The organism is Serratia sp. D1N4, assembly GCF_054552755.1.
The window spans coordinates 1,957,258-2,072,600 of the sequence record NZ_CM137274.1 but is presented as its reverse complement, the minus strand read 5'-3'; the positions used below and the strand labels follow the sequence as shown (position 1 = coordinate 2,072,600).

Below are 115,343 nucleotides of genomic sequence, written 5' to 3'. Positions count from 1 at the left end.
GCGGTACGCCTGCTGCGTAATGGCGAGGCAGATATCGCGCTGTGCGGCGGTGCCGAAGCCGCCATTGATACCGTCAGCCTGGGGGGTTTTGCCGCCGCGCGCGCCATGTCAACGGCGCCAGCAGAAGAGGCAACTCAGGCTTCTCGGCCATTCGACAGTGCCCGCAATGGTTTCGTGATGGGTGAAGGTGCCGGGATGCTGGTGATCGAAACGCTAGAACATGCTCTGGCGCGCGGAGCCAAACCACTGGCTGAAATTGTTGGCTATGGCACCAGTGCGGATGCCTATCACATGACCTCCGGTGCCGAAGATGGCGACGGAGCCTATCGGGCAATGAAGATCGCCTTGAAGCAGGCAAATGTCACACCGGGGCAGGTACAGCATCTGAATGCCCATGCCACATCGACGCCGGTTGGCGATCTGGGTGAAATCAACGCCATTAAGCATCTGTTTGGCACTGATGGCGGTATTGCGATCGCCTCCACCAAATCGGCAACTGGCCATTTGCTGGGAGCGGCCGGTGGTTTGGAAACCATCTTTACCGCTTTGGCGCTGCGCGATCAAATCGCTCCAGCGACGTTGAATCTGGATAACCCAGATCCTGCCGCTGCTGGCCTGCATTTGGTTGCTAACCGGGCAGAACCGATGACGATGACCTATGCGTTGTCTAACGGCTTTGGCTTTGGCGGGGTAAATGCGAGTATTTTGCTGAAACGCTGGCAGGAATAATTTTATACCAGAAACGAAAACCTCCGCCTTGGCGGAGGTTGTTCCTTCTTCACAACAGGGAGCCGCTTAAGCGGTCACAGCCCTGTCCTCCATGGCTTGTCGCCACCCTCCCAGCCAGTTAGCCCGTGCATCTAAAGATTGGTAAGGGCAAAGTTCTCTTGAACGCCCCGCAATACCTGCTTGATAACCACGTGATTGAGCCCGCTCCAGACGATCTCGTTTCTGTCTCTTCATGCCTCGTTTCCCTCATCGTTGTCTGGTGGAAAGAAAACAATGGCCACTTTTTGCGCAGCCACTATTAAGGAATAGCTGCAAATGGCGGGAAGATCAATGTGCCAATTTCACACCAATGTCATATTTGTGAGCTACGCACGGAGAATTCGCTAAGTGGCTGATAAGCCGAGACTGAGAGTAACTACATGAAAAACAATAAAAAATCCCGGCAAAGCGTTTTCATACACCTTGCCGGGATGGGTTTAGACGATTTTAGTAAAAATTATAATTAAAGGCGTGCGGCCTGAGCCGCGATAACCTGCGCTTCCTGCGACCATCCCTGTGCCAAGGTGCGGATCAGCGCGTCATAGCCATCTTCCCCTTGCTTCAACTCCAGGCTGAATGGCCGTTTAATCAGCTGACCTTGATGATTCAGCACCCACTCACCACGAATGATCGCTTTGCCATCATAGCGGCCATGGAAGCCGCTCACCGTCACGTTAAGCACATCCTGATCGCTGCTCATCGGCTGAGATGACACCACCCACCCTGGCAGAGCACCGCTGAGATTAGTCACCAGAGTCTGCTGCAATTGCTGATCCAACGGGCTGGCCCACAGGTTATTTTGCGCGATCACATATTGCACGTCGTTGGTTTGATAGACCACACCGCTCTGTGCCAGAAAATCCGCCACGTTGACATGCTCCAACCAAAGTTGGCGTGATGCCGGAGCGTCGCTCACCTGAGTTGGCTCCCCCAAGGCTGGCAACTGGTAATAGGTTTTGCTTGGCGTGCTGCTACAGGCGCTGAGCAACAGCGCCAGAGCTACCGGAATCCATTTCATCATTTTTTGGCCTTCTTCGGCTGAGGATCGTCACTACCCGCGGCTTCAAACACCAGGGCGTTGCTCTTTTCATTCAGGGTACGCAGCACCGGCTGCAGCTCACGCAGCACCTGATCGAGACGTTGCATATCACCTACCATCTTGTTGTAGGCTGGTGAACCAGGCTGAACCCCTTTCATGCTGCGATTAAGTTCTTGCAGCGTTTTCTGCATATCCGCAGGCAGCGCCTTCATCTCTTTGCTTGAGATGATGTCGTTCAGCGACTGCATGGTTTTTTGCGTTTCCTGCATAGTTTTCTGGCTTTCGGTCAGCGTTTTGGTCGCCTCATTGATCATCGGATTCAATGGCATCGCATTGATCTTATCCAGCGTCTGCATCAGTTTCTGCTGGATCTGCGCCAGACCTGCGCTGGTAGTTGGCAACAACGGATAACCGAACATCTCACGCGGGCCTTTCCACGGTTTTTCCTGCGGATAGAAGTCCAGATCGATATACAGCGCACCGGTCAACAGGTTGGCAGACTTCAGGGCGGCACGCATGCCGCGGCCTTCCGCATCCTTCAGATGCTGCTGGAAGTTGAAGCCCTTGCCCAACTGCTGCTGGAAACGATCGGGCTCAATACGGATCAGCACCGGAATACGGTAATCGGAATCCAGACGTTGTTCCATGCCATCCTTATAGAATGGTACCTGTGCCACTGTGCCTAGGCGGATCCCCCGGAACTCCACCGGCGCCCCGGCTTGCAGGCCACGTATCGAGTCAGAGAAGAACATCAGGTAATCAGTATGTTCGGTATACAGAGAATCCTGGATATTACGTTCGTTATCAAACAGCTGGAATTCCGATTTCTCTTTGACCGACTCTCCACGTTCCCAACCTTCCGGCACGTCAAAGCTGACGCCCCCGCTGAACAGCGTCGTCAGCGAGCCCATCTCCACGCGCATGCCTTGCGCAGACATGTCGAACGCCACACCGCTGTCTTTCCAGAAACGTACGTTACTGGTAACCAGTTGATCATAAGGTGCCGAAATAAAGAGCTGATAACGCATCACGCGTTCTTTGGCATCAAAATAGCTGGTTTCTACCGAACCGACGCGGTAACCACGGAACAACACCGGATCGCCAGCATTCAACTGACCGGATTTTTCACTGTCCAACAGCACGCGCAGCCCTTTGGCATCGGGTGGTGCCAGCGGAGGAGCGTCCAGCAGTTGGAAATCGTCTTTGCCTTCTTTGCCTTTATTGCCGGGTTGCAACTCGATATAAGCACCGGACAGCAAGGTGCCCAAACCCGAGATCCCTTCACGGCCAATCTGCGGCTTCACTACCCAAAAGGCTGAGTCTTCACGTAACAGCGCTTCCATGCCGGAATTCAGGCGCGCCTGCACCAGCACTTTGCTCAGATCTTCACTCAGCGTCACGCTTTCCACTACGCCCACATCGACGCTGCGGCTCTTGATCTTGGTTTTACCCGCTTCAAGCCCTTCGGCGCTGGTGGTCGTCAACATCACCTCAGGCCCCTGGTGGCTGAAGTGGTAAAACAGGATCCATGCGCCGATCAACGCGGTGACGATGGGAATGATCCACACCGGTGACCAACGTTTGATCTTTTCAACGTCCGCGACGCTATGATTACTTTCCGTCACCTTGCGGCTCCTTTTTTATTGTTTCATTTACGCGATCCCAAGTCAGACGGGGATCAAACGCCATGGCAGCAAACATAGTGAGGATAACCACCCCGGCGAACAGTAGCGCACCCGTGGCAGGATAAATACTCATCAATTGTCCCATACGTACCAACGCCGATAATACGGCGATCACAAACACGTCAATCATTGACCAACGGCCAACAAACTCCACAATTTCATAAATAAGATGCATGCGCTCACTGTCGGCCCGGTCTTTACCTTTGCCATTGGCGTCCAGGCATAGCCAGCCGATCGCCAACATTTTGAGTGAAGGCACCATGACGCTGGCGATAAAAATCACCATGGCCACCGGGTAGGAACCCTCTCCCCACAGCAGGATCACGCCGGCCATTACGGTTGAGGGCATCTTGTTGCCTAACGCCTCGGTGATCATAATCGGCATCGCCATTGAGGGGATATACAGCATGATCGACGTCACCAGCAGCGACATCGTCCACTGCAAGCTGTGGCGGCGGCGCGCATACCCGGTAGTATGGCAACGCGGGCAGCGGGCCTGCTCGGCAGGCAGGATCGCGGTACAGCACTGGCAGGATCGCAATCCTTGCCGCAAACCGGTACGGCCAACCTGCGCCGGGTGTTCAAGCCGCGGAGCCGGTTCGATATCCTGCCACAGCCAGCGGCGATCCACACACTGGAATGCGCGCACCTGCAACAGGCAGAACAGGCAGTAAGGGATAAAACTGGTGCCAATGCCAATATCGCCATAGGCCATCAGTTTGACAAAGCTGACCAGCACACCGGCGAGAAAGATCTCCACCATGCACCAGGTTTTGAACTGGAATAGCATCTTGGCCATCCAGACTTTCAGCCCTTGCGGGATACGTGCTCTGGCACACAGCAGAATAATCGCCAGCATGCAAAACGCCGGGATAAACTGAACCAGCACCATAAACAGCGTGGCCATGCTGGCGTAATCCTCTGCCACCATCACCTGCGGGATCTGGATCAGTTTGATTTCGTTGGCAATACCGGCGACCCGCATATTGACAAACGGGAATAGGTTGGCGAGCACCAGCATGATCAATGCGCTGATGGCATAGCCAATAGGTTGTTTACGCGGCTCAGCCCAGCGGGAACTAAGCGTGGTTTTACAACGGGGGCAAACCGCCTTGGAGCCGAATGCCAGCGGTGGTAATTCCACCAGCATGTCGCATTGTGGGCACAGCATCAGGTTACCCTGCTGCCGTTCTCCCTTGGCCGCATGGGTATGCTGCTTATTATCTTCGTGGGAACACACCATATTCATCCTTAACAACGTCGTTCACCGGAACTGCAATGCTGGTGCGCAGCAGCGTGCGGGTCAGCATTTATACCCATCGTCTTTCAAGATGCAGGAGCCTTGGCTGTCTGCATCTTGAAATCCATTGGGTAAACCGATCAGCCGTTCTTCATCGCCTCCAGCTCTTCCCAACGGGCAAAAGCCTCTTCGAGCGCCTGTTCAGCCGAGGCGAGTTCGATCAGCACCTGCTGCGTTTCACTGTGTGGACGGGAGAAAAATCCGCCATCACTGACCTGCGCCTGCAACGCTTCAATATCCGCTTCCAGCTGTTCGAGGCGCTGCGGCAACTGTTCCAGTTCGCGCATCAGGTTATAACTCAGCTTGGTACTCTGTTTCTTAGGCTGTTCGACCTTTTTTTCCGCAACGGGTTTGGCCTGAGGAGCAGCTACCTGACGGATAGGCTTCGCCGTAGCCCGCTGGTGGTGAGCATCGTAATAGCCACCGACATAGGTGTCGATCACGCCGTTGCCTTCAAAAATCCAGCATTCGGTCACCGAGTTATCCACGAACTGACGATCGTGGCTCACCAGCAGCACTGTGCCCTGATAGCTGTCGATCATCTCTTCCAGCAATTCCAGCGTTTCTACGTCCAGATCGTTAGTGGGTTCATCGAGGATCAGTAAATTGCTTGGCTTGAGGAACAGCTTGGCTAGCAACAGGCGGTTACGCTCGCCACCGGACAACGCTTTCACCGGCGTCATTGCGCGCTTCGGATGGAACAGGAAGTCTTGCAGATAGCCCAATACATGGCGTGAACGGCCATTGACCATCACTTCCTGCTTGCCTTCTGCCAGGTTGTCCATCACCGTGCGTTCTGGATCCAGCTCGGCACGGTGCTGGTCAAAGTAAGCCACTTCCAGCTTGGTGCCGCAGTGTACGCGGCCGCTGTCGGCTTTCAGTTGACCGAGCATCAATTTCAGTAGCGTGGTTTTACCACAACCATTCGCGCCCACCAAGGCAATCTTATCGCCGCGCTGAACCTGAGCGCTGAAGTTGCGCACCAGCACTTTGTCGCCAATCTGATAATTGACGTCTTCCATTTCAAACACAATCTTGCCGGAGCGCACAGACTCTTCGACCTGCATCTTGGCGGTGCCCATCACTTCGCGCCGTTGCGAACGTTCATTACGCAGCGCTTTCAGCGCACGCACACGGCCTTCGTTACGGGTACGGCGTGCCTTGATGCCCTGACGGATCCACACCTCTTCTTGCGCCAGCTTGCGGTCAAATTCAGCGTTTTGCAGTTCTTCCACCCGCAGCGCTTCTTCTTTGCTTTCCAGATACAGATCATAATTACCCGGCCAGGACACCAGCTTGCCACGATCGAGATCGACAATGCGCGTTGCCATATTGCGGATAAATGAACGGTCGTGCGAAATGAACACGATGCTGCCCTGGAACTCTTTCAAGAAGCCTTCCAGCCAGTCGATAGTGGTGATATCAAGGTGGTTGGTCGGTTCATCGAGCAACAGCACGCGCGGTGAACTGACCAACGCACGGCCAAGCGCAGCTTTACGTAGCCAGCCGCCGGAAAGCGAAGACAGTTCGGCATCGCCATTGAGGCCAAGCTGCAACAGCACTTCACTGATGCGGCTGTCGAGCTGCCACAGGCCCTGGTGATCGAGGATCTCCATAATCTGCGCCATGCGCGACAGATTTTTTTCGCTGGGATCCAATTCCACCAGATGCGAAATCGCATGGTAAGCCTTCAAGTGTTCTGCCTGTTCGGCCACCCCTTCGGCGACAAAATCAAACACCGTACCGCCAATGTTGCGTGGAGGATCCTGCTGCAACCGCGCCACAATCAAATCTTGCTCGTAGATAATCCGGCCATCATCCAACGGGATCTCTTTGCCGAGGATCTTCAACAGCGTAGATTTACCCGCGCCGTTGCGCCCAACCAGACACACGCGTTCGTTGTCTTCAATATGAATTTCGGTGTTGTCTAACAAAGGTGCGTCACTGAAAGACAGCCAGGCACCGGACATGCTGATTAACGACATAGTAATTATTTTCCTTCGCCAGCGTGGGTGACCAGCCAGCAGTTGTGAATCTGACGGTTACGGGCAAAATCCTGTGACAACGTCTGGGCGGTAATTTCTTTCGCTTCCAGACCTAACGCGTTCAGGCCAGCCATATCCATCTGGAAACCGCGTTTGTTGTTGGAGAACATAATGGTCCCGTTACGGCGCAGTAACCGTTTCAAATCTTTCATCAGGTCAAGGTGATCGCGCTGTACATCAAAGGTATTCTCCATCCGTTTGGAGTTGGAGAAGGTTGGCGGATCGATAAAGATCACATCGAACTGTTCGTCGGCAGATGTGCTGGTATTGCGCAGCCACGACAGGCAATCTGCCTGGATCAAGCGGTGCTGCTTACCGGTCAGGCCGTTAACCCGCAGGTTTTTCTCTGCCCATTCCAGATAAGTACGCGACATATCCACCGTGGTAGTGCTGCGTGCACCGCCGAGCCCGGCATGTACGCTGGCGGTGCCGGTATAGGCGAACAGGTTAAGGAAGTCTTTACCCTTGCTCATTTCACCCAGCATCCGGCGCGCAATGCGGTGGTCAAGGAACAGGCCGGTGTCCAGATAATCCGTCAGGTTGACCCACAGCTTGGCGTTAAACTCTTCCACCAGCAAAAACTCGCCCTTTTGCGCCAGCTTTTCATACTGGTTCTTGCCTTTCTGCCGCTCGCGGGTTTTCAGCACTAACTGATTAGAAGGCAGATCCAACACCGACAAGGTCGCGTTAATCACGTCAAACAGACGCTGACGTGCTTTCTGCGCATCAATGGTTTTTGGCGGCGCATACTCCTGCACCACCACTTTGCTGCCGTAGCGATCCACCGCCACGTTGTATTCCGGCAAATCGGCATCATACAGGCGATAGCATTCGATCCCCTGCTGCTTCGCCCATTTTTCCAGTTTCTTCAGGTTTTTACGCAGGCGGTTAGCGAAATCTTCCGCCACCTGCACACCAGCAGAACCCAGTGGGTTTTCCGCCAACTGATAGTTTTTCTGCACGCAGTCCAGCGGGCCGTTTTTCGCCTTGAACTGGCGCTCGGCGCGCAGTTGCAGGCAGCTCAACAGTTCTGGTGAAGCACTGAACAGCGAAAGCTGCCAGCCACCAAACGCGCTCTTCATGATGCGGCCCAGCATATTATGCAAGGCGATCAGCGCCGGTTCGCTCTCAAGACGTTCGCCGTAAGGTGGGTTGCTGACCACGGTTCCCGCCGGGCCTTCCGGCAATGGATTGGTCAGTTTGCTGACGTCATTGACGTTAAAGGTGATCAATTCGGCCACTCCGGCACGGCGGGCGTTGCCGCGCGCCATCTCGATCACCCGGCGATCGATATCTGAACCAAAGAAGCGGGAGGTTGTTTCCTGCAAACCACGGCGCGCACGCACCTGTGCTTCGGTGATCACTTCGCGCCACAGATCGGCATTATGGCCATTCCAGGCGGTAAATCCCCAATGCTGGCGATGCAGGCCGGGCGCGCGATCGGAAGCGATCATCGCCGCTTCAATCAACAACGTGCCGGACCCACACATCGGATCGAGCAGCGGCGTGCCCAACTGCCAGCCGGAGCGCTGAACGATAGCGGCTGCCAGGCTTTCCTTCAGCGGTGCCTGACCGGTGAGATCGCGGTAGCCACGCTGATGCAGGCCTTCGCCGCTCAGATCGAGCGCCACGTAGGCCATATCACGCTGCAAGAACACGTTGACGCGGATATCCGGCTGCTGTTTAGCCACGGTTGGCCGCTGCTCAATCTTGCGGGTAAAGCTGTCGACAATCGCATCCTTAACCTTCAGCGCGCCATATTGGCTGTTACGGATCTCTTCGTTGACGCCGCTGAAGTGAACGGCAAAGGTTTTATCCACGCCGAAGATGCTCGGCCAGTCAATCGCCTGAACGCCAAGGTACAGGTCCAGATCGCTGTGCACGCGGAATTCATTCAGCGGCAACAGAATGCGCGAAGCCAGGCGGCTCCACAGCAGGCTTTGGTACAGCAGACGATCGTCACCCTGAAAATGTACCCCACCCTGTACCACTTTACAGGCGTGGGCGCCAAGCGCTTCCAGTTCGCTTTTTAACAGTTCTTCCAGTCCACGCGCCGTGCTGGCAAACAGAGAGTTCATATCGTGCTTATCACCAAAAAGAAAATTGTTGCGCATTATAGCTAATCCAGGCCGCTTGTCATAAAGTTGCTCCCTTCTATTTAATCATCGTATGGAGGCAGCGGTGATCACGCTTTCCCGACTTTACGTTCATCCGGTCAAATCACTGCGCGGTTTACAACTTTCTCACGCCCAAGCAGCAAGCCACGGGCTGGCTTTTGATCGTAGCTTTATGATCACCGAACCCGATGGCACCTTTATTACCGCTCGCCAATATCCGCAGATGGTGCTGTTTACCCCAGCGTTGCTGCCAGATGGCCTGTACCTGACCGCCCCGGATGGCGAAAGTGCTACGATCCGCTTCCCTGATTTTGCCGCAGAAGAGCACCCAACCGAAGTGTGGGGCAACCATTTCACCGCGCTGATTGCGCCACAGGCCATCAACAGCTGGCTGAGCGGTTATTTTCAGCGTGACGTACAGCTACGCTGGGTTGGGTCACAATTAACCCGCAGAGTGAAAAAGCACCCGGAAATTCCGTTATCGTTCGCCGACGGTTACCCCTATTTGCTGATCAACGAAGCCTCATTCCAGGATCTGCAACAACGTTGCCCCGGCAGCATCAAGCTGGAACAGTTTCGCCCGAACCTGGTGGTTACCGGAGCCAGCGCCTGGGCCGAAGATGGTTGGCAAGTTATTCGCGTCGGCGAGGTGATGTTTGATCTGGTGAAACCTTGCAGCCGCTGTGTTCTGACCACCGTCAGCCCCGAGCGTGGCCGCAAGCACCCGAGCGGTGAGCCACTCAGCACGCTGCAAAAATTCCGCACCGCCGAGAACGGTGATGTCGACTTTGGCCAGAATATGATTGCCCGCAACAGCGGTATTATCCGCGTGGGGGATGCGGTTGAAGCGCTGTCGAGCAAACCGCCGCGGCCTTATGGTGCAGGCAACGTGGTGGCCAGCCTGCAAGCCCCGCAGGACAGCACACATAGCGTGACGATCGAATATGCCGGTAACCTGTTCACCGGTAACAATCAGCAGATCTTGTTGGAGCAGTTAGAACAGCAGGGAATTCGTATTCCTTATTCCTGCCGGGCGGGCATTTGCGGCAGTTGCCGGATCCAATTGGTCGATGGTGAAGTGGCACCGTTAAAGCAGAGCGCTATCGGCAACGATGGCACGGTGCTGTGTTGCAGCTGTATTCCAAAAAGCGATGTGAAACTGGCTTAATGCTAAACCGCTCTGTCATACGCCGGAGCGGAGAGATCATCCCAAATACAAGGCTTCAGGCGATCGTGCATCACTTTGATGGCATCGCCCAGCACCATAGTACGGCCAGCTAACGCCAGTTGGTTTTGCGCCAGCAGGCACAGGCTGGCGTTATCACCGGCCTCCACCACCAGCAAGCGGGCATCTTCGCCGCTCTCCATCACCTTCACCGCCGCCAATGTGCCATTCTTCGGGTGCAACGGATAATGTTGCTGAGCAAAATGCCAGCTTTTCGGCATCAGCGGTTTCAGGAAGCGGAAAGCGACCAGGGCATTCAATACCAGCTCGGCGCGTTGTTCATGGCTGAGTTGGAGCTGTTTGCACTGCTCTTCATAATCAAAATACAGTGCAGCATCATCAACGCAGAAAGCACACTCTTTGAACGCATCCGGAGTTAGCATTTTTGCCGGAAAGCGCGAGCGGAAGAGAGTCCCATTGGCGAGATCGAGCATCACTCGATCGTGCTCAGCGTCAAAATACCAACGCCAATTGTCGTCAGGTTTTATCTTCATTACCCATCCTTCTTGCCAATTTGCTGTATAACAACGCGATACCTGAAAGGTGATTTTATCACCCCGACATCGGCTAATTCCACGAATGATATTTAAACTACCGAACAAAATATAGACGAGCCGGGAGCAGAAATAAACCCCCGGCCGGAAATGAAGGGAAAATATTAGATATAAGTAACGATATCTTTAATCAAACGCGGCCCGTGGAAGATAAAGCCAGAATAAATTTGCACCAGCGTTGCCCCTGCCGCCATTTTTTCTCGCGCAGCGGTCAGGGAATCAATTCCCCCCACGCCAATAATCGGCAGGCGCCCTTGCAATTCCAGCGACAAACGGCGGATCACTTCGGTACTGCGTAATTGCACTGGGCGACCGCTGAGCCCGCCGGTTTGCTCGCAATAATTTAATCCCTGGATCAGTTTACGATCGAGCGTGGTATTGGTAGCGATCACCCCATCAATATTATGTCGAACCAAACTGTCGGCTATTTGGATCAATTCTTCTTCGGAAAGATCCGGCGCGATCTTTACCGCCACCGGCACATATTTGTGATGGTGCGCGTGCAGCTCACTCTGCTTATTCTTAATTGCCGCTAACAGATCGTCCAATGCTTCGCCATACTGCAACGATCGTAATCCCGGCGTATTGGGTGAAGAAATATTAATCGCGATATAACCGGCATACGGATAAATTTTATCCATGCAGGTCAGATAATCATCTTTACCTTGTTCTACCGGCGTATCTTTATTCTTGCCGATATTAATCCCCAGAATACCGCCAAAATGAGATTTCTTAACGTTTTCAACCAGATTATCCACGCCATGGTTATTAAATCCCATGCGGTTAATCAGCCCTTCGGCTTCAACAATGCGGAATAAACGCGGTTTATCATTACCGGGTTGCGGGCGTGGAGTAACGGTGCCCACCTCAACAAAGCCAAAACCCATGGCACCAAAGGCGTCGATGCACTCACCGTCTTTATCCAGACCGGCAGCCAAACCTAGCGGATTTTTAAAAGAGAGCCCCATGCAGTTCACCGGCTTGGTCGGCACGGACTGACGGATAAGAAACTCTAGCGGGGTGCCGGTGATCCGGCGGAGCTGACTGAAAGTCAATTCATGCGCACGCTCGGGATCGAGCTGAAACAACGCTTTCCTGATGAGGGGGTAGTACATGTACTCTCCTGATTTCCCGGTTAGTTGCAAGCCGGGGGCATATTCTCCGGTATCCTGCCGTTAATTGGAATTGATTAAAGGCAAAAAAACAGTTTTTAACCTCATCGTTTTGCTGATTCACCCCCTAAAGCCCGCCTTTCCCCTTCTGCGCATATCCAAATCAAAAATTGAGATTTAAAAAACGCCCCCTTTTGCTGTTAGCTTTAAAACACTAAACAAACATTATTTTAACATTGATAACTTTTAGCTATAAGGAGCGGCAATGCGCGTTATATCACTGGCAGGTAGCCCACGAATTCCGTCACGTTCGGCAGCACTTCTCAACCTGAGCCAACACTGGCTGCAACAGCAGGGCGTGGAAGTGATCGCTTACACCTTGCACGACTTCAAGGCGGACGATCTGCTGTATGCCAACTTTAACAGTCCTGATATCAAAGCCTTTGCCGCCCAGCTCGCGCTGGCTGACGGCTTGCTGATTGCCACGCCGGTGTATAAAGCCTCATTTTCTGGCGCACTGAAAACCTTACTCGATCTGCTGCCAGAGCGAGCGCTGGACCACAAAGTGGTTTTACCGCTGGCCACCGGCGGTTCCGTTGGCCACATGTTGGCGGTGGATTACGCTTTGAAACCGGTACTGGCAGCGCTGAAAGCCCAAGAGGTGCTGCACGGCGTTTTTGCCGATGACAGCCAGATCCTGCTTAACGGTGAGCAGGTCACCCTGTCTGACACGGTCTCTGCGCGTTTGGAAGAGGCGCTGGAAAGCTTCTATCTGGCGCTGGGCCGCCGCAAACCGCCTGCGTTAAAGCTCGCTGCTTCCCTGTTAGCCCAGCAGTCCGCCTGAAGATAAATAGGAAACTATGATGAAGCGATTCTCAACTCTCCGCCGCTGGTTCAATACGGGCGCGCTGTCTGCCATGTTTGCTCTGGCGATCGCCAATGCTGCCAGCGCGCAGGAGAATGCCCCAGCGCAGTTCCGCATTGGCTATCAGAAGGGTTCCGTCAGCCTGGTGCTGGCAAAAACTCACCAACTGCTGGAACAACGTTTCCCTGGCACCAAAATCAGTTGGATCGAATTCCCGGCAGGCCCGCAGATGCTTGAAGCGCTGAACGTCGGCAGTATCGATTTGGGCAGCACCGGCGATATCCCGCCTATTTTTGCTCAGGCCGCCGGAGCCGATCTGCTGTATGTCGGCGTAGAACCGCCAAAACCGCAAGCGGAAGTGATCCTGGTGCCAGAAAACAGCCCGATTCACAGCGTCGCCGAGCTGAAAGGGCATAAGGTCGCCTTTCAAAAAGGGTCCAGTTCTCACAACCTGCTGCTACGTGCCTTGCAGCGGGATGGCCTGACGTTTACCGATATCAAACCAATTTACCTGACGCCTGCCGACGCTCGCGCGGCCTTCCAGCAGGGTAACGTCGATGCCTGGGCGATCTGGGATCCCTACTATTCCGCCGCGTTGCTGCAAGGTGGCGTCCGGGTGTTGACCGATGGCAGACAATTGAACCAAACCGGCTCGTTCTATCTGGCCGCTCGCCCCTATGCCGAAGCCAATGGTCCGTTTATCCAGAAAGTGCTGGATACCCTGACGCAGGCCGATGCGTTAACCCGTAGCGATCGGGCAGAAAGCGTCACGCTGCTGGCGAATGCGATGGGACTACCGGAACCGGTGATTGCCTCTTATCTGGATCATCGCCCCATTACCGCGATCAAACCGCTGGATACGAAAACTATTGCCGCCCAGCAGCAGACCGCCGACCTGTTCTTCGGCAACCGGCTGGTGCCGGTCAAGGTGGACATTTCTCAACGCGTTTGGCACCCAAACTCACAATAAGCAGGAGCACATCATTATGAGTATCAACGTATTCTGGTTTTTACCTACCCATGGAGATGGTCACTATCTAGGCAGTGCTGAAGGCGCTCGCAGGGTCGATTACAGTTACCTGCAACAAATTGCCCAAGCGGCCGATCGGCTTGGGTTTGGCGGGGTGCTGATCCCCACCGGTCGTTCCTGTGAAGATTCCTGGCTGGTGGCGGCTTCGTTAATCCCGATCACACAACGGTTGAAGTTCCTGGTGGCGCTGCGCCCAGGCATCATTTCGCCGACGGTGGCAGCACGGCAGGCCGCAACGCTGGATCGGCTTTCCAATGGCCGCACGCTGTTCAATCTGGTTACCGGTGGTGATCCAGAAGAGCTGGCCGCCGAGGGGTTGCACCTGAATCACGCGGAACGTTACGAAGCCTCTACCGAATTTACCCACGTGTGGCGCAAGGTGCTGGAGGGTGAAACGGTTGATTTCGCCGGTAAGCACATTAACGTGAAAGGGGCCAAGCTGCTGTTCCCGCCGGTACAGCAGCCACGCCCTCCCCTTTACTTCGGTGGTTCTTCCGCAGCCGCGCAAGATCTGGCCGCTGAACAGGTCGAGCTGTATCTGACCTGGGGGGAAACTCCGGAACAGGTGAAGGAAAAAATCGAGGAAGTGCGTGCCAAAGCGGCAGCCGTTGGGCGCAAAGTCCGCTTCGGCATTCGTCTGCACGTGATCGTCCGCGAAACCACCGAAGAAGCCTGGCGCGCGGCCGATCGTCTGATCTCTCATCTGGATGACCAAACCATTGCCGATGCGCAAAAGGCTTTTGCACGCTTCGACTCGGTGGGCCAACAGCGGATGGCAGCACTGCACGGCGGCAGGAAAGACAATCTGGAAATCAGCCCCAACCTGTGGGCCGGTGTCGGGCTGGTGCGCGGCGGTGCGGGTACTGCTTTGGTGGGCGATGGCCCAACGGTGGCGCAGCGTATACAGGAATACGCCGAACTGGGTATCGATACCTTCGTGCTCTCCGGCTATCCGCACCTTGAAGAAGCCTATCGGGTTGGCGAACTGCTGTTCCCGCATCTGGATCTGGTGAAAAACGAACCACCTGCACAGCTGCAGGCGATCAAACCGCAGGGGGAAACGGTCGCCAATATTTATTCACCACAAAAAGTGGCTCAAAGCTAAGGAGCACCATGATGGCAATCGGCACACAGCGTTTCCTGCAACGGCTGGCTCCTTGGGTTTTGCCGGTAGTACTGGTGGTGATCTGGCAGGCAGCCGTTGAGGCCGGTTGGCTGTCAAATCGTATCCTGCCCGCCCCCAGCGCGGTTATCACCGCTTTTTGGACGCTGACCAAAAGCGGTGAACTGTGGCAACACCTGACGATCAGCAGTTGGCGTGCGCTGATTGGCTTTAGCATCGGCGGCAGCATCGGGCTGGTGCTGGGGTTTATCACCGGGTTATCGCGCTGGGGCGAACGCCTGCTCGACAGCTCGGTTCAGATGATCCGCAACGTGCCTCATCTGGCACTGATCCCGCTGGTGATCTTGTGGTTCGGCATTGATGAATCGGCCAAAATTTTTCTGGTGGCCTTGGGTACTTTGTTCCCGATCTACTTGAATACTTACCACGGCATCAAGAATCTCGATCGCGGCCTGCTGGAGATGGCGCGCAGCTACGGCCTGAGTGGTTTTCGCTTGTTCAGCCAAGTGGTGCTGCCTGGCGCATTGCCTTCGATCATGGTCGGTGTGCGCTTCGCCCTTGGCTTTATGTGGCTGACGCTGATCGTCGCTGAAACCATTTCAGCCAATTCCGGCATCGGTTATCTGGCGATGAACGCTCGTGAATTCCTGCAAACCGATGTCGTGGTGGTGGCGATCGTGCTGTATGCCCTGCTTGGCAAACTGGCCGATGCCAGCGCGCAACTGCTCGAACGTATCTGGCTGCGCTGGCACCCGGCCTATCAACTGAAATCAGGAGAAGCGTGATGACGACTCCCACTCGCATTCCACAAGGCATTCCGGTCACCCTGGAATCCATCGCCAAACACTATGGCAATCGCACCGTGCTGGATAACCTGCAACTGCGCATCACCGCGGGTCAGTTTGTCGCCGTGGTGGGCCGCAGCGGCTGTGGCAAAAGCACCCTATTGCGCCTGTTGGCCGGTTTGGAAACCGCCAATGGTGGCGCACTGCTGGCCGGTGGTGCGCCGCTCAGCAGTGCCAAAGACGATACGCGTTTGATGTTTCAGGACGCCCGCTTGCTGCCGTGGAAAAAGGTCATCGATAACGTCGGGCTTGGTCTGCGCGGTAACTGGCGTGATGACGCGTTACAAGCATTAACCACCGTCGGGCTGGCCGATCGCGCTAACGACTGGCCAGCGGCGCTATCCGGCGGGCAAAAACAGCGTGTCGCGTTGGCTCGGGCGCTGATTCATCGCCCTCGCCTATTGCTGTTGGATGAACCGCTGGGAGCACTGGACGCGTTAACCCGTATTGAGATGCAGGGGTTGATCGAACGCCTGTGGCAACAACAGGGTTTCACCGTGCTGCTGGTGACGCATGACGTCAGTGAAGCCATTGCGTTGGCCGATCGGGTACTGCTGATCGAGGAAGGGCAAGTCGGGTTGGATTTGGCCATCGATTTGCCACGGCCGCGCCGTAAAGGTTCGGCAAGGCTGGCTGAACTGGAAGCCGAAGTGTTGGAGAGGGTGTTATCGCCACCGCAGACGCTGGAAACAGTGCGCCGGGTGGCAACACATTAAATCGCAGGGACGGCACAGACCGTCCCTGCTTCTTTTAGGCGGCTAACGCCTTGGTGATCTTCTCATACAGATCGCCAGACAGGTTTTCCAACCCTTTCAACTGCTCCAGCGCGCTGCGCATCAACGCCTGACGGGAAGCATCATAACGTTTCAGGCGGATCAGCGGTTCGATCAACCGGGCAGCCACCTGTGGGTTACGCTGGTTGAGATCGCTGAGGATCTCAACCAGGAACTGATACCCACTGCCATCTGCGGCGTGGAATGCCGCAGGATTGGCAGACGCGAAACCCCCAATCAGTGAACGGGTACGGTTCGGGTTACCGAGGCTGAATGAGCGATGTTGCAGCAGACCGCGCACCTTGGTCAGCACATCAGCCGCCGGGCTGGTGGCCTGTAGTACAAACCATTTGTCCATCACCAGGCCATCCTGATGCCAGCGCTCATCAAACTCGGCCATCAACGCATCGCGGCACGGTAACTGCGCACCCACCGCAGCGGAAAGGGCCGCCAGCGAGTCGGTCATATTGTCCGCCTGCTGGAACTGCTTCAGCACCAGTTGATTAGCCTGCTCTGCATCACCAAAGGCCAGATAGCTGAGGCATACATTACGCAACGAACGCTTGGCAATGTCACGGTGCTCAACGCGGTAACCGTCGGTTTTGTTGGCGCGATACACCGCCAGCCATTCATCGGCCATTTCCTGTGCCAAGCAGCGAGTGATCGCGTCGTGCACCGCCGCGATCGCTTCTGGATCGATCGTCGAGAACAGTTCGGCAATCTCGTTTTCTGAAGGCAGCGTCAGGATCTGTGCCGCCAGGGCCGGATCCAGTTTTTCATCCAACAGCACCGCCCGGAACGCATCGGCAACATGCAGCGGCAAGGTCAACGGCTGTTTCTGCTGATACTTGGCCACGTTGAGTTTGATATAGGTGGCCAGCAGGCTTTGTGCGGCATCCCAGCGGGCAAATTCATTGCGCGCGTGTTGCATCAGGAAAGTCAGTTGCTGATCGCTGTATGGATAGTCCAGTTTCACCGGGGCAGAGAATTCACGCAGCAGCGAAGGCACTGGCTGATGCGCAACCCCATCAAACACAAAGGTCTGTTCCGCTTCGGTCACATTCAGCACGTTGTTTACCGGCGCACCGCCTTTCTGCAAGGCGATAACGTTGCCTTCGCCATCGTACAGTTCAATATCCAGCGGAATATGCAGCGGCAGCTTTTCTGGCTGATCCGCCGTTGGCGCGGTTTTCTGGCTGACGTGCAGACGGTATTGCTGATGTTCAGCGTCATACTCATCGCGCACCGTCAGCAGTGGCGTACCCGATTGGCTGTACCAGCGGCGGAACAGGGAAAGATCGACGTTAGAGGCATCTTCCATTGCCTGCACAAAGTCATCGCAGGTTGCCGCACTGCCATCGTGACGCTCAAAGTACAGTTGCATCCCCGCCTGGAACTGCTGTTCACCCAGCAGGGTGTGCATCATGCGGATCACTTCAGAACCTTTTTCGTACACCGTCAGGGTGTAGAAGTTGTTCATTTCGATCACTTTGTCCGGCCGAATGGCGTGCGCCATCGGGCTGGCATCCTCGGCAAACTGTGCGCCGCGCATCACGCGCACGTTGTCGATGCGGTTAACCGAGCGGGAACCGAGATCTGAACTGAACTCCTGATCGCGGAACACCGTCAGCCCCTCTTTCAGGCTGAGCTGGAACCAGTCGCGGCAGGTCACGCGATTCCCCGTCCAGTTATGGAAATATTCGTGACCAATCACCGCTTCAATATTCAGGTAATCTTTGTCGGTGGCCGTTTCGGCCTTCGCCAGCACATACTTCGAGTTAAAGATATTTAACCCTTTGTTTTCCATCGCACCCATGTTGAAGAAATCCACGGCCACGATCATATAGATGTCTAGATCGTATTCCAGGCCAAAACGGGTTTCGTCCCACTTCATCGAGTTTTTCAGCGAGGTCATCGCCCAATCGGCACGATCCAGATTACCGCGATCCACAAACAGCTCCAGCGCAACGTTGCGCCCGGAGCGCGTGGTGAAGCTATCGCGCAGCACATCGAAATCCCCCGCTACCAGAGCAAACAGGTAGCTAGGTTTAGGGAACGGATCCTGCCATTGCACCCAGTGGCGGCCATCTGCAAGCTCGCCCTCGCCCATTCGGTTACCGTTGGAGAGCAGGAAAGGATAGCGCGCTTTATCTGCCACAATACGGGTGGTGAAACGAGCCAGAACATCTGGGCGATCAAGATAATAGGTAATGTGGCGGAACCCTTCGGCTTCACACTGGGTACACAGCGCCTCACCGGACAGGTATAACCCTTCCAGCGCGGTGTTTTTTGCCGGATGGATATCGTTGACGATGGTCAGGGTAAATTGTGCTGGCAGCTGTTCGATAACCAGTTGGTTATCCTGTTGGTGATAGCTGCTCCATGGCTGGCCATCAATCTGGATACTTACCAGCGTCAGATCTTCACCGTTGAGGATTAACGGTGCTCCTGCTGCCCCTTGGCGCTTGACCTGGCTGATGGCGGTGACGCGCGTGTTCTCCGCGTCCAGCTCGAAATCCAAATCGATGTCGGTAATGGTGTAATCAGGTGCGCGATAATCGTGGCGAAACTTCGCCTGTGGCTGTTGTGTCATAGAAACCCTTTGACGTTTCAGTAAGTTGCAGGTATTGGCCGTCATCACGTCATACTGCTCTTGAGTTCGTTAGATGGCGTTGTTCTTCGACGGCCCGAGTGTAAATAAACTGTACCACAGCCACGAAAAAAGCCCAGAGATGGCCGCTTTAGCGAAAAAAATAGGGGCGCGGCCCACTGGCCTACCACAATATTACTGCAGCGAGACAGTCAGCTCGATGTTATAATTCGACTCTCATCTTGCAGGAGAAACGGATTAGCATGAAAGTAAAATATCTGATCTATTTCTTCACTTTTGCTTTAACGTTTTCTTTTGCCATGTTTATTTCCAATGGGCTGATGGAAGCGCATAACAGTTATCTCCAAAGCCAGGAGAATCTGTATAAAATCCATAGAGCCAAAGAAGTTTCAGCCGCGTTTCAGGCCACATTGCGTGCGCACCGCTCAAAAAGATTAAGCCTGGTGAATAAAGAGATTAGCGAAGCACAATGGCAAGATGATGATGCTCAGGCGCGTAAAAAAATAGCGATTGTCAAATCACATATCGGCAGTGAGCATTCTCAACGGCTGGGGATCCAGCAGAAATTTGCCCTGCTTTCTATCGTCGACCTGATGGAAAAATTGTTGGATAACGACTCCCGCCAGATTTCCCTGATCAATGAAGCCAACACCAACCTGTTCAATATCAACAGCGCCTACTATATCGGCCAGACCACTAAGACCTTTTACCGCTATACCTATGATACTCGGATGATCACCGCCGATTCATTTCTGTTTCTGGAAGCTATTCGTCTCAATAACCGCCTGAATATGACCCTGGCCGAATTGATGGACCAAATCATTGACATCAATCTGGATGGCCGGGAACAGAAAAAACCCTATCTGAAGGCGATCCAGCTGACGGGAGCCCTTAGAGCCCTCGACACCCGCTTGGTGTTTATGAAGTTGGCCTATGGCGATCCACAAATCGCAGAGCTGGTGGATGGCATACTGCAGAACATCTCCAGCGATAAAATCAACAGTATCTCGGAAGACTTGTATCAGGCGATGACTCATAGCACTGGCTATAACTCAGACTTTATTTATCAGTATGTCAAAGAGCTGAGCCAACTTTCGCAACAGTTATATCAGCGCAGTTTTGAACTGGAAATTGCTGCCTCTGAAGCCAAAATATACGATAGTCAAACCGCTATTTACGGCATGATTTCGCTCGGCTGGCTGATCGCTTTGTTCATTCTGTTGCCCTCGCTGATATTTTGTTCAAATATCAGCCGCTGGCTGACCAAAACGCATAATAATATTCTGCGCCTGTCACGGGGTGAGATGAATATTGATAACAACGAGGCGTTTTACAGCAAAGAACTGATCGCTATCAGCGATGCCATTACGCAACTCAAACAATATCACCAGGAAAAAATTGCGCTGGAGAATGAGAAACATCAACTCATAAAAGAGCTTGAAGCCACATCGTTCCTCGACCCGCTGACCAATATTTATAACCGCCGCAAATTCTTCCTCGAATGCGAATTATTGGCTGCCAGCAGTTATCCGCACGCCTTTTGCCTGATCGATATCGATAACTTCAAACGGCTTAATGATACTTATGGCCACGACATCGGCGATCGGGTGCTGGTGATGTTCGCACAATTGCTGCGCAACACCTTCCGCTCCAGTGATATCTTCTGCCGTTACGGCGGGGAAGAGTTCGCCGTACTGCTCAACCACTGTACATTGGAAAATGCCCGCAGCATCATGGAAAAAGTTCGGGATCAAACCAGCGAACTCAGCCTGGAACTGCCCAATAGCAAAAGAGTACGTTTTACCATCAGCTGTGGCATCGCACCGGTCAGCCACCTCCAGGAACTGCACCCGGCGATAAAACAGGCTGACGAAGCGCTGTATTTCTGTAAAAAAAGCGGCAAGAACAAGGTCAGTATCTATACGCCAAGTGGGTTTATCTGAATCTGTGTTTAAAATAATTAACATTATAATTTTTATCATTAAATAGACTAAGTCGCCCAGCTTATTGGATTCCCTGGCTTTTCTGACCGGTCACGAAACCGCAACCTGATAAAGGCACGTTTAATCCTCGACCCGTTCCCGCCATTTGTGGTGTGATGAGGCTTCAATAACAGGATAATCCAGGTATACTCCCCCCACTTTTATGGTGTTCCGGACTTAGATACGCGCCTGACGAGGATGCTGTTACGCGATATGACTCTATACGCTTCCCCGATTTTAACCTCATTGCTTGATACCGATGCCTACAAGCTTCATATGCAGCAAGCAGTGTTCCACCGCTACCCCGCGATTACCGTGGCGGCGGAGTTTCGTTGCCGTGGTGACGAGTTGCTGGGCGATTATGCCGACGAGATCCGCACTCAGGTTGCTTTGATGAGCAAACTGGCGCTGACAGAGGATGAATTTCAGTATCTTTCCGGTTTACCCTTCTTCCAGCAAGATTACCTGAACTGGCTGCGTAACTTCTGTTATGACCCCCAACAGGTCACCATCGATAATCACAATGGCCAGCTACAGATCCGTATCGCCGGGCCATGGCTCGAGGTGATTATGTGGGAAGTGCCTCTGCTCGCCGTGATCAGCGAGGTTGTACATCGCCATCGTTCACCACAGGTGACGCCAGAGATGGCCGTGAATCAGTTGCGCAGTAAGTTGGCGCAGTTCAAGCACATGGCGAGAGATATCGATATCTCTCGCTTCAAGCTGATGGATTTCGGCACCCGCCGCCGTTTTTCCCATGATGTGCAGCACGCCATCGTCAGCACGCTGAAAAGTGAGTTCCCTTATCTGGTCGGTACCAGTAACTACGATCTGGCTCATCAGTTAGCTTTAGCGCCGGTCGGCACGCAGGCCCATGAATGGTTCCAGGCGCACCAGCAGATCAGCCCGGAGCTTGCCAATAGCCAGCGCGCAGCGTTACAGGCCTGGTTGGATGAATATCCCGATCAGTTAGGCATTGCGCTCACCGACTGCATCACCATGGATGCTTTCCTGCGCGATTTCGACCCGCAGTTTGCCCAGCCTTACCAAGGATTGCGCCATGACTCTGGCGATCCCTTCGAATGGGGAGAGAAAGCCATCGCTCATTATCAGGAGTTGGGCATAAATCCGCTGAGCAAGACGTTGGTGTTTTCAGACAATCTGGATCTGGATAAAGCCCTGGCGCTCTATCGCCACTTTGATCGGCGTATCAATCTGGTGTTCGGCATCGGCACACGCCTGACCTGCGATATTCCCGGTGTCAAACCGCTAAATATTGTGATCAAGCTGGTTGAGTGCAACGGCAGGCCGGTGGCGAAACTTTCCGATAGCCCAGGCAAAACCATCTGCCAGGATCAAGCGTTTGTAAAAGCCTTGCGCAAAGCCTTCGATCTGCCACTGGTGAAAAAAGCCAGTTGAAATACGAGCCGGCTGAATAATTGATGCCGGCTTATCTTTCTTTCCTTTATATACCTGCAATATCCTGCCCTCCTTTTTTAGCTGCCCGCAAGAAATGTTGCTCCATTCTGGTGATTTCTACTTGTGCTCTGCAACGCGGCAAGTAACATAGCAACATCCCCAAATTCTTGGGTTGTTCGATATTTCTGAACCAAAACTTATAAAGAGAGAAATCTATGAGCGTAGTGCCTGTAGTCGACGTACTGCAAGGTCGTGCTGCGGTTGACAGTGAAGTCACCGTACGCGGTTGGGTACGTACCCGGAGAGATTCTAAAGCTGGTATCTCCTTCCTCGCCGTTTATGACGGCTCCTGCTTTGATCCGTTACAGGCCGTCGTTAATAATTCTCTGCCGAATTATCAGGATGAAGTTCTGCATCTGACTACCGGTTGTTCTGTTGAGATCACCGGGAACGTGGTTGCCTCCCCGGGTGAAGGCCAGAGCTTCGAGCTGCAAGCAACGGCGATTAAGGTGGTTGGCTGGGTTGACGATCCAGATACCTATCCGATGGCGGCCAAGCGCCACAGCATTGAATACCTGCGAGAAGTGGCCCACCTGCGCCCGCGTACCAACCTGATCGGTGCCGTTGCCCGCGTACGCCACACTCTGGCGCAGGCTATTCACCGTTTCTTCCATGAGAATGGCTATTTCTGGGTGTCTACCCCACTGATTACCGCTTCTGATACCGAAGGTGCCGGTGAAATGTTCCGCGTTTCTACGCTGGACATGGAAAACCTGCCGCGCACCGACAAAGGCGAAATCGACTTCAGCCAGGATTTCTTCGGCAAAGAAGCGTTTCTGACCGTATCTGGCCAGTTGAACGGCGAAACTTACGCCTGTGCGCTATCAAAGGTGTACACCTTTGGCCCAACCTTCCGCGCAGAAAACTCCAATACCAGCCGCCACCTGGCTGAATTCTGGATGATCGAACCTGAAGTGGCTTTCGCCACCCTGGATGACGTTGCGGGCTTGGCCGAGAGTATGCTGAAGTATGTCTTCCAAGCCGTCCTGAATGAACGTGCTGACGATATGCAGTTCTTTGCCGAGCGTGTAGATAAAGACGCAGTTGAGCGCCTGAAGCGTTTTGTTTCTTCTGATTTCGCCCAGGTGGACTACACCGAAGCGGTTGAAATTCTGATCGCTTCCGGCCAAACCTTCGAGAACCCGGTATCCTGGGGGATCGACCTTTCTTCTGAGCACGAACGCTATCTGGCCGAGAAGCATTTCAAAGCGCCAGTGGTAGTGAAGAACTACCCGAAAGATATCAAAGCCTTCTATATGCGTATGAACGAAGATGGCAAAACCGTGGCTGCGATGGACGTTCTGGCCCCAGGCATCGGTGAAATCATTGGTGGTTCACAACGTGAAGAACGCCTTAATGTGCTGGATCAGCGCCTGGAGGAAATGGGGCTGAATAAAGAAGATTACTGGTGGTATCGCGATCTGCGTCGCTACGGCACCGTGCCGCACTCTGGTTTTGGCTTGGGTTTTGAGCGTTTAATCGCTTATGTGACCGGCGTGCAAAACGTACGTGATGTGATCCCATTCCCTCGTACACCACGTAACGCAAGCTTCTAGTTAATCCGAGCAGACGTTTTTCAACCTATTTCTGTACACTTTTAAGGCCAGCATTGCTGGCCTTTCGTGTTTTTTATTCTTGATCTAGGTCACAAAGTTCCCTTAAATTTACATTTTGTAACACATAGTTTCTTTTTGAAACCTGATTGCGACATTAGTAGCATTTTCGTTCTAGATTAACCCGCCCGTGAATGGAACACTGCGTTCAGACACAGGACGACACCAAACTATCAACAATAGTTCCAAAAGAATTATTGGCGGCAGTGGCAAGGTGTCCGAATAACACTAATGAGGGTAATAATGATGAAACGCAACATTCTTGCAGTAGTAATCCCAGCTCTGTTAGCAGCTGGTGCAGCAAACGCAGCAGAAATCTACAACAAAGACGGCAACAAGCTGGATTTGTATGGTAAAGCTGTTGGCCTGCATTACTTTTCAAACGAAGACAACGCCAACAATAGTGACAACAATGGCGACAAGTCCTACGCTCGTCTTGGCTTCAAAGGTGAAACCCAGATCAATAGCGAACTGACCGGTTACGGCCAGTGGGAATACAACTTCTCAGCTAGCAACAGCGAAGGTAAAGATGCCCAAGATGGCAACAAAACCCGTCTGGGCTTTGCTGGCCTGAAATTCGCTGATTACGGTTCATTCGACTACGGCCGTAACTACGGCGTAGCGTATGACATTGGTGGTTGGACCGATATGCTGCCTGAGTTTGGTGGCGATACCTACACCTTCACTGATAACTTCATGAACGCACGTGCTACAGGCGTAGCGACCTACCGTAACAAGAACTTCTTCGGTACAGTTGATGGTTGGGACTTCGCGCTGCAGTATCAGGGTAAAAATGATCGCGAAGGCGAACTCAAAAGAGCTAACGGTGACGGCGTAGGCGTTTCTACTACCTATGCAATCATGGATACCGGTGTCAGCGTCGGCGCAGCCTACACTTCTTCTAACCGTACTATTAAGCAGAAAGATGCGGTTCTGTCTAATGCTGGTGGCGACAAAGCTGAAATTTGGGCTCTGGGTGCCAAGTACGACGCGAACAACGTCTACTTTGCTACCATGTATTCTGAAACTCACAACATGACTCCATACGGCAGTAGCAGCATTGCTAACAAAGCCCGTAACTATGAAGTGGTTGCACAATACCAGTTCGATTTCGGTCTGCGTCCTTCTATCGCTTACCTGCAGTCTAAAGGCAAAGACCTGAACACCTCATACGGCAACAACAAAGACCTGGTTAAGTATGTTGATGTCGGTGCTACTTACTACTTCAACAAAAACATGTCTACCTATGTTGATTACAAAATCAACCTGCTGAATGAAAACGACTCAGGCTTCTACAACGCTAACGGCATTGCTACCGACAACATCGTAGCTACTGGTCTGGTTTACCAGTTCTAAGTTGTTGCGCTTAATGGCAGTCTATTGCCAGATGAGTTAAAAACAGGGCTTCGGCCCTGTTTTTATTTACGTTGCCCTACCGCTTTTTATCCTGTTAATGCTCCCTTCTCCGTCATTTTTTGTGCTGAATCTGCCGCCATCACAAGATCGATGTGTTTTTCTCGCAAACGGTTGGCAAAGCCGATAACTGGCGCTACCCTGATGCTTCTGTCTGCTTAACTCTAGGCCATGGAAGCAATCTGACATGTTTGAAAAAATCACCGCTGCACCTGCCGACCCGATTCTGGGTCTGACCGATATTTTCCGCGCGGACGCCCGTCCGAACAAAATCAACTTAGGGATTGGCGTCTATAAAGACGAAACCGGTAAAACACCGGTACTGGCCAGCGTGAAGAAAGCTGAACAGTACCTGCTGGAAAATGAGACCACCAAAAACTACTTGGGTATCGAAGGTATCCCTGAGTTTGCTAGCTGCACACAAGAGTTATTATTCGGCAAACAAAGCCCGATCATTGCCAGCAAGCGTGCGCGCACCGCGCAAACACCAGGTGGTACTGGTGCCCTGCGTGTCGCAGCAGATTTTATTGCCAACCAAACCAGCGCCAAACGTATCTGGATCAGCAACCCAACTTGGCCTAACCATAAAAATGTGTTCGGCGCTGTTGGCCTGGAAGTATTGGAATATGACTATTATGACGCCGCCAACCACGCGCTGGACTTTGATGGCCTGCTCAATAGCCTGAAACGTGCAGAGGCTGGTGATGTGGTGTTGTTCCACGGTTGCTGCCATAACCCAACCGGCATCGATCCAACCGAAGCGCAATGGGCACAACTGGCGGAACTCTCTGTCGCCAAGGGTTGGTTGCCGCTGTTCGACTTCGCCTACCAAGGTTTTGCCAAAGGTCTGGAAGAAGACGCGCAAGGTCTGCGTATTTTTGCGGCCAAGCATCAGGAACTGATTGTTGCCAGTTCTTATTCGAAGAACTTCGGCCTGTACAACGAACGTGTTGGTGCCTGTACCGTGGTCGCAGCCGACGCAGACACTGCCGATCGCGCATTCAGTCAGGTTAAAGCCGCGATCCGCGCTAACTACTCCAACCCACCGTCACACGGCGCAGCCGTGGTTGCCACTATTTTGGGTAACGAAGCATTGCGTGCTACTTGGGAACAGGAACTGACCGACATGCGCCAGCGCATTCACCGTATGCGTCAGCTGTTCGTGAATACCCTGCAAGAGAAAGGCGCGAAGCAAGACTTCAGCTTTATCATCAACCAAAATGGCATGTTCTCTTTCAGTGGATTAACCAAAGAGCAGGTTCTGCGCTTGCGTGATGAGTTCGGTGTTTATGCCGTTAACTCTGGCCGCGTTAACGTAGCGGGCATGACGCCAGACAATATGGCACCGCTGTGCGAAGCCATTGTTGCCGTGCTTTAAGCTGAAAACTCAGCATTAAAAAGGGGCGCACTGCGCCCCTTTGCTATTATATTGCTGCCAGGAAGATTCCGCTTACCAGACAGCAGGCTCTTCACGCAGGAAAGGGTTGGTTTGGCGCTCTTGCCCAAAGGTGGACATTGGTCCATGCCCGGGAATAAACGCGATATCATCACCCTGAGGCAGTAGCTTGGTGCGAATCGAGTTAATCAGCGTCTGATGGTCACCACGCGGGAAATCACTTCGACCTACGCCACCGCTAAACAATACGTCGCCCACCAGTGCCAGACGTGCCTTGTCATTAATAAAAACGACATGACCCGGTGTATGACCAGGGCAATGCAGAACACCCAGCGATAATTCCCCCACCTGCACAGTATCCCCTTCCTCCAACCATTGCGTCGGCGTAAAGGCTGCACATTCTGCCAAGCCGAACATGCGGCTCTGAGCAGGCAAACCTTCGAGCCAGAAGGCATCTTCTTTATTTGGCCCCAAGATCGGCACCTGATAATACTCAGCCAATTCAGCCGCCGCACCAACGTGATCGAGATGGCCATGCGTAAGCAGAATCTGGCTAATCTTCACGCCTTTTCTCGCCACTTCCGCTTTCAATTTTTCTGGCTCACCGCCAGGATCAACCAAAGCGGCCTGTTGCGTTTTGTCACACCAGATCAGAGTACAGTTTTGGCTGAACGCCGTTACGGGAATAATATGGTATTTCATAAAGCTCCAACGACAAAAGCGCCATACCCGGCAGGCTGGCGCTATTCACTCATGGTGCACAGTGATTACCAGGTCCGCACCGGGCCGGTATCGATGTGCACAAAGTTGCTACGTGGATAATATCCTACACCACCAGCGCGCATTTTTAACGCCGCTTTGCGGATATTACTCAGTTGGATACCTTCAATGTGGAAATCCATTGCCTGCCCCTTGGTGTGATAACTCTGTTTAGCCACACCACGGCTGTGCTCACGCATTTCGTTGTTGGTTGCTGAAGAACGGTAACCCGAAATCAACTGAATCGGCTTGGTCGTTCCCAGTAAGACTTGCAGACGATAGAGATGATCAAACAGATGAGGATCGATCGTCTTGGTCTTATTGGCACGATAATCACGGAAAATATGATTCAACCGCACTAACTCTTCCCGGTTGTAACCTTTACCGTTGAAAAACTCGGCCTTAATGGATTCGCCAGTATTCAGATTATTGAGTACCAGAATACGTGGACGAGCGGTAGAAAGACTGGCGAACGCCTGCCCAGGGAGCAGAGCGATACCCATGGCTGCGCTACCTAGCGTTAGCCATTTACGGCGATGATGATCAATTTTGTCCATGACTCTTTTAAACTCGGCAAGAATGTCAAAATAAATGCACAAAACTGCGCACAGCCCGAACCATAACCGCCAGCCTATGCGGAGTCAACCCGAGATAGGCTTAGGTTTATAAGCACTCCCAAAAAGAGTGCTTGTGGCTAACCAGACATTCAGACCGCTATTTACCTAGAATTACTGCATTTATTGCATCAATTTTTCAGCCTGAGCCAAAATTTGTGCACCCGATCGCACGGTAGCATCATAATTGTAAATATCTGTACGGAACTGTGGTTTACCGTCATCGGCAACCCAAGCCGTCAGATAATAAAGTTGCACCGGGATATGCTGGCGAATATTCACGTAAGTGGTATTGCCTACTTTCAGCGTGGAGGAGACTCGAGCGTTATTCCAGCCCGCATCCTGCAGCAGCATATTGGCCAAGTCAGAAGCCTTGTTCACACGCACGCAGCCCGAACTTAACGCACGGATATCTTTCTGGAACAAACCGTGGTTGGGGGTATCGTGCAGGTAGATCGCATCGGAACTTGGCATATTGAACTTGAAGCGCCCCAACGAATTGCTGGCGCCAGGTGCCTGCTGGATGCGGTAAGGGAAATTGCGTGGTGAAGTCACGCTCCAATCAATCATTGACGGATCGATCGCCTCAGATTCATTGCTCCAACCCGAGAACACTCTGTAACCATGCTTCTGGAAATACCCCGAGTCATGCATCGCCTTAGGCACGATATCTTCACGTATCAGCTTAGTCGGCACGTTCCACGGCGGATTGACCACCACGTTGTTCAGTGCGCTGCTCATCAATGGCGTTTTACGGCTTGGACGACCAACGATCACCCGCGACGAGAGAACCTCATTACCATTGAGATAATAGATCAGTGAGTAATTCGGAATGTTGACCATAATGCCAGTATCAACATGACCAGGCAAAATACGCAGACGCTGAATATTCAACGCCAGCAAAGAGGCTCGCATTTGGGGTGAAACGTTCAGCCATTCGCGGGTTCGGGCACCGACTACGCCGTCTGGTGTCAATCCTTGCCATGTCTGGAAACGCTTAATTCCTTCCACTAAATCGTCGGTATAACGGTTGTCCGTCACCGAAACCGGGCTGACCGATTGCTGCACCAACGGGGCTTCGGGAGAAGGAACAAGATCCTTAATCGGTGCCGCCGCAGGGCTGACTACCGCCCCGGCAGGATTGCGATTTTTCTCTTCATCCACCGACAGATCATCCTCCACCACCGGTGCTCTTGCGGCTGTTGGCGTCGCTGCTGGCTCTTGCGAATGCGGCGTGGCTACAGGCACCACGGTTAACATTCCAGTACGCGCAAGAATTTCTCGTAACGCCGGTATGTCATCACTGAGTTGACCAGGGCGCAGACTTGGACCATTGCTCACCTGCGGCCACGGACGCCCATCGGCTAACAGCTCACGCAGTGCCTGATGCATTTTTTCATACTGCGGATGTTGGGGCGTCAGCGAGTTGACATATGCCAGGGTTTTTCCCTGCTGTAGCGCAAGCTGCCACTGATTGATCACGGTATTCGCCGGCAGCGCCAGCTTGTAAGGAACATTGCTGTACAGCCAACTGTTACCGTTTAACCCGATTGACGAAGCAAACTGCAGATAACCCAGCATGGCATCAGACAGCACAATATCGCGTGCCATATCGGTGATTGCCGGATCGGTGAGTAATTTTACCCATTGGGTGAATTGTGGCTGTATGCCCGAAATAGCGAGTTCAGCAAGTTGCTGCTGGAACTGCAATACGGTTTCCCGATCCTGCCACATTGGCTGCATTTGGTTGGATGCATATAGTTGAGCCAAAGTAGGGAGATAATAGGGCACCACGCCTTTAGGCAATACCGCTAATATTTGAGTACGGCTTTGCACAGCAGACATGCCGGATGATGACACCGGTGGAAACGCCTGCACGGCAGCCCATGCGGGTAACGACACGGCAAAACTACACGCAATTGCGCAACTCAATGCCAGACGTCGTACTGAGTTTCCTTTTTTAAGCAACATCCCTTGCCCCCTGTATGCTCACAAAAATACAACAAAGATTATCTACTCGTTTCAGTATACAAACAGAACGGCCCTTTTGCTCCCAGCGCCGTTGAATTACTGTTTTACTCTCATTACGCTACTTAGTTTCAGCGATAAAAAAAACCTACCTATCATCCTCGCAGCGTAAAAAAATAGCCACCTAAAGGTGACTATTTTCAGACTTTTAGGGCAGTTTTATTCAAGTTTAAGGCGTTTCTGCTACCGTTGGTGCCAATGCGGCCTGTTCCGGGGCAAAACCACGCAAACCAACCACGTGTACATGCTCATGATTTTGGAATACTTTACGCACCAGCTTATAAGTGGTGCCCTTTTCCGGGCTGATATTTTCTGGTGCCGCAATAATCAACTGCATTTCCAGGCGATCGCACAGTTCAAACAGCGTGGCGATGGATTTGGCATCCAAACGCGCCGCTTCATCCAGGAACAGCAAGCGGCAAGGCGAGATATCTTTACCACGCAAGCGGCGTGACTCTTCTTCCCAGCTCTGCACTACCATCACCAGAATCGACATACCGGTACCAATCGCTTCCCCGGTGGACAACGCGCCACTTTCCGCCCGTAGCCAACCGTCGGAACCGCGGAATACTTCAACTTCCAGCTCCAGATAATTACGATAATCCAGCAGCTCTTCACCAATGGTCTGCGGCGTACGCTGGCCCATATCGATCTGCGGGTTCAGGCGTTGATACAGTTTCGCCAAGGCTTCCGAGAAGGTCAGGCGGTTACTGTTAAACAGATCCTGATGCTGTTCCTGCTGCTCAGAGAGCACGGTCAGCAAGGTAGCATGGGCTTCCCGTACGTTGACGTTCAAACGCACGCTCTTCACCTGGCCGAAGGAGACCGCCTGCAGGCCCTGGTTGAGCATGCGGATGCGGTTCTGTTCACGCTGGATAGTCTTACGGATGATATTCGCCACGCTCTTTGAGCTGATTGCCAGCTTCTGCTCGCGGGCGGTCAGTTCTTCCGTCAAGCGGCCCAGTTCGATCTCCATCTGTTCGATGGCTTCAACCGGATCGTCAGTACGGATGATATCCTGGCGGATGCGCTCGCGCAGATGCTGATAAACCGCAATGTAGAACTGGATCTTACGCTCGGGCCGTTTAGGGTCTTCCGACAGGCGCAACACATCGCGCAAGTGCTCGTTATCCGCCACCGCCAGGCGCAGCGCACCCAGCGCCTTATCCGACATGGAACGCAGTTCATCACCGTCCATATAGGCCAATTCACGACGATGCAGACGGCGTTCAACACCGTTGTCTTTCACCAGGCGCATCACCGCACACCAGCCCGCTTTGGCGGTAACCACCTGCTCACGCAGTTGGTAGTAATCACGCTCCAGCTTGCGTAGTTTCTTCTGCAAACCGTCCATTTCCGCTTCGCAGAAGGTCAGCTGTTTTTCCAACTGATTACGGCGCGTACGATTGGTACTCAGCGCCGCATGCAGTTCATCACGGCGCTGGCGCGCACGAGCTTCGGCATTGGCATCCGCCTGCACGCCGATGTCCACCAATTCCTGACTCAGCTCTTTCAGCATGTCGCGTTTGGCGTCAAAGGAGCTTTTCAGCGACGCCAACACTTGGCTGTACTGAGTAAACTGGGTCTGATACTGGCGCAGTTGCTCACGGGCGCGAGTACGCTCCGCTTCCGCATGCTCCAGCCGTTGACGCAGCTTCTCATTGAGATCGTTGTCAGCATTCTGCATACCGGCAGAGTCGGTATAGCTGAAGTGCGCACGGCGTTGCACCACTTCGGTGAGCGCAAAGGCCTGCTGTTTGGCCTGACGTTGCGTTGCCTGGGCCTGTGTGTAATCCAGTTGCAGCTGTTCGTGCTGTTCCGGATCGCTTTGCAGCACCGATAACAACGGCTCCAGCTTGGTCAGCGAAACCCCATGCTGCTGAATATAGCGCGCAGCGTCTTGGGCTTCTTCCAACTCTTCGCGGATCTCTTCAACGCGATCTTGCAGCGTATCGTCATTCAGCAGCGAAACCAGCGGCATCAGGCGGTTCAGCGCAGAAATGCCCTCCTTCGCCTGTTCGTATTGCTGACGCTGCTGCTGATTCTGCGCTTCGTGGTTGTTGAGCGAACGCTCAACCTCACCACGGCGGCTGTTCATGGTGCGGATTTCCGCCTCAGGATCGGCGTCAAACGCGACTGCCAGATGGGAACCGATAAAACGGCTGAAAGCCTGGTGGGAACGCTGAGTTTTCTGCACGTCAAATGACAGCGTGGCATAGCGTTCAGCCAACGAGTCACGTTCGGCATACAGCACTTCCAGGCGATTTTCACGCGCCGCACGGCCAAACAGTGGCACTTCCGGGTAACGCGAATAACGCCATTGGCGATCGGCAGTCTTCACCACCACCGCTTTTTCATGTTCTTCAACGGCGAATACGCTGTCATCGAACGACTGCGGATCCCCTTCGATCAGGTAGAGATCTTCCGGGCAATCGTCCAGCCCTTGTAGCATTTCGCGTACCAGCGACAGATCCGGTACCACGATCGCATGGCGTGATGGGCCATACAACGCGGAGAAATACGGCGCGTCGTCAATGGTCACATCGTCATAAATCTCTGACAGCAATACGCCGCCGAAACGCTCTGCCAACGTCACCAGCCGTTGATCTTCGGCACCGCTTGGCTGGCTGAGGCGCTCAATTTGCGCTTCAATCTCACGCTTACGCGCAGCCACTTCGTCGCGCTCAACGGTAGTTTCACGTTCGCGTTCCAGCAATTGCTGCATGTACTCGGTAACTTGCTGGCCGTCTTCGAAGGTTTCGCCGCTTTGCTCACTGAGTTGGCTCAGCGCATCCTGCGCACCTAACCAAATTGGCGCACGCGCGGTCAGCTCTTTAATACGCTGTTGGATTTGCTCCAGTTCCTGACGCATTTCCATACGCCGCTCACCGGCTTCGCTAACACTTTGCGACAGCGATTCCAGACGCTCTTCCAGCTCTTGCTGCAAGGTATCAAGTTCGTCAGGCTGGTATTCCTGCCCATGGCGTTTACAGAATTCCTGCAACAAACGCTCAGCATCCTGTTGTGAACGCAGGCGTTGCTCCAGCTCATTCAGGCGCATACGCAACGGCTGCACACGTTCGGCCTGATGCTGCTGTGAAGGCCAGTCACGCAACAGTTCGCGCGCGGTTTGCCAGGCTTCACTGCGGCTCACTTCACCGGCAATTTTACCCACCAGCTGATAAGCCTGTTCAAACTGGCTATGGGCGGCATCCGCCACGCTCAGTTTCTGTTCCAACAGTAACAGGGCTTCAGTAGCCTCCTGCTCACGCGCCTGGAAGGTCTCCAGCCACTCTTCAGCGTTCTCGGCGGTCAGCTCCGGCACCTGACACAGCGCACGGGCACGTTCGAGCGCCTGAAGGGCCTGCTGGTATTGGATGGCACGCGTCTGCTGCACGTCCAATGCCTGCTGGTAATCGGCAAGCTGGCTTTTCAGTTCATCCACTTCCAGCTCAGCGGCTTCGGCACGCGCTTCATTTTCTGCCTGCTGCTCACCCGCTTCTGCCACCACTTCATTCTGCTCTTCCAAGCGGTAGGTCAGTTCTTCCAGATCGCCTTCATAACGCTCGATCTTTTCCTGCTGACGCATCGCCGTCTGCACCAGATTAAGGTGATCGCTGGCGGCCTGATAATCGGTTTCCAGATCGGATTCGGCACCGCTCTGTTCAGCCAGTTCGCGTGCCATTTCAACATGGCGGAACTGTTCTGCTGCCAGCTGTTTGCGGCTGCCCAACAAATCGCTGCGCAACACCAATGCGCCATCCAGGTGGATACGGCGTTCGTTGGCGTGGCGCATGTAGTCCGCCGCCACGTAGGAAGTGGCTTCGGAGATCAAATGCTTGAACAGATCGCGGTCTGACTGGGTAACGCGGATCGCCTCCAGCGTCATGCGGTTCTCGCGCAGTGCCGCTTCCATGTCCTGAAACGCTTTACGCACCCCGCTGTTTTCTGGCAACAGGTAGTCACGCAGTGAGCGGGTAATGGCGCTGGAGATCCCGCCGTAGAGCGAGGCTTCGATCAGGCGATAAAATTTGCTGCGATCGGATGAGGAACGCAGACGTTTCGGGATCACGCCGAGGTCAAACATTAATGAGTGGTAATCGGTGATGGAGTTGAACTGCTTGAACTGCACCCCTTCCATCTCTTCGACGCGCTCTTTCAACTCCTGCAACGAAAGCACGCGCGCTTGGCGATCGCCCACGGTCTGGGTCAGCAATTCGGTGGGTTGTACCGCCGTCGGCAGCCCCTGAATAGTGAAGGGTTTAATATCGACTTTGCGATCGCGCCCCGCTACCTGTTGCAGACGCACGCCTACTACCACTCGCTGATGGCGCGAGTTCACCACGTCCAGCGTGGAGTAACAGACACCGGCGCGCAGCTTGCCGTGCAGGCCTTTGTCACGTGAACCACTGGTGGCCCCCGCTTCGGTGGTGTTACGGAAGTGCAGCAGCGTCAGATCGGGGATCAGCGCGGTAACGAACGCCGCCATGGTGGTGGATTTACCCGCGCCGTTGCCCCCGGACAGCGTGGTGACCAACTCATCCAGATCAAAGGTTCGAGCGAAAAAACCGTTCCAGTTAACCAGCGTCAGTGAGCGAAATTTACCGCGTTCAATCATTCCTGTTCATCCTCTGCACTGTCTATGGCGTTATCGGCCTGCACATCTTCAGCCTCGCTTTCATCATTCAGCGACAGGCTGTTTTCAACCGGCATCGCTTCACCGTCGCGAATCATCCGCAACTGGGCTTCACGCGGATCGTCACCGCTGCGCACGTCGGCACCAAAGCGGAACACCGCTTCGGTAATGCGGAATTTACTGCTGTCGTTGCCCATAAAATAGACCATGCCCAAACGGCGCAGGCGGTTCAACGATGAGCGCACTTTTTCATGCAGCTTTTGCCGATCCAGATCCGAACCGGTAGAGCGCTGGTTAACAAACTTCAGCAGTTTGTTCTCATCCGCCAGGCTCAGCAGCTCTTCGTACAGCTCTTGCTGGCTGAAGATGCCTTCATGCGCCAGGCGCTCCGGGCTGAGGTAGAGATAACACAGGATCTTGCCGACCATCATATCCAGCTCGGAAAGCACCGAACGCGGGATCAGCGTGGTAGAACGCGGGCGCAGGTAGAAAAACCCCTCCGGTGCGCGGATCAGTTCAACGCTGTAACGGGCGTAGAACTCTTCCAGTTCGTCCTGAAAATCCATTAAGAAAGCGTGGTTGTCCAGCTCATCGATACCGATGTGACGCCCCGCGCGCAGTTGGCTATCGAGCGCCGGAAACAGCGTATTCGACAGTGCCTTGGCCAGCTTGACTGGCATTACTTGTTCAATATTTGTCGATGACATGGGCCTGTACCTTGGCTCCGTAATCATTGATTGCCTGCCACTGTGCCGGCAACCCTGAAAAATCAGCTTCAGCCACACCAAGGCGCACTGCCTGGTCGACCACTATGCGTGCTACGTCGAAGTGACGTGCACGCGGATATTGCGCCAGATAATCGCGCATTACCGCCCCTAAATTGAGCGGCATTTTCTGTTCTTTATAGACCTGCAATGCCTGTTCGATCATCGCTGCCAACTGTTCGCGAATTTCGCTGAACTCTTCATATTCCAGATCGGGCGGCAGTTCCCCGGTCACTTCTTCACTGCGCAACGCCAATTCTTCATCGCGCATATCGAACAGACGTTCGGCATTGGCGTGGGTTAGCGTCCAAGGATTGTCGAAGTAGTTTTGCACCGACTGCCGCAGGCGTTGTGCAAACACGCGGTTTTTATCCATGTCGATCGCGGTGCGGATAAATTTGTGAACGTGGCGATCGTAACCGATCCACAGGTCGATCGCCTGTTGACCCCAACTGATAATGCGATCCAGCTTGCTTTGTAGGTCAAACACCAGCTTATCGACAAAGCCCAGCTCCATCCCACCCAGCGTTGCATCCTGAATCCGCAACAGATTGGCCTGTAGCTTATCGCCTGCGGCTTCCAGCGTATCCTGCAGCTCACGCAAGGTTCCCGAAGTTTCCGACAGCAGCATCTCACAACTGGAGATCGCCGCGCGCCAATCCTGGTTCAGCAAGGCGGCAATATCTTCTTTTACGCTCTGCTGCTGTTCGTCCATCAGGCGTTGCGTCAGATCGATGCTGTCAAAGATCTCGGCCACCGAATACTTCAACGGTGCAAAAACGTTACGGTGCCAGTGGAAATCATCACCGCCCTCTTCGGCGGCGTCGGCGGCGCGCTTGAGCTCTTCCGCCACGATAGACAGTTGCATGGAAAGGCGCAGGGTCGAAAACTCACGCTGGCGGATGTAATAATCGGTAATGCCGATGCCCAACGGCGTCAGGCGGTAGATGGCATTACCATCCGCCAGTTCGCTGATAAAACGGTTCAACAGGCGCTGGCGCACCATATCGTTGATCGCATTGTTGGCGCGAATGGCCACCGTTTCATGCGTCTGTTCAAAACCTTTACTGACATGGCGAAATGCATCAACCAGCTCACCTTCACTCATCTCACCGTCTAGCCGTTCGCCATTTAACGTGGCAATAGCCAGCAGGAACGCAAGACGCTCAGTGGGGAGCGAAATAGAGAAATCATTTTTCCGTGCCCAGGCGACCAGTTCGGGTACTGTCTGGGAAAATTCACTCATAGTTCGTCCTTCAGGTTTGGTTTATGCGCCATGACGTGAATATAGCGACCCAAACTCACATACGGCTCCTGCCGGCAATAAAGCTGTTCAAGCGCCAGTAGCTCTTCAAATTTCTGTGTCTGTAATTGCCTACTTTGCAGATAGTCATGGAAAACCCTCACGCCGGTTTTCCCTGAAATCTGCATCCCCAACTGTTCCAGCCACGCGTACACCTGCGGCGGACTATGTGGGTACTGTGGCGACAAAGAGCGCTTGCGGCGCCTGCGGACCTCGGGATCCACCAGCTGGAAATTCCCCAGCACCACGTTGCGCATCAACAGGCCATTGGCATTGAAGAACATCAGCGACAGCGCCCCTCCCGGTAACAGGCAGTCGAACAGCGCCGCCAATGCCGCCTGTGGCTCGGCGATCCACTCCAAAACCGCATGGAACAATATCAGATCAACCGGCTGTTCCAAGTGTTGCCCGATGTCTTGCGCCGAACTTTGTATAAATTGCATGTTCTGGCTCACACCTTTCTGCTCTGCCAGCAGCGCGGCGCGTTGGATCATCTCACCAGAAAGATCGCACAACAACACCTGATGTCCTAATTCTGCCAACTGGCAGGCCATATGGCCTTCGCCACCGCCAGCGTCCAGAATGCGCAGCCGGCGCTGCGGCAATTGCGCCAGCAGCGTGGTCAGATCCTGCCAAACCACCGCCTGGCGGATTTTCCCCTTGGTCGTGCCGTAAATATTACGCGCAAACTTCTCCGCAATATCGTCAAAATTGCGATCCTGCATGGACAACGGCTCCGCTGATTTCATCTTGGCTTGAGGCAAAGCACCAGCCCATTCAAACCTGCTATTTTGGCACAGACTGGCTTAGAATGAATCTTCTTGCGGCGTGATTACGCCCAGATGTCGTTTTTTCGCCCAAAAGGACCTGATTTTTGATGCTGTTTAATCTGAAAAAGTTCATCGGCAACCTGTTTATGCCGTTACCCGCCCTGCTTTTGCTGATGGGATTGGCGCTACTGCTGCTGTGGTTTACCCGCTGGCAAAAAAGTGGCAAAGCGATTTTGAGCCTGAGTTGGCTGTTTTTACTGCTTTTAAGCCTGCAACCGGTAGCCGATCGTTTACTGCGGCCGCTCGAATCCCACTATGTCACTTACCGGGGCGACGATCGGGTTGATTATATCGTGGTGCTGGGCGGTGGTTACACTTTCAACCCAGACTGGGCACCGAGTTCAAACCTGATCGGCAACAGCCTGCCGCGGGTCACGGAAGGTGTCAGGCTATACCTCTCTCATCCCGGTAGCAAGATGGTGTTTACCGGCGCTCGCGGGGCCAATACCTTGAGCAATGCCGCCACCGCAGCGCGCGTGGCTGAAAGCCTAGGGGTACCACACAGCGATATCGTGATTCTGGATCGCCCATTGGATACGGAACAAGAAGCCGCGCAAGTGGCTAAGTTAGTGGGAGAGAAACCCTTTATTCTGGTGACTTCTGCTAACCATCTACCGCGCGCGATGCGTTTTTTCGAAGCCCAAGGGTTACACCCGATCCCGGCTCCGGCCAACCAACTGGCGATCAGTTCACCGTTAAATATTTGGGATCGGGTCATGCCATCTTCAATATTCCTCGGCCACAGTGAGCGTGCGGTGTATGAAACCCTTGGCAGCCTGTGGCAGCAACTAAAAGGGGATCACGAAACGGTGTCAGACTCGCAGTAATTAATCGGCAAGCCAGGGCAGCAACTGTTTTGCCGCCTGATCGAACAGCATGCGATCCAGCTTGCCGGTGTGAATCATCCGGCCCACCGCTTCCCACACCGCATACAGCCAGCGACGCACCAGGAACAACTCTGCCACTGGTGCGCGTTGCAGATAGCGAAACAGCAACTGATCCGACATCCCGGCTTCGCACAGCCTGAACAGCTCATACTCCCGTGGTGCCCACAGCATCATCCCAGGATTGAGCATCGCCAACAGCTGATCGGTTTTGGCATCTTTCAGCATGCTGCGCAGCGAAAGATTGCCGTGCACCAACACGCAAGGATCGTCAAAACTGGCAAAGAAATTGGGCAGCGCTTCTCGCGTGCGATAAAGCAGACGGCGATCGGCCATGGTGAACAGCGGCGAGTTGAGATTACTGAGCGTTGACCACAGTACTTCAACACGCTGTTGATACCAGCAGAACCAATCATTTTCCTGAGTGCTGTCTACCGTACCGACGCAGCCGTGGCTATCGATACGGTGCCAAGCCAGTACACCATCGATAATCTGGTCCATCAGCATGTCCCAGCGATCGGGGGTTCGCGTGGGTGCTTCAACCGAGACGCCGCGCAGGCGCTCGATCAGCAAAATCTCTTTATAGGGGGATTGGTGGCTGTACACCATGCCATAAACCGTCGGCAGACGAATGTCCCCTTCGCGGGCCAACATGGAGAGCTTATAAGCCTCCTGCTGCGCGATCCCCTCACAAACAAAGCTTTTCGCCATCAACGGAATCGCGTGATCCTGTTGATCATACAGCGAATACATATGTGCATAAGGCTGCTCGCTGACACGCTCCAGGCGACCGATTGATTCACCCAGCACCACACTCAATTCGGCACGCAACTGCTCCATTGGGCAAAATCCTCTAGATTAAGGAAACGCACCCTACATCATTGAACGGTAGACAACGAAATTCTTCAACGCAGATCAATAAAATGGAGATAAAGGAGCAAGAAATGAAGCGGCCAGAGTGATCTGGCCGACAGAATAATCAGTTTTTAATGCAGTCCCGCACGCGCTGCAAATCTTCTGGCGTATCAACGCCCACGCTCGGAATGGCTTTTGCCACCGCAACGTGAATTTTTTCGCCGTACCACAGCACGCGGAGCTGTTCCAGCAGTTCGATCTGCTCAAGCTGACTGGGCTGCCAGCTCACGTAGCGGCGCACAAATCCGGCACGGTAGGCATAAATGCCGATATGGCGCAGCAGGCTGTCACCGATGCTTGCTTTCGATTGGGCAAAGCGTTCGCGATCCCACGGAATCGTAGCGCGCGAGAAATAGAGCGCATAGCCCTGTGCATCCATCACCACTTTGACGGCATTCGGGTTAAACGCCTCTTCGGCGGTTTCGATTGGCACGGCCAACGTCGCCATTCCAGCCTCGCAAGACGCGAGATTCTCGGCTACCTGGCGGACGATAATCGGCGGGATCAGAGGCTCATCGCCCTGCACGTTGACGATGATTTGATCGTCAGTAAAGCCGCATTTCTCGATCACTTCCGCCAAACGCTCAGTACCCGAGTGGTGATCGGGGCTGGTCATACAAACCTCGCCACCGGCCGCCTCCACCGCTTTGGCCACTTCGGGATGATCGGTGGCAACAATCACGCGGGAAGCACCGGATTCCCGGGCGCGCTCCATCACGTGTACCACCATCGGTTTACCGTGGATATCGGCCAGCGGTTTACCCGGCAAACGGGTGGACGCATAACGAGCAGGAATAATAGCGATAAAACTCATGCGTGTTTCTCATCCAGTGACAGTGAACGCGCTTCGTTTTCCAGCAACACCGGAATGCCATCGCGCAGCGGGTAGGCCAGACCGTCCACTTTGCAGACCAGTTCCTGGTTTTCTTTATTGAAATAGAGCTTACCGTTGCAGACCGGGCAGGCAACGATTTCGAGTAAACGGTGATCCATGCTTCCTCCAGGGGATATAAGCATCAGGGAAAGTGCGTGAGGATAGCATAACGCTATAAGGCAGGTTAATCACCGCCTGATTTACTCGCGAAATCCGTTATTCCACACGCCACCCTGCCGCCCACGCCATGGCCAACTGGGCCGGTATGTCTCCGAGAGTGACCTGTTGCGCGCCGTGCCACTTCGCCGTGCGGGTTATCGCCTGCTGGATATCCTGACAACGCTGCTTGTTCAGCTTGGTTTTCGGCTCCAGATGAAAACTGATGATTTCAAAAACGCCAAGCTTACGATGCATTTTTGCATCAACTCGGCCGATCAACTCACCCCGCTGCAATAGCGGTAAAGTAAAGTAGCCGTACTTGCGTTTTTCCTTCGGCGTGTAACATTCCAGCCGGTAATCGAAGTTGAACAGCTCTAACGCACGGCGGCGATCCCATACCACCGGGTCAAAGGGAGAGAGCAAGCTGGTCACGCTGGATTTCAGTTTCCCTTGTTCCGCCAATGCCAACTCGGCGGCCAAAGATTGATGCACATAGAATTCGCCTTCCAGCCCGCTGATTTCCACCGGCTGAATCTCCCCTTGTTGTAGCAGCGTTGCTAACAATTTTTTGGGAGTCACACGCTTTAAGCGATAGTAATCCGCCAGCCATTCCGCTTTGAAAATCCCTAGATAGCGGCAGCTACGGCGCAGCATTTCCTGCTGGGCCTCGATCTCCGGCAAAGCATGAATATTGTCGTCCCACTCAGGCAGTAACCGCTGAGTAAGATCGTAGACGCGATGAAAGTTACGACGCTCGGCCACCATCAGCTTACCGGTGGTAAACAGGATCTCAAGATGACGTTTTTCCGGTTTCCAATCCCACCAGCCATTAGCGCCTTTCTTTTCGGCGGTGAAGTCTGCCGAACGCACCGGCCCTTGGGTGGCGACATGCTGCAAGAGTGCATCAATGGCTGCATGGTGTTTTTCCACCCACGCCTGTGAGTGTTTCCATCCCATTCCCTGCGGATCCAGCATACGGTGGCGTAACAATCGGAAATCATCAATAGGGAGAAAACAGGCTTCATGCGCCCAGTACTCAAACAGTTTGCGAGCGGCCAGAGCCTGCTCCAACCATGCCGGCTGATAGTCACCCAGGCGGCTGAACAGCACCAGATAAGGGCTACGCGCTACCACGCTGATCGTATCAATTTGCAGCAATCCCATGCGTTCGATGGCATCAATCACATCAGCAGGTTTGGCTTTGCGTTTAACGGGGGACAGCAGCCCTTGAGCGGCAAGATGAAGCGCGCGGGCAGAAGAAAGCGAAATAACCGGGGTTGGCATCTTGATATACCAGGTGATTGAACAATCGCCTGATCATAAAGGATATCGAAGAAATTTTCTTCGCCAGTGCATGGGGTGGCGGCACCGGCACTGGCGAGGAAGGGGTGGGTCAGAACGCGATAACGTCTGCCGCAGACAGCCCGTGAGAGCTACGATAGATCGAGAACTCTACGTTCTGACCTTCATTTAACGATTTATTCTTGGTATTGGCGATAGCGCGGCGGCTAACATAAATTTCGTCACTACCATCAACCGGAGAAATAACACCATAGCCTTCGCTCTGATCAAACCACTTCACACGGCCCATTTTTAACACAGTATTTTTAAACATAATTTAATTCCTTTCACTTGAGCATCCTTAACAACATCATTTTTATTATTGTTTGGATGCTACCAGCCCATCCTAAAGTTTCTCGTAACAAACCTCTCGTGAGCAAAAAATAAAAAACCCGCACTTTGGCGGGCTTGTTGAACTCAATATCTTCCGCAATAACTCAGCATAAATGCGTCATTATGGTTGTATCAAGTTCTCTATACGTTATTCCCTGTGGATTTACAGAGCAACAACGTTGGCGGCAGCCGGCCCGCGCGGGCTGTCCTGGATGGTATACTCAACACGCTGGCCTTCTGCCAGGGTCTTGAAACCGTCGGTCATGATTGCAGAGAAGTGTACGAACACATCTTTACCACCGTCTTGTTGTTCAATGAAACCAAAACCTTTGCTTTCGTTGAACCACTTAACCTGACCCATTTTCTTAGACATTACTATTACCTTTTAAATATATTTACACAACCTACCACGAGGCGATTTGGCCGTTTTCAGAATCATTACTTATGGGAGGTACTTAGAAGGTTCGTCTTTGAAGCGGAATCAGATGATAACGTTTTGGGAGGAACTACTTAACTCTAAACTCAAACATAAATAGGTCTGTATCACAGGCCGAACGGTATTAACTCATAAAACCCTCACCAACACAAGAGGTTTATCACAATATTTTCTCCCAGTCAGCAGATGTTATTAGCATCCGTCTACTTCATCAGCAAAACCAAATGAGAGCTAACGCATAAAACACTAATATCGTTAGCCAATCTATAACAAATCCCAAACGAGCTGGCTAAACTTCAGGTGAAAACAAGGTGAGTGACTTTCTGGCCAGCACTATACACAAAATAATCTGAGTTGCTTGTAGCGGCAAACACTGGAGACTCCAGGCGCATAACCCGCTATGTGACTGGGGCGACAGGGCACAACCAACACCCAAGCAACTTGAAGTATGAAGTGTATAAACCACATTACTCAGACTTTAATTAACCCAAGGAGCTATGCGCATGACTGCCCAGCAGTTCGTCTCACCGAATGAAATTCGTGCCCGATTTTCCAAGGCAATGTCGATCATGTATCAGAAAGAGGTGCCGTTATATGGCGCGCTGGTCGAACTCGTGGCGGAGACTAATCGGCAAGTTCTGAGTGAAGACGCCGTCTTGGCCAACCAGTTGCAAATTACCGGCGAAATTAACCGGCTGACCATGGAGCGTCATGGCGCTATCCGCGTAGGCACCGCAGAAGAATTGAAGACATTACGGCGTCTGTTTAACGTGATGGGCATGTCTCCCGTGGGTTACTATGATTTGGCCGTTGCCGGTGTGCCCGTTCACTCCACCGCATTTCGTGCCGTGCATGAAAGCGCGCTGCAGCTCAGCCCATTCCGGGTATTTACTTCTTTGCTGCGGCTCGAGCTGATTGAGAATGTGCAGTTACGTGAGTTGGCCCAACGGCTGTTAGCCCGTCGCCGTATCTTTACCGAGCGAGCGTTAGAGTTGATTACGCTACATGATGCGCAAGGCGGATTGGATGAAGAGCAGGCACAAGAATTCATTGCACAGGCGCTAGAAACATTCCGTTGGCACAGTCAGGCCACCGTGAGCGCCAGTGAATATCAACAGTTGCACGATCAACACCGCTTGATTGCCGATGTGGTCGCTTTCAAAGGTCCGCATATTAATCATCTGACACCACGCACGCTGGATATCGATCGGGTACAACTGGCGATGCCAGGACGCGGCATTACGCCTAAAGCGGTGATTGAAGGCCCGCCACCGCGCAACTGCCCGATCCTGCTACGCCAGACCAGTTTTAAGGCGTTAGAAGAAGATGTCGCCTTTATCGAGCATGATGGCCATGAAGTTGCCGGACACCATACCGCGCGTTTCGGTGAAATCGAGCAGCGCGGAATTGCGCTTACTCCCAAAGGGCGTGCGCTTTACGATCGTCTGTTACAGGCTACCAATGATGCATTGCAAGCTCCGGCCACTGAAAAAAATGCTGCGCAGTACAATCAATTACTGGCCGAAAATTTCCAGGCATTTCCAGATGATTACGCGACGCTGCGCGAGCAACGATTGGCCTGGTTCCGCTATTTCCCAACAGAATGCGGTCTGGCCGCTAAAGAGACTATAGATAAACACCGCTCTCTGGAGCAGCTTATCGCGCTTGATTACATCCGCTACCAACCCTTGGTGTATGAGGATTTTCTACCGGTCAGTGCCGCAGGGATTTTTCAGTCCAATCTCGGCGATAGCCGCCATACACAATACGGCACAGCGTCAAGCCGTACCGCATTTGAACAGGCATTAGGAGCAGAAGTGATTGATGAGTTGGAGCTGTATCAACAGACACAACAGCGTTCGTTGCAGGCCTGTGCGCAAGCATTAGGGGTATGCGCACTGGAGGCCTGATTTATTTGAGTAGTTTCTCGATATCTTGCAACAACCGCTCAGCCTGATCGGCAGGCAGTACCGCATCAACCGGTAAATACCACCAGTCAGGCTGGGCGAAATGACGACATTTCACCGCATCTTTTTCAGTCATCAGCAGCGTCTGCCCTGCTTTCGTCAACGCCGCCAACTGTGCCAGAGCATAGTCCTGATGATCGGCGAATGGGACTTCACCTTCAACCTCAACACCCAGTTTTTCCAACGTGGCGAAAAAGCGCGGCGGATGACCGATTCCGGCCATTGCGACTACATGTGATAGTTCGGTTGCAGGGCATCGTTCACCACTCGCCAGATTCACCGCATCCAGCGCTTGGAGTTTCATGGCAATTTCACCCGGTTGCGCAACGCCACCATTAGCGACGCAGGCATCTACCGTCTTCAAGCGTGCAGCACGCTCACGCATTGGCCCCGCCGGTAACCACCAGCCGTTGCCAAAGCGACGCACACCATCAATAACCACTAATTCAAAATCACGCTGCAAAGCATAATGCTGAAGACCGTCGTCAGTAATCACCACATCAAGTTCACCCTGTTGCAGCAATGCTTGAACAGCCTCAGTACGCTTAGGGGAAATCGCCACCGGCGCTCCGGTACGCTGATAGATCAGCACTGGCTCATCACCGGCCTGCTGCGTTGTCGTTTGAGCATTCAGCACCAGAGGGTACACCGCTGATTTTCCGCCATATCCTCTGGAAACAACCCCCACACGATAGCCTCGCTGCTGAAGATGCTCCACCAACCAGATCACCATAGGGGTTTTACCGTTGCCGCCGGCTGTCAAATTCCCCACAACCACCACCGGCACGGGGGCACGCCAACTTTTACGTAAGCCCACACGATAACTGCACCGAATGACGCTGCTAACCAGACCATACAGCCAGGAAAGCGGCAGCAACAGCAGATAAATCGGTGAGCTACCGGACCAGATACGTTCTATCATTACTGACCAAACTGCATACGGTGAAGCTGTGCGTAAACACCCCGTTGCTCAATCAGTGCCGCGTGCTGACCACGTTCAACGATCTGACCATCCTCAACTACCAGGATTTCATCCGCTTTCTCAATGGTAGACAGACGGTGCGCAATCACTAGCGAGGTACGGTTCTTCTGCAGCTCATCCAATGCGGCCTGAATAGCACGCTCAGATTCGGTGTCCAGTGCAGAGGTGGCTTCATCAAGGATCAGAATTGGGCAGTCACGCAGTAATGCGCGAGCAATGGCGATACGCTGGCGCTGGCCACCGGAAAGCATCACGCCATTTTCACCAATAACCGTATCCAGGCCATTCTCCATCTTGCCGATAAAGTCCATGGCATAAGCCATTCGAGCCGCTTTCTCTATCTCTTCGCGGCTGTAACGCTGCTCACGAGCATAGGCAATATTGTTGGCAATGGTGTCGTTGAACAGATGGACATTCTGCGAGACCAATGCCACCTGATCGCGCAATGAGGCTAGGGTATATTCACGCAGGTCATGGCCATCCATCAGGATCTCGCCTTGCTGAACGTCATAAAAGCGCGTCAATAGGTTAGCAATGGTCGACTTGCCTGAACCAGAACGCCCAACCAACGCCACTGTTTTACCCTCAGCAATACTCAGGTTGATATCACGCAGCGCCGGGATTTCCCGCCCTGGATAACAGAACGTCACGTTGCGGAATTCGATATTCCCTTTGGCACGTTCCACCTGGCGAGTACCGGTATCCTTTTCCTGCTCCATATCCAGAATCGAGAATAGAGTCTGACATGCGGCCATACCGCGCTGGAACTGGGCGTTAACGTTAGTCAGTGATTTCAGCGGACGCATCAGGGCAATCATTGAAGAAAATACCACGGTAATCGTACCGGCAGTCAAGGTTTCCATTACGCTCGGGAAGCTGGCCGCAAACAGGACAAACGCCAAGGCCAACGAGGCGATCAACTGAATAATAGGATCAGAAATAGAAGAAGCAGAAACCAGCTTCATCCCCTGCTGACGCATGCGGTTGCTGACCGAGTTGAAACGCTCCGTCTCCACCTGCTGGCCACCAAAGATCAAGACCTCTTTGTGCCCTTTCAGCATTTGCTCGGCGCTGGTGGTCACCTGCCCCATGGTGTTTTGCATATTTTTGCTGATATTGCGGAAGCGTTTAGACACCATCCGGATCGCAAAAGAGACAATCGGCGCCAGCACAATCAGAATGACCGAAAGCTGCCAACTGTAATAAAACATCAAGATGAACAGGCCGATGATCGATGCGCCTTCACGCACGACGGTCACCAGCGCGCTGGAAGATGACGAAGCAACCTGCTCAGAATCATAGGTGATACGTGACAATAAAGTCCCGGTAGATTGCTGGTCAAAAAAGGCCACCGGCATTCTCATCATATGGCCGAATAAGCGGCGGCGCATATGCATCACCACCATGCCAGACACCCAGGAAATACAATAGCTGGAAATGAAGCTGGTCACACCGCGCATCAGCATAAGGCCAATAACGACCAGAGGCATCCAGACCAAGACACGGCTATCAGTTTTACCAAAACCATCATCTAAAAGTGGTTTGAGTAGGGACAACATTAGCGTGTCCCCCGCTGCGTTTAAAATTAACGCAATAGCGGCCACTATCAGCCCGGCTTTAAAAGGAGTGATCATCGGCCAGAGGCGACGGAACGTCTGCCAAGTGGAGAGATCTTTATCATTCATCATGCAGATACCAGCATCGGAAGAAATAGCGGCCCATTCTACTCATTATCGTCCTCTACGCCAAACCGCTGATGGTACCAGCGGGGCATTAATTGCTCACGAAAGCCTTTAACCTGCCAGCTGTTGTCGAAAAATAGCACACTCAACTGCCCTGAGTGTGCAGTATCTCGCCAGGTAATATTGTTCTCCCGGTATCGCTTGATGATTTTTTCTGCTGGTAACCGCCACGTGTTATACCGAGAAGCTGATGCAACAGCCAGTTTCGGTGCAACCGCACGCAAAAACGGCGGTGATGATGAAGTCTTGCTGCCATGATGTGGCACTTGTAAAAGAGTGGTAGGTAGAGCTGAACGCTGCTTGAGCAATTCCTGCTCCCCACGTTGTTCTAGATCGCCTGTTAGTAAAATGCTGTGCTTGCCATCATCGATCCGAACAATACAAGAGTCGTCATTATTGGCATGCTTTTTCTGCTGTGGTGGCCACAGTATCTGAAAATGCAACCCACTCCAGTACCATCGTTGCCCTTGGATACAAGATAAATGACCTTGATGAGTTAATGGTGAACGGACGCTGGCCTGTGGGAACGCAGCCTGTAATACCGGTAGCCCACCAATATGATCCTGATGGCTGTGGCTAATAATAATCTGTTCTACAATAACCTGCCGCCAACGCAGATAAGGCAAAATAAACCGTTCAGCAGCGCTGGTTCTCTCCCACACATCTCCGCTGTCATAAATAACCGCTTTCCCTTCGCGCTCGATAATCACCGCTAAACCATGGCCAACGTCAATCATATCGACCCGCCAACGGTAGTCCTGCTGCCGTTCCCGCCACAGCTGGCAACAAAGCAATACGGCCAGGCAACCAACGGGAAAACTGTACCACCAATAAAAACGCCAGCAGGCAACGATCAACCAACCAATAGCACTGAATTGCAGCAAAGTGGCCCCTATCTGCACCCAACCAACCTCCAACCATGGTAAAGGCCAAAGCGCCCAGTCAACGGTGATATCAGCCAGCCACCATAAAAAGGAACTCATTACGGGGATAAAGCTAAGCATCAAGGCCAGTAAAATCAGTGGCACAGACAGCAGTGAAATAATAGGTACCGCCCACAGATTCGCAGGAAGCGAGGTCCAGGTGATACCATGGAACAGGCCGAATTGTAATGGCAACAGCAACAGCGTCATACCCAGTTGAATATGCAACCAGCGAAGCGGTGCCCAGAACCAGGATAAATTAAAATGCTGAGGCAAAGGTGCCCATTCGAACCAAAAAATCAGCGCTGCAACCGCCAGTACAGAAAGCCAGAAACTGTCTGACAGCACTGCCAGAGGATCGCTTACTAGAATAAGGCAAACACACCACAACAAAATTTGCCAAGAGGAACAGGTAATCCCTCGCAAACGCAGCACCAGCCATAAAGACAGTGCGATAGCGGTTCGCAGTGCCGGAGGTTGCGCACCGGCTAACCAGACATAGACCAACATGGCAAGCCAGCTTATCAATAAAGGTAAGCGATGGCCGATATAACGGGCAGGCATCGGATATTGCACCAAACGCACCAATCCCCACAACAGGATTGCAGACATCGAAATATGCAGGCCAGAAATCGCCATTAAATGTGCGATCCCGGTTTTGATAAAAAGATCGCGTGTTTCACTGCTAATCAATGCCCGCTCGCCAAACGCCAAAGCCAGTAAAATATCACGGTGAGGCAAGGCACCCATTTGCTCATCTGCCCGGCTGATAACCCATTGCCGCCAGCCACAACGCCCATCAATGAGCTTTGCCGACTTAATATAGCCACTGAGCGGCTGCCGGTTAGCAAAAGCCCAACGCTGACCATCAAAACCGCCCTCATTCAAGCTGCTATGTATTGGCCGAAATCGTACTTTCATTGCTAACCGCTGGCCTGCACACAAGGCTTCTCCCTGCCTGTAGGCAGTAAAAAAAATCGCAGGAAATAATCGGTGCCCTTTAGCCTGTTCGATGCGTAAAAGCACTTTCGACACCCCCGTACCTTCCAGCTTTACACTACTCACCGAGACGATAGCCTCAACATCATTGCTACTCGCCAGTAACGTCATTTGCTTTACCACGTTGTTGGCAGTTAAAGCGGCAAAGACAAAACCCAGCAATAACCAACAAAGCGATTGGCACCATTTCTGTTGCGTTTGCCGCCACAGCAGCAATGCCAGAATAGGGAGTACGATCAGCAACTGCGAAGACGGTAACTGCGGTAAAAAAAGCAGGGGTAACATCCCTAGTACTAGCGCTATTGCTGCAATATCGACTGAAATCCTGATAGCCATCATCATTATCTACCCCGTTGTGCTGGGCTAGAGATTAATTATCTGGGGAATAACTGCCAGCAACGGATTTCAATGTATGGAAACAGCACGCAAGCTATTGCTTCCAAGCATTGCATTTGCAGCCTTATTACGTATTAGCTCGCAACTCGGGTGAAACAGAAAAGGGGAATAGGAGGATCTAAAAGCAAAAAAAACGGCACCCTGAAGGCACCGTTTCATATTCTTTACAAGCAACAACGCTATGGATAGTCAGAGACTAGCCATAGATATTGGCGCGGTCACGTAACTCTTTACCTGGTTTAAAGTGAGGAACGTACTTGCCGTCCAACTCGACTTTGTCACCCGTCTTAGGATTACGACCAACGCGCGGAGCACGGTAGTGAAGAGAAAAACTGCCGAATCCGCGGATCTCGATGCGTTCACCCTCGGCCAGTGTAGCAGCCATGTGCTCAAGCATTTCTTTCACGGCATCCTCAACGGCCTTCGCCGGAATATGAGATTGCTGGCCAGCAAGTCTTTCAATAAGTTCAGACTTGGTCATAGTACCTCCAAGCTTTGCAGCTAAACTACCGTATCGGGGCGGCCAGAAACCGCCCCCCGTCATTACTCGCCTTTAGCCGCTTTGAAGGCTTCAGCCATAGCGTTAGAGAAGTTGCTTTCTTCCGGTTTGCTGTTGTTAACCGTAGCAATTGCATCTTTCTCGTCAGCTTCGTCCTTCGCACGTACGGACAGGCTTACAACGCGGTTCTTACGGTCAACGCCGGTGAATTTAGCTTCAACTTCATCACCAACATTCAGAACCAGAGTTGCATCTTCAATGCGGTCGCGAGAGGCTTCAGATGCACGCAGGTAACCTTCTACGCCGCCTGCTAATTCAACTGTAGCACCTTTGGCGTCAACTGCAGTGACTTTACCCGTAACAATAGTACCTTTCTTGTTCATAGACAGGTAGTTATTGAATGGATCTTCAGCCAGTTGCTTCACACCCAGGGAGATACGCTCGCGCTCTGCGTCAACCTGCAGAACAACCGCTGCGATTTCGTCGCCTTTCTTATATTCACGAACTGCTTCTTCGCCTGCAACGTTCCAGGAGATGTCAGACAGGTGAACCAGGCCGTCGATGCCGCCGTCCAGGCCGATGAAGATACCGAAGTCAGTGATAGACTTGATTTTACCTTCAACACGGTCGCCCTTGTTGTGGGTTTCTGCGAACTGCTGCCATGGGTTGTTTTTGCACTGCTTCAGACCCAGGGAAATACGACGACGCTCTTCGTCAATGTCCAGAACCATCACTTCCACTACATCGCCCACGTTAACAACTTTGGACGGATGGATGTTTTTGTTGGTCCAATCCATTTCAGAAACGTGTACCAGGCCTTCAACGCCTTCTTCGATTTCCACGAAGCAGCCGTAATCAGTCAGGTTGGTCACACGTCCAGTCAGCTTGGTGCCTTCTGGGTAACGTTTAGCGATAGCGACCCATGGATCTTCGCCCAGTTGCTTCAGGCCCAGAGAAACACGAGTACGTTCGCGGTCGAACTTCAGCACTTTAACAGTGATTTCGTCGCCAACGTTGACGATTTCGCTTGGATGCTTAACGCGTTTCCAAGCCATATCGGTGATGTGCAGCAGGCCGTCAACGCCGCCCAGATCAACGAATGCACCGTAGTCAGTGAGGTTCTTAACGATACCTTTAACTTCCATGCCTTCCTGCAGGTTTTCCAGCAGTTGATCGCGTTCTGCGCTGTTCTCGGATTCGATGACTGCACGACGAGAAACAACAACGTTGTTGCGCTTCTGGTCCAGCTTGATAACTTTGAACTCAAGCTCTTTGCCTTCCAGGTGCAGAGTGTCGCGAACCGGACGCACGTCAACCAGAGAACCTGGCAGGAACGCACGAATACCGTTCAGCTCTACAGTGAAGCCACCCTTCACTTTGCCGTTGATGATACCGACGACAGTTTCAGCTTCTTCGTAAGCTTTTTCCAGCGTGATCCAAGCTTCGTGACGCTTAGCTTTCTCACGGGACAGCAGAGTTTCACCGAAGCCATCTTCAACAGCGTCCAGCGCAACATCAACTTCGTCACCAACCTGGATTTCCAGTTCGCCCTGTGCGTTTTTGAATTGCTCAGCCGGAATGGCAGATTCAGATTTCAGACCGGCGTCAACCAGTACGACATCTTTATCGATAGCAACAACAACGCCACGAACGATGGAACCCGGACGGGTTTCGATTGTTTTCAGGGATTCTTCAAAGAGTTGAGCGAAAGATTCAGTCATGTTGTTAATCTTCAGGGTTCTTTAGTTTAACGTCCATTTAGCATCCCGCCGAATGGGGTTGTTTCACATACCCTGTCATAGGCTCCATGCCAACAGGGTTTAGGTTACAGGGGTAAAATTTTACCCGATATATTCAGATACTACCATGCAATACAATGACAAATATGACAAAAAACCAATAACGCCGCCGCGCTTATTGCTGCGGCAACGCCAAGACTTCATGTGCATATGCCAACGCCCGCTGGATGACTTCATCGATCGACATGCTGGTAGAATCCAGCACGAGGGCATCAAGAGCCGGCACCAGTGGCGCAATAGCTCGATTACGGTCGCGGTCATCCCGCTCCTTTATCTCGGCTAAAAGACGTTCAAAGTTAACATTAAAGCCCTTTTCCTGCAACTGTAGCATACGGCGATGCGCCCGCTCTTCAGCGCTGGCGTCAAGGAAAATTTTCACAGGTGCGTCAGGGAACACTACGGTGCCCATATCTCGGCCATCCGCAATTAGACCAGGCATATCGCGAAACGCACGCTGGCGGCGCAGCAAGGCTTCACGCACCCGAGGAAATGCCGCCGCCTGTGAAGCGGTGTTGCCGACCGTTTCAGTGCGGATCTCATTGCTGACATCTTCACCTTCCAAAATAACCTGCAGCTTGCCGTCCTGAGCAACAAAGCGGACGTCGAGATGTGCGGCCAGAGGGACCAATGCCTCTTCAGAAGCGATATCCACCTGGTGATGCAGCGCAGCCAAAGCCAGAACACGGTAAATCGCGCCCGAATCCAGCAAACGCCACCCAAGGGACTCGGCCAGTGCTTTACACAGCGTGCCTTTACCTGCACCACTGGGCCCATCAACGGTTATCACCGGGGCTGTAGCCGTCATTTATCTCTCCTTCAGGTAGAAAACCTCTCCGGGATGCACCTCTGCAATGGCAAAGGGTAAAACATCCCTGCTATCTGCCCGGTCAAGGGCGGATTCGGTGGCGTATTATACGCGCCTAGACCGCTTACTGTTACCCCAGAACGGTCTAGTTGTTGAAAATAAGGCCACTGATGTGCAGAAATGTATTTAGAGAAGGTGCAACACGCCGCACATTCCACCTGGCTGCGCCTCTACTTTGGCGCCAACACGGCCATCACACAAAAGATTATCTCAAAAAAATCTATTTTTATAGCAAAAACGTCCAAAATTAAGACATTCCCAATAAGATATTACTAAATTCAGGCACAAAAAAAGCCCCGAGATTATTCGGGACTTCTTCGTCTACACCAGCAGGCTTTATTGGCTGAAGTCATTAAGACCGCAATATCGAAAGGGTCTGGAGAAATGAAATAGTCATGTACTGAAAAGCAGCACTTTTACTAACCTTGAGCACCTTTTCTTTATATTGGCACGCCTTCCTTTATACAAATACCTACTGCTAGGACTAAGATAATTCTTCCTTCTCCTGTCAACCTCAAAAGCGATGGATATATATACGATAATCATCAATATGCCCACCATCCCTATAAACGCCATCACTTACCTCCTTACATTCTCCCTCTCCCCATAGTAAACATTAATAACATTAATATTTAAACAGTAACCTCAAAAGATAAAATCATATAAAGTCAATAAAAACAAATGGATATAATAAAATCAAAGAAAATTAAGAAAAATAATCCCATAAAAAAAGAATAATAATCTAATAAAAGTTAAAAAATGATATTTATAACTTATTTTATAATGGATTTTAATAATGGATTTTAATAATGGATTCATTGTTAACATGTTAAAAATCAATTCAAACATAATACTTCTCTTATGTAACACTTACATTCACACTGAACGTTTTGCGGCAATAAGATAAACCTTAAAAAAATATGGCAATTCAACCGCAGGGTACAAAAAAGGCCCAATCAAGGGCCTTGAATCACAAAGTTTTCAACACTTAAGCCAGCTTGCTGATACGCGCAAACTGTTCAAAATAATCTGGAAACGTTTTCGCGGTACACTTCGGATCGAGGATCGTCACCGGCGTATCAGACAGCGCGACCAGTGAAAAACACATCGCCATCCGGTGATCGTTATAAGTGCCGATTTCAGCGAAATGTAGTTTGCTCGGCGGCACAACGTGAATGTAATCCTCACCCTCTTCCACTTCAGCGCCGACTTTGCGCAATTCGGTGGCCATCGCCGCCAGACGATCGGTCTCTTTCACCCGCCAATTGTAGATATTGCGGATAGTGGTCGGCCCTGCGGCAAACAGTGCAGTGGTGGCAATCGTCATCGCCGCATCCGGGATATGGTTCATATCCATATCAATACCCTTCAGTTCACCACGGCTGCACTCGATAAAATCATCGCCCCAGGTGATACGTGCGCCCATTTTTTCCAGTACGTCGGCAAATTTGGTATCACCTTGCACGCTTTTTTTACCGATACCGGTTACACGTACTTTGCCGCCCTTAATTGCGGCCGCTGCCAGGAAGTAAGAAGCGGAAGAGGCGTCGCCTTCTACCAGATAATCCCCGGGCGAACGATAGCCCTGCTGCCCACTAATATGGAACACACGATAATTATCGTGCGTCACTTCAACACCGAAGGTTTTCATCAGATGCAGCGTGATATCGATATAGGGTTTGGAGACCAGCTCACCTTTGATATGAATGGCAGTATTCTGTTGTGCCAAAGGTGCCATCATCAGCAATGCGGTCAGGAACTGGCTGGAAACACTGCCATCAACGCTGACATCACCACCACAGAAACCACCACGCAGGCGCACTGGCGGGTAGTCGGTCTGCTCAAGGTAATCTATCTGTGCCCCACCTTGGCGCAAAGCATCCACCAAGTGGCCAATCGGCCGCTCTTTCATGCGAGGTTCACCGGTCAAGACTACATCGCCAGCGCCCAAGCACAGCGCTGCTGCCAACGGACGCATCGCCGTACCCGCATTACCGAGAAACAACTCCAGTGGCTGCTTGGCCACCAATGGCCCCGCAACGCCCTCAACACAACAGGTTGTACGATCGTCAGAAAGTTGATAGCTCACCCCTAACGCCTGCAACGCGTTCAACATATAGCGCACGTCATCGCTGTCCAGCAGGTTGGTAAGCCGGGTCGTCCCTTGGGCCAGCGCAGCCAGCAGCAGAGCACGATTAGAAACGCTCTTTGAACCGGGTAAATTGACGGTGCCGTCGATCAAAGCCACCGGTTGTAACGTCAGGGAATCCACCATGTGAATAAAGCTCTCCAGAATCTGATAAACGAAACGGCCCCGGGGATCATGCCGGAGCCGCTTTAAGCCACTGAGTAATATGTTACCTGCTTAGCGCAGGCAACGGCAATCAACCATGGCGACGCTCAAAGTCGACCATAAAATCGGTCAAAGTTTTCACGCCAACCAACGGCATTGCATTGTAGATAGAAGCACGCATACCACCGACCACACGATGGCCTTTCAACGCTTGCAGGCCAATAGCTTCTGCTTCACTGAGGAACACTTTGTCCAACGCCGGGTCGGCGAGCTGGAACGGCACGTTCATCCACGAACGGTTGGCAAGCGCGACCTGGCTACGGTAAAAATCGGATTTATCGATAGTGGTATACAGCAGTTCGGCTTTCGCCTGGTTGCGTTTTTGCATTTCTACCAGGCCACCTTGTTCTTTCAGCCATTTGAAAACCAGGCCAGAGAGATACCAGGCAAAGGTTGGCGGCGTATTGAACATCGAACCGTTCTCTGCCAACACGGTGTAATCAAGGATCGAAGGCACTTCGCGGCGTGCTTTACCCAGCAGATCGTCACGCACGATCACCAGCGTCAGGCCAGCGGGACCGATATTTTTCTGCGCACCGGCGTAGATCATGCCAAAACGGCTGACATCCAACGGACGGGAAAGAATGGTAGAAGAGTAATCTCCAATCACCACTTTATCGCCGAAATCAGGCGTTTCATCGATCGCTACGCCATCAATGGTTTCATTCGGGCAGTAATGCACATAAGCGGCATTATCGCTCAGTTGCCACTCTTTCATCGGCTTGATGCCGTTTAAACCACCTACGGTGGTTTTTACATCAATCACATTCGGCTTGCAGTATTTCTCGGCTTCCAGAACGGCGCTGTGCGCCCAATAGCCACCGTCGATATAATCGGCAGTCGTCTTATCACCCAGCAGATTCAGCGGCAACGCCGCAAATTGTGCGCGCGCACCACCGTGGCAAAACAGCACTTTATAGTTGGCGGGGATTTTCAGCAGATCGCGCAGATCCTGTTCGGACTGTTCGGCAACCTCAATAAATTCTTTACTGCGATGGCTGATTTCCATCACTGAAGTACCGAGACCATGCCAATTACACAGTTCCTGTTCTGCACGACGCAACACTTCAACCGGCAGCATTGCCGGGCCAGAGCTAAAATTATAAACCTGAGTCATTTCCCCTCACCACATTCACTGTTCGCCGCACAAACCGGCCTGTCGAAATACGCCCGAAGTTAACGCAAGTGTTAACCAACTCCTTCGAGTTTTATCACTCACGTAACGCTCCTGCAATGCTTATTCGTCCGAGAGCGGGAAACTGTTCAGACTGCCGGTAACAGGCTCTGCCGTCCCACCGTTTTTTCCTGCGATAAAACGCTGTGATAGGGGTTGATTCAGTGGGTTAGCACGGGGGTTTATGCTGAATTACGGGGGCTTAGCGCCCCCGAATTAAACGGCGATTAATACTGATTAAACATCGCCTGGATCTGTTTAGCGTCTTTGGTTTGCGTTAGTGCCAACTGTAGCAAAATTCTCGCTTTTTGCGGGTTCAGCGTACCTGAGGCCACAAAACCGAATTTAACATCATCTATTTCCGCATCTTCGGTGGTAGAACCTGTCGGTACGCGGGAAGAGCGCACAATCGCCACACCTTGGTGCGCGGCCGTAGCCAGCGTATCAAACACCGTTTTATACAGATTGCCATTACCGACACCGGCGCTGACGATCCCCTGATATCCCTCGGCGATCAACGCTTTGACTGGCGCGTCGGAAGCATTGGCGTAGTTATAGATAATGCCCACTTTTGGCAGTTCGTTCATTTTACTGACGTCAAACGGCGTTTCGGTGGTGTGTTTACGCTGCGGTGAACGCTGATAATCCACTTTACCGTTATGGATGTACCCTAACGGGCCAAAGTTCGGTGACTGGAAGGTTTGCACTGCGGTGGTACTGGTTTTGGTCACGTCGCGGCCATCAAGCACGGTATCGTTCATCGCCACCAGCACGCCGCGTTTGGCGGATTGCGGATCTGCCGCCACCACCACCGCATTATACAGGTTAAATGGACCATCGGCGCTCATGGCAGTTGCCGGGCGCATCGCCCCGACGATCACCACCGGTTTATCGCATTTGACCGTGAGATCGAGGAAATAGGCGGTTTCTTCCAGCGTATCGGTACCATGGGTGATCACAAAACCATCGGTTTTGCCGCAGTCGGCATTAATTTTCTTGACCAGCTTGAGCCAGACTTCATCGTTCATATCCTGCGAACCGATATTCACCAACTGTTCGCCCTGCACATTGGCCACATTTTTCAGCTCTGGCACCGCTTTGACCAAGGCTTCCACGCCCAATTTCCCAGCAGTGTAATTAGACTGCGTCGCTGACTCGCCCCCACCCGCGATCGTACCACCGGTCGCCAACAGCGTGATCGTAGGTAAAGCCAGGGCGGAACCACTTGCCCCCGCCAGCAAAAGTGCCAATACGCTGAGTTTCATTGATTTCATTACGTTTCTCCATGATTGATAACTCGCTGAATTATGGACTTTATTCTTATAAAAACTGTGATATTTGCACAGCTTTAGGAATACGTGGAGCTTAAGGGGAAAACCCCGTATCATTGCACGTTTTTAGTACGCCCAAATAAGTGAAGACAATGACGCAAACTTTTATCCCTGGCAAAGACGCTGCGCTGGAAGACTCTATCGCCCGTTTTCAGCAGAAATTAACCGATCTGGGTTTCAACATCGAAGAGGCCTCCTGGCTGAATCCGGTTCCGCACGTCTGGTCGGTGCATATCCGCGATCGCGATTGCCCGCTGTGCTTCACCAACGGTAAAGGTGCCAGCAAAAAAGCAGCGCTGGCTTCTGCGCTAGGCGAATATTTCGAGCGCCTGTCCACAAACTATTTCTTCGCTGATTTCTATCTGGGTAAACAGATTGCCGATGGCGATTTTGTGCATTATCCGAACGAGAAATGGTTCCCAATCCCGACAGATAACGCGCTGCCACAGGGTATCCTCGATGAACGTCTGCACGCCTTCTATGATCCGGAACAGGAACTGGTCGCAAGCGATCTGATCGATCTGCAATCGGGTAACGGCGATCGTGGAATCTGTGCCCTGCCGTTCACTCGTCAGTCTGACCAGCAAACCGTTTATATTCCGATGAATATCATTGGCAACCTGTATGTGTCCAACGGCATGTCGGCCGGTAATACCGCAAACGAGGCGCGGGTTCAGGGCCTTTCTGAGGTGTTTGAGCGTTATGTGAAAAACCGCATTATCGCCGAATCCATCAGCCTGCCGGAGATCCCGGCCGACGTGCTTAACCGCTATCCTGGCGTGGTTGAAGCTATCGCCAAACTGGAAGCCGAAGGTTTCCCGATCCTCTCTTATGATGCCTCGTTGGGTGGTAACTATCCGGTGATCTGTGTGGTGCTGTTCAACCCGGCCAACGGCACCTGTTTCGCCTCCTTTGGCGCTCACCCTGATTTTGGCGTGGCGTTGGAGCGCACCGTGACCGAACTGCTGCAAGGCCGCAGCCTAAAAGATCTGGACGTGTTTACCGCACCAACCTTTGATGATGAAGAAGTGGCTGAACATGCCAACCTGGAAACCCACTTCATCGATTCCAGCGGTTTGATTTCCTGGGATATGTTCAAACAGGATGCCGACTATCCGTTTGTCGACTGGAGTTTCAGCGGCAGCACGCAAGAAGAGTTCGCCACCTTGATGAGCATCTTCGATAAAGAAGGTGCCGAGGTGTACATTGCGGATTACGAGCACCTGGACGTTTACGCTTGCCGTATCATCGTGCCTGGCATGTCTGATATCTACCCGGCAGAAGATCTGCTGCTGGCGAATAGCAGCATGGGCGCACACCTGCGCGAGACCTTGCTGCAACTGCCGGGCAGCGAATGGGAGCCGGAAGAGTATCTGGCGCTGATCCAGCGGCTGGATGATGAAGGTCTGGACGATTTCACCCGCGTGCGCGAGCTGCTGGGCATCGCATCGGGTAAAGATAATGCCTGGTATACGCTGCGCGTGGGCGAACTGAAATCGATGCTGGCATTGGCGGGTGGCGATCTCGATCAGGCGCTGATCTGGGCGGAGTGGACGCAGGAGTTTAACGCGTCGATCTTTACCCCAGAACGCAGCAACTACTATCGTTGTCTGCAAACGCTGCTGCTGTTGGCGCTGGAGCCAGAGCGCGATCCGGCCCAGTATCACACGGCGTTTGTGAAGATGTACGGCCAGGACGCAGTCGATGCCGCTTCGGCCGCGATGAGCGGTGAAGAACGTTTCAACGGCCTGTTTGCTATCGACAGCGACTTGCAAGCGTTGCCTGCTCACCAGGCGCTGCTGGCCGCTTACGAAAAGTTGCAGAAAGCGAAACGCCGCCACTGGGCATAAGTGTTACTAGCACGCTGGCAGAAACTTGCCAGCGTGATTATTCTCAGCATTCTGCATTTCCCGGTTTATTTTGGTCGTTAATTACGCTAAATCACATTTCATTTGTTTCGCTAAATAAGCGCTTTTCAACGATCCGAGCCTATAATTCTATAATTGTTGCGCAGGGGTTAAATAATAATTAACCATCAATTAAGCATTATTGATGAAAAAGCGACAATAAGTACAAAAAATTAACGCTGAAGCGGCGATAAAACGTTAATACTTCAAAATTATTTGTAAAGATTAAAAATTATTTTTTATTTAAAAATCAACACACTAACCCAATTAACCCCATGAATTTTACGGTTTTTCACCGTTTTACTTCCCCCCGTGATGATCCAAGTCAATTTTTACCCTATACTGCTTTGCTAGTATCTCATTGCATTGTTTTAACCCTTAAAAGTGAGAGTTAGTGTGAGAGCTGACAACCCCTTCGATATGCTGTTACCTGCCGCAATGGCGAAAATCGCCGAAGATGCGGGAGTGTATAAAGCCACCAAGCATCCGCTAAAAACGTTTTATTTGGCGATCACTGCCGGCGTCTTCATTTCTATCGCCTTTGTTTTCTATATCACCGCTACCACCGGCACCGCAGGCATTCCCTTTGGCCTGGCCAAACTGGTGGGGGGGATTTGCTTCTCCATGGGGTTAATGCTGGTTGTGGTCTGCGGCGCAGACCTGTTCACCTCCACCGTGCTGACCGTAGTTGCTAAAGCCAGTGGCCGCATCACCTGGCGGCAATTAGCGATCAACTGGCTGAACGTCTATATTGGTAATCTGTTCGGCGCACTGATCTTTGTCGCCCTGATCTGGTTCTCTGGCCAATATATGGCAGCTAATGGCCTATGGGGCCTGAATGTTTTGCAGACCGCTGACCATAAACTGCATCACACCTTTATTGAAGCCGTATGCCTTGGCATTCTGGCTAACCTGATGGTCTGTCTGGCCGTATGGATGAGCTACTCTGGCCGTAGTCTGATGGACAAGATGTTCGCCATGATCCTGCCGGTAGCCATGTTTGTGGCCAGCGGCTTCGAACACAGCATCGCCAATATGTTTATGATCCCTATGGGTATCGTGGTTAAGCACTTCGCCACGCCGGAGTTTTGGCAAGCCGTAGGGGCAGCACCTGAGCAGTTTGCTCATCTGACCGTAAGCAACTTCATCATCGACAACCTGATTCCCGTTACCATTGGCAACATCATTGGTGGCGGTCTGCTGGTTGGGTTGACTTATTGGGTAATTTATCTGCGTGATAGCGAACAGAAGCACTAATCTGTCGGCTGGCACGCGCCGGGTTTACAAAGAAATCCACATTAGAAGGTAGGTGTATAATGACCGAACTTAACGAGAAGTTAGCTAACGCTTGGCAAGGTTTCAGCGAAGGTGACTGGCAGAAAGAAGTCAACGTGCGTGACTTCATCCAGAAAAACTACACTCCTTACGAGGGTGATGAATCCTTCCTGGCTGGCGCAAGTCAGGCTACTACCACCCTGTGGGACAAGGTTATGGAAGGGATCAAACTGGAGAACCGCACCCATGCGCCAGTTGATTTCGATACCAACGTTGTTTCTACCGTGACTTCTCATGATGCGGGCTACATCAACAAAGATCTGGAAACCATCGTCGGTTTGCAGACCGATGCCCCTCTGAAACGCGCGCTGATCCCCTTCGGCGGCATCAAGATGGTTGAAGGTTCATGCAAAGTTTATGGCCGTGAACTGGATCCACAAGTTAAAAAAGTGTTCACCGAATACCGTAAAACCCACAACCAGGGCGTATTCGATGTTTACACCAAAGACATCCTGAACTGCCGTAAATCCGGCGTGCTGACCGGCCTGCCAGATGCTTATGGCCGTGGTCGTATCATCGGTGACTACCGTCGCGTTGCGCTGTACGGTATCGACTTCCTGATGGCTGACAAGCTGGGCCAATTCAAGTCTCTGCAGAGCAGGCTGGAAAAAGGCGAAGATCTGGAAATGACCATCCAGTTGCGCGAAGAGATTGCTGAACAGCACCGCGCACTGGCCCAGATGAAAGAAATGGCGGCCAAATACGGCTATGACATTTCTGCCCCGGCTAAAACCGCACAAGAAGCCGTGCAGTGGACCTACTTCGGCTACCTGGCCGCGGTTAAATCCCAGAACGGTGCAGCCATGTCCTTTGGCCGCGTATCCACCTTCCTTGACGTGTTCATCGAGCGCGACATCAAGGCCGGTAAACTGAACGAAGCGCAGGCGCAGGAACTGATCGACCACCTGGTGATGAAGCTGCGTATGGTGCGTTTCCTGCGTACCCCAGAATACGATGAACTGTTCTCTGGCGACCCAATCTGGGCAACCGAGTCTTTGGCCGGTATGGGCGTTGATGGCCGTACGCTGGTCACCAAAAACAGCTTCCGTTTCCTGAACACCCTGTACACCATGGGGCCGTCACCAGAGCCAAACATGACCATTCTGTGGTCTGAAAAGCTGCCGTTGAACTTCAAAAAATATGCAGCGAAAGTGTCTATCGACACCTCCTCCCTGCAATATGAAAACGACGATCTGATGCGCCCAGACTTCAACAACGATGACTATGCCATCGCCTGTTGCGTCAGCCCAATGGTGGTCGGTAAGCAAATGCAGTTCTTCGGTGCGCGTGCCAACCTGGCAAAAACCATGTTGTATGCGATCAACGGCGGCGTTGATGAGAAGCTGAAAATCCAGGTTGGCCCGAAAGAAGCGCCAATGATGGATACCGTGCTGGACTATGACAAAGTCATGGAGCGCATGGACCACTTTATGGATTGGCTGGCCATGCAGTATGTGACCTCGCTGAACATCATTCACTACATGCATGACAAGTACAGCTACGAAGCTGCGCTGATGGCACTGCACGACCGTGATGTTTATCGCACCATGGCTTGTGGTATCGCGGGCCTGTCCGTTGCCGCTGACTCCCTGTCTGCCATCAAGTACGCCAAAGTTTCCACCATCCGTGATGAAGACGGCCTGGCCGTTGACTTCAAAATCGAAGGTGAATATCCGCAGTTCGGTAACAACGATTCGCGCGTCGATGATATCGCTTGCGATCTGGTAGAACGTTTCATGAAGAAAATTCAGAAACTGCGTACCTACCGTAATGCGGTGCCGACTCAGTCGGTTCTGACCATCACCTCGAACGTAGTGTATGGTAAGAAAACCGGTAACACCCCAGATGGCCGCCGTGCAGGCGCTCCATTCGGCCCAGGTGCTAACCCGATGCACGGCCGCGATCAGAAAGGTGCGGTTGCCTCTCTGACCTCCGTCGCCAAACTGCCGTTTGCCTACGCGAAAGATGGTATCTCTTACACCTTCTCCATCGTGCCTAACGCGCTGGGTAAAGATGATGACGTGCGTAAAGCCAATCTGGCAGGCCTGATGGATGGTTACTTCCACCACGAAGCCTCCATCGAAGGCGGTCAGCATCTGAACGTTAACGTGATGAACCGTGAAATGCTGCTGGATGCGATGGCAAACCCTGAGAAATACCCTCAGTTGACCATCCGTGTATCCGGTTATGCGGTGCGCTTCAACTCGCTGACTAAAGAACAGCAACAAGACGTGATTACCCGTACTTTCACTCAGTCGATGTAATTCACGCTGCCAGTGGTCGGGTCACTCCGCCCACTGGAAAAATACCAAGGCCGGATATTCCGGCCTTTTTAATACTCAACGTTACACGAGTCTGTTTTGCCAGATAGCTAGATCCCATAAGTCTCAAGCCGCTTGCTGGCGGAAGGGGTTATAATGAATGGATATCCGGCAAAACAGTTACCCGGCAAGTAACCGACCAACAGGAATCGTTTCATTCCGGCGCCGGGCCTGCTCTGTTGCCGCATCGCTGATACCTGTCTGGTGGTTACCAGCCTAATTTTAGACTGCGTTTGACAGTCAATTTTGGAGAGAACCCCGCAATGTCGTTAAAAGGCCGCATCCACTCCTTCGAATCCTGTGGCACCGTTGATGGCCCCGGTATCCGCTTTATTGTTTTCTTCCAGGGCTGCCTGATGCGCTGCCTGTATTGCCATAACCGCGACACCTGGGACACGCACGGCGGGAAAGAAGTCACCATAGAAGAACTGATGACCGATACCGTCGCTTATCGTCATTTTATGAATGCTTCCGGCGGCGGTGTCACCGCGTCCGGCGGTGAAGCCATTCTGCAGGCGGAGTTCGTGCGCGACTGGTTCCGTGCCTGCCACCAGGAAGGCATCAGCACCTGTCTGGATACCAACGGCTTTGTGCGCCGTTACGATCCGGTGATTGATGAGTTGCTGGACGTTACCGATCTGGTGATGCTCGATCTGAAGCAGATGAACGATGATATTCACCAGAATCTGGTGGGGGTTTCCAACCATCGTACGCTGGAGTTTGCCCGCTATCTGGCCAAGCGTAATCAGCGCACCTGGATCCGCTACGTGGTGGTGCCAGGCTGGTCAGACGACGATCAATCAACGCACTTGCTCGGTGAATTCACCAAAGACATGACCAATATCGAGAAGATCGAGCTGTTGCCTTACCACGAGTTGGGCAAGCATAAATGGGTGGCGATGGGCGAGGAATACAAACTGGACGGCGTCCGCCCACCAAAAGCCGACACCATGGATCGCGTTAAAGGGATCCTGGAAAGCTACGGCCATAAAGTGATCTATTGATCGGCATTGGTTGGTTCGAAAAACCGGCGCTCATGCCTAATGCCGGTCAGTTAAGCGCAAAACTGCATAATCATGCGCAATGGCTAAAGGAGTCGCCCCGTGGGAGAGGGCCGGGGTGAGGGGCTTGTAGTGCGGTGTTCGTCCCCTCACCCTAACCCTCTCCCCAAGGGAGAGGGAACTGGTTAGCCTTAACTGACAAGCATTACGCTCATGCCGGTTTTTTATTTTCAGGCCGCCAGCGGTGTCTGATGACGATCTGGCTTTCTCAGCAACATCAGCAAGTAAATCAACGCCACGGCGGCGATCGCCACAAACAGCAGCCGATCGGAATAATTCTGCATCAGCATAGAAGTCATTGATGGCCCCAGCAGGCTGCCGATGGTGTAGCTCATCAGCAGCGCCTGATTCATCGCCACCAGCTCATGCGGCATTACTTTTTCACAGGCCCAGGACATGGCGACCGGATAAAGGGTAAAACCGGCACAGCCGAGGATAAACAGCGTAGGTGCCATGGCATAGTTACCCAGCATCGCGATGCTGGCGAGGATCACCACAAACACCTGAATGCGTAATACCAGCAGGCGACCATAGCGATCGGCCATCCGCCCTACCGGCCATTGCCCAACAATCCCCGAACTGACCAGCAGCGCCATCCAATATCCCACGTTGGCATCGCTCATGCCCTGATGAGCCAGATAAAGTGGCATCAAACCGTACAGTGAACCGAGCAACATGCCAGAGATAATACAGCCATTGATCCCCAGCCGCGCGCTGCGGCGCTTGAACATTGGCCAAACGGCAATCTGCTGCGGTTCGTCATCCTGGTTGTTCACGCGGGCAAACAGCATCGGTAACATGGCCGCGATGACAATCGCCGTCACCCAAGGCACTACATTCAGCAGTTCGGTAGACACCATGCCCAGCAACAATTGCCCGGCCACCGTCCCCAGATAATAAACCATCATATAGGCTGCCAGCAGTTGGCCACGGTTGCTCAGATTACCGCTGCGCAACAGGGCACTTTCGACGATCACCCAGATCAACGCGCACCCTACCCCGGCAAAAAAACGCCAGCCCATCCAGCTCCAGAAGTCGAGAGACAGCGCCATACCGGCAGTCGCTACGGCAAACACCAGGCAGGAAAAATGGTAACTGCGGGTAAAACCAATGCGTTTGATCAGTTTGCCCGCAATCAGCGTGCCGACCAGGTTGCCGGTAAAGTAAGAAGAACTGACCATCCCCACTTGCCAGGTTGACAATTGAGCATGAGTTAACCAAAGGGGGACTAAGGTATTCAACACGGCAATAGAAACCGTGAGCAACAACAGGCCGCAGAGCAATAACAGCACTGGGCGGGAATATGCGGACATAGTGAATTTGAAACCGAACGCGCTAAGAGTGCGCGCATCATGCCACTGGCGATAAAAAAGTCAATCGGTGGCTAAGTGATAACCGCACAATATGTTTGGTCATGCGCGAAATCTGCGGTTACGCCTGTTCGGGTAACGATTTCTCACCGAGCGGGGAAAGCGAAATATGCCCGTGGAAACAGGATAGCTTGCATAAGCCACAGCCGTTGCAACGCTCGCTGTCGCACTGCAATTGGCGATCGCCAGCGGCAGAAATGCCGAAAGCCAGCGCCTGCTGCGGGCAGTTAATCGTACACATCCGGCAGCTATCCTGCCGCCCCAGGCAGCTCAGGCTGATCTGCGGGCGCAACAGGGTATCGCAGGGCATTTGCTCGCGCAGCGCTCCCGTTTGGCAGGCTGAGGTACATTTCCGGCAGGCATCGCATTCGGTAAAATCGATGTTCAACGCGGCCTTACCCTGATCGACATGTAATAAACCATACGGACAATGGTTCACACAGGCACCACAGCCATCGCACAGCGCGCTGAATAACGGTTCGGGCACTGCCTGCGGCGGACGAGCCACCGCAGGCAGTGTCAGAGGTTCTGGCTGGCGTTTACTGCGATCCATCCAGCCCGTCAGCAACCTGCGCCGGCTAGTGCCTTGCGGTGTCAGTTGCTGATTACTTTTCATCAGAAATACAGATCCCGCGTAGCTATTGGCGCTGGGCAATCTGCCGCCCAAGCGGCCAGCGTGACTTGCGCCAACTGTGCCAGCCCCTGGTAGAACGGATGCCCGGCGTGTTGCTGCAACAGCTCCAGATAACGTGGTGCCCACGGCAGCAGATGCTGTGCCAGCAGCCCACTCACCATGGCCTGCTGGTGCTCTTCCGCCAGCCAGGCCGCCATCATCAGCAACGTCCCGATATGGTCTTCCGGCTCATTATGCTCGCGCTGTGCTTCGATGCCATTCGCCCGCAGCCACTGGCGTAAACGCAGCGTCGAGTCACCAAACAGCACGCTTTCTTTATCCAGATATACGGAACCCCAAGGTGGCGCAGGTAACGCATAAGGGCCAACAAACAGGCGTTGATAAGCGTCTGCCAGCGTCTCCGGCTGATCTTCTGCCATCCCCTCAGCGATCAAGGCAGCAGCCTCCTCGCAGCCTTCATACGGCCATTCCACAGCCCACTGTGGATCCTGCAATGTCGCCAGTAATGGCTGGCTCTCTTTGCTCTCCGGTGGTGCATACAGCAAAATACCCAGCACTCGGCCGGTTAACGCGATTTTCTCAAGCATCATAACTAGGGCTTCTCCAGAGGCGCAGCACGCTGCGCCCAGGTTAAACGTCAGCCGGCAACTGCCATGCCAACGGTCATATGCAGGCCGTAGAACACACCACGGCCAATCAACTCACCGGCAAAGACTAACACAAAGCCCAAGGTCAGCCCCATCACACCCGCATTGCCACGGCGCAACAGCGGACAAATCCAGCAACCCAGCCCCAACACCAGCAATACCAACCGCCAAACCATCAGTTGGCCGTATTGTGGGATCAGTGCCGAAGCTTGTTGTACCGAGCTGCTGATCGTCGCCAGTTCACTGCCTTGCAACAACGCAGAACAAAGGCTGAGCAACAGCGCCAGCACGCTCAGCATCACCAATTGGTAACGCCCAGCAACCTCCAGCCCGGCAGCGCGCAACAGCAACACGCCCAGCAACGGCCCACCGATCAGTACCGACAGGAAGAAGTTAAGGGTGGTGTAGCCGTTATGCCAGGTCGGTACCGTATCGATCTGGTAGACGCGAGTCATAGCATAGACAAACAGCAAGCCCAGTATCATGGTCACTGCCAGCCACATTTTCCCCAACGACTGCGGCAGTTTTTTCAGCACGGCCAACAGCCAGTACAGGCCACCTACCGCAAAGAACAGCGCACCGCTGGCAATTTCGTTGCTCAACGCCGAAGCACCAATGCGGTTTAGCGAGTTGAAAGCGCGCAACGGCGTTCCTAAGTGCAGCACCGAAGCAACAAACGCAATGCCCATCAGCAGCCATAGGAAAAACATCGTGCCATGTACCGCTTTGCTCTGACGATCGGTCAGATTCCCGGCGATCAACGCTAGCCCCATGACTATCAAGCCGCCCACCACGAACTGCCCTAATACGGTGAACACCATCAGCGGCCATTCATGCCATCCCATACCCATTTTAAACCTCCTTCGGATTGGCCAGATGGCCAGTAGTGTCACCACTTGGGCGGCTGTTGGCGTTCGGTTTCAGCACGATACAAGGCTTGGTGAAATGGGCTGCCGGTAACGGAGCCACTTCAGCCAAAGTGCCATGCTGTTTGCGCAGTTCGTCGATTGGGCCAAAATCCAGCGCACGTAACGGACAAGACTCCACGCACACTGGTTTTTTCCCTTCGGCAACGCGCTCATAGCAACCGTCACACTTGGTCATATGGCCTTTTGCCGCATTGTACTGCGGTGCGCCATACGGGCAGGCCATGTGGCAGTAGCGGCAACCGATACAAATCTCTTCATTGACCACCACTAAACCGTCTTCGCGCTTATGCATCGCCCCGCTTGGACACACCTTGGTACAGGCAGGATCTTCGCAGTGGTTACAGGCGATCGACAGATAATAGGCAAACACGTTCTGGTGCCAGCTATCGCCGTCCTGCTGCCAGTCCCCCCCGGCATATTCATAAATGCGGCGGAAGCTGACGTCCGGCGTCAGGTTTTTATAGTCCTTACAGGCCAGCTCGCAGGTTTTGCAGCCGGTGCAACGACTTGAATCGATAAAGAATCCATATTGCGTAGTCATCAGCTACTCCTTACAGTTTGGCGACCTGCACCAGGTTGGTATGAGAAGGGTTCCCTTTGGCAAGCGGCGAAGGACGCTGGGTGGTCAGTACGTTTATACTGCCAGCATGATCGATACGGCTGCCGTCTGGCGAATACCAGGCCCCTTCCCCCAGCGCGACCACGCCCGGTAACATACGCGGCGTTACCTTGGCGTTAATGCGCACCTCGCCGCGATCGTTGTAAATGCGGATCAGGTCATCGTTAGCAATACCGCGCACGCTCGCATCAATCGGGTTGATCCACATTTCCTGGCGGCAAGCGGCTTTCAGCACGTCCACATTGCCGTAGGTGGAGTGAGTGCGCGCTTTATAGTGGAAACCGGTCATCTGTAGCGGATACTTGCTGCTCAACGGATCGTCGAGGCTTTCAAAACCTGCCGCGTAGATCGGTAATGGATGTATTACGTCGTCTTTTGCCAGCTCCCAGGTAGCCGCCAGTTTCGCCAGCTCAGCGGAATAGATTTCGATCTTGCCGGAAGGTGTGGTCAGCGGGTTGGCCTGCGGATCGGCACGGAACGCTTTGTACGCCACATGGTGGCCATCGGGATCGCGCTGTTTGAAGATCCCCTGCTGCAAGAACTGTTCATAGTCAGGCAACGCCGGGATTTTCTGGCGGGATTGCTGGTAAAGATGGCGCAGCCACTCTTCCTGAGTGCGGCCTTCGGTAAACTCCTGCTCAACCCCCATACGGCGGGCGATCTCGCTGGTCATGTCGTAAATATTCTTGCATTCAAAACGCGGCTTGATGGCCTGATCGGCAAAAATAACGTAGTCCATATTGCCGCTTGAGGCATCCAGGCAAAAATCCCGCTGTTCGGAAGCGGTGCAATCCGGCAGTACTAGGTCAGCGTATTTTGCTGACGACGTCATATGGTTGTCGATCACCACGATCATTTCGCACTTCTTGTCGTCCTGCAAAATATCGTGCGTCCGGTTGATTTCCGAGTGCTGATTAACCAGGCAGTTACCGGCATAGTTCCAGATAAACTTGATCGGCACATCCAGCTTATCCTTGCCGCGCACCCCATCGCGTTTGGCGGTCATTTCCGGCCCGCGCAGGATGGCATCGGTCCACAGGAACATCGAGATGCTGGTTTTCACCGGGTTTTCCAAGGTCGGCATCCGCACGAACGGCAAACCGTAAGACCCTTCACGCGCCCCGCTGTTACCGCCATTAATCCCTACGTTACCGGTCAGAATTGGTAACATGGCAATAGCGCGGGAAGTCAGTTCGCCGTTGGACTGGCGCTGTGGCCCCCACCCTTGGCAGATATAAGCCGGTTTCACACTGCCGATTTCACGCGCCAACTGGATGATGCGAGCGGCCGGGATACCGGTAATCTGCTCGGCCCAGGCGGGCGTTTTTGCCACGCCGTCTTCACCCTGGCCCAGGATATACGCCTTGTAGTGGCCGTTAGCTGGTGCACCGGCAGGCAAGGTTTTCTCGTCATAACCGACGCAATATTTATCCAGGAAAGGTTGATCGACCAGATTTTCAGTAATCAGCACGTGCGCCAACCCGGCCACCAGTGCCGCATCGGTGCCGGGGCGGATCGGTATCCAGTCATCTTCGCGCCCGGCGGCGGTATCGGTATAACGCGGATCAATAACAATCATGCGCGCATTCGAACGCTCACGCGCCTGCTCCAGCAGATAGGTGACGCCACCACCGCTCATACGGGTTTCACCGGGGTTGTTACCGAACATAACCACCAGCTTGCTGTTTTCGATATCGGTCGGGCTGTTGCCATCGGCCCAACCACCGTAGGTGTAGTTCAGGCCCATGGCAATCTGGGCCGTGCTGTAGTCGCCATAGTGGTTCAGATAACCGCCACAGCAGTTCATCAGGCGAGCAATCAGCGTAGCGCCCGGCGGCCAGGAGCGGGTCATGGTGCCACCCAGCGTCCCGGTACCGTAGTTCAGGTAGATGGCTTCGTTGCCATAATCTTTGATGATGCGTTGCAGGTTATCGCCGATCAGCGTGAAGGCTTCATCCCAACTGATGCGTTTGAACTTGCCTTCACCCCGTTTGCCCACCCGCAGCATCGGATATTTCAGACGATCGGGGTTGTACACGCGGCGGCGCATCGAGCGCCCACGTAGGCAGGCGCGCACCTGATGCAGTTCTTCGTATGCATCGTTGCCGGTGTTGTCGGTTTCGACATATTTGATTTCGCCATCGACAACGTGCATACGCAGCGGGCAACGGCTGCCGCAGTTTACCGTACAGGCGCTCCACACTACTTTCTCATCGGGTGGCGTGGTGGCAGGGGTCGTTGAAGAGGTTTCAGCACCCGCTTGGCGGCTGAACGGCAGGGAGACCCCGCCAACGGCGAGTGCAAGCCCACCGATAGCGCTGTTCTTAACCAGTTCTCGCCGCGAGCACCGTAGGCCGGGCAATGGTTTTTTTTCGGATTCGCTCATATTTGTTTCGCTCTGGGTTGCTTCAGTTAGCCATTGGTATGGCAACAAGAAAATCTGCAATCAAAGGGTTACGGAATTCTGAAAGCAGATCGGCTTCAAACACGCAGGCGAAAGCGTTTTTATAGTGGCCTGCGAACAGCGAAACTATCCTCCTAAAGAGGTAGTTTCACTTTGTTCACAATCAATAATTCGTTGATATAAATGGCCTTAGTGATAATGATTTTTATTTCAAACTCTATTGGACTGAATTTGGAGGGGCACTATCGAGGAAGGATTTTTTGGATGCTCAAGCAAAAAAAGCGCCCAAAGGCGCTTTTCGATCGGGCTCAGAACCGTTTGTTAGCCGATATATTCCAGGCCACCCATGTAAGGGCGTAATACTTCAGGCACCTGAATGCGGCCATCGGCCTGCTGATAGTTTTCCAGCACGGCGACCAAGGTACGGCCTACGGCTAAACCAGAACCGTTCAGCGTATGCACCAAGCGCGGTTTCTTCTCGGTTTTGCTGCGGCAACGAGCCTGCATGCGGCGCGCCTGGAAATCCCACATGTTGGAGCAGGAAGAAATTTCACGATAGGTATTCTGCGCGGGCAGCCACACTTCCAGATCGTAAGTCTTGCATGCACCGAAGCCCATATCACCGGTACACAGCAGCACTTTGCGGTATGGCAGATTCAGCAACTGCAACACTTTTTCAGCATGGCCAGTCAGTTCTTCCAACGCCGCCATGGAGTCTTCCGGGCGAACAATCTGCACCATTTCGACTTTATCGAACTGATGCATACGGATCAGACCGCGCGTGTCGCGGCCGTAGGAACCTGCTTCGGAACGGAAGCACGGCGTATGCGCCGTCATCTTCAGCGGCAGATCGTCTTCGTCGAGGATCTCGTCACGCACCAGGTTGGTCACCGGCACTTCCGCCGTTGGGATCAGCGCATAGTTGCTGCTTTCTGACTCTTCTTCCAGCGGCTTGGTGTGGAACAGGTCTTCACCAAACTTAGGCAATTGACCGGTACCGTACAGAGTCGCGTGGTTTACCAGATAGGGTACGTAGGTTTCCAGATAACCGTGCTTTTCGGTATGCAGATCCAGCATAAACTGCGACAACGCACGGTGCATGCGGGCCATTTGCCCTTTCATCACCACAAAGCGCGCACCGGTCAGTTTTACCGCAGCGGCAAAATCTAAACCACCGGCCATTTCACCTAGTTCAACATGATCGCGCACGGTGAAATCATATTGACGCGGTTCGCCCCAGCGGAAAACTTCCAGATTTTCGCTGTCGTCTTTACCGTTAGGCACGGCATCGTCCGGCAGGTTTGGCAAGATCAGGGCGTAATCACGGATCTCGTTCTGCAGCTTATCCAGCTCGGCTTTGGCGGCATCCAGCTTTTCACCCAGTTCGTTCACTTCGCGACGCAGTGGCTCGATATCTTCACCGCGCGCTTTGGCTGCGCCGATGGATTTCGATCGGGAGTTACGCTCTGCCTGCAGTGTTTCAGTTTCTACCTGCAGAACTTTACGGCGTTCTTCTTGCGAACGCAGCAGGTCCAAATCGAGTTTAAAGCCTCTGCGAGCCAGTTTTACGGCGACTGCGTCTAGCTCATTACGCAGCAAATTGGGATCGAGCATGCTAATCCTGTGCTTGTTGTTATTGAAAGAGAAATTGTTGTTTTATGCGGCAACGTTAAAGCCACATAAAAAGAAGAGTGATACCCGTTAACCTTACCGCAACGGCAACGCTAGCGGTAGCGTTTTGTCTGGCTATTTTGATCCTGCTCAGCGAGCCATGCCAACTTTTCACCGATTTTGCCTTCCAGCCCGCGCGAGCTCGGATGATAGTAGCGGGTAGCCGCCATTTCCGGTGGGAAATAGCTCTCACCAGCCGCATAGGCATTGGGTTCATCATGGGCATAGCGGTATTCCGCCCCCAGCCCCATTTCCTTCATCAGCTTGGTCGGTGCATTACGTAAATGCTCCGGCACGTCGTAATCCGCCATCTCTTTGGCATCACGAACTGCGGCTTTGAACGCGGTGTAAACCGCATTGCTTTTCGGCGCACAGGCTAGGTAGACGATCGCTTGGGCGATCGCACGTTCCCCTTCCGCAGGCCCGACGCGAGTGAAACAGTCCCAAGCGGCAATTGCTACCTGCATGCCGCGAGGATCGGCATTGCCGACATCTTCGGAAGCAATAGCCAACAGGCGGCGCGCCACATACAGCGGATCGCCCCCGGCGGTGATAATACGTGCATACCAGTACAGCGCTGCATCCGGCGCTGAACCACGCACCGATTTATGCAACGCAGAGATCAGGTCGTAATAGCGATCGCCTTTATTGTCGAAGCGTGCGCTGCGTTCACCAGAAACCTCTTTCAGCAATTCCGGCGTTAATACCCGCATTCCCTGAGCATCTATTTCGGCCATATCAGCCATCATTTCCAGGCTGTTCAGCGCACGGCGAGCGTCACCGCCCACCAACTCCGATAGCATGCGCTTGGTGTCTTCCGGCAGCACCACGTTCTGGCCGCCAAAACCACGGCCGTTATCTTTCATGGCCTGATCCAGCACCTGGCAGATATCCTCAGCGGTCAGCGCTTTCAACAGGTAGACGCGAGCACGAGACAACAATGCCGAATTCAGCTCAAAAGAGGGGTTTTCCGTGGTGGCACCGATAAAAGTGATGGTCCCGTCTTCAATATGCGGCAAGAAGGCATCCTGCTGGCTTTTATTGAACCGGTGCACTTCATCGACAAACAGAATGGTACGGCGGCCAGCATCACGATTTTGCCGCGCGCGTTCGATCGCTTCGCGGATTTCCTTGATACCGGAAGTGACCGCAGAGATCCGCTCAACGTCCGCCTGGCCGTAACGGCCAATAAGTTCTGCCAGCGTGGTTTTCCCGGTTCCCGGTGGGCCCCACAGGATCATCGAGTGCAGTTGCCCGGCTTCAATCGCCCGAGGCAAAGGCTTACCCGGTGCCAGCAAGTGCTGCTGGCCGATGTACTGCGCAAGCGTTGTTGGCCGCATACGCGCGGCCAAGGGTTGGAATTCATTGTGGGAAAAATCGAGTGACAGATTACTCACGCAGACCTCTACTTGCGCTGGTCATCCAGCGTTACCCCCTTCGGCGGGGTAAATTTGAATTTGGCGGCATCAACGCTGCTATTCTGCTGGCTTTTTAGCTGGTAATCACTGCGTTGGCCGTCTTGTTCAACTGCGGTAAAACTCTTGATCGTACCGCTGTTGGTGACTGTGATCGCAAACTGCTTTAGGTTGCCACTGCTGGCTTTTGGCGTCAGCTCAAAATCATCGCCTTTTTGCTTAACGTGGTACTGTTTCCAATCGTTGGCATTATTACGGGTAATCAGCATAAACGGCGTGTTGCCAGTGGCATTATTCAGCCAGGTAGCGGTAACCTGCTCAACAAACGGGTTATAGAACCACAGGGTTTCGCCGTCAGAAACCAGCACACTCTCATCCGGAGAAGTCATATGCCAGTTAAACAGGTTCGGGCGTTTTACCCACAGCTCACCTTCCCCTTGCTGCACCGCAGCACCGTCACTGCTGGTCACCGATTGGGAGAAACTGGCGTGGAAACTGTTCACTTTCGCCAGGCGATTTTGCAGATCCTGAGAGGCATCCGCCAGCACTGACGTGGACGCAAAGCCTGAAAGCAGGCAACAGGCAACTAACAGTTTTTTCATTATTCCAGATACCTTATGAAATTCATTTACCGCAGGGCAGTGCCACACGGGTCAAATAACCTTTAACGTTCACCACTGTACCTGAAGCCCTGAACGGGCTACCAGAACAATACCCCGAGAAATTCACGGGTTTACGCTTCTTTGCACAAGGGCCGCTAAAGCGGCCCTTTATGATTTCTACAACGGGTAGATATCAGCTATCAATCATGACGCGGCGGAGCCAATACTTCGCGGTTGCCGTTATGCCCCTGCTCGCTGACGATCCCCTGCGCTTCCATCTGTTCGATGATACGCGCAGCACGGTTATAACCGATGCGGAACTGACGTTGTACGCCGGAAATGGAAGCGCGGCGCTTGTCCACCACAAACTCCACGGCCTGATCGAACAGCGGATCCAGCTCTTCATCACCGTCCAAGCCGCCACCCGCACCACCTTCGCCTTCGTCACCACCGCTGAGGATACCCTCTTTGTACTGCGGCCGTTCACGGGCTTTCCAATCTTTCACTACCGCATGCACTTCCTGATCGCGTACAAAAGCGCCGTGCACACGTACCGGAATGGAGGAGTTAGGTGCCAAGTACAGCATATCGCCCATCCCCAGCAAGGATTCAGCACCACTCTGATCGAGAATGGTACGGGAGTCGATCTTACTGGAAACGGTGAACGCAATACGCGTTGGAATGTTCGCTTTAATCAACCCGGTAATGACATCCACCGACGGACGCTGCGTTGCCAATACCAGGTGGATACCCGCAGCACGCGCTTTCTGCGCCAGGCGGGCGATCAGCTCTTCCACTTTTTTACCGACCGTCATAATCAGGTCAGCAAACTCATCCACCATCACCACGATGTAGGGCTCTTTTTCCAACATCGGCATCACGGTGCCCATGCTGTCTGTCGGTTTCCAGAACGGATCTGGAATCGGCCTACCCATGGCTTCGGCCTGATCGACGCGCTCGTTATAACCCGCCAAATTGCGCACGCCCAGCGCAGACATCAGCTTATAGCGACGCTCCATCTCGGCGACACACCAGCGCAACGCGTTGGCCGCATCTTTCATGTCGGTGACCACATCGGTCAGCAGATGCGGAATACCTTCATAGACCGACAGCTCCAGCATTTTCGGGTCGATCATGATAAAGCGCACTTCTTTTGGCGTGGCTTTATACAAAATACTCAGGATCATGGCGTTGACCCCGACCGACTTACCGGAACCGGTGGTCCCGGCCACCAGCAAGTGCGGCATTTTGCCCAGATCGGCCACCACCGGCTGACCGGAAATATCTTTACCCAACACGATTGCCAACGGCGACGGATTATCACGGAATGCCGGGCAATCCAGCACTTCTCGCAGATACACCGTCTGACGCTTGGCGTTTGGCAATTCGATACCCACGTAAGGTTTACCTGGGATCACCTCAACCACGCGCACCGCCGAAGTTGACAGCGAACGCGCCAAATCGCGTGACAGATTGGAAATACGTGCGGCTTTTACGCCTGGAGCCAGGTCCAGTTCGAAACGTGTAATCACCGGGCCAGGCAGAATATCCACAACGTCAGCCTTGACCCGATAATCTGCCAAGCTGGCTTCCACCAGACGGGCTTTCTGCTCCAGCTCAAACGAATCAACCGGCTCCACCTCTTTCGGGGCTTCAGTCAGCAGATCCAGCGTAGGCAATGGCGTCGTCGGCTTTTGCAGCGGCTGATCGTTACGCATCAGGAACGGGTGGATCAGGCTGTCCATTGCGGGCGCGGCAGGTTGCTGCTGCGCCGGGGGTTGATAAGACTGTTGCGGCTGATAAGCAGGTACAGATGGCGTTTGAGGCCGTGGTGCCTGATAAGCGGGCGCTTCTGGCTCAAACTGACCGAAGGGCACATCATCTTCTCTTTCGCTTTGCAGCTCGATACGTTCTTCAAGCTGAGGCGACAGGGTGAATAACGGCTCTTTTGGACCATCATCAACCAGATCTGCCATCGGTGAGAAACTGAAGGCCTGGCTGGTGTCAACAGGGCGCGAGACTGGCGCGGGTTCAGACAGCGTATTCTCTTCACCATAGCGTGCCTGCTGTTGCTGCGCAAAAGCCTGACCGAGAGCCGCTTCCTGCAAAGCGCTTTCATCATCATGCTGATATTCTTCGCCATAGCGCTGGTTCTGCTGCTCGGCAAATGCCTGGCCCAGTGCAGCTTCCTGCAAAGCCTCATCTTCCGGCAAATCGCTGGCAGACTGCTGCAAAGGTTCTTCGCTGCGATGACGCTGCTCCTGCTCTGCCATGCGCTGCGAAGGCAGTTTGATGCCATAGGAGGCCAGTTCACGCCGAGTGGGGATACGCACCGGATTCGGACGCGGCAATTCAGGGCCAATGCCTTGCTTAATCTGAGAATTACCGTCGCTGGTGGCGGTAAATGCTGGCATAAAGGTATGGTTAACCACACTGGCTACGCTGGTTGCCGTAGCGGATGGTGGTTTTACTGCACCAAAGGAAGGCGCATCGGCGCTATCGCTAAACCCGGTTGAACCACTGAAACCAACGTGATCACGCTGTGCGGCAGAAAAATCAAACGGCGACTGCTCACGCGGCGGCGCAACAGATGACTGCCAATCCCCCAAGCGCGGCTCATCGTCCTCCTGATAAGGATCTATCATGCGCGTCGTTTTCGGTGCGGGTGTTTCTTCCGGGAGCTCAAACGAATAGAGCGGCGGTGTGCTCTGCTCTGGCACTGGGCTCAACGGATGCTGATTGATCGAAGCAGGTGCTACGGGTGCAGCCGTCACCGGAGCCGGAGTGGCTACTGGCATATCAACCACCGCCTGCACAGGTTCATCAGCAGGAAGTTCGTCATCGATGGCGCGCAAACCACTCAAAAGTGGATCTACTTCATCTTGTTGCGCCATTTCACTGACCGAAGGCGCAGAGAACAGCACGTCATCTTCGTCCGCCACAGCGGCTACGACGGTGCTCTTAGCATCTGGCTCTGACTCATCAATCAATCTGTCGTCGTCATCGTAATAACGATCGTCACGACGTGAACGGTTGGTCATGAAAGTGGCTGTTCCCAGTACCACCCCACCGATTTTTTCAGCGATAACCAACCAGGACCAGCCGGTGAACAGCGTTAATCCCACCGCCCAAATGCCCAACAGCGCCAAGGTGGCACCAATGCCATTGAACCACGGCAGCATGGCATTGCTCAGCAAACTGCCAATCACACCACCAGAGGCGAAATAGTAGAGATCGTCGACATTCAGTGCTGCCAAACCACAGGAGGTTAGCACCAGCGCCAAGGTACCGATCAGGCGCAACGACAGCGCAAAATAGTCAATATAATCATGATTGCCGCGCTGACGGAACCCAGCCCAGCATAGAATGAACATGATCGGCGGTATCGCGTAGGCGAGTACTCCGAAGGTGAAGAACAGCGTGTCGGCCAACCATGCGCCAACACCGCCGCCCAGATTATGGATCGGCTCGTGCCATGCAGTTTGCGACCAACTGGGGTCAGAAGGATTGAAACTGACCAGTGCAGCCATAAGGTAAACGGCAAAAATCGCTACCACGATCGACAAAGCCTCAAGCAAACGCTGCCCGCTGCTGAGCCTCTTCAGGGTAACTTCTTTATCTTCTGTGTATTCCTGGCTCAAGAAAGGCTCTCCAGGTTCCTGTTAGCTGGCATAGTAACAGCGCCGAGAGGCTTCCTCGGCGCCGAAACTGTATGGATAAACAGGAGTATAACGAATTTAATCAGGTTTTGCACCTGCGTCTTACCGTGTTTTGATAACCAGACGGTTACTCTGTTTCACTTCTTCCATCACCACGTAAGTACGGGTGTCATTAACCCCCGGCAAACGCAACAGAGTTTCGCCCAGCAATTTACGGTAAGCCGACATATCGGGCACACGGGTTTTCAACAGATAGTCGAAATCACCGGAAACCAGATGACACTCCTGAATTTCTTCAAGTTTCTGTACGGCTGAGTTGAATTGTTCAAACACGTCCGGCGCACCGCGGTTCAGCGTGATTTCCACGAAAACCAGCAGGGAAGCGTCCAGATAATGTGGGTTGAGCAATGCGGTATAACCATGGATAAAACCCTGACGCTCAAGACGGCGCACGCGTTCTAAACATGGCGTTGGGGATAACCCCACGCGCTTCGAAAGCTCGACGTTCGAAATTCGCCCATCCTTTTGCAATTCATTCAGGATGTTGCGGTCGATACGGTCAAGATCTTTACCCGGGCGTTTTTTATTGTCTGCCATTATTATTGTCTCTCTTATGTTCTTCCCTGCACTTGCCACACCCTAGCCAACGTCAATGTGCAAGGGCTTGTTCCAAGCGAAGACCCGATGTCTTTGATAAGCGGCTCATTCCCCTGAGACAGGGAATATTTCTGTAACACTTACCGCCGTATTGCTCCTTTTCACTACCATCTTCCGCCGTTGTACAGCCTGTCTGTCCACCCCATACAACGAATTCAAATGATGCTCACATGCAGAAGAGAACTCACTCCCCTAGAGCCAAATCCGCCCTCACCTGCCGCAACGATGTAATACGCTGCTTTATCGGCATAGATACAAACGGTTTACTGCTGGTCCGGGGATAATTTCTTCTTCCTATGATGTTTTCGCAAATGCGCAGCGGATTGTCAAAGTAAAAGAAGTAAAATCAGAAGAACGTGCCGTGAGGAAAACGGAGCGCCTCATTTTCAGTTAGGAATCTCCGCATTAAAAAGCCAGGAAGTTAGCCACATAAAACCGATAAAGATACCATTTTTCACGCATTTATGAACAGATATAATCCTTGCATTGGGATTAATTTAATTACAACGTCTGGCGCTCTGGGGGTGCCATTAATCGACACCTGCTATCAAACAAATCGTTAACAACATTCCCTGATGCTTTTTTTACTGGCGTATTTTCCCTACAATCGCTACCACTGTCCGCCATCGTGGAAAAAGAGGTTATTCATGGGCACGGCTAAACATAGCAAATTACTGATTCTGGGTTCAGGCCCGGCTGGCTACACCGCCGCTGTTTATGCAGCGCGGGCAAACCTGAACCCGGTGCTGATCACCGGTATGGAGCAAGGGGGTCAGTTGACCACCACCACCGAAGTCGAAAACTGGCCTGGTGACGCCGAAGGGCTGACTGGCCCGGCGTTAATGGAGCGTATGCGCGAGCATGCTGAAAAATTCGAGACTGAAATCGTCTTTGACCATATCAACAGTGCCGATTTGCAGAACCGCCCTTTCCGCCTGTTTGGCGACAGCGGCGAATACACCTGCGATGCGCTGATCATCGCAACCGGTGCTTCTGCCCGCTACTTAGGGCTGCCAACGGAAGAAGCCTTCAAGGGCAAAGGGGTTTCCGCCTGTGCGACCTGTGACGGTTTCTTCTATCGTAATCAGAAAGTTGCGGTAGTGGGTGGGGGTAACACCGCTGTAGAAGAAGCGCTGTATCTCTCTAACATTGCGTCTGAAGTGCACCTGATTCATCGCCGCGACAGCTTCCGCTCGGAAAAAATCCTGATCAACCGTTTGATGGATAAAGTGAAGAACGGCAACATCGTCCTACACACTGACCGTACTCTGGATGAAGTGCTGGGCGATCAAATGGGTGTCACCGGTGTGCGTATCCGCAGCACCAAAGCTGAAAATGAAACCGAAGAGTTGGCCGTTGCCGGCGTGTTTATCGCAATCGGTCACAGCCCGAACACCGCTATCTTCAGTGACCAGCTTGCATTGGAGAATGGCTACATCAAAGTGCAGTCCGGCATTCATGGCAACGCGACCCAGACGAGTATCCCTGGCGTGTTTGCAGCTGGCGACGTGATGGACCATATCTATCGTCAGGCAATTACCTCTGCCGGTACCGGTTGCATGGCGGCACTGGATGCCGAGCGTTACCTCGACGGTATCGCCCAGGCTGAAGTGCGGTAAATCCTTCCTTTGTTCAATCCAAGGCGGTTTCTTAGCCGCCTTATTTATCTAAAGCGTATTTCAAATCCCCTTGGACGCCCAAAAACCTGGCCGCCGCTTACAATGCGAAAGGGATATTTATTTTCAGTCTGCATGGTGACGAGGTAACATTAGCGTTCACTTGTTTCGCTTCAGGTCGAGGCAAACACTTTTTTAACAGTACGTTAACCTGACCTGTTACGGCAGGCATCGGCGACGCAGACTACCTGATGAAAAAAACCAGACAGTACCAATTAACCCGTTGGCTCAAAACCCAGAGTGCATTGGCGCAGCGTTGGCTGCGTCTTTCCATGCTGTTAGGCCTGCTCAGCGGCATTTTGATCGTCGCCCAGTCCTGGCTGTTAGCCTCTCTGCTTCATGCCCTGATTATCGAACATCAACCCCGCGCTGAACTTGTCTCCTCGTTTATCTGGTTGATTGCCGCCTTTGCGCTGCGAGCGCTGTTAAGCTGGCTGCGCGAGCGCGTCGGCTTTATCTGCGGGCAAGTGATCCGCCAACGCATGCGGGCGCAGGTACTGAATAAACTGCAACAGCTTGGTCCTGCCTGGATCCAGGGGAAACCTGCCGGTAGCTGGGCCAGCATCATTGTCGAACAGATCGAAGATATGCAGGATTACTATGCGCGTTACCTGCCGCAGATGTATCTGGCGGTCTTTATCCCGCTGCTGATCCTGATCACCGTCTTCCCGATTAACTGGGCCGCCGGATTTATCCTGCTGGCCACCGCTCCGCTGATCCCGCTCTTTATGGCGCTGGTCGGTATGGGCGCCGCAGATGCCAACCGCCGGAATTTTGTGGCGCTGGCACGCCTGAGTGGCAATTTCCTCGATCGGCTACGCGGGTTAGATACGCTGCGGTTATTTAACCGTGGGCGGGCAGAAACAGAACAGATTGCCAAGTCCTCGGAGGATTTCCGCCAACGCACCATGGAAGTGCTGCGTATGGCCTTCCTCTCCTCTGCGGTGCTGGAGTTTTTTGCTTCTATTTCCATCGCCGTGGTAGCGGTCTATTTTGGTTTCTCCTATCTCGGCGAGCTAAATTTCGGCAGCTACGGCACCGGCGTTACGCTGTTTGCCGGTTTCCTGGTGCTGATCCTTGCGCCGGAATTCTTCCAGCCGCTGCGCGATCTCGGTGCTTTCTACCATGCCAAGGCGCAGGCCGTTGGCGCAGCCGAAGCGCTGGAAACCTTCTTGGCCGCAGAAGGTGAGCAGGTGGGGAATGGTACTCAAACCATCGATACCGCAGCAGCGCTAACGTTGCAGGCACAAGATCTGGAGATTCTCTCCCCTAACGGCGTATTGCTGGCCGGGCCACTCAACTTTACGCTCCCGGCCAACCAACGTATTGCGCTGGTCGGGCTAAGCGGCGCTGGGAAAAGCTCACTGCTGAATCTATTGCTCGGCTTCTTGCCGTACCGGGGTTCGTTGCAGGTTAACGGTACAGAACTGCGTGAACTGGCGGCGGCAAGCTGGCGCCAACAGCTCGGCTGGGTGGGGCAAAACCCGCACCTGCCAGCACCAACGCTAAGAGAAAATATTCTGCTTGGCGCGCCCGAAGCCAGCGAAGAGCAACTGCAGCAGGCGATTGAGCAGGCTTACGTCAGCGAATTCCTGCCGCATCTGCCAAACGGGCTGGAAACCGATCTGGGCGATGGCGCAGCGCGCCTTTCCGTCGGCCAAGCGCAGCGGGTAGCCGTCGCACGCGCGCTGATCAGCCCACGCCGCCTGCTGCTGCTGGATGAACCGGCCGCCAGCCTGGATGCACACAGTGAACGCTGGGTGATGCAAGCATTGAATAACGCCTCACATCAGCAAACCACCTTGCTGGTGACACATCAGTTGGAAGATATCGAAGATTACGACCAGATTTGGGTGATGGACAGCGGGAAGATCGTACAATTTGGCGATTATGCCACGCTCAGTACCCAACCCGGCCTGTTTGCCAATCTGATTGCCCACCGCAGCGGGGAGCTATAATCATGCGTGTTTTATTACCTTTCCTGGCGCTGTACCGCAGACACAGTTTTCTGATTTGCCTGGGAATTATTCTGGCGATCGTCACTCTGCTGGCCAGTATCGGCTTGCTGGCGCTTTCCGGCTGGTTCCTGGCGGCTTCTTCACTGGCCGGGTTGGCCGGTTTATTGACCTTCAACTACATGTTGCCAGCGGCAGGCGTACGCGGAGCCGCGATCTTCCGCACCGCAGGGCGTTATGCAGAGCGCGTGGTCAGCCATGATGCAACGTTTCGCGTGCTGTCGCATCTGCGAGTGTTTACCTTCAAGAAGATCTTGCCGCTGTCGCCCGGTGGTATTGCCCGCTTCCGCCAGGCTGAATTGCTGAACCGATTGGTGGCCGATGTCGATACGCTCGATCACCTGTATCTGCGGGTGATTTCACCTTTGGTCAGCGCCGCTGTGGTGATTATGGTGGTGACTTTCGGCCTTAGCTGGCTGGATGGCCCGTTAGCCTTCACCTTGGGTGGCATTTTACTGCTGTTGCTGCTGTTGCTGCCTCCTGTGTTCTATCACGCGGGTAAGCCGATTGGGGGCGAATTAACCGCACTGCGTAGCCAATACCGCACCGAGTTGGCATCTTGGCTGCAAGGGCAGGCAGAACTGGTGATTTTCGGCGCGCTAGAGGGTTTCCGTACCAAACTGAATGCCACCGAACAGCGCTGGCAGCAGCGTCAATGGCAACAAGCTTCGCTGGGCGGGATCGCTCAGGCGTTAACGATTCTTGCCAGCGGCCTCACCGTCACGCTGATGCTGTGGCTGGCGGCAGCCGGTATCGGCGGTGATACTCAGCCAGGGGCGCTGATTGCATTGTTTGCCTTTGCCGCACTGGCTTCCTTTGAGGCCATGATGCCGGTTGCCGGTGCTTTCCAGCATCTAGGTCAGGTCATTGCCTCCGCAACGCGCGTCAAACAGATTATCGATCAGCAACCGGAGGTTATTTTCCCTGAGAGTGGGCCAGCGGCACAGCCGGGCGCAACGCTGAACCTGCATGACGTCTCTTTCACCTATCCTGGGCAACCGCTCCCGGTGTTGCATAGCGTCACATTGAATCTTGCCGCCGGTGAACACATTGCGCTGCTGGGGCGAACCGGCTGTGGCAAATCCACCCTGCTGCAACTGCTGACGCGCGCCTGGAATGCCGACAGCGGTGAGATTCAGCTCAATGGCCAACCCTTGAACAGCTATGATGAATCTACGCTGCGCGCCATGACTGCGGTCGTCAGCCAGCGAGTGCATATCTTCAGCAGCACGCTGCGTGAAAACCTGCGCATCGCCGCTCCGCAGGCGAGCGATGAGGTACTGAACAACGCCCTGCAACAGGTTGGGCTGGGCAAACTGCTGGAAAACGAAGGGCTGAATGCCTGGTTGGGTGAAGGCGGCCGTCAGCTTTCCGGTGGCGAACAGCGCCGCCTGGGGATCGCCCGTGCGCTGCTGCATCAAGCTCCGCTGCTGCTGCTCGATGAACCTACCGAAGGGCTGGATGCCGAAACCGAGCAGCAGATTTTGGCTCTGTTGCGCCAGCACTGCCATGGCAAAACGTTGATTCTGGTAACCCATCGTCTGTATGGGCTGGAACATTTCGATCGTATCTGTGTAATGGATGGCGGCAAGATCGTGGAGCAAGGTCATCATGCTGCCCTAATGCAGCAGCAAGGTCGTTATGCCCAATTCCATCAGCGGATCAGTAATGTATCGCTGTAAAACGGCCTGTAGGCAACGCTAAGAGGATTTATGCGTATTGTTAAGCTGTCACCGCAGTCACTGGCGTTTCCCTCACCAGAGAGCGCCCTGCGCGATCCTAACGGCCTGTTGGCGATTGGCGGCGATCTGACACCTTCGCGCCTGCTGGCCGCCTATGAACGCGGTATTTTCCCCTGGTACTCACCGGGGGAAGCGATTTTATGGTGGTCACCCGATCCCCGTGCCGTGCTGTTCCCGGCAGAATACCATGCCAGCCGCAGCCTTAAGCGCTTCCTACGCAGCAATCCGTTCCATATCACCCTTAATCACGATTTCGCTGCGGTGATTGCCGCCTGTGCCTATCGCCCGGACGAAGGGACCTGGATCGGCCCAGAAATACAGCAGGCCTATTGGCAACTGCATCGGCAGGGTAAAGCCCATTCCGTTGAGGTATGGCAAGGGGATGAACTGGTTGGTGGCCTGTATGGTGTCGCGCAAGGGGCGCTGTTTTGCGGAGAGTCGATGTTCAGCCGTACAACCAATGCGTCAAAATGTGCCCTGATGGCGTTTTGCCGTCATTTTGCCGCTTATGGCGGAGAATTGGTTGACTGTCAGGTGCTTAACGCTCACACTGCCTCGCTGGGAGCAAAAGAGATTTCCCGCCGCCAATTTTTGCAGTTGCTGAGCAACCTTCAACGCAGGGTTTTAGCGCCGGAATGCTGGCAACCACAAGTTATACCCCCACAGCAGGTTGAACCACCCTCCCCAACTAACTAATTTTGCGGAAACGGTGCATTGTTCACCGACACATCTTTACATAATGTGGGTTTTTCGGCATTATCTTGCCGGTTAAAAACTAAGGTAGTTACACCTAGAGGATTCGATGGCCAAAGAAGACAATATTGAAATGCAGGGCACCGTTCTTGATACGCTGCCGAACACCATGTTCCGCGTTGAGTTGGAAAACGGGCACGTGGTAACCGCTCATATCTCCGGTAAAATGCGTAAAAACTATATCCGCATCCTGACGGGTGACAAAGTCACTGTAGAGCTGACCCCGTACGACCTGAGCAAAGGCCGCATTGTCTTCCGTAGCCGTTAATCGGCTCACCCGTTGCCAGCGTTTGGCAACATTGAGGATGTGATCCCTCAGGAGCCCTTTCCGTTTACCCCCGCAGCAACGTTCACCACCGAGTTGTACCGGCGCGAGTAAACTGAGAGGGCTCACTCATTTCTGTTCCACGTGAAATTCACGTATAAAAAAAGCGATGCCGAAGCATCGCTTTTCTTTGTCTGCTTACCGCTTAGTGCACCGCACCTTCATCGGCTTTACGCATCGCCGCGCTGAGGAAGTGATAAGTTAGCTGTTTTTTGTCCTTATCCAACTCAACTTTCACCGAACCCCCGTCCACCAACGAACCAAACAACAGTTCATTAGCCAGCGGTTTCTTCAGGCTTTCCTGCATCACACGCGCCATTGGGCGAGCCCCCATCGCACGGTCATAGCCTTTCACTGACAGCCAATCACGCGCTTCGTCACTCACTTCCAGCGACACGCCTTTTGCATCCAGTTGCGCCTGCAGTTCGACAATAAACTTGTCGACGACCTGCTGGATCACCGCAGGAGACAGATGGTTGAACCAGATAACGTTGTCCAGACGGTTACGGAATTCCGGCGTGAACACTTTCTTGATCTCTTCCATCGCATCAATGCTGTTGTCCTGCTCGATCAGGCCAATCGATTTGCGCTCTGTTTCACGCACACCGGCGTTGGTGGTCATCACCAGGATAACGTTACGGAAATCTGCCTTGCGGCCGTTGTTATCGGTCAGGGTACCGTTGTCCATGACCTGCAACAACAGGTTGAACACGTCCGGATGCGCCTTCTCGATCTCATCTAGCAGCACCACCGCATGCGGATGCTTGATTACCGCATCGGTCAGCAGACCGCCCTGATCGTAACCCACGTAGCCTGGAGGTGCGCCAATCAGGCGGCTAACGGTATGACGTTCCATATACTCGGACATATCAAACCGCAGCAGCTCAATATCCAGCGCTTTCGCCAGTTGCACCGTGACTTCCGTTTTCCCGACGCCGGTCGGCCCGGCAAACAGGAAGGAACCTACCGGTTTGCGATCCTGGCCCAAGCCAGCGCGGCTCATCTTGATCGCCTCGGTCAAGGCTTCAATCGCCGGATCCTGGCCAAACACCAGCATTTTCAGACGATCGCTCAGGCTCTTCAGCACGTCACGATCGCTGGCAGAAACGGTTTTTTCCGGGATGCGCGCAATACGCGCCACCACAGATTCAATATCCGCCACGTTAACGGTTTTCTTGCGTTTGCTGATCGGCATTAACCGGCTGCGCGCGCCCGCTTCGTCGATCACGTCAATCGCTTTATCCGGCAGATGACGGTCGTTGATATATTTCACCGAAAGCTCAACCGCAGCGCGGATCGCCTTGGCGGTATAACGCACGTCATGGTGCGCTTCGTACTTGGTTTTCAGACCGTTGATGATCTGAATAGTCTCTTCCGGCGTCGGCTCGGTGATGTCTATTTTCTGGAAGCGACGTGCCAGAGCACGGTCTTTTTCGAAAATATTGCTGAATTCCTGATAGGTGGTAGAACCGATCACCCGGATTTTGCCGCTCGACAGCAGCGGTTTAATCAGGTTAGCGGCATCCACCTGCCCACCGGAAGCCGCACCGGCACCGATGATGGTATGAATCTCGTCGATAAACAGGATACTGTTCTGATCCTGCTCCAGCTGTTTCAGCAGCGCTTTGAAGCGTTTCTCAAAGTCACCACGGTATTTGGTCCCTGCCAGCAGCGAACCGATATCCAGCGAGTACAGCGTGCAGTCTGCCATCACTTCTGGCACATCTCCCTGCACGATACGCCAAGCCAGCCCTTCGGCAATCGCGGTTTTACCGACGCCGGACTCACCCACCAGCAGCGGGTTATTTTTACGGCGGCGGCACAGCACTTGAATAGCACGCTCTAGCTCACGGTCACGGCCAATCAATGGATCGATGCCGCCCACACGGGCCAGTTGATTCAGGTTGGTGGTGAAGTTTTCCATACGGTCTTCCCCTCCGGACTGCTCTTCGTTTACCGGGTTTTCCGCATTCGGGGCCTGGCCCGGCTCATCTTTACGCGTACCATGTGAAATGAAGTTCACCACGTCCAAACGGCTGACGTCGTGTTTGCGCAGCAGGTAAGCCGCCTGCGACTCCTGCTCGCTGAAGATCGCCACCAGCACGTTGGCGCCGCTGACTTCGCTACGACCAGAAGATTGCACGTGGAATACCGCACGTTGCAGCACGCGTTGGAAGCTGAGCGTCGGTTGAGTGTCGCGCTCTTCTTCGCTGACGGGCAACGTAGGCGTTGTTTGTTCGATAAAGGCTTCCAGTTCCTGACGTAATGCCGCCAGATCCACCGTACATGCCTCCAGCGCTTCTCGCGCGGCAGGGTTGCTGAGCAGTGCCAGCAACAGGTGCTCCACGGTCATAAACTCGTGTCTGTGCTCACGCGCTCTGGCGAAAGCCATGTTTAGACTGAGTTCCAGTTCTTGATTGAGCATAGGCACCTCCCAAATAGATTACCTTTAGTCTGTTCACCAGACTATTTTACTTGCCACTTTGCGCCAGGGCAGTGTTCGCCTCCTTACGTAACGTACTGCATGTACGCTCCGGGCTACGATGCGCTGCCTACGCCCAAACTGGCTACGCTGATAGCGCCTATTGAATCGGACTCCATTCAGGCCTTTTCCAACGTACAAAGCAACGGATGCTCATTCTCCCTCGCGTAACGGTTCACATGAACGACCTTGGTTTCCGCCACCTCGGCGGTGAACACACCGCAGATCGCCTTACCTCGATAGTGAACCGTAAGCATCAGTTGTGTTGCACGTTCAATATCATAAGAAAAGAACTTTTGCAGCACGTCAATCACAAATTCCATCGGTGTGTAATCATCGTTGTTAAGTATAACTTTATACATAGATGGCGGTTTTACCGCATCGATTTGTTTTTCTTCAGCCAAGTGTTCAAAATTTAGCCAATCATTACTCTTGCCCATCGCGGTTCATCTTCTCTAACCATGACCCCAGATATGGGGGCACGTTCGGGTTATTCAAAGGGAATATCACTACTATTTTACCATCTTCATGGCCAGCGCGCCGCAGCTTAAACCAGATAAAACAGACCCGATTTCCTGCACAATTTGTTACCAAACAATGTCAATAGCGTTAACTGCTTCAAACTTTGGTGAACTGCCCGGTGCTGTCAAAAGCCGATCCCTTGACGTGATGATCATTTGCTCTAGAGTGTAATTTCGTGAGCTGCTGGTCTTTTGACCACCCTACACTCACCAGAATCAGTTATTCATCTCACCTAAAATATTGCGTTGCGAGGGATGTAGAAGCATGGAGACGGGTACTGTTAAATGGTTCAATAACGCCAAAGGCTTTGGTTTTATTTGCCCTGAAGGCGGCGGCGAAGATATTTTCGCTCATTATTCAACAATCAAGATGGATGGCTACCGAACGCTAAAAGCTGGCCAGCAGGTCAGATTTGACGTTCATCAAGGGCCGAAAGGGAATCATGCGAGCCTTATTATGCCGCTGGAAAGCGAGGCACTGGCCTAGACGCCCTTCAAAGCTCTTCTGCACTGCCACATAAAATGCCAGCCAACCTATGACTGGCATTTTTTATTAGTCTACTACTCAGGCTACTCACGCGCCAATGCATCAATCGGGTTCAGCCTGGCCGCACTGCGCGCCGGTAAATAACCAAATACCACACCGATCCCCGTAGAACACAGAAACGCACTTAGCAACGCAGCGGGTGGGAAACTGATCTGCCAGCCCGGCAACACCACTTGTACCAGCAGGCCGATGGCGAATGACAAGGTAATCCCCAGCGCGCCGCCCACCAGGCAAACCAGCACCGCTTCGATCAGAAACTGTTGCAATACATCACCGGATCGCGCGCCCACGGCCATACGAATGCCGATTTCACGGGTCCTTTCCGTGACCGAGACCAGCATGATATTCATCACCCCGATGCCGCCAACCACCAGCGAAATCACCGCCACCAGCGTCAAGAATAACTGCAACGTACGGGTGGTTTTTTCAGCAGTTTGTACCAGGCTGTCCATATTATAGGTGAAAAAATCCTTCTTACCGTGGAGCAACGTCAGCAGGCGCGTCAGTTGTTGTTCTGCCTCCTGGCTGTTGTAACCCTCATGAATACGCACCGTGATGGCATCAAAACTGTCTTTTCCCACCAATCGATTCGCCATGGTGGTGTAAGGCACCCACACGCTCAGCGCCTGGCTGCTGCCAAACATCGACTGTTTCTCTTTTGCCACCCCTACCACCGTTGCGGGCATATTACCGACCAGGATCACTTCCCCCACCACGTTCTTCTGGTAAGGGAACAGGCGGCGCTGGGTATTGGCGTCGATCACCACGATCTGCGCCTGCGATTGCACCTGCATAGGATCAATACCGGTGCCCTGAGTGAACTCCATGCCATAAACGCGGAAAAACTGCTCGCTGACCCCGGTGACGCTGGCCGCCACATCAATATTGCCAAAACGCAGCCGCATACTGCTGCCGATCCTGGGTGATAGCGCGCTGACGTAGGGTTGTTCACGCAACGCGCCCAGATCGTCATATTTCAAGGCCTGGCGGTATGCAGGATCGTCATCACCAAAGTCTTTGCCCGGATAGATATCCACGGTATTGGTACCGATCGATTTGATATCCGCCAGCACCATTTGTTTAGCTGCATCACCGATCACCAGGATCGAGACCACGGAGGCAATGCCGATGATGATCCCCAGCATGGTGAGCGCGGTACGCATTTTGTTGGCCGCCATCGCCCGCCACGCCATCACCAGCGCTTCACGGAAACGGCCAAACATCTGCTGCCAGGAAGGCGCTGGAGTTGCCAATTCCAAGGTTTTGGCCTGTACATTGCCGCGTATGGCCGAGCCAGAGTCGGCAATGATTTCCCCATCGCGGATTTCAATAATCCGTTCGGCCTGACTCGCCACCGCCGGATCGTGCGTCACAATAATCACCGTGTGCCCCTGCTCGCGCAGTTGCTTGAGGATAGTCATGACCTCTTCGCCGGAGTGGCTGTCGAGTGCGCCTGTCGGTTCGTCCGCCAGGATCACCTGCCCGCCGTTCATCAACGCCCGCGCAATACTGACGCGCTGCTGCTGGCCGCCGGAAAGTTGGTTTGGCCGATAAGCGATGCGATCGCCCAGTCCCAGGCGTTGCAGCAACGCGGCGGCCCTTTCCCGCCGGGCGGCTTTGCCTAAACCGGCATAAACCGCAGGCACTTCGACGTTATGCGCTGCGCTCAGATGGGGTAACAGATGATAACGCTGGAAGATAAAACCAAAGTGCTCACGCCGCAGTTGCGCCAGCGCATCACCGTTAAGAGTGGCGACATCCCGCCCGGCCACCCGATAGGTACCGGCGCTGGGCTGATCCAGGCAGCCGAGAAGGTTCATCAGCGTCGACTTACCGGAGCCGGAAGCCCCCATAATCGCCACCATTTCACCCGCCTCAATGCTCAGGCTGATGTTCTTCAGCACATCCACCGGCTGATCGCCAGAGAGATAGCTACGCCGGATACCGCTCAGTTCCAACAACGCCGCCATCAGTGGGCACCCACGCCGCCACGGCTGATAATCACTTCGTCACCCACTTCCAACCCGCTGAGGATCTGCACATCAACGTTATTGCGTATGCCAATGGTGACTTCACGCTGTTCTTCTTTTCCCTGTTTCAGTAACGCAACGTGATAACGATTGTCGGCAATCTGATCGCCCAATGCGACCAGTGGGATCACCAGCGCATCGCTGACGCCAGAAAGCTGAATATGCACCTGGGCCGTCATTTGCAGGCGCAATAACCCGTCCGGGTTCGGCACTTCAAAGCGCGCATAGTAGAAAATGGCGTTGTTGACCTTTTCCGGCGTCGGCTGAATATCTTTCAGCACGCCGTCGAAGCGTTTGTGCGGATCGCCCAGCACGGTAAACCAGGCTTTTAGGCCCGGCTTCAGGTTAATTACATCGGCTTCAGACACCTGGGCTTTCACCAGCATGGTGCTCAGATCGGCCAGCGTCAGAATGTTAGGTGCCTGTTGCGCGGCAATCACCGTTTGGCCTTGCAAGGTGGTGATCTGCACCACGTCGCCATCCATCGGCGCTTCAATGCGGGTATAGGCCAGGTTGATTTTTGCCGTATCCAGGCTGGCCTGATTTTTCATGATCTGCGCTTTGATGGTATCAACCTGCGCTTTTTTCACCGCCAGTTCGGTCGCATATTTATCCAGATCCTGGCTTGATACCGCCTGCACCTTGGCCAGTTGACGATTACGCTGCAAGGTCACCGAGGCCAACTGTTGTTCCGCCTGCGCCTGCTGCAATTGGGCATGCAGTTGCTGCAAAGTAGCCTCGCCTTCGCGAATGCTGTTTTGCGCCTGCTGGGGATCGATAATGGCCAGCAGTTGGCCCTTTTTCACTTTGTCGCCAATCTCGACCTTTAGGCTCTCCAGTTGGCCGCTGACCTGAGCGCCGACGTCAACCTTACGTACCGCATCCAACTGACCGGTCGCCAATACGTTCTGTTGCAGATCGCGCTGGGCAACCTTGACCGTTTTAAAATCCACCGCCACAGAATGGCTGGAGCGCCAATAGGCCAGCGCAGCAATCACCGCCAGAACAACCAGGATGAGCACCCAGCGTTTTTTACGTCCTTTTAACCACGTCAATGTCTATTCCTATCAGAGTCTTTGGCTACCAAAAGTGGTAACGCAGATAAATTATCACGTTTAGCACCGTAGTTCTTAACACTAGTCAGCCCGGCCGCGCGCCAGCCAAATCACCCGCGAGAACATTTTTTTCAGCAGCGGCGGCACAGAATCGATGCCCCATGTTCCCGCCTGCTCCGCAACCTCAATCGCCAAATCGGGTTTGGAAGAGTGATGCACCGCCTTGAGGATCACTTTCCGCACCGGCATCTGCACCTTGAGCGGCACCGACGCAACCCGGTGATAAACCGAGCTGAAGCCCTCTTTGTACATAAAGTGCTCCATGTCCGGCGCTGGCAACACCGTCAAGCGATCGCGTTCATTGTCCTCATGGTTATCCAGCAGGCTGCGAACGGCATTGGCATATTTTTTCCCGGCTTCGTCCCCGTCAACCAGAGCATGCCATTCAATTCCCATCCGGCGGGCAAACTTCAGCAGCGGCTTCAAACCACATTGAGCAAACTCGATCACCCGAACTCCTTCCGCCTCAAAATGGTAACCGCATTGGCGCGCCAGTTCGTTCAGCAGCCAGACTTCGGTTTCTCCCTCCACCAACAGCCAGCAACGGGCAAACAGTGAAGAGGGGCGGTTGAAGCGAATATGGAACGCAATGCGTCGTCCATCCTCAGCGCTCAAGCCACGCGGCCCAAGGCGATAGGTTGCCACGCGGGCGGATTCACGCACCAGACGGCAAATATGTTCCACCGGCACCAGCGAAACCAGTGCGCTGGAATTGGTAGTCGTGATCCGCTGCAACGGCATCAGGTTAAACAGACTCCAGGCAACCGACAGCATAATGGGGTGCAGGCGCGTTTCCGGGTCTTCCACCAGCAACAAGGGCCGGGCATGAGGATCGAGCTTGACGTTGCCCTTGGCCTGCAACAGGGTGGAAAACATGCCCAACAGGATCAGGCGCATGCTGCGGCTGTTGGGTTCGGCGATCATACGGTTAAGGCTGTCCAGCGAACGCCACGCCTGCTGCTCTTCCGTCTGGCGATGGTGGCGTGGCCCTGCCACTTGCGAGCCCAGTTCGGCAAAATAGTGCTCCAGCAGTTGCTGCATCGCCGCCAGCCCTTGGCGCAGTTCGGAGTTGGTCAACTTTTGCGGGTTATGCACCAGTTCACGCGTCAGTTGATTCAACTGCTGTGCCAAGGCTTCGTTGTCGGCGGGAAGGTGATCGTTAAGCGAACGGGAGCGCAAGCGGCGGATAAAACGCGCATCCCGCAGGCGCAGCACCGGATGAATGCGGATCAGCGCATGCACCAGTTGATCGATATGATGCAGGTTCAGCGCATTGCCGTCGGCATCAAGAAAACGGCGCCAGGTACACACCGTTCCATCATCTTCCAATTCACCTTCACAGCAGTAGTGAATACGCCCCAGATTATCCTCGCCCTTCGACCAAAGCGGTGACAGATGTCGATAGCGCGGCAGATGTGCGTGGCCGATATCTTTTTCGCAAAACGTGAAAATAATCTGCAGATGGCGCTCTTTGGCGGCTTCATCGCCGGGAGGAAAGTGAAAGTCCCGGGCTTCAAAGCGGTACAGCGTTTGCTCCGGTGCCAGAAGAAAGGTCATCGCATCCAGCAGGCTGGACTTACCCCAGGCGTTCTCACCAAGCAATACGGTGTTGTCATCCAGCATCAATGAAAGCCGGTTGATACCACGAAATCCTACAATCTCAACGCGTTCTAAGAACATCATCCACCTCGCATGCGCACTCTACCCAAGAGTGAGTGAGCGTCGCTAATCCCCTTGCAACGTCAAGTACCAAGGGTAAATCACTCTACCTATATGAAGGCTATACCCCTTGAGGATGGTCAAAAAAACCCTTTCAGGTCAAGCAGACATCATCATATCTGTTGCTTTACTCCAGCGTTCATTTTAGTTAGCGTGTTGAGCTTGCCGGGTTCCCGGCCTCTCCCAGATTAAAGGACACTCGTTTCATCATGTATTCAGGACTGCTGATTATTCTGTTACCGCTGGTCGCCGGTTATCTTATTCCCTTGCGCAGCAAACCCCTGATTCAGACTATTAACCGTCTGCTGAGTTGGATGGTGTACGTCATTTTGTTCTTTATGGGCATCAGCCTGGCATTTCTGGAGAACCTCAGCAGCAATCTGGTGTTGATATTCCAGTACACCGGGGTGTTTTTCCTGTGCATCTTCTGCGCCAACCTGCTGATGTTGTTTGTGCTGGAACGCCGCAGGCCGTGGAAAAACACCCACAAGCAGGAAAAACTGCCTTCACGCCTGCATATGGCGCTGGAATCCCTGAAGCTGTGCTTCGTGGTGTTGGGGGGATTTGTGCTGGGCCTGACGCAGTGGTCGTGGCTGCAATTCGCCAGCAAAGGCAGCGAGTATGCCCTGCTCTTCCTACTGTTATTGGTGGGTATTCAACTGCGTAATAGCGGTATGACGCTGCGCCAGATCGTGCTCAACCGCCGTGGCATGATCGTCGCGGTGGTGGTTGCGGTCAGCGCACTGGCCGGCGGCGCACTGGCGGCACAGCTGCTAGGGCTGCCGCTGAAAACCGGGTTGGCGATGGCCTCCGGCTTCGGCTGGTATTCACTTTCCGGCATCCTGATTACCGACGCTTACGGCCCGGTATTGGGCAGTGCGGCCTTCTTTAACGATCTGGCGCGCGAACTGGTGGCCATTATGCTGATCCCGACGCTGGTGCGCCGCAGCCGCTCCTCGGCGTTGGGTTTGTGCGGAGCCACCTCGATGGACTTCACCCTGCCGGTTCTGCAACGCAGCGGCGGGTTGGAAATGGTGCCTCCGGCGATCGTACATGGTTTCCTGCTGAGCCTGCTGGGGCCGGTGCTGATGGCACTGTTCTCCTGATCTTTTCACCTTGCCTTTACCCTGAATAACTCAAGCTGCGGGAAAAACCACGTACCCGCAGCTTGAAATATGACGGAGCGCAAAGCGTAATAATTCCCATCCGCATAAGAACTTGTCCTACATCAAACTTAGGTAAAGTTGTACTAAAAAAGTCTTTTTAAGCTCGCCCTGCCGTTCTATGCTCAAAAACAGGCATTACAAATGCAACTTTAAAAAGGAAGCGATTATGTTCTGTGTGCAATGTGAACAAACTATCCGGACACTGGCAGGTAACGGCTGCTCTTACGCTCAAGGGATGTGTGGCAAAACGGCAGAAACCTCCGACCTGCAAGATCTTCTGGTCGCTGCGCTGCAAGGCCTCTCCGCCTGGGCGTTACAGGCTCGGGCGTTGGGTATTATCGATCACGATATCGACAGCTTCTCTCCACGCGCTTTCTTCTCAACGCTGACCAACGTGAATTTCGATTCCGACCGCATTATCAGCTACGCGCGTGAAACCATTGCCCTGCGCGAATCACTGGCCGCGCGCTGCCGCCTGCTGGACGCCAGCGTACGCGTCGATCATCCGCTGGCGGCCTTGCAACTGGCTGGCAACGACATGCCAACGCTGTTGCAGCAGTCTGCGCAGTTTGCACTCAACACCGATAAAGCCGACGTAGGCGACGATATTCACGGCCTGCGCATGCTGTGCCTGTATGGCCTGAAAGGGGCCGCTGCCTATATGGAACACGCCCATGTACTGGGGCAGTTCGACAACCAGATCTACGCCGATTACCACGCCTTTATGGCCTGGCTCGGCACTGCGCCGCGCGATGTTGATACCCTGCTGAATAACGCCATGGGCATCGGCAAGATGAACTTCAACGTTATGGCGATCCTCGATCGCGGCGAAACCTTGGCGTATGGTGATCCTCAGCCCTCTTCGGTCAACGTGCGCCCGGTGGCGGGCAAGGCCATCCTGATTTCCGGCCACGATCTGCAAGATCTGCGCCTGCTGCTCGAACAGACCGAAGGTAGCGGCATCAACGTTTATACCCACGGCGAAATGCTGCCAGCCCATGCTTACCCGGAACTGAGAAAGTTCACCCATCTGGTGGGTAACTATGGCGGCGGCTGGCAGAACCAGCAGACAGAATTCGCCAAATTCCCTGGCCCGATTGTGATGACCTCCAACTGTATTATCGATCCGAACGTCGGCAATTATGGCGATCGCATCTGGACGCGCAGCATGGTCGGCTGGCCGGGCGTCAAACATCTGGAAGGGGACGATTTCAGCGCGGTTATCAACCAGGCACAGCAGCTCAACGGCTTCCCGTACAATGAGCTTGAACACCTGATCACCATCGGCTTTGGCCGCCAGGTGCTGCTGAACGCAGCCGATACGGTAATCGACCTGGTCACACAGAAAAAACTGCGCCACGTCTTCTTGGTTGGCGGCTGTGACGGCAGCCGTGACGATCGCAGCTACTTCACTGACTTTGCCCGCAGCGTGCCGCAAGATTGCCTGATCATGACGCTGGGATGCGGCAAATACCGTTTCAACAAACTGGACTTCGGCACGCTGGAAGGCCTGCCACGCCTGCTGGATGTCGGCCAATGCAACGATGCTTACTCAGCCGTAATGCTGGCGGTAAAACTCTCCGAGAAACTCGGCTGCACGGTGAACGATCTGCCACTCAGCCTGGTGCTGTCCTGGTTCGAACAGAAAGCGATCGTCATCCTGCTGACGCTGCTGTCTCTGGGGGTGAAAAATATCGTCACCGGCCCAAGCGCACCGGCGTTCCTGACCGATAACCTGCTGGCAGTGCTGAATGACAAATTCGGCCTGCGCCCGATCACTACCGTAGAACAGGATATGCAAACGCTTCTTGGCTAATACCATTTTCCGGGGCTGCGATGGCGGCCCCGTTTTTTATTTTGAGGTGCCCGATGACCCCACCCAGCCCACTTTGCCCTAACCCGATGCAGGTGTACTCCATCCAACAGGAAACCGCCGACGTCTGGACGCTGAACCTGATTAACCCTGATATTTACCTCTACCAACCCGGTCAGTTTGCGCTGGTCAGCATTCGCAACAGTGAAGATACGCTGCGCGCCTATACCCTTTCCTCTTCACCCGGCCTAAGCCGTTTTATCAGCCTCAGCGTGCGTCGCCTGCCCGAAGGCACCGGTTCGCGCTGGCTGACGCAGGAAGTTAAACCTGGCGATGTACTGTGGCTGTCAGACGCACAAGGGGATTTCAGCTGTGCCCAGCACCCTGGCGACCGCTATCTGATGCTGGCGGCCGGTTGTGGCATCACGCCGGTGATGTCGATGTGCCGCTGGCTGGTGGCTAACCGCCCGCAGTGCGATATCCAGGTGATCTACAACGTGCGTACTTTGGCAGATGTGATTTTTGCCGATGAATGGCAAGATCTGTGTACCGCTCACCCACAACTGCAACTGACACTGATCGCCAAACAAAGCGCGCACTCGGGTTTGCTGAACGGCCGTATCAGCGCACAATTTTTACAACAGGTAGCGCCAGACATCACTGAGCGTATCGTGATGGCCTGTGGCTCCGAGCTTTATATGCAGCAGGTGGAGCAACTCTGTGAGCAGCTTGGCGTCCCGGCTTCACACTTCCACAAAGAGCAGTTCCATACCTCAGCGGAACAGCTCAACGAGCAAGGCGAACCACTGACGCTGCGCATCGGCCAACCGCTGCGCGAGTTCCGCGTGCCGGTCGGCAGTACGCTGCTCGCGGCGCTAGAGGCCCATAAACTGCCGGTTCTTGCCGCCTGCCGTGCTGGCGTGTGTGGTTCCTGCAAAACCCGCATTGTGGAGGGGCACTACACCACCAGCAGTACCATGACGCTAACCCCGGCAGAAATCGAACAAGGCTATGTCTTGGCCTGCAGTTGCCAGTTACAGGGCGATGTGACTCTCGCCTGATCGGATATCCAGCGCGCGCTGCATTTTCTGCTTTTTCAGCGCTGTAATCCGGTTATGATGGAAGCCATTTCTCTGATTGGCGATAAGGATTCGTATGCTCATAGATTTACGCAGTGATACCGTTACACAACCTAGCGCAGCCATGCGCAGCGTCATGGCCAATGCCGAGGTCGGTGACGACGTGTATGGTGACGACCCAACGGTGAACGCACTGCAAGCAGAGGCCGTCAGGCTGTCCGGTAAAGAAGCGGCGCTGTTCCTGCCCACCGGTACCCAGGCGAACCTGGTAGCCCTGTTAAGCCACTGTCAACGCGGTGAGGAATACATCGTTGGTCAGCAGGCGCACAACTACAAGTATGAAGCCGGTGGTGCCGCGGTGCTGGGCAGCATTCAGCCGCAGCCGATCGAGGGTAACCCCGACGGCACTCTGCCATTGGACAAAGTAGCGGCGGCGATCAAACCCGACGATATCCATTTTGCCAAAACCCGCCTGCTGAGCCTGGAAAACACCATCAGCGGCCGCGTGTTACCGCTTGATTATCTGCAACAGGCCTGGCAATTCACCCGCGAACACCGTCTGGCGCTGCATGTTGATGGCGCACGTATTTTTAACGCCGCCGTGGCGCTCAACGTTCCGTTGAAAACCCTCGTGCAATATTGCGACACCTTCACCATTTGCCTGTCGAAAGGCTTAGGTGCGCCGGTAGGATCGCTGCTGTGCGGCAGTGAAGAGTTTATCCAGCGCGCCAACCGCTGGCGCAAAATGACCGGCGGCGGTATGCGTCAGGCCGGTATTCTGGCGGCAGCGGGCCTGTATGCGCTCGAGCATAACGTGGAACGTTTGCAGGACGATCATGACAACGCTAAATGGCTGGAGCAGCAGTTGCGTAATATCGGCGTAGATATCGCCGAGCCGGGCGCACAGACCAACGTCCTGTATCTGCGTCAATCCCCAGAGATGGCGGCTAAACTCGGCCCATGGATGCGTGAAAACGGCGTGTTGATCAGTTCAGGGCCGCTGACGCGCATCCTGACTCATCTCAACGTCAGCCGTCAGGAGCTGCAGAAAGTCGTCGATTTGTGGCAGGCATTTCTGCATCAGCATGCCTGAAGCCGTTTAACCGCAATCCCCTGACGCTTTTTCAGGGGATTGTCGATGCAAGATCTCAAACCACCATCCGGCCATAGAACCAGTAACCGGCTCCCAGGATAACCAGCAGATTCAGCACCACGCTGAGCATAAAATAAGTCTTGAAGGGTTGTTTTTGCGTTTTATGCCGGAACAGCTGTTGGCCTAAAATCGCGCCTAACCAGCCTCCAATCAGCCCGAGCAGTAGTAGCGTGATTTCCGGTACGCGCTGCCACCCTTTGCAGGCAGCAAGTTTATCGCCACCATAAACCAGCAGCGTCAACAGGTTAACCAGCAGCAACCAGACCCACATAGGGTTTGAAAAGTACAGGCAGCCAACGGATACCAGCACCAGGGAAAGATAACAGAAATGATTGATTTTCATGGAAGTTCACGAACTCATAGCAAGATACGCTGCGTATAGTGGACTGACGCCAGCTCAAATGCAACGCTGTATAACCACACAAAAAATGCATTTAATCAGCAAATTTGGCATCCTGTCACTCCGCTTATACCAACGTTAATGACACAAGGCAGCATTGATGATACCCCAACGTATTCTGGTTCTCGGAGCCAGCGGCTATATCGGCCAGCATCTAATCCCCCGCCTGGTGGAACAGGGCCATGAGATCACCGCCGCAGCGCGTCGTATAGAATGGCTGGAGGAACAAAACTGGCCACGCGTGAATTGCCGCTACGTGGATATCTATCGCCCGGAGACGCTGACCGCAGCCCTGTGGCAGATTGATGCTGTCTACTACCTGATCCACGGCATGGGTGATGGCGATGGTTTTATTGAAAAAGAACGCCAGGCGGCAGAAAACCTGCGCATCGCCCTGCGTGGCTCTAAAGTCAAACAGGTGATTTTTCTCGGCGCGTTGCAACCGGAGGGCGAAAGCTCGCCGCACCTGATAGCCCGTAAGTTGACCGGTGAGATCCTGCGCCAGAGCGGTATCCCGGTGACCGAATTGCGTGCCAGCATCGTCGTTGGCCCGGGTTCTGCGGCATTCGAAGTGATGCGCGACATGGTCTATAACCTGCCGATCCTCACCCCTCCGCGCTGGGTACGTTCAAAATCCTCGCCGGTTTCCCTAGAAAACCTGCTGGTCTATATGACCGAGTTGCTGCAACACCCGGCGCAGGAAAACCGTATTTTTGACGTCGCCGGGCCGGAATACATCAGCTATCAAACCCTGTTCGAACGCTTTATCGTCATCAGTGGCAAAAAGCGCTGGCTGATCCCGATACCGTTGCCAACGCGTTTTATTTCGGTGTGGTTTATCAGCATGATTACCTCGGTTCCCACCTCGATTGCCAGCGCGCTGATCCAGGGATTAAATCACGATCTCCCCGCCGACGGCGCGCCGCTGCAAGCCTTGATCCCACAACGGCTGCAAACCTTTGATGAAGCGGTAAAGGAAACGCTGCGCCGCGAGGATGAAGTGATCGACTCCGCCGACTGGGGTTACGATCCCGAAGCTCGCGCCCGCTGGCGGCCTGGCTACGGGTTTTACCCGAAGCACGCAGGTTGCACGCTGGATACGCAAGCCTCTAGTGCCGCCTTGTGGCACGTGGTTCAGCAACTGGGCGGCAAGGAAGGCTACTTCTATGCCAACATTCTGTGGCAAATTCGCGCACGCATGGATGATATGGCGGGTAATGGCATCGTTTATGGCCGACCAGCGCGGGATACGCTAGAGGTTGGCGATCTGGTGGACGGCTGGAAGGTGATCACCATGAAGCCGCTGCGCCAGTTGGCACTGATGTTCGGCATGAAAGCACCGGGCCTTGGCAGGCTGACATTCAGCATCAAAGATTTTGGCGACCACCGCCAGCTTGATGTACGCGCCTGGTGGCACCCTGCCGGTTTCAGCGGGCTGTTGTACTGGTTTGTCATGATGCCTGCGCACCTGTTTATTTTCCGCGGTATGGCTAAGCGCATCGCCAAACTGGCCGAAGAATACGACCACCAGCGCCCTTGAACATGGCGGTAACGGCTATTTACCGATCAACCGCACAGTTTGCCGCTGCGGTTGGGTGCTTTCCGATTGCATAGCGCACAGATTCACGAAAGAATGGCGCCCTATTTGCCGGGGAGTAGCAACTCCCCGCTCAGCATCCTGATTTTTGGTGAGAACTCGAGTTCGCTATGAAGGTATTGGTCACCGGTGCAACCAGTGGTTTAGGCCGTAACGCCGTTGAATATCTCCGCCGCCAGGGCATAAAAGTGCGTGCCACCGGCCGTAACCAGGCAATGGGCAGCCTGCTGGAAAAATTGGGCGCCGAATTCATTCATGCCGATCTCACTAATCTGATCTCCTCGCAGGCTAAGGCCATGCTGGCGGATGTAGATGTGTTATGGCATTGCTCCAGCTTTACTTCCCCGTGGGGCACGGAAAAGGCCTTTGAACTGGCCAACGTGCGTGCCACCCGCCGTTTGGGTGAATGGGCGGCGGCATACGGTGTTTCGCAGTTTATCCATATCTCTTCACCGGCGATTTACTTCGATTACCGGCATCATCGCAACGTGGGTGAGGATTTCCGCCCGCTGCGCTTTGCTAATGAATTTGCCCGCAGCAAAGCCGCCGGTGAACAGGTGATCCAGCAACTGGCGTTGTCCAACCCGCAAACCCACTTTACCATTCTGCGCCCTCAAGGGCTGTTTGGCCCGCACGACAAGGTGATGTTGCCGCGCCTGCTGCAAATGATTAAGCACTATGGCAGCCTGCTGCTGCCGCGCGGCGGTAATGCGTTGGTGGATATGACTTATCTGGAAAACGCGGTCCACGCCATGTGGCTGGCGACCCAGAAAGAAAATACCCAGTCTGGCCGGGCTTACAACATCACCAATCAGCAGGTATGCCCATTGCGTGTGGTGGTGCAGCAACTGATCGACGAACTGGGCATGAAGTGCCGCATCCGCTCAGTGCCTTATCCGATGCTGGATATGCTGGCGCGCGGCATGGAAAAGCTGAGCAACAAAAGCGAGAAAGAACCGGTACTGACCCATTATGGCGTAGCCAAACTCAACTTTGATCTGACGCTGGATACCTCCAGAGCACAGCAGGAATTAGGCTATCAGCCGCTGATTTCGCTGGAAGAAGGCATCAGCCGCACGGCCCGCTGGCTGAAGGATCACGGCAAACTGCACGGTTTATGATCAGCGAACTGCGCCATACTTTGCCAATAGCGCATCAATAATCGCCTCACTTTCTGCATCCGGCTCACCGCGATAATCGCTGGGCCGGAAATGCATCTGAAATGCCGCCACCACATTCCGCTGCTGCTTTGCATCCCACAGTGGATCGATGCCGTAACCATAGCGTGCCAGCTTCTCCAACAGCCTAGCCATCGGCACTGGCAGCTGTTTATCGCGCCCCGCCAGATAACGTTCTACCACCGGCTTATCCGGCCAGGCACCGATGCCCGCCTGTGCCAGCTGCTGCCAAGGGAATAACGGCCCCGGATCCTGTTTACGCTGCGGAGCAATATCGCTGTGGCCCACCACATCCGTCGGTTGCATGGCATAACGCTGTACAATATCGCTGCTGAGGCGAATCAGCAGATCGATTTGCTCGGCGGTATAGGGTTGCCACTGCTTGCCCAGCAAGGTACGACTGAAACCTGGATTGACGATCTCAATCCCGATCGAGGTGTCATTCAGGTTGCTACGCCCGCGCCAGTTGCTGGCCCCGGCATGCCAGGCACGCATCTCTTCAGGAACCAGTTGAAAGGCGACGGGTTTACCCTCGCGCAATGGCGGATGCTCGGGCAACAGATAATGGGCGCTGACGTGTTCATCGGTCAGGGTTTTCAGCGAGGAATGGAAATCTTCGGCGGTGTAATGCATCACCAGAAAACGGATGCGCTGATCGGCTCCCTGCGCCTGATGCTGCGTTTCCAATTGATAACTGCCGCGATCCACCACCGTGTCGTGCCCTGAACTTTGGCAGCCCACCAGCAGCATTAGCGCTATGGCAACGATCCCTAACCTGATGTTCACCTGTTTCTTCCTGTGTTTTTCACCCACGGATTTCCTGATTAAGGATATCACCTCAGCCGGTGCACGCTCTACGCCGATTACCGGCAGCACGCCTTGATTGCGCACAAATTCGCGACAATTTAAAAAAATTCGCTACCAATATCACACCGTGCGCGACAAATCTGCCATTCGTGCGTGTGTCTCGGTATCTTGTGCTATTGTTTCATCATTATGACGCATGGCTATAAATTTTAACTCACAAAGATTGCATAAGTATTCTGTGGAAGTTAACATTCGCGACATCAATGTCTATTCAATTCCGGCGCATGAGTATTCAACTAAAAGATATCAATTGCTTTTACGGCGCGCATCAGGCGCTGTTTAACATCACGCTGGATTGCCCAGCAGGGGAAACCTTAGTGCTGCTTGGTCCAAGCGGCGCGGGGAAAAGCTCGTTGTTGCGGGTACTGAACCTGCTCGAAATGCCACGTTCAGGCCAATTGCAGATCGCGGGCAATCAATTCGACTTTAAGCACGCGCCGGGTGAAAAAGCCATCCGTGAGCTGCGCCAGAATGTCGGCATGGTATTCCAGCAATATAATCTCTGGCCCCACCTGACCGTGGTGCAGAATCTGATCGAAGCTCCTTGCCGCGTGCTTGGCTTGACCAAGGCACAAGCGATGGAGCGTGCCGATAAGCTGCTCAAGCGCCTGCGCCTGACCGACTTTGCCGATCGTTTCCCGCTGCATCTTTCCGGTGGTCAGCAACAGCGCGTAGCCATTGCACGTGCGCTGATGATGGAACCCCAGGTGTTGCTGTTCGATGAGCCAACCGCCGCGCTGGATCCGGAAATCACCGCCCAGATTGTCAGCATTATTCGCGAACTGGCCGGTACCGGTATCACTCAGGTGATTGTCACCCACGAAGTTGAAGTCGCGCGTAAAACCGCCAGCCGTGTGGTGTATATGGAAAACGGTCATATCGTAGAACAGGGCGATGCCAGCCACTTTGCGCAGCCGCAAACTGCTGAATTTGCCAACTACTTATCACACTAATAAATTGATTTGCTGTTTTTAGGGGAGTTTGCGATGAAAAAATTCATCATTGCCGCCGTTATGGCTGGCATCAGTGTTTCTGCCTCTGCGGCCGAAACCATCCGTTTTGCTATGGAGGCTTCCTATCCTCCGTTCGAATCTATCGGTGCGGACAATAAAATCCAGGGCTTTGACGTCGATCTGGCTAATGCCTTGTGTAAAGAGATCCAGGCCGACTGTAGCTTCACCAACCAGGCCTTTGACAGCCTGATCCCAAGCCTGAAGTTCAAGCGTTTCGATGCGGTAATATCTGGGATGGATATCACCCCTGAGCGTGAAAAGCAGGTGCTGTTCACCCAACCTTACTATGCCAACTCCGCGTTGTTCATCGTCCAGAAAGGCAAAGTGGCCGACGCAGCTGCGCTGAAAGGCAAACGCGTTGGCGTGCAAAACGGCACCACTCACCAGAAATACCTGACCGACAAGCATCCGGAAATCACCACCGTGCCTTACGACAGCTATCAGAACGCCATTCTGGATCTGAAAAATGGCCGTGTTGATGCCGTATTCGGTGATAGCGCCGTGGTGAACGATTGGCTGAAGCAGAACGCGGAGTTGGCTACCCTGGGTGACAAAGTGACGGACAAAGGTTACTTCGGCACCGGGCTGGGCATTGCCGTACGCCTGCAAAATACCGAACTGCAGGGCAAATTCAACGCCGCCCTGGACAAAATCAAACAGGATGGGACTTACGAAACCATCTACAAAAAATGGTTCCAGCAGTAATCATCATCCATGAATGAAATCCAACCTTTAGCAAGCGCCGCCGGGATGACCGTCGGCCTTGCCGTTTGTGCCCTGGCCCTCGGGCTGATCCTGGCGATGCTGTTTGCCGTCTGGGAGTCATCACGCTGGAAAGTGGTCAGTTGGCTCGGCACCGCCTGGGTGACCCTGCTGCGCGGCCTGCCGGAAATTCTGGTAGTGCTGTTCATCTATTTCGGTTCATCGCAGCTGTTACTGATGCTGTCGGATGGCTTTACCCTGAATTTTGGTCTGTTCCAGTTGCCGATACAGTTGGCTATCGATAACTTCGACGTCAGCCCGTTCCTGTGCGGCGTGATTGCCCTGGCCCTGCTCTATTCGGCCTATGCCTCACAAACGCTGCGTGGCGCGCTGAAAGCGGTGCCACAGGGCCAATGGGAGTCCGGCCAGGCGCTGGGTCTGGGGAAAGCAGCGATCTTCTTCCGCCTGATCATGCCGCAGATGTGGCGTCACGCGTTGCCTGGATTAGGCAACCAATGGTTGGTGTTGTTGAAGGATACCGCGCTGGTATCGCTGATCAGCGTCAATGATTTGATGCTGCAAACCAAGAGTATCGCCACCCGCACTCAGGAGCCGTTTACCTGGTATGTGATCGCAGCGGCGATCTATTTGGTTGTTACCCTGCTCAGCCAATACATCCTCAAACGGATCGAACTCCGTACGACGCGTTTTGAACGGGGGCCATCCTGATGCTTGAGTTCTTACCCGAGATCCTCAAAGGGCTGCACACCAGCCTGACGCTGACCATTGTGGCGCTGTTTGTTTCGCTGCTGTTGTCGCTGCTGCTGACGGTGATCCTGACGCTGAAAACGCCGGTGCTCACCCCATTGGTGAAGATCTACATTACGTTGTTCACCGGTACTCCGTTGCTCGTGCAGATCTTCCTGATCTACTACGGCCCAGGCCAGTTCCCGGCGATCCGCGAATATCCATGGCTGTGGAGCCTGCTTTCACAACCCTGGCTGTGTGCGATGATCGCGCTGGCGCTGAACAGCGCGGCCTATACCACTCTGCTGTTCCACGGTGCGGTGCGCGCTATCCCGGCAGGCCAATGGCAGTCTTGCGAAGCGCTGGGCATGTCACGCAAGCAAACGCTGCGGATTCTGCTGCCATTTGCCTTCAAGCGTGCGCTGTCGTCATATTCCAACGAAGTGGTACTGGTATTCAAAAGTACCTCGCTGGCTTATACCATTACGCTGATGGAAGTGATGGGCTACAGCCAACTGATGTATGGCCGCACTTATGATGTGATGGTGTTCGGCGCCGCCGGTATCGTTTACCTGTGCGTCAACGGTTTGCTGACGTTGCTGATGCGCCTGATTGAACGCCGCGCACTGGCATTTGAACGCCGCAACTGATCCTACCCTGCTCTATCCAGCCCTGCTCAATGCGGGGCTTTTTTATACGCGAAATTAAATTTTAAGTCATTTAAATTGCATATAAATTCATTAAATGGCATATTTATCAGCATAGCCATCCAAAATACCGCCAGGTAAAAACCAATGATGGCGCGATAAAAACCATTTCTGACAGGAGTTTTACACATGAAAAAACTATTGCTTGCCGCCACGATGCTGGCCGGGATCGCCTTTAACGCCAGCGCTGCGGATACCATCCGTTTTGCCTCTTCGGCCACCTATCCGCCGTTCGAATCTCTGGATGCCAGTAACCAGATCGTCGGTTTTGATATCGATCTGGCCAAGGCGCTGTGTAAACAGATGCAAGCTGAATGCACCTTTACCAATCATGCATTTGATAGCCTGATCGCCGCGCTGAAATTCAAAAAATACGATGCGGTAATTTCTGGGATGGACATCACGCCAGAGCGCAGCAAGCAGGTTTCTTTCACCCAGCCGTACTATGCCAACTCGGCGATCGTGATCGCCGAAAAAGGGAAGTTCAACTCGCTGGCCGATTTGAAAGGCAAAAAGGTCGGGATGGAGAACGGCACTACTCATCAGAAATACATGCAGGATAGACATCCTGATATCAATACCGTCTCTTATGACAGCTACCAGAATGCCGTTCTGGAGCTGAAAAACGGCCGTATCGATGGTGTATTCGGTGATACTGCCGTGGTCAACCAGTGGCTGAAGACGAGCCCGACGCTGGCACCGGTGGGTGAGCATGTCACCGACGCCGCCTACTTTGGCACCGGGTTAGGGATTGCTGTGCGCCCAGATAATCAGGCGCTGTTGGCCAAACTGAATACCGCTCTGGAAGCCATCAAGGCAGACGGCACCTACAAAGCGATCAACGATAAGTGGTTCCCGCAATAAACTGACTACTTACCTATTAGGGCCTGCTTGTCGAGCCCTTGTTACTTGCGCACCAGCAGTGCCAACACTTCATAGTGTGCGGTATGTGGGAACATATCGAACAGTTGCACACGCTCAATACGGTAATCTACTAGCATCGCGATATCTTTCGCCATGCTCTGCGCATTACAGCTCGAATAGAGAATGTACCCCGGCGCCATGCGGTTGAGATAATCACACAGGTCTTTACCAATCCCCCGGCGCGGTGGGTTAACCACCACCAGCTCAGGAACGCTGCCTTCTGCGGTAGCGAAACGAGTCGAATCCAGCGCCTGGAAATCAACCTGCTGCAAACCCAGCGTTTGTGCCGATTGCCTGGCACAGGCGATGGCCTCGGCGCTGATCTCGATACCGGTGAGGCGCGTTTGCGGCTGCGCGCAGTGCAAACCAAAGCCGCCCACGCCGCAAAACAGATCCCACATGCTGCTAATATCCAAAGCATGCACCCAATCGCGCGCGGTCGCGTACAGGCGGCTGGCAACCTGCGGGTTAGTCTGGAAAAAACTCTGCGGGCGAATATACAGCGGTATCTGATTGAACTGCTCTTCCAGCGCTTGCTGTTCGGTCAACGGGATTTCGCATTCCCCCTCCATGATCGCCATATGCACTGGCTGAATATTGGCGGAGATGACCTGCAACTGCGGTAACTGCTGCTGTAACCAAGGCAAAGCAGCACGCAGCTGCGCCAGCTTGCTCTCTGAACGCAGCACAAAGCGCAGCATCATGCCGCCATTACAGGTGCTTTCGGTCAGCAGTAAAAATTTCAGTTCACCGCGCTTACGCGCCACGTTGTAGGGCGTTAACCCAGCACGGGCAATAAAGCTTTTTAATAGGCTAAATACCGGTGCAAAACTGGCGGGATAGAGCGGGCAGGCGCATAAATCAACCGGCGAGCCATCACGGTGCAACATCCCCAACAGCGGGCGTTCAACGCTGCCGCTGACCACCATTTTCGCCTTGTTGCGAAATGCACTTTGCTCGCCGGCAACCGGCTCCAGCCACTCCGCAACCGGGTGCTCAGCCAGCAGCGATTGCAGGTGATGCTGTTTTTCAGCCAGTTGCTGCGGGTAAGGTTTTTCCAGCCACTGACAGGAACGGCAGGTGCCCGCCGAGTACAAAGCGCAATGCATGAATATTAACCGTGAAATCAGGATGACTAATGAGGGCGCAGATTGTAGCACTGTATACCCACAAAAACTTACTTGTGGGCGATGAAAAAGCGCCGCCTGGTCAGGCGGCGCGTTGAGTCAGGTTAATCGCTAAATACGGCGATCAGCCACGGGCAGCCCTTTGCAGCTCACGCGCACGCTGTTTCTCTGCGCGCGCCATAAACCACCAGGCAATAAAACCGAGCACACCAACCACCAGCAGGATCAGCGTTGCCAAGGCGTTAATTTCCGGGTTGACCCCCATACGCACGCTGGAGAACACCAGCATCGGCAGCGTAGTGGCGCCTGGCCCGGCAACGAAGCTGGCAATCACTAAATCATCCAGCGACAGGGTAAACGCCAACATCCAACCGGAGATCAGGGCTGGAGCAATCATTGGCAAGGTGATGACAAAGAACACCTTCAGCGGCGTTGCCCCCAGATCCATCGCAGCTTCTTCGATCGAACGATCAAGCTCACGCAAACGCGAACTGATCACCACCGAGACATAAGCGGTACAGAAAGTGACGTGTGCCAGCCAGATAGTGAACATACCGCGCTCTGACGGCCAGCCAAACGCATGCCCCATGGCAACAAACAGCAACAGCAACGACAGACCGGTAATCACGTCCGGCATTACCAGCGGTGCCGTCAGCATAAAGGCAAAACCGGTTGACCCACGGAAACGACCAAAACGCACCATCACCATCGCAGCAATAGTACCGAGGATCACCGCCGCCGTGGCCGATGCCGCCGCAATGGTCAGGCTCAAGCCAACGGCGCTGATCATCGCCGAATCATTGAACAACTCGATATACCAACGGATTGACCACCCAGCCCAAACGGTGACCAACTTTGAGCTGTTAAACGAGTAAATCACCAGCATCAGCATTGGCGCATAGAGGAAGGTGAAACCTATCACCAGAATGGCGATACGCCATGGTGAACGCACGACCGGCAAGTTATTCATCCCTGCCCTCCCATTTCCTTGTTCTGGTGCTTGTGGAACCAGATAATCGGTACAATCAACAGCAACAGCATGATAGTGGCAACCGCCGAGGCTACCGGCCAGTCACGGTTGTTGAAGAACTCCTGCCACAGCACGCGGCCGATCATGATGCTATCCGGCCCACCGAGCAGTTCCGGGATCACAAACTCCCCCACCGCCGGGATAAATACCAGCATCGAACCGGCAATAATGCCGCCGCGCGTCAATGGCACAATCACGCTGAAAAAGGTTTTCAGCGGCTTGGCACCGAGATCTAACGAAGCTTCCACCAGCGAATAATCGAGACGCGTTAATGCGGTATAAATCGGCAACACCATAAATGGCAGATAGGAATAAACCACACCGATATACACCGCCAGATTGGTATGGAGGATCACCAACGGCTGATCGATCACCCCTAACCACATCAGGAAATTATTCAGCACGCCGTTATTTTTCAGGATCCCCATCCAGGCATACACGCGGATCAGGAACGACGTCCAAGACGGTAAAATCACCAGCAACAGCAGAATATTACGGGTCGATGACTTACTGTGTGCCACCGCCCACGCCAGCGGGTAGCCGATCGCCAGGCAGCATAGCGTGGAAACAGCCGCAATCTGCAAGGATTGCAGATAAGCATCGATATACAGCGGATCCTCGGCCAGCAGCAGATAGTTGGCAAAGTTCAGCGCGATATCAAGCTTGCTATCCGCCCAACTCATCAGATCGGTATAAGGCGGGACTGCCAGCGCCAGTTCCGAGAGGCTGATCTTGAACACGATCAGGAATGGCAGCATAAACAGCAGCACCAGCCACAGGTACGGTAACGCGATCACCAGTTTGCGGCCATGAACCATCTGCAAACGCTGGATAAAGGCTTTTAGCGCACCGGGCGTGCGTGCCGGGGGTTCCGGCGTACGTTCAGAAAGCAATGTCATAATAGTTTACTCCTTACCTTCTCAACTACACCGTCAAGACCACACAGCTATCGGTTTCCCAGCATAGGCGCACTTCGTCACCCCAGGTTGGCATCCCTTTACGGAAGCGATGACCATTCTGCAACTGAGCGCTGATCATCTGCCCGCTAAGCAATTTCACGTGGTAGATCGACAAATCGCCCAGGTAAGCAATATTCACCACCTCACCGACGGCAAAGTTACAGCCATCTTCCGGCAGATCTTCGCACAGCATGATTTTTTCCGGGCGCAGTGCCACCTGGATCGGCACCCCGTCCACCACCGAGGAGTCAGGATCCACTTTCAATGCATGGCGCAGGCCGGGGCTTTGCAGGATCAGGGCATCATCCCGCCGCTCTTGCAGCACGCAGTCGAACACGTTAACCGAGCCGATGAATTCGGCGCTGAAACGGCAGTTTGGATGCTCATAAATCTCTTCCGGCTCACCAATCTGCACGAATTTCCCACGGTTCATGATGGCAATACGCCCGGCCATGGTCATCGCCTCTTCCTGATCGTGGGTCACCATCACGCAGGTCACGCCCACGCGCTCCAGGATATCCACTACCTCAAGCTGCATGCGATCGCGCAGTTTTTTATCCAATGCCCCCATAGGTTCATCCAGCAGCAGCAGTTTTGGCCGTTTAGCCAAGCTGCGTGCCAGTGCCACGCGCTGACGCTGGCCACCGGAAAGCTGATGCGGCTTACGCTTCGCATATTCCTGCATGTGCACCAGAGAAAGCATCTCCGTGACGCGCTCGTTGATTTCCGCACGCGGCATTTTGTCCTGCTTAAGGCCAAAAGCAATATTTTGTTCCACCGTCATATGCGGGAATAGCGCATAAGACTGGAACATCATGTTCACCGGGCGTTGATAAGGCGGGACGTGGGACATGTCCTGACCATCAAGAACAATCTGCCCTGCGGTTGGCTGTTCAAAACCAGCCAGCATGCGTAACAGCGTGGATTTTCCGCAACCGGAAGGGCCAAGCAGCGCAAAGATTTCGCCTTTATAGATCGTCAGGCTGACGTCTTCGACCGCATTCTGGCCATCAAAGGTTTTGGTGAGGTTACGAATTTCCAGCAGAGGGGTGAATACCTTCTGCGATTTGGCTTGAGGACGAGGAATGGCGTCGTTCAATCGGGGTGCTCTCCGGTTAAAGCAGTACAAATAACCACAGCAATTGCCATGGCCCAAAATGGCAAAGCAGGCGGGAATAACCCCCGCCTGCTGGTCAGATAATATCAAGCCCTACCTGCAGAGCTTTTAAACATTACTTCCCGCTTTTAACTTTAGTCCAGGCGCGGGTAATAACACGGTCAACTTTCGGTGACTGTACGTTCAGTGCAAACAGCTTGGCACGAATATCCGCTGGCGGATAAATGTTTGGATTATCACGCACCTCGGCCTTAACCAGCGGGGTGGCTTCATTCACCGCGTTGGCATAAAAGACGTGGTTGCTGATGTCCGCGATGATTTCCGGCTTCAGCAGGAAGTTCAGGAACTGATAGGCCGCATCTTTGTTTTTCGCATCTGCTGGCATTGCGAACATGTCAAAATAAGCCAGTGCCCCTTCTTTCGGGATGGTATAGGCCACGTTCACACCGTTCTTCGCTTCCTTGGCACGGTTGGCTGCCTGCATCACGTCACCGGACCAGCCGATCGCCACGCAGATATCCCCGTTCGCCAGATCGTTAATGTATTGCGAAGAGTGGAAATAACGGATGTTCGGGCGCAGCTTCATCAGTAAATCGTTCGCAGCCCCGGTGTAATCTTCCGCATTGGTGCTGTTCGGATCTTTGCCCAGATAGTGCAGTATGGTGGCATACACTTCGCTTGGTGCATCCAGGAACGACACACCGCAGCTTTTGAGTTTTTCCAGGTTTTCCGGTTTGAGGATCAGATCCCAACTGTTAACCGGTGCATCTTTACCCAGCACGGCTTTCACCTTATCGACGTTATAGCCGATACCGGTCGTCACCATCATGTAAGGGATGCCGTACTTGTTGTCTTTATCGTTGTTTGCCACCAATTTCAGCATCTCAGGGTCGAGATTTTTGTAATTGGGTATCTTGCTCTTGTCCAGCGGTTCAAAAATACCGGCTTTGGACTGGCGCTCAAGGAAGTTGGACGAAGGCACCACCAGATCATAACCGGTACTGCCCGCCATCAATTTGCCTTCCAATACTTCATTGGAGTCAAAGACGTCATACACCACTTTAATGCCAGTTTCTTTCTGGAATTTAGCGAGGGTATCCGGCGCAATATAGTCGGACCAATTGTAGATGTGCAGCGTATTCTCCGCGGCTGATGCGGTGACAGAAGCCGCCATCAGCAAACCGGCGACAACACCCGATAACCACTTTTTACGTTGGTTGACCATCCGTAACTTCCTCCAAAAACAAGGGGGTAAATTTGTATCCTGAACTGATACAAAACCTTCGACTAATCGAGCGCAATCGTTACGATCGCGAATGAATGGCTATGCAATTGATTAAATAAACTTTTTTCATCTGCACAGCCCGCGCGCGCGCAAAGGGAAACGCAAGCCCTTAACAGAATCAGCAGCATAACCGGAGTTGCCGGGGTGTACCAGTCTTCACAGTAAAAAACGCCTTTTATCGATTGTTTATGCACTAGTTCTTTATGTGATACGCCAATTGCGGCACAAACAGCGAGAAATATAGGGCTACAAGAGAAAAATGCAGAACATTTCATTACAGGAGGAAACAGGAGCAGCATGCCGCCGGAGCTACGGCATGCATAACGTACAGCGGGAATCAGTGCAGCATTGGCTGGCGAGCGGCAGTAGCCGGGTTCTCTTCTTCATCCCCCATAAACAGCAGATCATTCGCCCTAGCTTCCAGGATCACCATCGAGATCTGTTCTTCACCCTGCTGCATAAAGTGAGCAAACTGTTCGTAAGCCACGCCAACGGCAATGCTCAGCGACTGGCAGACGATCAGTTTTGGCAGGTTATCATCCTGAATATCGACAAAGGCCTTGATGGTCAGCGAACTGGCATTGATCTGGCTCAGATCGGCCACCAGCGGGATCAACGCCGTCGGTTTTACCTCCGCCAGCGCAGAGAACAAAATCACATCATCGACCAGATCAATTTTGGCATCGAATACGCCATCGAAGTTTTGCATGTGCGGCAGGTGCAGCGCCTGGCAAGAGTCACATTCAAAGAATGAGATACCCAATTGATCCAGCCAACGTCGTAATAACGCCAAATCGGGGACGACGAGTGAATCCATAAATAGCCTGCCTCACAATATTCAAAAACGTGAAAAGGCGCATAGCTTACGGAATATTCAATCGATATACCACGATCAAAGGCACTAAATTCGTTAATCAGATAATTACGAATGATGCAAGACAAGTTTGCGCCAGAAAAACCATGGATTTACCGCCGTTGCGATCCCCCTACCGATTTCAACCGAAAGCCTGGCTTACACCGCTGTTCGATGTACTCGACCATCATTCCGGCAATATCCAGCCCGGTAGTGGTTTCTACACCTTCCAGCCCCGGGGAAGCATTCACTTCCATCACCAACGGACCACGTTCGGCGCGCAAAATATCGACCCCGGCCACGTCCAACCCGAGCGTCGTGGCCGCTTTGATCGCCGTAGTACGCTCCTTGCCGGTAATATGCACTTTGCGAGCCGTACCACCACGATGCAGGTTCGAACGAAACTCGCCGGGTTTTGCCTGCCGCTCAATGGCTGCCACCACTCGCCCCCCAACCACCAGACACCGGATGTCACTGCCTTGGGCCTCACGAATATATTCCTGCACCAGAATATGGGCATTCAGGCCACGGAACGCATCGATCACGCTCTCCGCCGCCTGACGGGTTTCCGCCAATACCACGCCAATTCCCTGAGTGCCTTCCACCAGTTTCACCACCAGCGGCGCACCGCCAACCAGTTCGATCAGATCGCCAGTATCATCCGGTGAATGGGCAAAGCCGGTAATGGGCAGATCGATTCCCTGGCGCGCCAGCAGTTGCAACGAGTGCAGTTTGTCACGCGCGCGGGTAATGGCGGCAGATTCATTCAGCGGATAACTGCCAAGCAATTCAAACTGGCGCAGCACGGCGGTACCATAAAAGGTCATCGCCGTGCCGATACGCGGGATCACCGCATCGTAACGCTCCAGTTGGCGGCCACGATAGTGGATGGTCGGCGCCGCCGGATTGATGTTCATATAACAAGAAAGCGGATCGATAATATCAATACTGTGACCGCGCTGTTCCGCTGCTGCCCGCAGCCTTTTGCACGAATACAATGAACCATCACGCGAAAGAATGGCAATTTTCACTCGTCACCCCAGGGACGTTGTCACCCGCACAGGCAGGCCTTCACCCATGGCCGCAGTCACTCCTGCGGGCCGTGGTCTTTTTTATCCGTTGGCGGCGCATTCTTCGGCAACTGGCGATCGCGCAGTAACGGGCTGAACCCTTGTGCCATACGCCAGACCAGATACGCGGCAGCCGGAACCATCAGCGCCACACCAAGGAAAATCATACCGACCGCCGCCTGCTGCGAAGCCAGTATGCCGGGCAAGCGCACATAGTCATTAATACTTAGGTAGGCAAGCACCAACAGCACCATGCCCAAACCTTCAAGCACCAATACCGAGCGTGGTAAGTCACCGAATGAACGCATATTTTTCTTCTCCAGACTTGCTGTGCTCAGTGTAGTGAATTCCCCGCCGCCGCAACAGCCCCTGATGACTAATCGGTTCTACGAATCAGACTAACAGGTAGATCCTGCTTTTTTTTACCTGCGGCAACGGGCATAGTAAGGGGCAATAACGTGTGATCGCGCTACTGATGTTTTTTATGACGGATGGAATGTCGTTACAATTGCGGTCAAT

92 protein-coding genes (1 of these 92 running past the window's edge) are annotated in these 115,343 nt (G+C 53.5%); 35 read left to right on the top strand and 57 right to left on the bottom strand.

Annotated elements, in window-relative coordinates; genetic code table 11:
* Positions 1-729 carry the 3' portion of a beta-ketoacyl-ACP synthase II gene (gene fabF, locus ACX1CU_RS08910; RefSeq protein WP_459402204.1) on the top strand. It extends 546 nt beyond the left edge of the window, so 729 of the gene's 1,275 nt are visible here — the last part of the coding sequence; the start codon falls outside the window, past its left edge; the stop codon is at positions 727-729.
* Positions 730-795: 66 nt separating this feature from the next.
* Here fabF and rmf read toward each other — a convergent pair whose 3' ends face one another.
* The 6 genes from rmf to rlmKL all read right to left on the bottom strand — a co-directional run bounded on the left by rmf (position 796) and on the right by rlmKL (position 8,915).
* Entirely contained in the window at positions 796-963 is a 168-nt protein-coding gene (gene rmf, locus ACX1CU_RS08905) for a ribosome modulation factor (RefSeq protein ID WP_072010836.1), read from the bottom strand.
* Between the two features lie 268 nt (positions 964-1,231).
* Entirely contained in the window at positions 1,232-1,789 is a 558-nt protein-coding gene (gene pqiC / locus ACX1CU_RS08900; RefSeq protein ID WP_459402203.1) for a membrane integrity-associated transporter subunit PqiC, read from the bottom strand.
* Positions 1,786-3,432 (bottom strand): intermembrane transport protein PqiB, encoded by a 1,647-nt coding sequence (gene pqiB, locus ACX1CU_RS08895; RefSeq protein WP_459402202.1) that lies wholly within the window; start codon positions 3,430-3,432, stop codon positions 1,786-1,788. Before pqiB ends, pqiC begins: the two co-directional genes overlap by 4 nt.
* Complete coding sequence (gene pqiA / locus ACX1CU_RS08890; RefSeq protein ID WP_459402201.1) at positions 3,419-4,735, bottom strand: membrane integrity-associated transporter subunit PqiA; 1,317 nt, start codon at positions 4,733-4,735, stop codon at positions 3,419-3,421. The genes pqiB and pqiA overlap by 14 nt, the downstream gene beginning before the upstream one ends.
* A gap of 137 nt (positions 4,736-4,872) precedes the next feature.
* A complete protein-coding gene (locus ACX1CU_RS08885) occupies positions 4,873-6,777 on the bottom strand; it encodes an ABC transporter ATP-binding protein (RefSeq protein ID WP_459402200.1) in 1,905 nt (634 codons plus the stop codon).
* A gap of 5 nt (positions 6,778-6,782) precedes the next feature.
* Positions 6,783-8,915, bottom strand: a complete 2,133-nt coding sequence (gene rlmKL, locus ACX1CU_RS08880; RefSeq protein WP_459402761.1) for a bifunctional 23S rRNA (guanine(2069)-N(7))-methyltransferase RlmK/23S rRNA (guanine(2445)-N(2))-methyltransferase RlmL — start codon at positions 8,913-8,915, stop codon at positions 6,783-6,785.
* 103 nt (positions 8,916-9,018) lie between these two features.
* Between rlmKL and ACX1CU_RS08875 the strand changes: the two genes are divergently transcribed.
* On the top strand, positions 9,019-10,122 hold the full coding sequence (locus ACX1CU_RS08875; RefSeq protein WP_459402199.1) for a YcbX family protein: 1,104 nt from the start codon (positions 9,019-9,021) through the stop codon (positions 10,120-10,122).
* A gap of 2 nt (positions 10,123-10,124) precedes the next feature.
* On the opposite strand, the gene ACX1CU_RS08870 is transcribed toward ACX1CU_RS08875, so the two are convergent.
* Entirely contained in the window at positions 10,125-10,673 is a 549-nt protein-coding gene (locus ACX1CU_RS08870) for a cell division protein ZapC (RefSeq protein ID WP_459402198.1), read from the bottom strand.
* Between the two features lie 164 nt (positions 10,674-10,837).
* Positions 10,838-11,848 (bottom strand): quinone-dependent dihydroorotate dehydrogenase, encoded by a 1,011-nt coding sequence (gene pyrD / locus ACX1CU_RS08865; RefSeq protein ID WP_459402197.1) that lies wholly within the window; start codon positions 11,846-11,848, stop codon positions 10,838-10,840.
* Positions 11,849-12,110: 262 nt separating this feature from the next.
* Here pyrD and ssuE point away from each other — a divergent pair, with 262 nt between their 5' ends.
* From ssuE to ssuB, 5 genes are read left to right on the top strand one after another with little or no spacing between them, the layout of a single operon-like run.
* Positions 12,111-12,689 carry an NADPH-dependent FMN reductase gene (ssuE, locus tag ACX1CU_RS08860; protein ID WP_459402196.1) on the top strand — a complete coding sequence of 193 codons (579 nt, stop codon included), beginning with the start codon at positions 12,111-12,113 and terminating at the stop codon, positions 12,687-12,689.
* A gap of 19 nt (positions 12,690-12,708) precedes the next feature.
* Positions 12,709-13,680 (top strand): aliphatic sulfonate ABC transporter substrate-binding protein, encoded by a 972-nt coding sequence (locus ACX1CU_RS08855; RefSeq protein ID WP_459402760.1) that lies wholly within the window; start codon positions 12,709-12,711, stop codon positions 13,678-13,680.
* Positions 13,681-13,696: 16 nt separating this feature from the next.
* Complete coding sequence (ssuD, locus tag ACX1CU_RS08850) at positions 13,697-14,845, top strand: FMNH2-dependent alkanesulfonate monooxygenase (protein ID WP_459402195.1); 1,149 nt, start codon at positions 13,697-13,699, stop codon at positions 14,843-14,845.
* 11 nt (positions 14,846-14,856) lie between these two features.
* Entirely contained in the window at positions 14,857-15,648 is a 792-nt protein-coding gene (gene ssuC / locus ACX1CU_RS08845; protein ID WP_459402759.1) for an aliphatic sulfonate ABC transporter permease SsuC, read from the top strand.
* Positions 15,648-16,424, top strand: coding sequence for an aliphatic sulfonates ABC transporter ATP-binding protein (gene ssuB / locus ACX1CU_RS08840; protein ID WP_459402194.1), 777 nt, complete (start codon positions 15,648-15,650; stop codon positions 16,422-16,424). The genes ssuC and ssuB overlap by 1 nt, the downstream gene beginning before the upstream one ends.
* 34 nt (positions 16,425-16,458) lie before the next feature.
* Here the strand turns inward: ssuB and pepN are convergent, their stop codons facing one another.
* Complete coding sequence (gene pepN / locus ACX1CU_RS08835; RefSeq protein WP_459402193.1) at positions 16,459-19,074, bottom strand: aminopeptidase N; 2,616 nt, start codon at positions 19,072-19,074, stop codon at positions 16,459-16,461.
* Between the two features lie 260 nt (positions 19,075-19,334).
* Here pepN and ACX1CU_RS08830 point away from each other — a divergent pair, with 260 nt between their 5' ends.
* From ACX1CU_RS08830 to ACX1CU_RS08810, 5 genes are all read left to right on the top strand, one after another.
* Positions 19,335-21,035, top strand: a complete 1,701-nt coding sequence (locus ACX1CU_RS08830) for a GGDEF domain-containing protein (RefSeq protein ID WP_459402192.1) — start codon at positions 19,335-19,337, stop codon at positions 21,033-21,035.
* 252 nt (positions 21,036-21,287) lie between these two features.
* The gene (pncB, locus tag ACX1CU_RS08825) at positions 21,288-22,493 is read left to right on the top strand and encodes a nicotinate phosphoribosyltransferase (RefSeq protein WP_459402191.1); all 1,206 of its coding nucleotides are present in this window, start codon (positions 21,288-21,290) and stop codon (positions 22,491-22,493) included.
* Between the two features lie 215 nt (positions 22,494-22,708).
* Positions 22,709-24,109 (top strand): asparagine--tRNA ligase, encoded by a 1,401-nt coding sequence (gene asnS, locus ACX1CU_RS08820; protein ID WP_459402190.1) that lies wholly within the window; start codon positions 22,709-22,711, stop codon positions 24,107-24,109.
* 300 nt (positions 24,110-24,409) lie between these two features.
* The gene (gene ompC / locus ACX1CU_RS08815; protein WP_459402758.1) at positions 24,410-25,522 is read left to right on the top strand and encodes a porin OmpC; all 1,113 of its coding nucleotides are present in this window, start codon (positions 24,410-24,412) and stop codon (positions 25,520-25,522) included.
* A 244-nt stretch (positions 25,523-25,766) separates the two neighbouring features.
* On the top strand, positions 25,767-26,957 hold the full coding sequence (locus ACX1CU_RS08810; protein WP_459402189.1) for an amino acid aminotransferase: 1,191 nt from the start codon (positions 25,767-25,769) through the stop codon (positions 26,955-26,957).
* Between the two features lie 72 nt (positions 26,958-27,029).
* Here ACX1CU_RS08810 and ACX1CU_RS08805 read toward each other — a convergent pair whose 3' ends face one another.
* From ACX1CU_RS08805 to cmoM, 7 genes are all read right to left on the bottom strand, one after another.
* The gene (locus tag ACX1CU_RS08805) at positions 27,030-27,677 is read right to left on the bottom strand and encodes an MBL fold metallo-hydrolase (protein WP_459402188.1); all 648 of its coding nucleotides are present in this window, start codon (positions 27,675-27,677) and stop codon (positions 27,030-27,032) included.
* Between the two features lie 65 nt (positions 27,678-27,742).
* On the bottom strand, positions 27,743-28,291 hold the full coding sequence (locus ACX1CU_RS08800) for a DUF882 domain-containing protein (RefSeq protein ID WP_459402187.1): 549 nt from the start codon (positions 28,289-28,291) through the stop codon (positions 27,743-27,745).
* A gap of 180 nt (positions 28,292-28,471) precedes the next feature.
* Positions 28,472-30,319, bottom strand: coding sequence for a L,D-transpeptidase (ldtD, locus tag ACX1CU_RS08795; RefSeq protein ID WP_459402186.1), 1,848 nt, complete (start codon positions 30,317-30,319; stop codon positions 28,472-28,474).
* Positions 30,320-30,545: 226 nt separating this feature from the next.
* On the bottom strand, positions 30,546-34,994 hold the full coding sequence (mukB, locus tag ACX1CU_RS08790) for a chromosome partition protein MukB (RefSeq protein ID WP_459402185.1): 4,449 nt from the start codon (positions 34,992-34,994) through the stop codon (positions 30,546-30,548).
* Positions 34,991-35,719: a chromosome partition protein MukE gene (gene mukE, locus ACX1CU_RS08785; protein ID WP_459402184.1), complete on the bottom strand. Its 729-nt coding sequence runs from the start codon at positions 35,717-35,719 to the stop codon at positions 34,991-34,993. The genes mukB and mukE overlap by 4 nt, the downstream gene beginning before the upstream one ends.
* Positions 35,700-37,022, bottom strand: a complete 1,323-nt coding sequence (gene mukF, locus ACX1CU_RS08780; protein WP_459402183.1) for a chromosome partition protein MukF — start codon at positions 37,020-37,022, stop codon at positions 35,700-35,702. The genes mukE and mukF overlap by 20 nt, the downstream gene beginning before the upstream one ends.
* Positions 37,019-37,804, bottom strand: coding sequence for a tRNA uridine 5-oxyacetic acid(34) methyltransferase CmoM (gene cmoM, locus ACX1CU_RS08775; protein WP_459402182.1), 786 nt, complete (start codon positions 37,802-37,804; stop codon positions 37,019-37,021). Before cmoM ends, mukF begins: the two co-directional genes overlap by 4 nt.
* Positions 37,805-37,956: 152 nt before the next feature.
* Here cmoM and elyC point away from each other — a divergent pair, with 152 nt between their 5' ends.
* Complete coding sequence (gene elyC, locus ACX1CU_RS08770; RefSeq protein WP_459402757.1) at positions 37,957-38,736, top strand: envelope biogenesis factor ElyC; 780 nt, start codon at positions 37,957-37,959, stop codon at positions 38,734-38,736.
* On the opposite strand, the gene ACX1CU_RS08765 is transcribed toward elyC, so the two are convergent.
* The 6 genes from ACX1CU_RS08765 to cspE all read right to left on the bottom strand — a co-directional run bounded on the left by ACX1CU_RS08765 (position 38,737) and on the right by cspE (position 42,788).
* Positions 38,737-39,633, bottom strand: a complete 897-nt coding sequence (locus ACX1CU_RS08765; RefSeq protein WP_459402181.1) for a YcbJ family phosphotransferase — start codon at positions 39,631-39,633, stop codon at positions 38,737-38,739. It lies immediately after the preceding gene.
* A 139-nt stretch (positions 39,634-39,772) separates the two neighbouring features.
* Positions 39,773-40,522 (bottom strand): 3-deoxy-manno-octulosonate cytidylyltransferase, encoded by a 750-nt coding sequence (gene kdsB / locus ACX1CU_RS08760; RefSeq protein ID WP_459402180.1) that lies wholly within the window; start codon positions 40,520-40,522, stop codon positions 39,773-39,775.
* A complete protein-coding gene (locus ACX1CU_RS08755) occupies positions 40,519-40,701 on the bottom strand; it encodes a Trm112 family protein (protein ID WP_004942667.1) in 183 nt (60 codons plus the stop codon). Before ACX1CU_RS08755 ends, kdsB begins: the two co-directional genes overlap by 4 nt.
* Positions 40,702-40,798: 97 nt before the next feature.
* Positions 40,799-42,025: a winged helix-turn-helix domain-containing protein gene (locus ACX1CU_RS08750; protein ID WP_459402179.1), complete on the bottom strand. Its 1,227-nt coding sequence runs from the start codon at positions 42,023-42,025 to the stop codon at positions 40,799-40,801.
* Between the two features lie 109 nt (positions 42,026-42,134).
* Positions 42,135-42,356 carry a cold-shock protein gene (locus tag ACX1CU_RS08745; RefSeq protein ID WP_459402178.1) on the bottom strand — a complete coding sequence of 74 codons (222 nt, stop codon included), beginning with the start codon at positions 42,354-42,356 and terminating at the stop codon, positions 42,135-42,137.
* A gap of 222 nt (positions 42,357-42,578) precedes the next feature.
* Positions 42,579-42,788, bottom strand: a complete 210-nt coding sequence (cspE, locus tag ACX1CU_RS08740; protein WP_037393997.1) for a transcription antiterminator/RNA stability regulator CspE — start codon at positions 42,786-42,788, stop codon at positions 42,579-42,581.
* A gap of 566 nt (positions 42,789-43,354) precedes the next feature.
* On the opposite strand from cspE, the gene hglS reads away from it, so the two are divergent.
* A complete protein-coding gene (gene hglS / locus ACX1CU_RS08735; RefSeq protein ID WP_459402177.1) occupies positions 43,355-44,761 on the top strand; it encodes a 2-oxoadipate dioxygenase/decarboxylase HglS in 1,407 nt (468 codons plus the stop codon).
* Between the two features lies 1 nt (position 44,762).
* On the opposite strand, the gene lpxK is transcribed toward hglS, so the two are convergent.
* The 9 genes from lpxK to ansB all read right to left on the bottom strand — a co-directional run bounded on the left by lpxK (position 44,763) and on the right by ansB (position 57,824).
* Positions 44,763-45,740: a tetraacyldisaccharide 4'-kinase gene (gene lpxK / locus ACX1CU_RS08730; protein WP_459402176.1), complete on the bottom strand. Its 978-nt coding sequence runs from the start codon at positions 45,738-45,740 to the stop codon at positions 44,763-44,765.
* On the bottom strand, positions 45,740-47,488 hold the full coding sequence (gene msbA, locus ACX1CU_RS08725) for a lipid A ABC transporter ATP-binding protein/permease MsbA (RefSeq protein ID WP_459402175.1): 1,749 nt from the start codon (positions 47,486-47,488) through the stop codon (positions 45,740-45,742). Before msbA ends, lpxK begins: the two co-directional genes overlap by 1 nt.
* Before the next feature lie 35 nt (positions 47,489-47,523).
* Complete coding sequence (locus tag ACX1CU_RS08720) at positions 47,524-49,803, bottom strand: ComEC family protein (RefSeq protein WP_459402756.1); 2,280 nt, start codon at positions 49,801-49,803, stop codon at positions 47,524-47,526.
* A 253-nt stretch (positions 49,804-50,056) separates the two neighbouring features.
* Positions 50,057-50,341: an integration host factor subunit beta gene (gene ihfB / locus ACX1CU_RS08715; RefSeq protein ID WP_004928264.1), complete on the bottom strand. Its 285-nt coding sequence runs from the start codon at positions 50,339-50,341 to the stop codon at positions 50,057-50,059.
* Positions 50,342-50,403: 62 nt separating this feature from the next.
* Positions 50,404-52,080 (bottom strand): 30S ribosomal protein S1, encoded by a 1,677-nt coding sequence (rpsA, locus tag ACX1CU_RS08710; RefSeq protein WP_076942236.1) that lies wholly within the window; start codon positions 52,078-52,080, stop codon positions 50,404-50,406.
* Positions 52,081-52,273: 193 nt separating this feature from the next.
* The gene (gene cmk / locus ACX1CU_RS08705) at positions 52,274-52,963 is read right to left on the bottom strand and encodes a (d)CMP kinase (protein ID WP_459402174.1); all 690 of its coding nucleotides are present in this window, start codon (positions 52,961-52,963) and stop codon (positions 52,274-52,276) included.
* 1,048 nt (positions 52,964-54,011) lie between these two features.
* Positions 54,012-55,298, bottom strand: a complete 1,287-nt coding sequence (gene aroA / locus ACX1CU_RS08700; RefSeq protein WP_459402173.1) for a 3-phosphoshikimate 1-carboxyvinyltransferase — start codon at positions 55,296-55,298, stop codon at positions 54,012-54,014.
* 109 nt (positions 55,299-55,407) lie between these two features.
* Positions 55,408-56,493, bottom strand: a complete 1,086-nt coding sequence (gene serC, locus ACX1CU_RS08695) for a 3-phosphoserine/phosphohydroxythreonine transaminase (RefSeq protein ID WP_459402172.1) — start codon at positions 56,491-56,493, stop codon at positions 55,408-55,410.
* 284 nt (positions 56,494-56,777) lie between these two features.
* Complete coding sequence (gene ansB / locus ACX1CU_RS08690; RefSeq protein WP_459402171.1) at positions 56,778-57,824, bottom strand: L-asparaginase 2; 1,047 nt, start codon at positions 57,822-57,824, stop codon at positions 56,778-56,780.
* Positions 57,825-57,973: 149 nt separating this feature from the next.
* Here ansB and ycaO point away from each other — a divergent pair, with 149 nt between their 5' ends.
* The 4 genes from ycaO (at position 57,974) to pflA (ending at position 64,448) form a co-directional block, all read left to right on the top strand.
* On the top strand, positions 57,974-59,731 hold the full coding sequence (gene ycaO / locus ACX1CU_RS08685) for a 30S ribosomal protein S12 methylthiotransferase accessory factor YcaO (RefSeq protein ID WP_459402170.1): 1,758 nt from the start codon (positions 57,974-57,976) through the stop codon (positions 59,729-59,731).
* A gap of 453 nt (positions 59,732-60,184) precedes the next feature.
* The gene (gene focA / locus ACX1CU_RS08680; RefSeq protein WP_459402169.1) at positions 60,185-61,045 is read left to right on the top strand and encodes a formate transporter FocA; all 861 of its coding nucleotides are present in this window, start codon (positions 60,185-60,187) and stop codon (positions 61,043-61,045) included.
* Between the two features lie 59 nt (positions 61,046-61,104).
* The gene (pflB, locus tag ACX1CU_RS08675) at positions 61,105-63,387 is read left to right on the top strand and encodes a formate C-acetyltransferase (protein WP_459402168.1); all 2,283 of its coding nucleotides are present in this window, start codon (positions 61,105-61,107) and stop codon (positions 63,385-63,387) included.
* A 320-nt stretch (positions 63,388-63,707) separates the two neighbouring features.
* Positions 63,708-64,448, top strand: a complete 741-nt coding sequence (gene pflA / locus ACX1CU_RS08670; RefSeq protein ID WP_459402167.1) for a pyruvate formate lyase 1-activating protein — start codon at positions 63,708-63,710, stop codon at positions 64,446-64,448.
* Between the two features lie 227 nt (positions 64,449-64,675).
* On the opposite strand, the gene ACX1CU_RS08665 is transcribed toward pflA, so the two are convergent.
* The 11 genes from ACX1CU_RS08665 to lrp form a co-directional block, all read right to left on the bottom strand.
* Positions 64,676-65,818, bottom strand: a complete 1,143-nt coding sequence (locus tag ACX1CU_RS08665; RefSeq protein ID WP_459402166.1) for an MFS transporter — start codon at positions 65,816-65,818, stop codon at positions 64,676-64,678.
* A 118-nt stretch (positions 65,819-65,936) separates the two neighbouring features.
* On the bottom strand, positions 65,937-66,491 hold the full coding sequence (gene napF, locus ACX1CU_RS08660; protein WP_459402165.1) for a ferredoxin-type protein NapF: 555 nt from the start codon (positions 66,489-66,491) through the stop codon (positions 65,937-65,939).
* Entirely contained in the window at positions 66,491-67,099 is a 609-nt protein-coding gene (gene dmsD / locus ACX1CU_RS08655; protein ID WP_459402164.1) for a Tat proofreading chaperone DmsD, read from the bottom strand. The genes napF and dmsD overlap by 1 nt, the downstream gene beginning before the upstream one ends.
* Positions 67,100-67,146: 47 nt before the next feature.
* On the bottom strand, positions 67,147-68,007 hold the full coding sequence (locus tag ACX1CU_RS08650) for a DmsC/YnfH family molybdoenzyme membrane anchor subunit (protein WP_459402163.1): 861 nt from the start codon (positions 68,005-68,007) through the stop codon (positions 67,147-67,149).
* Between the two features lies 1 nt (position 68,008).
* Positions 68,009-68,626: a DMSO/selenate family reductase complex B subunit gene (locus ACX1CU_RS08645; RefSeq protein ID WP_459402162.1), complete on the bottom strand. Its 618-nt coding sequence runs from the start codon at positions 68,624-68,626 to the stop codon at positions 68,009-68,011.
* A gap of 10 nt (positions 68,627-68,636) precedes the next feature.
* A complete protein-coding gene (gene dmsA, locus ACX1CU_RS08640; RefSeq protein ID WP_459402161.1) occupies positions 68,637-71,090 on the bottom strand; it encodes a dimethylsulfoxide reductase subunit A in 2,454 nt (817 codons plus the stop codon).
* A gap of 339 nt (positions 71,091-71,429) precedes the next feature.
* Positions 71,430-72,722, bottom strand: a complete 1,293-nt coding sequence (gene serS / locus ACX1CU_RS08635) for a serine--tRNA ligase (protein WP_459402160.1) — start codon at positions 72,720-72,722, stop codon at positions 71,430-71,432.
* A gap of 110 nt (positions 72,723-72,832) precedes the next feature.
* A complete protein-coding gene (locus ACX1CU_RS08630; RefSeq protein ID WP_459402159.1) occupies positions 72,833-74,176 on the bottom strand; it encodes a replication-associated recombination protein A in 1,344 nt (447 codons plus the stop codon).
* A gap of 8 nt (positions 74,177-74,184) precedes the next feature.
* Complete coding sequence (gene lolA / locus ACX1CU_RS08625; protein ID WP_459402158.1) at positions 74,185-74,796, bottom strand: outer membrane lipoprotein chaperone LolA; 612 nt, start codon at positions 74,794-74,796, stop codon at positions 74,185-74,187.
* A gap of 200 nt (positions 74,797-74,996) precedes the next feature.
* Positions 74,997-78,437 (bottom strand): DNA translocase FtsK 4TM domain-containing protein, encoded by a 3,441-nt coding sequence (locus ACX1CU_RS08620; protein WP_459402157.1) that lies wholly within the window; start codon positions 78,435-78,437, stop codon positions 74,997-74,999.
* Positions 78,438-78,557: 120 nt separating this feature from the next.
* Entirely contained in the window at positions 78,558-79,052 is a 495-nt protein-coding gene (lrp, locus tag ACX1CU_RS08615) for a leucine-responsive transcriptional regulator Lrp (RefSeq protein ID WP_004928318.1), read from the bottom strand.
* Positions 79,053-79,759: 707 nt separating this feature from the next.
* Here lrp and trxB point away from each other — a divergent pair.
* The 5 genes from trxB (at position 79,760) to infA (ending at position 85,566) form a co-directional block, all read left to right on the top strand.
* Positions 79,760-80,731, top strand: coding sequence for a thioredoxin-disulfide reductase (trxB, locus tag ACX1CU_RS08610; protein ID WP_459402156.1), 972 nt, complete (start codon positions 79,760-79,762; stop codon positions 80,729-80,731).
* Positions 80,732-80,979: 248 nt separating this feature from the next.
* A complete protein-coding gene (gene cydD, locus ACX1CU_RS08605) occupies positions 80,980-82,746 on the top strand; it encodes a heme ABC transporter permease/ATP-binding protein CydD (RefSeq protein WP_459402155.1) in 1,767 nt (588 codons plus the stop codon).
* 2 nt (positions 82,747-82,748) lie between these two features.
* Entirely contained in the window at positions 82,749-84,485 is a 1,737-nt protein-coding gene (cydC, locus tag ACX1CU_RS08600) for a heme ABC transporter ATP-binding protein/permease CydC (RefSeq protein ID WP_459402154.1), read from the top strand.
* A gap of 30 nt (positions 84,486-84,515) precedes the next feature.
* On the top strand, positions 84,516-85,241 hold the full coding sequence (aat, locus tag ACX1CU_RS08595; RefSeq protein ID WP_459402153.1) for a leucyl/phenylalanyl-tRNA--protein transferase: 726 nt from the start codon (positions 84,516-84,518) through the stop codon (positions 85,239-85,241).
* Between the two features lie 106 nt (positions 85,242-85,347).
* On the top strand, positions 85,348-85,566 hold the full coding sequence (gene infA, locus ACX1CU_RS08590; protein WP_002211347.1) for a translation initiation factor IF-1: 219 nt from the start codon (positions 85,348-85,350) through the stop codon (positions 85,564-85,566).
* 202 nt (positions 85,567-85,768) lie between these two features.
* On the opposite strand, the gene clpA is transcribed toward infA, so the two are convergent.
* Together clpA and clpS are read right to left on the bottom strand one after the other, a co-directional pair.
* Entirely contained in the window at positions 85,769-88,048 is a 2,280-nt protein-coding gene (clpA, locus tag ACX1CU_RS08585) for an ATP-dependent Clp protease ATP-binding subunit ClpA (protein WP_459402152.1), read from the bottom strand.
* A gap of 176 nt (positions 88,049-88,224) precedes the next feature.
* The gene (clpS, locus tag ACX1CU_RS08580; RefSeq protein WP_459402151.1) at positions 88,225-88,545 is read right to left on the bottom strand and encodes an ATP-dependent Clp protease adapter ClpS; all 321 of its coding nucleotides are present in this window, start codon (positions 88,543-88,545) and stop codon (positions 88,225-88,227) included.
* Positions 88,546-88,891: 346 nt separating this feature from the next.
* On the opposite strand from clpS, the gene cspD reads away from it, so the two are divergent.
* On the top strand, positions 88,892-89,113 hold the full coding sequence (gene cspD / locus ACX1CU_RS08575) for a cold shock-like protein CspD (protein WP_037393863.1): 222 nt from the start codon (positions 88,892-88,894) through the stop codon (positions 89,111-89,113).
* 83 nt (positions 89,114-89,196) lie between these two features.
* Here the strand turns inward: cspD and macB are convergent, their stop codons facing one another.
* From macB to ACX1CU_RS08560, 3 genes are all read right to left on the bottom strand, one after another.
* A complete protein-coding gene (macB, locus tag ACX1CU_RS08570) occupies positions 89,197-91,143 on the bottom strand; it encodes a macrolide ABC transporter ATP-binding protein/permease MacB (protein ID WP_459402150.1) in 1,947 nt (648 codons plus the stop codon).
* Positions 91,143-92,258: a macrolide transporter subunit MacA gene (macA, locus tag ACX1CU_RS08565; protein WP_459402149.1), complete on the bottom strand. Its 1,116-nt coding sequence runs from the start codon at positions 92,256-92,258 to the stop codon at positions 91,143-91,145. Before macA ends, macB begins: the two co-directional genes overlap by 1 nt.
* An 81-nt stretch (positions 92,259-92,339) precedes the next feature.
* Positions 92,340-93,998, bottom strand: coding sequence for an ATP-dependent endonuclease (locus ACX1CU_RS08560; protein WP_459402755.1), 1,659 nt, complete (start codon positions 93,996-93,998; stop codon positions 92,340-92,342).
* A gap of 248 nt (positions 93,999-94,246) precedes the next feature.
* On the opposite strand from ACX1CU_RS08560, the gene ACX1CU_RS08555 reads away from it, so the two are divergent.
* The 4 genes from ACX1CU_RS08555 (at position 94,247) to ltaE (ending at position 99,188) form a co-directional block, all read left to right on the top strand.
* Complete coding sequence (locus ACX1CU_RS08555) at positions 94,247-95,143, top strand: LysO family transporter (protein ID WP_459402148.1); 897 nt, start codon at positions 94,247-94,249, stop codon at positions 95,141-95,143.
* A 226-nt stretch (positions 95,144-95,369) separates the two neighbouring features.
* Positions 95,370-97,019: a hydroxylamine reductase gene (gene hcp / locus ACX1CU_RS08550; RefSeq protein WP_459402147.1), complete on the top strand. Its 1,650-nt coding sequence runs from the start codon at positions 95,370-95,372 to the stop codon at positions 97,017-97,019.
* A 53-nt stretch (positions 97,020-97,072) separates the two neighbouring features.
* Complete coding sequence (gene hcr, locus ACX1CU_RS08545; RefSeq protein WP_459402146.1) at positions 97,073-98,077, top strand: NADH oxidoreductase; 1,005 nt, start codon at positions 97,073-97,075, stop codon at positions 98,075-98,077.
* A gap of 94 nt (positions 98,078-98,171) precedes the next feature.
* Positions 98,172-99,188 carry a low-specificity L-threonine aldolase gene (ltaE, locus tag ACX1CU_RS08540; protein WP_459402145.1) on the top strand — a complete coding sequence of 339 codons (1,017 nt, stop codon included), beginning with the start codon at positions 98,172-98,174 and terminating at the stop codon, positions 99,186-99,188.
* Positions 99,189-99,243: 55 nt separating this feature from the next.
* On the opposite strand, the gene ACX1CU_RS08535 is transcribed toward ltaE, so the two are convergent.
* Positions 99,244-99,591 carry a DUF1294 domain-containing protein gene (locus ACX1CU_RS08535; RefSeq protein ID WP_459402144.1) on the bottom strand — a complete coding sequence of 116 codons (348 nt, stop codon included), beginning with the start codon at positions 99,589-99,591 and terminating at the stop codon, positions 99,244-99,246.
* 157 nt (positions 99,592-99,748) lie between these two features.
* On the opposite strand from ACX1CU_RS08535, the gene ACX1CU_RS08530 reads away from it, so the two are divergent.
* On the top strand, positions 99,749-101,188 hold the full coding sequence (locus tag ACX1CU_RS08530; protein ID WP_459402143.1) for a DUF2867 domain-containing protein: 1,440 nt from the start codon (positions 99,749-99,751) through the stop codon (positions 101,186-101,188).
* Between the two features lie 167 nt (positions 101,189-101,355).
* Entirely contained in the window at positions 101,356-102,366 is a 1,011-nt protein-coding gene (locus tag ACX1CU_RS08525) for an NAD-dependent epimerase/dehydratase family protein (protein WP_459402142.1), read from the top strand.
* On the opposite strand, the gene ACX1CU_RS08520 is transcribed toward ACX1CU_RS08525, so the two are convergent.
* On the bottom strand, positions 102,367-103,173 hold the full coding sequence (locus ACX1CU_RS08520) for an N-acetylmuramoyl-L-alanine amidase (RefSeq protein WP_459402754.1): 807 nt from the start codon (positions 103,171-103,173) through the stop codon (positions 102,367-102,369).
* A 341-nt stretch (positions 103,174-103,514) separates the two neighbouring features.
* Here ACX1CU_RS08520 and artP point away from each other — a divergent pair, with 341 nt between their 5' ends.
* From artP to ACX1CU_RS08495, 5 genes are all read left to right on the top strand, one after another.
* Positions 103,515-104,243 carry an arginine ABC transporter ATP-binding protein ArtP gene (gene artP, locus ACX1CU_RS08515; RefSeq protein WP_459402141.1) on the top strand — a complete coding sequence of 243 codons (729 nt, stop codon included), beginning with the start codon at positions 103,515-103,517 and terminating at the stop codon, positions 104,241-104,243.
* A 33-nt stretch (positions 104,244-104,276) separates the two neighbouring features.
* Entirely contained in the window at positions 104,277-105,008 is a 732-nt protein-coding gene (artJ, locus tag ACX1CU_RS08510; protein ID WP_459402140.1) for an arginine ABC transporter substrate-binding protein, read from the top strand.
* A gap of 9 nt (positions 105,009-105,017) precedes the next feature.
* Positions 105,018-105,734, top strand: coding sequence for an arginine ABC transporter permease ArtQ (artQ, locus tag ACX1CU_RS08505; RefSeq protein WP_459402139.1), 717 nt, complete (start codon positions 105,018-105,020; stop codon positions 105,732-105,734).
* Positions 105,734-106,402: an arginine ABC transporter permease ArtM gene (gene artM / locus ACX1CU_RS08500; RefSeq protein ID WP_459402138.1), complete on the top strand. Its 669-nt coding sequence runs from the start codon at positions 105,734-105,736 to the stop codon at positions 106,400-106,402. The genes artQ and artM overlap by 1 nt, the downstream gene beginning before the upstream one ends.
* 186 nt (positions 106,403-106,588) lie before the next feature.
* Positions 106,589-107,323 (top strand): arginine ABC transporter substrate-binding protein, encoded by a 735-nt coding sequence (locus tag ACX1CU_RS08495; RefSeq protein ID WP_459402137.1) that lies wholly within the window; start codon positions 106,589-106,591, stop codon positions 107,321-107,323.
* Between the two features lie 41 nt (positions 107,324-107,364).
* On the opposite strand, the gene rlmC is transcribed toward ACX1CU_RS08495, so the two are convergent.
* The 8 genes from rlmC to ACX1CU_RS08455 form a co-directional block, all read right to left on the bottom strand.
* Entirely contained in the window at positions 107,365-108,492 is a 1,128-nt protein-coding gene (rlmC, locus tag ACX1CU_RS08490; RefSeq protein ID WP_459402136.1) for a 23S rRNA (uracil(747)-C(5))-methyltransferase RlmC, read from the bottom strand.
* Between the two features lie 142 nt (positions 108,493-108,634).
* Entirely contained in the window at positions 108,635-109,480 is an 846-nt protein-coding gene (potI, locus tag ACX1CU_RS08485; protein WP_459402135.1) for a putrescine ABC transporter permease PotI, read from the bottom strand.
* Entirely contained in the window at positions 109,477-110,439 is a 963-nt protein-coding gene (potH, locus tag ACX1CU_RS08480) for a putrescine ABC transporter permease PotH (protein ID WP_459402134.1), read from the bottom strand. Before potH ends, potI begins: the two co-directional genes overlap by 4 nt.
* A gap of 25 nt (positions 110,440-110,464) precedes the next feature.
* Complete coding sequence (potG, locus tag ACX1CU_RS08475) at positions 110,465-111,598, bottom strand: putrescine ABC transporter ATP-binding subunit PotG (protein ID WP_459402133.1); 1,134 nt, start codon at positions 111,596-111,598, stop codon at positions 110,465-110,467.
* Positions 111,599-111,731: 133 nt separating this feature from the next.
* Positions 111,732-112,841, bottom strand: a complete 1,110-nt coding sequence (gene potF / locus ACX1CU_RS08470; protein WP_459402132.1) for a spermidine/putrescine ABC transporter substrate-binding protein PotF — start codon at positions 112,839-112,841, stop codon at positions 111,732-111,734.
* 397 nt (positions 112,842-113,238) lie between these two features.
* Positions 113,239-113,718: a YbjN domain-containing protein gene (locus tag ACX1CU_RS08465; protein ID WP_459402131.1), complete on the bottom strand. Its 480-nt coding sequence runs from the start codon at positions 113,716-113,718 to the stop codon at positions 113,239-113,241.
* Positions 113,719-113,867: 149 nt separating this feature from the next.
* Positions 113,868-114,785: a 30S ribosomal protein S6--L-glutamate ligase gene (gene rimK, locus ACX1CU_RS08460; protein WP_459402130.1), complete on the bottom strand. Its 918-nt coding sequence runs from the start codon at positions 114,783-114,785 to the stop codon at positions 113,868-113,870.
* Positions 114,786-114,841: 56 nt separating this feature from the next.
* Positions 114,842-115,132, bottom strand: a complete 291-nt coding sequence (locus ACX1CU_RS08455; RefSeq protein ID WP_459402129.1) for a YbjC family protein — start codon at positions 115,130-115,132, stop codon at positions 114,842-114,844.
* Between the last annotated feature and the right edge of the window lie 211 nt (positions 115,133-115,343).

What these genes read in the sequence shown, in the direction of transcription:
- rmf (WP_072010836.1), bottom strand. Translation starts at nt 963, where the DNA reads ATGAAGAGACAGAAACGAGATCGTCTGGAGCGGGCTCAATCACGTGGT.
- pqiC (WP_459402203.1), bottom strand. Translation starts at nt 1,789, where the DNA reads ATGATGAAATGGATTCCGGTAGCTCTGGCGCTGTTGCTCAGCGCCTGT.
- pqiA (WP_459402201.1), bottom strand. Translation starts at nt 4,735, where the DNA reads ATGGTGTGTTCCCACGAAGATAATAAGCAGCATACCCATGCGGCCAAG.
- ACX1CU_RS08885 (WP_459402200.1), bottom strand. Translation starts at nt 6,777, where the DNA reads ATGTCGTTAATCAGCATGTCCGGTGCCTGGCTGTCTTTCAGTGACGCA.
- rlmKL (WP_459402761.1), bottom strand. Translation starts at nt 8,915, where the DNA reads ATGAACTCTCTGTTTGCCAGCACGGCGCGTGGACTGGAAGAACTGTTA.
- ACX1CU_RS08870 (WP_459402198.1), bottom strand. Translation starts at nt 10,673, where the DNA reads ATGAAGATAAAACCTGACGACAATTGGCGTTGGTATTTTGACGCTGAG.
- pyrD (WP_459402197.1), bottom strand. Translation starts at nt 11,848, where the DNA reads ATGTACTACCCCCTCATCAGGAAAGCGTTGTTTCAGCTCGATCCCGAG.
- ssuE (WP_459402196.1), top strand. Translation starts at nt 12,111, where the DNA reads ATGCGCGTTATATCACTGGCAGGTAGCCCACGAATTCCGTCACGTTCG.
- ACX1CU_RS08855 (WP_459402760.1), top strand. Translation starts at nt 12,709, where the DNA reads ATGAAGCGATTCTCAACTCTCCGCCGCTGGTTCAATACGGGCGCGCTG.
- ssuD (WP_459402195.1), top strand. Translation starts at nt 13,697, where the DNA reads ATGAGTATCAACGTATTCTGGTTTTTACCTACCCATGGAGATGGTCAC.
- ssuC (WP_459402759.1), top strand. Translation starts at nt 14,857, where the DNA reads ATGGCAATCGGCACACAGCGTTTCCTGCAACGGCTGGCTCCTTGGGTT.
- ssuB (WP_459402194.1), top strand. Translation starts at nt 15,648, where the DNA reads ATGACGACTCCCACTCGCATTCCACAAGGCATTCCGGTCACCCTGGAA.
- pepN (WP_459402193.1), bottom strand. Translation starts at nt 19,074, where the DNA reads ATGACACAACAGCCACAGGCGAAGTTTCGCCACGATTATCGCGCACCT.
- ACX1CU_RS08830 (WP_459402192.1), top strand. Translation starts at nt 19,335, where the DNA reads ATGAAAGTAAAATATCTGATCTATTTCTTCACTTTTGCTTTAACGTTT.
- pncB (WP_459402191.1), top strand. Translation starts at nt 21,288, where the DNA reads ATGACTCTATACGCTTCCCCGATTTTAACCTCATTGCTTGATACCGAT.
- asnS (WP_459402190.1), top strand. Translation starts at nt 22,709, where the DNA reads ATGAGCGTAGTGCCTGTAGTCGACGTACTGCAAGGTCGTGCTGCGGTT.
- ompC (WP_459402758.1), top strand. Translation starts at nt 24,410, where the DNA reads ATGATGAAACGCAACATTCTTGCAGTAGTAATCCCAGCTCTGTTAGCA.
- ACX1CU_RS08810 (WP_459402189.1), top strand. Translation starts at nt 25,767, where the DNA reads ATGTTTGAAAAAATCACCGCTGCACCTGCCGACCCGATTCTGGGTCTG.
- ACX1CU_RS08805 (WP_459402188.1), bottom strand. Translation starts at nt 27,677, where the DNA reads ATGAAATACCATATTATTCCCGTAACGGCGTTCAGCCAAAACTGTACT.
- ACX1CU_RS08800 (WP_459402187.1), bottom strand. Translation starts at nt 28,291, where the DNA reads ATGGACAAAATTGATCATCATCGCCGTAAATGGCTAACGCTAGGTAGC.
- ldtD (WP_459402186.1), bottom strand. Translation starts at nt 30,319, where the DNA reads ATGTTGCTTAAAAAAGGAAACTCAGTACGACGTCTGGCATTGAGTTGC.
- mukB (WP_459402185.1), bottom strand. Translation starts at nt 34,994, where the DNA reads ATGATTGAACGCGGTAAATTTCGCTCACTGACGCTGGTTAACTGGAAC.
- mukE (WP_459402184.1), bottom strand. Translation starts at nt 35,719, where the DNA reads ATGTCATCGACAAATATTGAACAAGTAATGCCAGTCAAGCTGGCCAAG.
- mukF (WP_459402183.1), bottom strand. Translation starts at nt 37,022, where the DNA reads ATGAGTGAATTTTCCCAGACAGTACCCGAACTGGTCGCCTGGGCACGG.
- cmoM (WP_459402182.1), bottom strand. Translation starts at nt 37,804, where the DNA reads ATGCAGGATCGCAATTTTGACGATATTGCGGAGAAGTTTGCGCGTAAT.
- elyC (WP_459402757.1), top strand. Translation starts at nt 37,957, where the DNA reads ATGCTGTTTAATCTGAAAAAGTTCATCGGCAACCTGTTTATGCCGTTA.
- ACX1CU_RS08765 (WP_459402181.1), bottom strand. Translation starts at nt 39,633, where the DNA reads ATGGAGCAGTTGCGTGCCGAATTGAGTGTGGTGCTGGGTGAATCAATC.
- kdsB (WP_459402180.1), bottom strand. Translation starts at nt 40,522, where the DNA reads ATGAGTTTTATCGCTATTATTCCTGCTCGTTATGCGTCCACCCGTTTG.
- ACX1CU_RS08755 (WP_004942667.1), bottom strand. Translation starts at nt 40,701, where the DNA reads ATGGATCACCGTTTACTCGAAATCGTTGCCTGCCCGGTCTGCAACGGT.
- ACX1CU_RS08750 (WP_459402179.1), bottom strand. Translation starts at nt 42,025, where the DNA reads ATGCCAACCCCGGTTATTTCGCTTTCTTCTGCCCGCGCGCTTCATCTT.
- ACX1CU_RS08745 (WP_459402178.1), bottom strand. Translation starts at nt 42,356, where the DNA reads ATGTTTAAAAATACTGTGTTAAAAATGGGCCGTGTGAAGTGGTTTGAT.
- cspE (WP_037393997.1), bottom strand. Translation starts at nt 42,788, where the DNA reads ATGTCTAAGAAAATGGGTCAGGTTAAGTGGTTCAACGAAAGCAAAGGT.
- hglS (WP_459402177.1), top strand. Translation starts at nt 43,355, where the DNA reads ATGACTGCCCAGCAGTTCGTCTCACCGAATGAAATTCGTGCCCGATTT.
- lpxK (WP_459402176.1), bottom strand. Translation starts at nt 45,740, where the DNA reads ATGATAGAACGTATCTGGTCCGGTAGCTCACCGATTTATCTGCTGTTG.
- msbA (WP_459402175.1), bottom strand. Translation starts at nt 47,488, where the DNA reads ATGATGAATGATAAAGATCTCTCCACTTGGCAGACGTTCCGTCGCCTC.
- ACX1CU_RS08720 (WP_459402756.1), bottom strand. Translation starts at nt 49,803, where the DNA reads ATGATGGCTATCAGGATTTCAGTCGATATTGCAGCAATAGCGCTAGTA.
- ihfB (WP_004928264.1), bottom strand. Translation starts at nt 50,341, where the DNA reads ATGACCAAGTCTGAACTTATTGAAAGACTTGCTGGCCAGCAATCTCAT.
- rpsA (WP_076942236.1), bottom strand. Translation starts at nt 52,080, where the DNA reads ATGACTGAATCTTTCGCTCAACTCTTTGAAGAATCCCTGAAAACAATC.
- cmk (WP_459402174.1), bottom strand. Translation starts at nt 52,963, where the DNA reads ATGACGGCTACAGCCCCGGTGATAACCGTTGATGGGCCCAGTGGTGCA.
- aroA (WP_459402173.1), bottom strand. Translation starts at nt 55,298, where the DNA reads ATGGTGGATTCCCTGACGTTACAACCGGTGGCTTTGATCGACGGCACC.
- serC (WP_459402172.1), bottom strand. Translation starts at nt 56,493, where the DNA reads ATGACTCAGGTTTATAATTTTAGCTCTGGCCCGGCAATGCTGCCGGTT.
- ansB (WP_459402171.1), bottom strand. Translation starts at nt 57,824, where the DNA reads ATGAAATCAATGAAACTCAGCGTATTGGCACTTTTGCTGGCGGGGGCA.
- ycaO (WP_459402170.1), top strand. Translation starts at nt 57,974, where the DNA reads ATGACGCAAACTTTTATCCCTGGCAAAGACGCTGCGCTGGAAGACTCT.
- pflB (WP_459402168.1), top strand. Translation starts at nt 61,105, where the DNA reads ATGACCGAACTTAACGAGAAGTTAGCTAACGCTTGGCAAGGTTTCAGC.
- pflA (WP_459402167.1), top strand. Translation starts at nt 63,708, where the DNA reads ATGTCGTTAAAAGGCCGCATCCACTCCTTCGAATCCTGTGGCACCGTT.
- ACX1CU_RS08665 (WP_459402166.1), bottom strand. Translation starts at nt 65,818, where the DNA reads ATGTCCGCATATTCCCGCCCAGTGCTGTTATTGCTCTGCGGCCTGTTG.
- napF (WP_459402165.1), bottom strand. Translation starts at nt 66,491, where the DNA reads ATGAAAAGTAATCAGCAACTGACACCGCAAGGCACTAGCCGGCGCAGG.
- dmsD (WP_459402164.1), bottom strand. Translation starts at nt 67,099, where the DNA reads ATGATGCTTGAGAAAATCGCGTTAACCGGCCGAGTGCTGGGTATTTTG.
- ACX1CU_RS08650 (WP_459402163.1), bottom strand. Translation starts at nt 68,007, where the DNA reads ATGGGTATGGGATGGCATGAATGGCCGCTGATGGTGTTCACCGTATTA.
- ACX1CU_RS08645 (WP_459402162.1), bottom strand. Translation starts at nt 68,626, where the DNA reads ATGACTACGCAATATGGATTCTTTATCGATTCAAGTCGTTGCACCGGC.
- dmsA (WP_459402161.1), bottom strand. Translation starts at nt 71,090, where the DNA reads ATGAGCGAATCCGAAAAAAAACCATTGCCCGGCCTACGGTGCTCGCGG.
- serS (WP_459402160.1), bottom strand. Translation starts at nt 72,722, where the DNA reads ATGCTCGATCCCAATTTGCTGCGTAATGAGCTAGACGCAGTCGCCGTA.
- lolA (WP_459402158.1), bottom strand. Translation starts at nt 74,796, where the DNA reads ATGAAAAAACTGTTAGTTGCCTGTTGCCTGCTTTCAGGCTTTGCGTCC.
- lrp (WP_004928318.1), bottom strand. Translation starts at nt 79,052, where the DNA reads ATGGCAGACAATAAAAAACGCCCGGGTAAAGATCTTGACCGTATCGAC.
- trxB (WP_459402156.1), top strand. Translation starts at nt 79,760, where the DNA reads ATGGGCACGGCTAAACATAGCAAATTACTGATTCTGGGTTCAGGCCCG.
- cydD (WP_459402155.1), top strand. Translation starts at nt 80,980, where the DNA reads ATGAAAAAAACCAGACAGTACCAATTAACCCGTTGGCTCAAAACCCAG.
- cydC (WP_459402154.1), top strand. Translation starts at nt 82,749, where the DNA reads ATGCGTGTTTTATTACCTTTCCTGGCGCTGTACCGCAGACACAGTTTT.
- aat (WP_459402153.1), top strand. Translation starts at nt 84,516, where the DNA reads ATGCGTATTGTTAAGCTGTCACCGCAGTCACTGGCGTTTCCCTCACCA.
- infA (WP_002211347.1), top strand. Translation starts at nt 85,348, where the DNA reads ATGGCCAAAGAAGACAATATTGAAATGCAGGGCACCGTTCTTGATACG.
- clpA (WP_459402152.1), bottom strand. Translation starts at nt 88,048, where the DNA reads ATGCTCAATCAAGAACTGGAACTCAGTCTAAACATGGCTTTCGCCAGA.
- clpS (WP_459402151.1), bottom strand. Translation starts at nt 88,545, where the DNA reads ATGGGCAAGAGTAATGATTGGCTAAATTTTGAACACTTGGCTGAAGAA.
- cspD (WP_037393863.1), top strand. Translation starts at nt 88,892, where the DNA reads ATGGAGACGGGTACTGTTAAATGGTTCAATAACGCCAAAGGCTTTGGT.
- macB (WP_459402150.1), bottom strand. Translation starts at nt 91,143, where the DNA reads ATGGCGGCGTTGTTGGAACTGAGCGGTATCCGGCGTAGCTATCTCTCT.
- ACX1CU_RS08560 (WP_459402755.1), bottom strand. Translation starts at nt 93,998, where the DNA reads ATGTTCTTAGAACGCGTTGAGATTGTAGGATTTCGTGGTATCAACCGG.
- ACX1CU_RS08555 (WP_459402148.1), top strand. Translation starts at nt 94,247, where the DNA reads ATGTATTCAGGACTGCTGATTATTCTGTTACCGCTGGTCGCCGGTTAT.
- hcp (WP_459402147.1), top strand. Translation starts at nt 95,370, where the DNA reads ATGTTCTGTGTGCAATGTGAACAAACTATCCGGACACTGGCAGGTAAC.
- hcr (WP_459402146.1), top strand. Translation starts at nt 97,073, where the DNA reads ATGACCCCACCCAGCCCACTTTGCCCTAACCCGATGCAGGTGTACTCC.
- ltaE (WP_459402145.1), top strand. Translation starts at nt 98,172, where the DNA reads ATGCTCATAGATTTACGCAGTGATACCGTTACACAACCTAGCGCAGCC.
- ACX1CU_RS08535 (WP_459402144.1), bottom strand. Translation starts at nt 99,591, where the DNA reads ATGAAAATCAATCATTTCTGTTATCTTTCCCTGGTGCTGGTATCCGTT.
- ACX1CU_RS08530 (WP_459402143.1), top strand. Translation starts at nt 99,749, where the DNA reads ATGATACCCCAACGTATTCTGGTTCTCGGAGCCAGCGGCTATATCGGC.
- ACX1CU_RS08525 (WP_459402142.1), top strand. Translation starts at nt 101,356, where the DNA reads ATGAAGGTATTGGTCACCGGTGCAACCAGTGGTTTAGGCCGTAACGCC.
- ACX1CU_RS08520 (WP_459402754.1), bottom strand. Translation starts at nt 103,173, where the DNA reads ATGCTGCTGGTGGGCTGCCAAAGTTCAGGGCACGACACGGTGGTGGAT.
- artP (WP_459402141.1), top strand. Translation starts at nt 103,515, where the DNA reads ATGAGTATTCAACTAAAAGATATCAATTGCTTTTACGGCGCGCATCAG.
- artJ (WP_459402140.1), top strand. Translation starts at nt 104,277, where the DNA reads ATGAAAAAATTCATCATTGCCGCCGTTATGGCTGGCATCAGTGTTTCT.
- artQ (WP_459402139.1), top strand. Translation starts at nt 105,018, where the DNA reads ATGAATGAAATCCAACCTTTAGCAAGCGCCGCCGGGATGACCGTCGGC.
- artM (WP_459402138.1), top strand. Translation starts at nt 105,734, where the DNA reads ATGCTTGAGTTCTTACCCGAGATCCTCAAAGGGCTGCACACCAGCCTG.
- ACX1CU_RS08495 (WP_459402137.1), top strand. Translation starts at nt 106,589, where the DNA reads ATGAAAAAACTATTGCTTGCCGCCACGATGCTGGCCGGGATCGCCTTT.
- rlmC (WP_459402136.1), bottom strand. Translation starts at nt 108,492, where the DNA reads ATGCATTGCGCTTTGTACTCGGCGGGCACCTGCCGTTCCTGTCAGTGG.
- potI (WP_459402135.1), bottom strand. Translation starts at nt 109,480, where the DNA reads ATGAATAACTTGCCGGTCGTGCGTTCACCATGGCGTATCGCCATTCTG.
- potH (WP_459402134.1), bottom strand. Translation starts at nt 110,439, where the DNA reads ATGACATTGCTTTCTGAACGTACGCCGGAACCCCCGGCACGCACGCCC.
- potF (WP_459402132.1), bottom strand. Translation starts at nt 112,841, where the DNA reads ATGGTCAACCAACGTAAAAAGTGGTTATCGGGTGTTGTCGCCGGTTTG.
- ACX1CU_RS08465 (WP_459402131.1), bottom strand. Translation starts at nt 113,718, where the DNA reads ATGGATTCACTCGTCGTCCCCGATTTGGCGTTATTACGACGTTGGCTG.
- ACX1CU_RS08455 (WP_459402129.1), bottom strand. Translation starts at nt 115,132, where the DNA reads ATGCGTTCATTCGGTGACTTACCACGCTCGGTATTGGTGCTTGAAGGT.